This is a genomic window from Flavobacterium cupriresistens (genome assembly GCF_020911925.1).
Taxonomy (GTDB): Bacteria; Bacteroidota; Bacteroidia; order Flavobacteriales; family Flavobacteriaceae; genus Flavobacterium; species Flavobacterium cupriresistens.
In genome coordinates this window covers 3,805,161-3,920,503 of sequence record NZ_CP087134.1, presented here as the reverse complement: position 1 = coordinate 3,920,503, position 115,343 = coordinate 3,805,161, and the positions used below count along the sequence as shown (strand labels likewise).

The window sequence follows — 115,343 nt, the reverse complement described above, 5'->3', positions numbered from 1 at the left end:
GATTAAAATTTTGAGGAGAATCAAAAGGGCCATCTGTCAGTATATATTCTGTGGCAATATAGGCACTTTGTCTTTTCTGTTTACCAAGAAGATCGAACAAACCTACAGTTCTAAAAGTATTAAATTGTCCTATTTCGAGACCAATAGCGCTATTATCAAGTTTGTCTTTTGTTTTAAAATCGACATATCCTGCAGTATCAAAATCTCCTTTGTTGGCATAATACGTTCCTTTTCCAAAATCAATTTTGTCAACTGTTTCCGGTATCACAAAGTGCAAATCGGCATAACCTTGCCCGTGAGCATGTGAGACCATATTTACAGGCATTCCGTCTACAGAAATGGCGATATCCGTACCGTGATCGATATCAAAACCCCTTAAAAAAAGCTGCTCCGCTTTTCCTCCTCCGGCATGTTGCCCAATAAATAAACCGGGAACTTTACGTAGTATTTCCTGTGAAGAATTTACAGGAGTAGTCTCTAAATCAATCTTTGATATAACATTCATAGCCGATAGTTTTGGCTGAATTACCACCTCTGATAATTGAAAACTATCTTCTTCCAGCGCAACCAAAATAGCTTCATTAGTCACTGTATAGCTGTTTTTTTTGTACCCCAATGCACTGATTTTTAGAATATTCCCAATAGCGGTTTTTTCTATGCTAAAAACACCCAATTCGTTGGTATGCGAATGGCTTTCGGTGGTAGTGTTAAAGACATAGGCGTTCTCTATCGGGTTTCCAAACAAGTCCGTTATTTTACCACTTAAGGTTTGGGCATGAGAATACAAGCCAGTTATGGCGATTAAAGCAAGCAGAAATTTTTTCATTGGTTTTTTTTTACAATTGTGCAATTTTACTTTCCATATTAGGCCCTAATTCGTAAGTGCTTTTAAGAAGCTCTTCTTTTATAGGTTTAATTTTTTGAGCAAAATTATTAGCTTTATAGATTGTAGCCAAATAATATTGAACTCTAGGTTAAAAAATTTTCCAACCACATAATTTTGTACAATTTCGAAAGCCTTTTTTGCATTCCCTTTATTTCTGTCAGTATATCGACACACTGACACGTGTAGTCAGCTCCATCGACGGCAGAAACAGTTTTATGTATTTCAGCTTCAGAAGTTTTAAATAAGAGATTTAAAAAGGAGGGAGTCGTTTTTTTTGAAATAGAATAGAAAACGATAAGCTATTTTGCCGATACACTATTTATGAGCATCAAAAACTATGGTAGTACTCAAAGTGTATAATTTTGTATTGGCATTAGAATCACGACTTTTTCGAAACCGCCATGATGACTGATGGAAACAGGTTGAATTTGATTGCCTTTATCAGTGATTAGGTGGGGTATACCAAAGGCATCTTTCTTAATTCCTTTGTTTTTAATTTCAACTATATTGGTGAAATCACTTTGACGGGTAACAGCAATGGTATGGATATTATCTTCTGTTATAACGGTTTTGGTGTAATAAATAGAATCCATACAAGATACCTGGCCCAAAATGAAATGATCATTTCGAACTGTTATTTTGCAAACTAACTTTTGGGGGATATATGCCCTAATTTTGGTTTGTCGGTTGTAGATTTTATAAGCAGCCTCTTTCATGCTCCAAAGCAGCCACACCATGATTTCCGGTGTTGCAGCAGTGGAGATAAGCTGTTGTTCTTCAGAAGTGAAAATTTTCTCTAAATAGCCCTTCCGTTGCCAGTTGCTTTCAATGCGTGATTGTGGAAGGTTTACCACATCATTACCGATCATTTTGCGGCAAGTTTAGTAGCTATAATCTCGACGGTCGCTTTTACATTAAGCATGCGTTCCATATCGGTATTGTCAATAATTAAACCAAAGTTTTCTTCGATATCCAGTATGATATCTACGAGATTGGCCGAATTAATATTGAGATCCGTGATAAAATCAGTGTTCTCATTAAGGGTCTCATAAGCGTCCGCATTGGTGGTGTACGGCTTTACAATTACTTTCAGCTGGGCAATAATTTCTTCTTTTGTCATGTTAGTTTTTAAATTTTTTAAATAATACACAGGTGTTGACATCGCCAAAGCCAAAGCTTGCTTTTGCAATTATGTCGATATCTTTATAAATAGTTTTTAAAGGTATTTTTGCGGGGTCAATTAAAGCTGTAATTTCAGTATGCAGGTCATCACAATTAGTATTTCCAAATATAAACCCCTCATGGAGCTGTAGCACAGCAGCAACGCTTTCAACGCTCCCGGCCGCAGCAAGACAATGACCGGTCAGACTTTTTAAAGAGTTTATGTAGGGAAAATCATTACCCTTTAAACCTAATGCTTTGGTCCAGTTTTCTATTTCCAGACTGTCTTTTGTTGTAGCGGTTAGATGTCCGTTTATTGCGTCAATTTCATTGGACTTAATTCCCGCGTTTTTAAGTGCAGTACTGATACAGTGTTGCACTGCTGTGCTGTTTGGGGCTGTCATGCTACCGGTGCCGCGCTGTCCGCCCGAGTTTACATTGCCACCCAATAGCTCTGCGTAAATTGGAGCTCCACGTTCCAGAGCACTATCTAAATCTTCTACTAGCAATGCGCCCGCTCCGCTGCCCGGAACAAATCCTGCTGCTGTATTACTCATAGGGCGTGATCCTTGCTCGGGATTATCATTGTATTTAGAGCTGCAGACGCGCAACGCATCAAAACCACCCCAGATGTAGGGGCCACTGTCGCTGGTACTGCCTACTAACATTCTTTTTGCATGTCCAGCTTTTATTCGGTCATAGGCCATAAGCAGGGCTTCGGTGCCTGTTGCACATGCGGACGAATTGGTGGTAACCTGATTTCCTAATCCAAGTTTGCCTCCTAGATAAGCACTAATTCCGCTATTCATCGTTTGAGCCACTACGGTACTTCCCAATTTTCTAACTTGTAGCTCGTCTATTTTATAAATGCTTTCCCGAAATTTATCAATGCCCGAAGTGCCCGCTCCAAAAATGGTTCCACTGTCCCAATCGGGTTCTTCATTAGTTTCTATTGGTAATCCGCTATTTTTCCATGCTTCGATGCCTGCAATAACACCGTACAATATACCTGTACTGCCAAAACCTCGTAGTTCAAGCTCTGTAAAGTACATGGCTTTTAGCTCTTCAGTTAGCGGTGGTGTGCCGGCAATTTGACAAGAAAACTGCAATTCCTGCAATTGCGGATCATGTTGTATGCCAGAAATCCCATTTTTTAAGGCATGGGTAAAGGCAGGTATTCCCACCCCGTTTGGAGCAGCGACTCCCAGACCGGTTATTACGATTCGTTTACTCATAATTTAGTAGTTATCATACCTGCTATTGTACCTTTACAAACTTCTTGTCCAGCTTCATTTTTCATCGATACATCGCATTTTAGTTTTCCAAATCTGAAAAATATTTTTTTCGAAATTACGGTCACTTTTTCGTTAGGATATACCGGTTTTATAAATTGTATGTCCGCTGATGTAAAAGCAATTAACGTATCTTTAGTAAATTCTTTATTTAAGTCTTTGTCCAGCAAATAAATACCTAGACAGACCATACCAATCTGCGCCATTGTTTCGGTTAAAATCACACCGGGGGTCACCGGATTATTCTTAAAATGACCTTTATAAAAATCGAGATCTTCCTTAAAGGTATAGGTACCGCTAATCCCGTTTTCATCGGCAAAAATCAATTCATCGACAAATAAGAAAGGCGAGGAGTAAGGCAGTTGTGCTTTTATATAGTCTAAGTCCATAATATTTTTAAATTAATTACCATTGCAATAAAACCCTTTGTGCCGAAAATCCCGGGCCAAAACTCAACATTAACCCTTTTTCGCCGGGCTTTGGATTGTTATCCATAATATGTTCCAGAACATATAAAACAGTAGCACTTGACATATTTCCGTATTCTTTAAGAACCTCTTTAGTTGCTTCTACATTTTTTCCTAATCCCGCAAAAAGCGTTTCGACTGTTTGTATTATTTTTTTTCCTCCTGGGTGAAATATCATATGATCGATAGCTGCAATCCCTAAATTATTTTTTTGAAGAAAAGGATGAATAATGTCTTCAAAATGTTCGGAAATGGTGTCTGGCACTTCAATATCCAATATCATTTGCAGTCCGCTGTTGGTGAGTTTAAACCCCATCATATGTTCGGCATCATAGAAATGATACATTTGTTCGTCGGTTATTTCGGGACCGGGGTCAGTTTCATAAGACGATAATAAGCAACAGGCTGCACCATCGCCAAAAATGGCAGCGCTCACTATGTTTGGCATTGAATAATCAGTATGCTGAAAGGTCGCCGTTGGCGATTCTACAGCAATTACTGCAGCGCGTTTCCCGGGGTTTGACTTAAGAAAGTTCTTGGCATATATAATGCCCGACACTCCTGCAGCACAGCCCATTTCGGTTACGGGCAGTCGGACAATATCCTGCCTTAGATTCATTTTATTAATAAGATATGCGTCCAATGAAGGAATCATTATTCCTGTGCAGCTTACAGTAATAATATAGTCCAATGACTGTGGTTCCCATCCGGCTTTAGCAAGCGCTTTTTCGAGTACTTGTTCGCCCAGAATAATAACTTCACGGCTGTAAATATCATTTTTCTCTTCAAAAGAAGTCGCGGTAAAAACTTCAAACGGATCCATTATAGAATAGCGTTTATCTACCGCAGCACCTTCAAATATTTTTTTTACTTTTTTTATAAAACGCTCTTCCTGCCCCTCGAGCCAATTGTCCAGAAAAGGAAGGATATCGGCAGTGGTACGTGAATATTTCGGCAGTTGCTTTGCAACAGTACTTATTTTTACACTCATAGTTTAGCAATTATCCATTGGTAGCGAAAGGCCCATTTCCAGTTGATGTCAGAGTTTCTTAAATTTAATTTTTTTGAAAAGCTTTCCAGCTCTTTTTTCTTAAATCCTTTTAGAATAGAGGTCAACCCATCTTCGCGTGATATGGTACTCAGGCGAAAGACACCTGAGACGATTTCAAACAGGCGATAGGCGAGTTTACTGCGGTGCAAATCATTTACGACAACTCCTACTGTGGCATTTTCAGTAAAGATTTTAATGATATGCAAGATTTCTTCGTTTGTAAAATGATGCAGTGTAAGGGTACATAAAACAATATCATACTTTAACTGCTTAAATTCTTCACTGAAAATATTGATGCAAGCGTATTCAATATTTGGATAAGATTGGGATAACTTTTTTGCATAGTTTATTGTACCTGTGTTTGCATCGATCCCCGTTAGCTTAAAATTGAGCTTATTTTTTATGCCGTAATCAGCCAGTACACGTAACATATCGCCATTGCCACAGCCAATATCTGCTATTGTTATGGTTGTAGCGGGATCTGTTTTTTTTAATAACAACTTCACACTATTGAGAGTCAGTTTATTGCCTCCTAAAAAGTGATTGATGCGGGCAATTGTATCGAGTGCCTTGTCAATTTCTTCGCCTTCAAGCGAAAAATCATCCATAATCTCCGTTTCCTGTGTTCTGTATTTTATATCTAAACGCATTTAATCAATTGCTATAGTTTTACCATGTGTTTGTTTGATTACGTACTGAAGTAAAGCCGGAAAAGCAGTCGTTACAGCAAACAACAGTGTGGTGATTCTTTTATTTTGCAATAGTTGTGCTAAGATTCTGCCTGCGGACATTCTCTTTTCAAAATGTTTTTTCCACTCTTTGGCATATGTTTTTTCCAGCATTTCGCGTGATGCCATTTTTCCCGAATAATAGTCCAATACCAATTCTGATACAATTTTCGCACTGTGTACGGCTATTGCCATGCCATTACCACAAAGCGGATGAATTAACCCCGCCGTATCACCGATCATGAGTATGTGGTTTTCTACAAGTTGTTTTTTATCAAATGAGACCTGACTTATCGTGATTGGTTTTTCAAAAAGTAAGCTGGTATTTTCAAAAATTGATTTTAGATTCTGATTCTTATAGAGCACATTATGCTGGTAATCGCTTATGTTTTTATATTTCTTGAATGTTGCGTAATCTGCCAGATAACAAATGTTTATAATGTTGTTTTCTACTTTGGAAACACCACAATAACCCCCTTCAAAATTATGCAAGGCCACAAAATTATCTGGAAAACTACCCGAATAATGCGCTTTAACAGCCAACCAAGGCGACTTTTTATTGATGAAACTCCTTGCTAAAACCTGATCAATATTGGAACGTTTACCAAAAGCGCCCAGTACTATTTTTGATGTTATGCTTTGATTTGTTCCTTTAACCGTAAAAAGATCATTGTTATAGGAAACTTCGTTAACCGTGTCTTTCAAAATAGTACAGCCATTGCTAACTGCTTTTTGATACAAAAAATAATCAAATGTGTACCTGCTGATACCAAATCCGCCTAGCGGTAGTTTGGCAGTTACTGCTTTTCCGCCACCGGTAGTGAATTCAAATTGAGTAATAGTAGCGTGGTCTAGTTCTAAAACATCAGCATCGAGCCATTTTAGATAAGGAAGGATTTCGTTCGAAATATACTCCCCACATACTTTATGATGCGGATAATCGGATTTCTCCATTAGAGTTACCTTTAATCCTTTTTTAGACAGATGCAGTGCACTTGTCAAACCAGCAAGACCGCCACCTATTATTATAACATCTTGATTAGTATTCATATACAGCAATTTAGTTATAAAATATGAAATGACAATCGTTTCTCACAAAATAAAAAAAAGCCCTCTCGATACCAATTCGAGAGAGCTTCTTCTAGAAACATTTCCTATATTATTAGTGACTTTTACTATTTTCAAAGCCAAGAATTGTAATGGCATAAGGTGTTGCCGAAACTTTTATTTTCTTTACTATGGCCATTGTAGCCAGATCTAACTGCCATAATTCTCCCGTAGTTGGAGAGGTGATGTAAGCAAAACGCTCTGTTAACTGCATTTGAGGTTTTGAAGGAGCATCACTAGCCGTTTGACCGATTGCTTTTCCTTCTTTTTCAACTTGCAGGCTGGTTAGATTGAATAGTTTAAACTCACCGGTATTCAACAGTATCCCTAATTTAGTAGCATTGTAACTCACTTTACATTGTATAATATTTGTACTTTGTAAAATAGGTTTGATTGTTCCGTTTACCACATCGATAGCGTAAGCACCTTTTGCAGCAGTATATCCAATAAATTTACCTTTGGCTTTTGTTTCTAAAATGGTTCCAAACCAGGCTGTTCCAAAATCTTCAGGAAGTGTGATTAGTTTTTGTTTTCCTGAACTTTCCACCACAAGTACACCGCTTGCAGAACCAAAAACAGCGTAAGTTCCGTCAGTAGCATTTCCGTGAATTCCTTTTGTTGCAACAGTAGCTTCAAAAAGAGTTTTACCGATTGCGTCTATAATTTTTACTTTTTCAGGTAATGTTCCGGTAACCGAATTGTCTTTTTGTGTAATGGCATAAGTTCCGTTAGTAAAACTAGCCATAGCACCGTGATGGGCCAATAATCCTGCATTTATTAGCTTAAATTTAGCTCCAGCCGTATTGATCTCCGATTCTTTACCAACTGATAAAGTACCATCACCATCATTGAACGTTAATAGCTCCCCAATTTTACTTTTAAAATGAGTAGGCGTAACTGATTGCCCGACTAATGCACCAAATTTCGGAATTCCATCAACATCTACGTGATCACCATGACTTTCGAATCCGCTGTCAAAAGTTTCAACCGTATTGTTTGCTCTGTGAATTATTCCTGCATAGCGGCCGGATTCTGTTGTATAGAGGGCAGATTTTGCAAATTTTGCATCAAAAGAACTTGTCGTAGCCTCTAACGGATTAACCAGTGTCAGGGCTGTAGTTTTTTCATCAGAAAGGAATATTCTTAGATACTTATGCTCTGTCAGCTTTTCTATTGGAGTTTCAGTAGTATTGTCATCATCGTTACTACAAGAGAATGTAAGGGTTGATAACGCAAATAAAAAAATCAGTTTGTAATAATTGTTTTTCATTGTAATGGTATTTAGATTAATATTTAGAATTTATGGATTAGTATGCAATTGTAATAGGCATTGATTTGTAGACACTCATATTGTAAGTGGTGTTTTTGTAAAGCACCACCCAGTTGTACTGGCCGGACTGCCAGGCTTTGTCTGCCGTTGTAGGGTCACCGTTGGCATCTTTATCGGCACCAACTACAATACTTTCGCCACCCCAAACCTCATTTATCTTTTGCAGGGTTGAAATTTTTGAAGCTGCCGGAAGGCCCGTGTGTGTAACTTTTGAAACCACAATAACCTTTTTCAGATCCAGGTTATCGATGCTTTCAGGATAGTAATTGAGACTCTTTTTGATTAAAACAGAATATAAAATTCCATCACCCATAATCTGACTTACCTGAGCATGTGCGGTCAATTTATCGTTCTTTTTGAAGATTAATTCAGCTTCGACCCAGGTTCCCATATAATAGATTAAATCTTCATTTCGGGATAACATATCGCGACCAATTAAGGGATCGACGGGCATATTTGCGGGATCTGTTAGCGTAACCTCTTCTTTGATTTCTAACTTAGTTCCATTCTCATCCAACACGATAAAGAAGAAATCATATTTACCTTCCGGAGCCTCGGCAGGAATGGTAAAATGTTTGTGTACGTTGGTGTTTTTTGCTCCTTTGTAGACGCTCCAGGACAATTCTAACTTCCAGTCCTTGGTATAGGTTTCTCCTTTTTTGGGAAGTATTTTTAGTTGGACATCGCTAATTTTATCTCCCGCAATCACATCTGCATTGAAATGGAAATCACGACCGATTAAGGCTCGTTTGTTATTGGCCGTTCCAATTTCAACATTTTTGATTGTTGGTTCTGAAACTTTAGCGGTGTCCTTGTTGTCATCGTTGTCACAAGCGGTAAAGGCTGCGGTGATAAGGAATAAGAGTGAGAGGATTTTCTGTTTTTTCATAGGTAAATAGCGTATTAATTTGGTTTATATGGATTATGTATTAAAAATGGAATTTTGACCGAAAGGATAATATTTCGACTGGCTTCAGGAAGTTCAATTAACCTGTAAAAACTGGTGTGATTGAGGTATTTTGCATTCAACAAATTTTGAACTTGCAGACTAATCAGCAGATCCTGCTGGCCTGTTTTTACTTTTGTCCCCACACCGAGGTTAAAGACGTTGCTGCTTGGCGTTTTTCTCTCAGGCGGAACAATTTGATTTTGATCGGCAGTGTATCGGTAATCGAGGGAGAAATAAGTGTTTTTCACCCCTTTAATTTCCGGACTATAGGTGATATTAAATAAAACCGATGGAGGAGGAGAGAAGGGCAATGTATACCCTTTTTTGCTCCCTGATAATTGTTCCGAATAGAGATACTCTGCCAGAATCTCACCACTGATATTTTTGGAGAATTGATAGCGTGTTTGCAATTCGACCCCGTAGCGCATGACTTTACTCTGCTCGTATTCGAAAACCTGATTGCCGGCTCCGTAATAAATATCGTGCTGTGAAGTAGGATTGAGGTAAATATAATTGGTGAAATAATTAAAAAACGGACTCAGCTGTACCGACCACTTATTCTGCTGCCATTCCATTCCGAGATCTACTTGATAAGAACGTTCTGGCGATAAATTCGGGTCTCCTTTTTCAAACCTGAAATAATGGTAATTCACACCATTTGAAGCCAGTTCTTTTGCAATAGGCATTCTAAAACTTGTTCCAAGATTTCCTTTAAACGAAAATGGGCCAGGGGTGTAGTTGATTCCTGCCGACCAATTGAGACTGTTGAATGTTCGGGTCAGTTCTTCGGAACGCTTTAAATAAGCCGAAGTGGTTTGTCCATTTTCGGTAATTTCGCTTTTAAACCAGTCGAAATAAGGCTTCATGTCGATTTTGCCGTAATCCATTCGAACAGCTCCATGCAGCAGCCATAAATCGTTGATTTTATATTTGTCATAAACAAATATTCCTGCGTTCCATTGTTGAAATGCCGGTATTAAAAAGCTCCAACCCGCGATGGCATTTTGCTGTTGCTCGCCATTTATTCCGACAGTAAATTGATGTTGACCTAACGAAAATTCGTCTTTAACCGCAACAGAGAAGACTTCTTTATCGTATTCTCTTTCCAAATCTTGAGATCCAGGTCTGTTCTCAGGATATATCGGTGGCATATAACCATGATTGACATAATGACTCCATTCCCGACGGAAATTCTTCTGAAACCCCAATTGTGTTTCCAATTGATGCGTTCCGATCAAAAAGGAAGTGGTATTGCTAATTTTAGTATGCGTAACTTCCTGATACGGCATCAGTATGTCTCTGCTTGATTTGTCATGAAGTTCGGTATCTACATTTCGTGGTTCGAGTCCGTGGGCATTGGCAAAAAAACCGCTTTTGGTATGAATAGAACTTAGGTAGAAAACCGATTTAAATGTATCAGTCAGGTATCCAACACTTCCATGCAAATCCAATTCTCGTCCCGCTGTATTACGCAACCGATTTTTGCTTAACGGAACAGCATAATTGTAAACATGCACCGTATCTGCAGGAACGCGGTAATCTCCGTAATCCATAAAAGTAATTCTCGAATCGAAAAACCATTTTTCTTTTCTTCCAAATAAATTGAAGGAACCACCATACTGACCATTATTACTCTTGCCTGTAATGTCCAAACTTCCGCCCAAAACATGTTGGGAAGGAAAAGGAACCGGTTTGATGTTAATAGCACCACCAATGGCATCTGATCCATACATGATAGAAGAGGGGCCTTTTATAATTTCAACGCGATTTACGGCATATTGGTCAATTTCTAAACCATGATCGGCTCCCCATTGTTGTCCCTCGTGTTTAATACCGTTCTCAACGACTATAACCTGATTAAAACTTAAGCCGCGAATTAAAGGTTTCGAACTTCCCGAGCCAATAGAAATGGCTTTTACCCCCGGGAGTCTTTGCAGGGACTGCATCAGGCTTCCACCAAGATTGCGTTGAATAAAACCACTACTTACGATTTCAACGTTTAAAGATTCTTCTTTTTTTCGTTGCCCCTCGTAAGTATTGGTAATTCTGACTTCGTTTAATTCTTTTACTTCCGGAATTAAGGTAATATCAGGAATAGTGTTTGAATTTTTATTTAAAGAAAGTTCCATTTCGTAGCGCACATAATCAGCATAAGTGATGGTTATTTTTTTTGATTTTTTATGAATTTGTGTAAAGAAATAATACCCCTGTTTGTCTGTCATGGCAGTAATACCTGAAGGAAGTACGGTTACGATAGCACCCTCCAACGGTTTATGACCATTGGAGAATACGCTACCTGATATACGAACAGATTGCCCTGTAACTGTTGAAACTATAGCAAAACAAAACAGCCACAGGCAAAAAGTTCGCAATCGATTTGATTTATTTTGGTTCATCAAAATCAACTTATATAATTTTAATACTTAGTCCTTTAATGGTTTGCCATCCCTCTTTATCAGTCAAACGAATCATAAAGTGATAATCACCCGGATCGATATCGGCCGGGATAAAGATTTGTTTTGTTGCCTCGTGGCTTTTTTGTCCTTCAGGAATAGGCGTGATGTTGATATATAACATTGGATTTACCGGTTTTTTGATCGGATCAACCACACAGGTATTGACTTCTGTACTATGTGAATGATGATCAAAATTGTGGTGAATGTCCAAACTATAAGAGCCGAGATTAGCATTGTCCGAAAATTTTGCTTTGAAAGTAAATAGCTGTCCACGTTTTACTTCACTGCATTGTTTCGGAAATGCAGTGGAAGCCGAAATATCAACTACCGGATATTCCGTGTCAATTTCGTTTTTGTCACTGCTACAAGACGTTAAAGCGGAAGCACCGATTAAAAGGGCGACTAAGATTCTGTTTTTTTTCATTTTGTCTGATTTGATTTTAAGTTTATTCATAGGTTTTTATTTGGTATACGAATTGGAAAAGGGGTTCCCGAAAATCATTAAAATAGCACAGCCATTTCCTAAAGAACTATAACAGTCTTTTGCAAATTGGCATAGCATAATCAAGAAAGATTACACTATAAAAAGCATGTTTTTTTGAGAGTAGCAGTAAATCATTGGCAGGGAATCATTCAGAATATCAATTAGTTGCAATTGATTTAAGTTGTTCTGGCCGGACTTCGAAAAGGAGATATACAGAATTTCTGAATTAGGTTTTGACGCTAATTGTTTTTAAATACAAATGAAACACTCAATAACCCAAAAAGAAGGGGAATGGAGTTTCTTGACAGCAGTACTTATATAGTATTCAATAAATTAGAAATACGTTGGTTTAACTCAAGTCCATAAGATAATGAATTCTGGCCAGTATCTAAGAAATGGTAAAAGAAAAAGTTCTCTTAAAATGACTTAAACTTCAATAAATAATAATGGTAATACTACTGATTGTATTTAAAACAGAAAATTGCAGTGATCCTTTCGAAATAGAAATGATTACTTTTTTAGATTGTCGGAGGTGCACGAAGCGCAAATAAAGCCCCTTTAAAGTAATTGGAGTACGTTTTGAAATAAAAGTAAACATAAGGCGTATTGCTTATACTTTTATAGAATTCAAAATGAACATAGGAAAAATTAGCAACCGGACTAAACTTGAAATGACATATTTGACATTCTTCGCTGGTGTAGTTGTGTGCCTTAAAATCACTTTTGTTGGTAGTGTATTCTTGAACCTTTTTTTCGACACTGAGATTGTGACTGTGAATATGTTCGTAAGAATGGACAACAGGAAATAGTATTGCAAACAATACTATCAATGGCATTAGAAGATTAATAAATTTTAATTTCTTTTTCATTCTGTGAATCCGGTTTTACTACTACAAGATTACTGCAAATATAAAATACTTATTTATAAATGCAACATTGTTTCATTAAAGTTTTTGTAACATGTTATAGTTTGGCGCCGTAAACTCCTTTAAAATGCTAGTTATTAATGTAATATAGGACTTTAAAATTGTTATTTGTAGGACTAGTAATACTTACTGATTGTCTTTAAGTCTGTTGCTTTTTTAAAAGTCTTTTAATTGCTACTGATCAGAGATTTGTTAATACAGAAAGCGTGTCAAATTTTATTTTTTTTTGATTTTTTTGTATCTTAGCGTAGTGTATTATACTGTTAAATAGAGAGTTGAGTTCTATTGATGTAGTATGCTTTATAAAATTCTTACAATTAATAACTGTTGCGCTATGTCATTGGATAAAACGAAATTGAGACTTTACAGTTTTTTAAAACGACATAAAAATTTAGTAAAGAATGCCGCGCTAAATATTAAACCCAATTATTTTGATAAAGATTTGTACTCAGGTCACAGTTACCGTGGATATGATGATGCCGACAGAGACTTTATTTGCACTAAAATAAAGGACCTGGATCTTATTTTTAACGGTAACAATCACAGAATTCAATTAGATGGTATTGATTTTAATACTGAAAAAAAAGCCGTCATTGAACTAATGGCAGTGAAGAAATGTATTGAAAAAGTTCTAATTGAATTGAATGCAATAGAACTAAAAAACAGAGATCGGGATTACTCCGAATACCCTCTTAAAATTACCTATACTACATTTAAAGAAATCGACGATGATTTACAGGTAATTCTCTCGTCTGAAGAAATGTCAAGCTTTCTCCACGATATTGATCTTAGGACGCTGGAATATGAGAATCTAAAATTAGAGTTTGGTATTTTGTGGCAGACCAAATTGTTTAGATATTCGTTGCATTTTCTGGCATTTGTACCATTTTTAACGAGCTGTCTTTATGTAGTGTTTAATGCAGATGATACCGATTTTCCTTTTAATGAAAAAGTCGTAATAATTGTTTCAGGTTGTCTGATGACAATTTTGCTGCATGCTTTTTTAAACACCAAAAACTCATTCAAAGAATCTTTTAAATTTATTGCACCAAAATCAAGAAAAAATCTTCGGGAAAAGAATTGGTTGTTATTTCTGGATGAGGACCATTAATTGGGGTAGTTCTTAAGTAGAAAAGAAATCATAGGCTTTCTTTAAGTTTGACTGTATTTAATTTGATTAGTTTTGATGAAGGTTAATTGCCCAAAACATATCCGACAAGAGCTGATATTCCCATGACAAAAGTACTCCAGATACTGAGCCGGAGCGCTGCTATAAATATGTTCGATCCGCTTGCTTTTGCGGCCAGTACGCCGGATAATATCAAAAAAAGGATAGAGCAGGTGTATTGACAGAGTACCATTTCTTTTATAGGCGCCAGAATAACCACGAGTAGAGGTAAGAGTCCACCAACCATAAAAGACATTGCCGCTGCAAAAGCCGACATGAGTGGGTTGACTTGTTTAATTTCATCTGTTTCTAACTCATCTATGGTTTCAGTATCAAAGGTAGTTGGAGAAGACAGCTCTGCGACAACCTCTTTTGCCAGTTCTGTATTTATTCCTTTCTGGATAAAAATACGCGTCAATTTATTAAGTTTTTCTTCCGGCATCTTGTTGATTTCTTCATTCTCTTTTTTGAGGTCAGCAGTTTCGATATCAGATTGAGAACTCACAAATACGTATTCTCCTGCCGCCATCGAAAGCGCTCCGGCTGTTAAACCTGCTACAGACGCCAGCAAAACCGGTTCGCGGGTTATACTGGCAGCAGCAACACCAATTGCTAAACTGGTTATAGACAATATTCCGTCTTTAGCACTAAGTACGGCTGCTCTGAACCAGCAGCTCCGATTAATGTCGAGTTTTTCCATTTCCATAATTTTGATTATATACGGGGTTTAATTTGTACGGGATTGTAAATTGGGTGGGTTATGGTTTCATAATTTATTCTTCTGCTGTTTACTTTTTTGTAAATAAAGTAGTTAAGTACTTGAGTTGATTTGATTTTTTTATGTAGCGCACTCTTTCAGTGAATCTTAAAGGTTCACGAATGGCTGTCGTTTTTATTTTTGAACGTGTTGATTTCTTAATAAATGCATTTGAAAAGGATCACTAAGTAGCCTTTGAAAGCGCTATTAGAATTATAGCTTAAAAAATCTGCGGATAAGTAAGAATTAGGTACGGAAGATCTCGGAATTAAAGCTTAAAAAACTTTAATCGCACTAGTTAAAAAGGCTGTATATTATTTTTCGCTGGTCCTAATTTCTAAAGCTATTATTGTGAAACTCTTAAAATTTGCAGTTCTTCTGGTTTTGATTAAGGTTATTAGGTGAAAGTGACTTGGTTATGGGTAAGCTTGCTATTTTACGGGTCTAAAATATGGATTTTCACATTGAAATTAACACGTTTATTTTAATTGTAAATCTTTTGTCTTTGAATGACAAAAATAGTCGTTGAAAGGAGTGTTTTCTTCGAAAAAAATAGGAAAAAGAAGCTCTTTTTTACCCACATAATATATAGGTAAAATAGTTTGTTTTTTTTCAAAAATGATTTAGATAATAACTAGAAATAATTGCAGCAGTAGTTCATTAAGTAGACTTTCACTTAATGGATCAGAATTGAGACCCCATAGCGCAAACAATTTATTTTGTCATTAGTGACGTTGATAGCACCAATGACAGGGGATATCGACCGATTTAACGTACTGTATTTCGCAGATTTAGAATGAATCTAATTAACCGCATTGCACGAAAAACCAGTAAAACTACTTGGTCGTTTTTTAAAATTATGCTTTACTATTGTAGGAATAAATTTCTAAAAACACGGCATTACATTGTGATATAAAATTTTAAAGTCAACTACAAACAGTGCTCCTTTTTTTAGAAGTTAAATGGTTTAGTTTTTATTGAGGTAATATACGGTACTTATTTGTTTAATAACTATTTAAACAAATGTTATTCATTTTATTTAAACAAGTAAATCAGTAGGTTATTCAATTAAATCTAACATGGAAAGAAATAAAAAAAGAATCAGAATCAATCTATTATAAGCATCAGGTCTTGAAACAACAATTTGCTGGATTACTATGACAACAGTTTGATTTTAAGACAAAACAACTAAGCCCCTTAACTACGCAAATTATTAACTTTAAAACCAATATTATGTTAAAACGTAACGATCTCGGAGACGAGATGCAAGAATCTCAAAAAATCGCAAGTTTCAGTGCGCAGGAAAATGAACTGGGAGCAGATCCAGGAGCCAATAATAACATATTAGAGAAGTTGATGAAGGGATATACAAAACTCGAAATCGACGACGCGCTTAGACCTTTTTACGAACACAACCTTCAAAAAATTGTAGACGATGTAGACTACGGAGTTTTGGCAGCTTTACAGGGCACTTGGGTGAGCTACAATAATAAAGCTACTAATCCAACAGTAGACAGATTAATAGGAAGTGGAGTACATACCACGATTATGCCTTCGCCGGGTACAAATTCCGGAACTATTCCAGGGAAATATAGTTTTGATTGCCAACAGTATATCGAAAAACTAACATTCGATTTGGTTCCGGGAGGAGTTCGTAACCGTGGTGGTGCCAATGAACAATTTTGCGGAGCTGTAAAATACGAGCAAAGTGTCAAAAGTGTCAGTACTGAAAAAGAAAGCGCTGCTTTAAAATATACTCCAATTCACGAAGAAAACGGTATGTATTTATGGCTTAGTGACGTGTTTAATTATGCTGCCACCGAGAAAACCATTAAAGAAGACCGTGGTTTGCTTCCTGTAGCAGAAACGAATCCAAATAAAGATCTATATCCTGATGGTTATCCGGACGAAACCTTATTTTTAGTTTTAAACGATAAGGGAGTAAAAGAATATGTAACATTAGCAAACTTAAACGGAAGACATTATTATGCAATCTTGGCAGCTAAAGAACTTAAACCCGGAGCCGGTCAAACTGGTCCGTATTTTATACCTGATTATTCTATTTCTAGAAGTGGGGTAATTCCACACGGTAGTACGATAACTTTATTAGGAGACCTTGCTCAAGGGGATAATGGCTTTTTAATTAAAGGTGCACCACAATTTCCGGAAGGGAATGCTGCCTGGAAGTACGATCATCTGGCTATTTCAAGAACAATGGGAGGAGCCGGCGCAAGCGAATCGGACCCAATAAATCTTGATGCACCGCCACCACCATGGGTTTTTGAAACACTGAATCACGATACTGATCCCGAAGAAAACAAAATATATACGCAACGTATACTTGCTAATCCGTTATATCCTTATTCAGTAAGACCGGATTTGCGACTTCGTGATACGAATAAAGGACAAGAGATTACAAACCATGTCCTGATTCAAATGTCTTCCAAAAATAAAACAGGCGCACAAGGAGGAATTATAAATGTTCCTTTTGTGGATCGTTTTGTATCGACAGTCGAAATGAAAATGAATCTGTGGATTGAAACCGTTAAAGAAGACGGAAAAGAGTTTCTACAATTGCAATACGAACAAATTATATTCTTCGAATTTGCTTTTGGAGACAGCGGAGGCACAACAAGCTGGCCACACATACAAGTTAATACACTGCGTAAGATCGAAGATATTCCTGAAGATCAAAGACAGATAATTATAGATCAATTCTACAATACCGGTAAAAAAGATGCCGCTGCAGCCGCTACCGGATGTCCATATCATAAAGAATAAAAAACTTTAAAAATAAAACGCTACAGTGTCTTGTCATCAAGACGCTGTGGGGCTTTATTGCTTTTAAAAATCACACTTTCTTCCGCTTTTCAAGCATTTTTTTAGAAATTCTAAAAAGTATGGCTGTTCAAAAAAAGTAACCTATCAAATGAATTGATTTGATACCATCTTATAGTACAAAGATTAAATAGAAATTTAACTAAACAACGTATTATGAATTACAATCAGAAAAGAGACCATTTTATTGCCCCAATATTAGAATGGGCCCAAAAGAATAAACCAAAATCGACTACTGCAAAAGGTATGTATTCAGCTGCTGCTGCTATGAGTGGTTGTGATCATCTAAAAAACGCAAAACCTTTTGAGGTACCTTCTCAATTTACCGGAAAAGATTATATCACCATGTTGCTTCAGATCGATGCTGAAATTGAACAAGGACTTATGTTGCAATACCTGTATGCGGCTTATAGCATGGGTGGAAAACAAATTCCCGAAAAGTATCAGGAAAAAGTACATACGTGGCAAAACATAATTTTAGGTATTGCTAAAGAAGAAATGGGACATTTTATCTCCGTACAAAATGTATTAAAAGTGATAGGAGCTCCCTTAAATTTTGGAAGAGAAAGTTATCCTTGGGACAGCCCGTTTTATCCTTTTCCCTTTACTTTAGAAAAATTTTCCCTTAGTTCGCTGGCCAAATACGTCTACGCCGAAGCTCCTTGCGAATGGCTGGAAAGTGACGATCCATTGGCAGCCGAAATTGTAGCATCTGTAGACGCAACTGTCAAAGATCCACATACTGTAGGTGCTTTATTTATAGTTTTACTGCAATTAATAAAAGATCCTAAAGTAATATCCGACGAAACTTTCCAACCCGGAACTTACAACTGTCAGGCGAAGTTTGATGAGTGGGGTCGTGGCTATACCGGAGGAGACCGAGGAACCGACGGAAAAGGAATCTACACCAAAAGCCCGGATGTTTTAGTAGCGCCCTTATTATCTCGTGATGATGCTTATAATGCGTTGGCAGAAATAGCAGAACAAGGAGAAGGTATGGATACAAAAGAGGAAACAACACCATCCCATTTCGAACGATTCTTGCACATTTACAAAGAATACAAAACAATTTTAGAAGAAACCAATAATACTTTCGAGCCTTCCCGCAATGTGGCTACGAATCCTTACGTGGGTTCAAAAGTACACACAACAGAGTCCGGTACTTCACCTAAAAAAGTGGATAACAATGCTATTACAGATCCTGAAGCCATTCTTTGGTCCGATTTGAGTGATCTTCGGTATCGTTTATTGCTTAACTACTTAAATCATAGTTTTTTACTAGATAATGGTTATAATAATTCAGGAAGCTTTTCGCCTCGTGGTATGATCATCAATTCGGCATTTGGAGAAATGTATAATTTGAGAAGTTTGGCAACTATTTTGGTTCAGACCCCAATCGCTAAAGATGGCGATGTCATGGGAGGGCCACCTTTTACACTTCCTTATACCTTTGATTTGCCTTTTGGAGAGCACAACCGCTGGAGGATGCACAGAGATCTTCTCGAAGCTTCTCAGAATATTATCGTAAAGCTAAAACACTTTCAAAATCAACCTCATATTCAATATTTGAATGGATTACAGGAAGCCGATCAAAAGCTACTACAAGTCATTGTAGACTTAACAGAAGAAGTTTCAAATTAATTCAATCCATTTAATAATTTAAAATACTACGATATGAAAATTATAGAATTAAGAATTCTTCCGCCGATTGCAATTGGCAGATTAGGAGAATCAGAGGAACCAATGGCGGCATATGATCTTCAATTATCAAAAGAAAAGCCACTAGATTACAGAGAAATTACTCCCGAAACGACTTTGACCGTAGATCCCGTTTCAGGAGAGCTAAAATCATATAATCCTACCCATATAAAATTTAAAGACGTTAAAACTCTGGCGGACAGAAATGGAAAAATACATCCCGTTTCTCCTTTTTTGGAAGTGTTTGCCATAACAGATCAAAAGCCGGATGAATTAGTACCGCTCACAGAAGCCTTGCTTGCTGAAGCCGGATTGAGTTTGACAGACATTAGCTGGGATGTAGATGTGGCCAACATTAAAATTTTCAGAAGAACGGGGGATGTAAATGATAAAATGTTTGCAAAAATCAACAACATCACCACGCACGAAGCCAAACCATTATTAGCGGAATGTGCTAATTTCCTGGCCAGCAAAAGACTGCCGTTAGGTTCTATTCAATATATAAAACCAACTTCAGAGTTTCCCGAAATAAGGTTGCGCTATACACCGGCAGCAGGAAAAGTGTACGGTTCCGACAGATATAGAAAAACTGGTAACGGACCTAAAGACATAGAAAAAGACCCGACTTTCACAAGTGACGACCAAATACTGTATGATATCAGTGAAGGAAAAGGCAAATGGCGTGGTTACCAAGAAGGCAGTATAACAAATGTGCTCTACACTAATCCGGCACAAATTTTTGCAGGTTATTCATATACCGATAAGCAGGGGGAAAGCTGGCAGGTAAGCTGGGGTTATATTGATGATGAATGTGATGGTTTTGTAACCGTTAAACTAAAAGTTTCAAGCGAAAAGACCCTAACCGCCAAAGCACATATTAGTGCCGGACCTCCTTCTTTTGCTCCTGATACGCTGCCGATTCGTGTAGTGTCAGATGAGCTCGAACAAATTATATTGAGTACAGATATAGAAGGAGAAGTAACGATAGAAGAAGCCGAAGAGATTATTCGCCGGGCTTTTGAAACCATTCGTTTGATGAATACCGCTATCATGAATGGCAATAGTTACGAAGGAAAACAAAATGTTGCCAGTACCATGGTACGCCAGAACACCAATGACTTTGGACGTTTCTTTGAACCTATTATGGCAACCTCTCTGGTGGACAATCTTGCTTTACAACTTTTACACGAAAGAGTGTTCAACGGATTAAGTTCCGGTGCATCACCCTGGTTTGGTGATTTATTGCGAAAACCGACAGAAATTGGCGATTTGTCCAGTAAAGCACTTCGAAAAATGCCCGCTTTAATGCGTGGTGCCGATGGTAGGTCACTTACTTTTACCTACCGACAAATCAATATGATTATTAAGGCCGCAAGTACTTCGATGTTCAAGGATATCAATCCGGATACATTGCCCGTAAGTTATGGTTCAGCATTTAAAGCCAACAATTTAACAGCGCAATTGCACTACAGAGGGACAGGAAACCCTATTGCTGTTTTGCCAAGAACGGCCATTTCGAATTGTTTTCCGGGATTGGAATTTGATTTCAGAAATCTTTGGAGAAGAGCCTTTAACGGAATTGTCCTTATCGAAAACAATAACTACGTACTAGAGGCCACCGAGGAAAAATTCAAAAATTTAGTAAAACACCGATTGGTAGCGATAGAAGGCCAACCTACCATGGTGCAGACTTTTGGTCCTTTATTTCCCGATGGAGACAATGTACCTTTAAAAACAGATGCCAATCCAAATGGAGTTTCGTTTATGGAATGGTCGAACTCGATGGTTCATGTTTTACAAAAGCAAGGACAAGAAGTAGTATGTCATTTCACAGCAGAAGAATCAACACAGGAAGTAGTAGTAGATTTAAAGGAATTAAATAATCCCGAAAAATATATTGCAGTTACCCTAGTTGTTAATACGATATTTGATGGCAATAGTGCCGCATTTTCGGATACCATTATAAAACCCGGAGAATTGACACAGGGACTTTGTGCGCCGTGGCAAAATGATTATCGTGAATGTTCCTGCTATTATTGGGCTGCGAGCAGACCTGATTTTGTAAATATTGTTGCGGATGAAAATGGTTTAAGTACCGGAGATTTATGGATGTCTAAAAAACGAACCGGATCTTATATTCCGGATGATTGGGTAAATTCAAGATTGATTTCGTATCAGGATCTTTTTGAAAACTGGCAAGGAGAACTCAATTTTATCATAGCCGGAAAAGATGCGATACAAAGTGAGCCTGTAAAACCTAAATCAACCAAAAAGTAATGACAGGGGCAACAGAAAGATCCGTTAATATGGGAATGAATGGGCCAATTGCAACCAAATTGGCACAGCTGATTGTTCCGCAATCCAGACCACGTTCTGCTACGGCACATTTGGTAAAAGGAGGACAATCGACTCAGATTTTTATTCCAAACGGAAGCCGGCTTTATACTATTTCTGAGGAAGTAGAGCAAAAAATAGCTTTTTTGATGGACGAAAAGAACGAAAAAGGCTTGCAAAACGAACTGATTCGCCTAGGGCTCGACGCTCCGGAATATATCACGGACGAGCCTTTGCAAAGTCCGAGATTACATGCTTTGTCATTGGCAATAGCACAGAAATGTAATATGGGATGTACGTATTGTTATGCCGATCAGGGAGATTTTGGAGGACCTACAAAAAATATGTCTTTAGAAACGGCTTTTAAAGCCATAGATCTGTTACTAAAAGAATGTCCGGAAGGAGGAAAAGCACAGCTAACCTTTTTGGGAGGAGAACCTCTGATTAACAGACAGGCGATTAGAGAAGCGACTGTTTATGCCGAAACAATGGCAAAGAAAAAAGACATACAACTCAGCTATTCGATTACCACAAATGGAACTTTGGTCACAGAAAGTGACGCTGTTTTTTTTGAAGAATACGGTTTTTCGGTGACTATTAGTTTGGACGGAATAGGAGAGGATCATGATCGCAATCGTCCAATGAAGCGCGGTAAGGGAAGTTATAACACCATCTTGAAAAACATTCAACCCTTATTGAGGCTGCAAAAAAAAATGCAGGTATCAGCAAGAGTAACCGTAACACCCGAAAACACAAACCTTCCGGCTGTTTTGGATGAGTTTGTTCAGATGGGTTTTCATGGCGTAGGTTTTTCTCCTTTGTTAAGATCCAGTAATGGTCAAAACGAAATGAACAAAGAACAGCTGGCGGTGATGTTAGAAGGGATGATTGCCTGTGGACTTAATTTCGAGAAAAATGTATTAGCAGGAAAACGCTATCCTTTTTTGAATATGGTAAACGCCCTGAAAGAAATTTCAAAAGGAACGCACAGGCCTTACCCTTGCGGTGCGGGGGCGGGTTATATGGGCGTGTCTGCGGACGAAGATTTATTTGCCTGCCATCGTTTTGTAAACGAAGACGTCGGTAAAATGGGTGATCTAAATCAGGGCATACAACCCGAGTTACAAAACAATTGGTTGGCCTCCCGACATGTAAACACACAGGATCCCTGTTCACAATGTTGGGCCCGTTATCTCTGTGGCGGTGGATGTCATCACGAAGTAATTGAAAAAGGAAGACCGGCTTGTGATTATATCAGATCGTGGTTATTTTACACCATACAAGCCAATGAAAGACTATCGAGATTAAAACCTAATTGGAATAATTAATTCAAGTTGCCATTTAAGTAACTTTTGTTGAATTAATTAAACCGATTTGACGAAAGTATAAAAGGATTAATTTGCCTCTTGCTTTAGTTCAGTGTCATTAAGTTAGGAGTTTTTTTCACGCAGATTCGGCAGATTTTGCAGATTTTTTAATTTGATTCTGCTAAAATCTGCGTGACACTTTTTTTGACAATCCTTAATTTAATGACATTGTGCTTCAGGAGGAAACTATTCAAAATGATACTTTGTCAATATTTTAATTTTAACCAGAAATTTATATTGTTATAACTAAGAAATGAGGTCTAGGCCTTATAATTTCAAACATAAAACAACTAGTAACTTAAATTAATTAGTAGAAAAATGAAACGGTTACCTGAAATTTTCGACGTGTTTATTCTTGGCGCAGGTCCTGCCGGATTGTGTGCAGCGATCCGTTTATTAGAGATGGGATATACCGTTGGTATGCTCGAACAAGAACAATTTCCAAGACCACAAATAGGCGAGTCGCTTTCTCCGGGGATTCGGAATATTTTCGAATATCTGAATGCAAAACACCTACTGGAAGACCCAACATATTTAGAAAATTGTGCTGCCAAGGTCATTTGGGAAAACAAAGAACAGGTCTACAATCGCCCCGCTCAAATTAAGGGTGGAATAATTGTAGATCGAAGTAAACTGGATCAGGATTTACTTGAATTCACGGTTTCGAAAGGATTACATATAATACAACCCGCAAAATTAAAACAAGCCCTAAATTCTGAAAACGGTTGGCTATTAGAAATAACAGCAGGTTTGGATGAATTTAAAATTAGTTCCAAAATAGTACTGGATGCAAAGGGGCGTAAAGGAACGCTTTTAAAAGAAAGAATGTCAATTGCTCCTTCAGCGGTCGCCGTTTGGACCCACATAGAAACGAACTCAGCCTGCAACGAGGCGCTTATTGAAGCTGTTGAAGAGGGTTGGTTATGGGGATCGCCCGTTTGTGGAAATCGCTACCGCATTATGACTTTTACGGATCCGATTGCCCTAAAAAAAAATAGTGAATCCCATCTTTTGGAAGTTATACGTAAAACAAAACTATTCTCTCCATTCGTAAACAAAATAGGAGGTGAGGCCATAGAAACCTGTTCCGTTACTTCGTTTGTGAATCAAAATCCTTGGAACAACGGATTTATTAAAATCGGGGAAGCTGCTTTTACCTTAGACCCTTTGTCTTCAACCGGCGTAGAAAAGGCCATGCGTTTTTCTTTGCAAGTTGCCATTGCGATAAACACCTACCTAAAAGATCCGGATTCGCCGCATCCAAAGGATTTTTACGAAGAAAAATTGATAGAATCAGTAGTAAGTCATGCGCATTGGACAGCTGATTACTACCGCAATGCATGGACTAGCAACGAAAAAACGGAGTTCTGGACAAAAAGAACTAATTTTCAACTCGATGTTTCGAAAAACGAAACGGATTTTACACTCAAATTGGAAAAAGAATTTAATACAAATGGTATACTTTTTGAAAAAAAACAAGAACCCATTCCGGTAGATTTTATTCTGTACCGTTTTTGGAATGAGGAAATTGTAGTTTCTCCTCATGCGACATTTAAAACGGTTTATGCCATTAGCAAAGACAGCATAGTCCTAAAAGAAGCATTACTGCATCCTAACTTGGAACGACCTTCCGTTTATTTGGATCAAATCGAATTATTTCCTTTTTTAAAAAACATAAACGGCAAAGTAGTTTCCAGTATAGTAGCGCATTTGAATACTACTATTGGAATAGAAAAGTCAAAAAAAATACTCGTTTTTCTTTTGTCCAATCACTTGCTTGTTGTCGATAAAAAAGAGCAAGAGTTTAATCATTATTTGTAAACCGAATCGTATTCAGGTCCAGGGTGTCGGTCTTCTGTGATGCAATTTCGTAGGTTATCTCTATTTCATTTTCCGATACAAATTCGATTTTCTTGTCGCACCCTGTAGCACATGATTCTGCAATAATCGGGAAGTATAATTTTTTAGCTTTATCGTATCCTATAATGTTATGACGGAAGTAAGTAACGATTTTAAAACGATCGTTTTCAATGACCTGATCTTTGTCGTAATTGCCATTAAACTGAAATAGATTTTCGGAGTAGTACGTACTTTTTACAGAATTCGGAAATGAAGATTCAGTATTGGCATTGTTATCTAATTGCCATTTTTGTTCAAAGTTTTTATAATAATTGATGTCTTTTTCTTCTTCGGTCGGATTGTAAACCCACTTACTTTTATTCGCAAACTGATACAATTCTTTTTTTATTGTAGCATTGGCTTCTAAATTTTCATTTTTTAAAAACGCCCCATCAATGCCCTCATCAGATCTTAAAGTAGCTTCTCCCACATATTTTAGGGTATAGGATTTCAGATTAGTTACATTTAACATAATAAAATTTAAAATTATCTCACGATCTCCATTGCCTTGTGAAGACTCCATTACAGCAAACAGAAAATAGTCCTCGTTTTGAATCTTTTTTCGCAAGAAGTGGCGCTCGTCAATATTGACATAATAAAATTCATCTGAAAGCAAAGTCTCTTTTTGAACGAATTGTAAACTTTTACCATTTTTTCTATATCTCGAAACGGTAAGTGCATTTTTATCCCCAACCAGGAAAAAAGGATTATCAGAACTGATTTCGCTGGCAGTGATTTTAACAACTTCCGTACTGTCTTGATTGCTTAAGGTAAATAAAGTAGCGGTCTTATCGGAAGTTTCCTTTTCGACACCTTTTTTTTGTATAGTATCAGTTGTTTTTACTTTTTCTGTATTTTGGTCTTTCTTGCAGGAAGAAAAAGTAAAAAAAGAGAGTAGAAGTATTAGGATCGTATTTTTTTTCATTCCTTTAAATTAGGGACTATTCCAAGTTTTTAATTGACAGTTTTTTTAATCGTAACCGATGAATTTTGTACTTCTATCGGTTTAGATATACCAAATATAGAAAAACAGCTGTAATAAAAATCTCTTCTAATTCCACTAAGTATCTTGATGGTTACTTCGAACACCTTTTAGGTTCTTAAAAAATAATACAAATAGAGTTTATTTGTTAAATTATTGCGAAATAACCTGTTTCTGCCTAAACGGTTTTCCTCATTTATTACCTCTGTTTAAAATCAATTTTACATCATTTTATCCTGAATTTACTGAGAATAAGTCAGTGTCAAGTTAAGTCCAAAGAAAAAAACGGTTATCCCAAAATTTAGGCTTAAATCACGAGATTTTAGTAAAATTAATCTTTATAGTAAATTAAATTTTTTTATAAAATAATTTTTTATTTATTTTACTACATCGATTTCGTAATGCGATAATCGCAAATAACTACTTAAACAAACAACAAAAATTATGACTAATTTACAAAAGACGGTATTCACTTTTGGCAGTAAAAAAGCCCAAGGAGATGCGTCAATGAAAGACTTGCTGGGTGGAAAGGGGGCCAACCTATGCGAAATGAATCTTATCGGAATGCCAGTACCTCCCGGTTTTACCATTACCACAGAAATGTGCAAATTATACAACAGTGAAGGTAAAGTAGCCGTTTTGGAGAAGATCAAAGAAGAAGTCCATACCGCAATGCTACAGATTGAGGATCAAATGGGCAGTAAATTTGGAGACAATCTAAATCCTTGTTTGGTTTCGGTACGTTCCGGTTCCCGTGCTTCTATGCCCGGTATGATGGATACGATTCTGAATTTAGGTCTAAATGACAAGGTGGTTGAAGGATTGATCGAAAAAACCGGAAATCCACGTTTTGTATGGGATTCTTATCGAAGATTCATTCAAATGTACAGCGAGGTAGTCATGGGGATGAAACCAAAGAGCAAGGAAGACGAAGATCCTTTCGAAGAAATTATTGACCAATTAAAACACGAAAAAGGGGTAAAATTAGATAGCGAATTTACAGCAGAACATTTCAAAGAGATGGTTTCTTTATTTAAAAACGCCGTAAAACAATTTACTGCTACCGATTTCCCGACAGATCCTTGGGAACAACTTTGGGGAGCGGTTATAGCCGTATTTGACAGTTGGACCAATGAACGTGCGGTATATTACCGCCGATTGAATCATATTCCGGACGATTGGGGTACAGCCGTGAACATACAAGCCATGGTATTTGGTAATATGGGTGAAAGTTCAGCTACAGGAGTTGCTTTTACACGTGACTCGAGTACAGGCGAGAATCTTTTTAATGGAGAATATCTTATAAATGCACAAGGAGAAGATGTTGTGGCCGGTATTCGTACGCCTCAGCAAATTACGCTTGAAGGTTCCAGAAGATGGGCAAGTGTTGCAGCTATTACGGAAGAAGTTCGTGCTGAAAAATTTCCATCGCTTGAAGAAACTATGCCGAGTATTTTTCAGGAATTAATCGATATACAGAAAAAACTAGAGCTTCATTATAAAGACATGCAGGATATCGAGTTTACGATCCAGGAAGGTAAACTTTGGATGCTGCAAACGAGAAATGCAAAACGCACCGGTGCAGCAATGGTACGCATTGCTATTGACATGCACAAGGAGGGTCTCTTAGACGAAGAAGCAGCAGTATTAAGAGTGGACCCAAACAAACTTGATGAGCTTTTGCATCCGGTTTTTGATCCAAAAAGTTTAAATCAAGCCGCATTGGTAGCACAAGGATTGCCGGCATCACCAGGTGCAGCAACCGGACAAATTGTGTTTTTTGCAGATGATGCAGAACTAGGGGCAGAGGAGAATCGCGCTGTTATTTTGGTCCGTATTGAAACCTCACCTGAAGACCTGAAAGGAATGGTGGCCGCTCAGGGTATATTGACGGCACGTGGCGGTATGACTTCACACGCAGCCGTTGTGGCGCGAGGTATGGGGAAATGTTGCGTGTCAGGAGGAGAGCGTCTTCAGATCGACTATAAAAACAGAACGGTATCAATTGGGGATCTGGTACTGAAAGAAGGAGATTGGATTTCATTAAATGGTTCAACCGGTAAAATATACAAAGGCAAAATCGAAACTACTGCTGCAGTACTAAGCGATGATTTTGATACCTTGATGGAAATGGCGGACAAATACGCTACCATGAAGGTCAGAACCAATGCCGATACCCCAAAAGACGCAGAAGTTGCGCGTCGTTTTGGAGCGCAGGGAATCGGATTGTGCAGAACCGAGCATATGTTTTTTGAAGAGGACAAAATCATGGCCATGCGAGAAATGATTCTTGCAGAAGATGAAGCCGGTCGTCGTAAAGCACTGGCAAAACTGTTGCCGATGCAACGCAAGGATTTAGAAGGTATTTTTGAAGCCATGAACGGACTTCCGGTAACGATTCGATTATTGGATCCGCCTTTGCATGAATTTGTTCCTCACGAATTGGAGAATCAAAAAGAAATGGCAGAAGAAATGCGTATTTCTGTTAAATCGGTTCAGGATAAAATTGCCTCGATGCACGAGTTCAATCCAATGTTAGGACACCGTGGATGCCGTTTAGGAAACACCTATCCGGAAATCTCCGAAATGCAGACAAGGGCCATTTTAGAAGCTGCAATAAATCTGAAAAAAGCAGGAATTAAAGCGCTTCCTGAAATTATGATTCCCCTAACCGGAACACTTGCCGAAATGCAAATGCAAAAGCAAATCGTAACGGAAACTGCAGAGAAAGTTTTCCTTGAAAAAGGAGATTCTATTGCCTATTCCGTGGGAACCATGATCGAAGTGCCACGCGCCGCACTTGTTGCGGACAGAATTGCAGAATCGGCTGAGTTTTTCTCTTTTGGGACTAATGACCTAACACAGATGACTTTTGGATATTCACGCGATGATGCGGGGAAATTCCTTCCCTTTTATTTGGAAAATGGCATTCTGAAAAACGATCCTTTTCAGGTTTTAGATCAAAATGGAGTGGGGCAGCTTATCAAAATCGCAGCAGAAAAAGGTTTGGCAACACGTCCTGACTTAAAAATTGGAATTTGTGGCGAACATGGTGGTGAACCGTCTTCAATAGAGTTTTGTCATTTGGTAGGAATGAATTATGTGAGTTGTTCACCATTCCGAGTGCCAATTGCTCGTCTGGCGGCTGCTCAGGCTGCCATCAAAGAAAAAAAAAATTCTAATAAGGAAGTTAATAGTATAAAAAAGACAGAAGAAGATTTGGTTCTTCTTTAGTTAGTTTTTAGTTTGTTTTTTTTAAAACAGTTGCAGGTATAAACTTGCAGCTGTTTTTTTTTGATGTAAAGTGAGTGGAAATCTCGCAGAGTCGCGAAGTCGCAAAGTTTTAATGAAAAATAGAAAAAAACTTTCAAATCTTGTGTCATTTCAAGAAACCCACAGTAAGAAAGAGGAAAACACAAGCAAAAAGCCAAAAAATAAAAAGAAAAACTTAGCGACTTCGCGACTTTGCGAGACTATAAAAGCGAGAAACGAGGAAATAAGACTTAAAAAACTTTGTTGTAAAAATATAAGATCTGCTTCTTCCAACACAAGAAAAAAGCCTAAAAGTAAAAAGAAAAAAAACTTAGCGACTTCGCGTCTTTGCGGCATTATCAAATCCATATTAAGATCATTATGACCTCTTTTTTAGTTCTAAACAGGTTTACAAAGAGTACTAATTTCTAATTCAATACGATCTGATTAAAAAAATTCCTACACATTTCACAAAACGAGCTCAACTATTAACTGTCTTATTGTTAGTGATTTGAAACATTCAGAATGAACGAATTAACATTTTTTTACAAAAAAAAACAACTAAAATTTTTGGTTTTACATTTTTAATATACTTTTGTTCTATCAAATTAGTAGAATTTAAAATGAATCAAAAGGCAATAGAAAAGATAGTCAGCAAAGAGACTTTATTTTAAATAGGCGGGGGTCATTTGGCTCTTTCATCTTTTAAATGTTATGATAATTTTAAAAGTGATAGTCTATACTTCTTGCAGAATTTCAAATAAGATTGGCTTTTAATTTTAGAACGAAATGCTATACAGATCAATTCAAATATAATAGTAATCCAAAATAGTTTAAAATGAAGAAACGAATGCGTTGCATGTAAAAAAAAACCATTTCTGCGGGAACAGAAATGGCGAAGCTTAAAGAAATTGTACATCTCTATAAGGATAGCGCGAGTGGATTAAATCCATTTCGGCCTGCCTTATTTATTAAACCAAAACAAAGTAATGAAAAAAATAATTAATAGCTCTATATGGTTATGCATTTTGCTAATTTCCATTGGAAGTATAGCGCAGGAGACAAAACCGTTAATCCAGTCTAAACTTGATGGAAAAGTCATTGATGCTGTTACAAAAGAGCCTGTTATCGGTGCTTCCGTAAATATTAAAGGCACTACACATGGGGTTGCAACAGATTTAGATGGAAATTTTTATTTCCAAACAGGTCAAAAATTCCCTTATACACTAATTGTAAGTTATTTGGGTTATAAAAAAGCAGAAATTGTGGTTACTGAAAACCCGATTACCATTTCACTTACAGAAGAACAGAATGTGTTGTCGGAAGTTGTAGTTACGGCATTGGGAATTTCAAAAGAAAAAAGATCATTAGGATATACTACCCAGTCTCTTAAAAATAAGGACTTAGCCAATACAAAAGAGTCGAATTTCCTGAATAGCCTTACGGGTAAATTGGCCGGAGTACGAATCACCAATTCGCAGGGAGATATGGGATCATCCCGTATCGTTATTCGTGGCGAAACCTCTATAGCCGGAAACAATCAGCCTTTATTTGTGGTAGACGGAATCCCGGTAGACAACTCACAGTTGAACTCCGGTGGAGCAACTCGTGATTTTAAAAATGCGATTGCCGATTTGAATCCACAGGATATTGAAACCTTAACAGTATTGAAAGGACCTAACGCCGCTGCCCTTTATGGATCACGTGCTGCACATGGTGTAGTGCTTATTACTACGAAATCCGGAAAAGGTCAAAAAGGATTGGGGATCAATTTTAGTACCGGTATAACAATTTCAAAAGTAGCAACTTTACCCGATTTTCAGAATTCATTTGGACAAGGATCAAACGGAAAATTCAGTTATGTAGACGGTAAAGGAGGAGGAATAAACGATGGAGTTGATGAAAGTTGGGGACCAAAATTAGACGGGCGTCTTATTCCACAATTCTATTCCAATGGTGCAGCAGTGCCTTTTGTAGCACATCCTGATAATGTGAAAGATTTCTTTAATACCGGGGTTACTTACGATAATAGTATTTCGATAGCCCGATCAGATGAAAAATCAGATTTTCGTTTAGGAATCAATAATCAAAAACAAATCGGGACCGTGCCTAACAGTGAAGTCAACAAAACAAACTTTACCATAAACACTAATTACCAAATATCTAAAAGTATAAAAATAGGAGTAACAGCCAATTATATTGTAACCACAGCACCAACATTACCGGGTGGACCATCGGGGAACCGTGCTGCCGGTGTGATGTTACAGTTTCTTTGGTTCGGTCGTCAGGTCGATATCAATGAGCTTAACAAGGATTGGAACACCAACTGGAACAATAGCTATTACAGCAATCCGTATTGGAATGCCAATTATAATACAACTAGCCAACAACGCAATCGTTTAATAGGGGATATTCATTTGGAAGCAAAGATTGCGAGCGGACTTGATTTTAAATTCCGCACAGGAGTAGATTATTATAATGATCGCAGAAAGTATACCATTAAATATGGCACAAACGGAACGCCATTCGGCTCGTATGCTGAAGATGCTTATACAGTAGAAGAAAGAAATACAGAAGCGATCTTGCAATATAACAACAAATTGAGTGACGATTTTACTTTGGATGCTCTTGCAGGATTCAATGTACGTAACCATAGTGACGCTAATAACTATCAAAAGGCGCCTCGTTTGGCTGTACCTGATTTGTATACCTTGACAAATTCGCGTGATCCGTTGACATCATCAAACACGTTTTCGAAATTGAGAGTGTATAGCGGGTATGCTTCAGCACAATTGGGCTATAAAAATTACGCTTATTTAAACCTGACGGGGCGAAATGACATATCGTCGACATTACCAAGCAGTAATCGTTCTTATTTCTATCCTTCGGTAAGTGGTAGTTTAGTGGTATCCGAAGCCCTGAATTTGAAAAGTAATACGCTTGACTTCTTAAAGTTGCGTGCAGGTTGGTCGGAAGTAGGGAATGATGCTGATCCTTATCAATTGGCTACTGTTTACAATTTTCAAAGTGCATTTGATGGAAATCCAATTCAAACTTCCTCACAAAAGAAACTTAATGAAGACCTGAAACCCGAAACAACCCGCTCCACCGAATTGGGGATAGAATCTTCTTTCTGGAAAAACAGACTACACCTGGATGTTGCTTATTACAACACCAATAGTTTTGATCAGATTCTGGAGATCAAAACAACAGCTGCCAGTGGATATAATTCACAATTAATCAATGCAGGTAAAATAAACAACCGTGGTTTAGAAATTCAATTGGACGGAACTCCCATTCAAAGTGAAAATTTCAAATGGAATATTGGTTTAAATTATTCAACCAATAAAAGCAAAGTAGAAGTTTTGGATTATGAAGGAAAGATTAAAAACTACACTATCGGCTCTTCAGGAGGTGTTGACGTATTGGCATCGGTTGGACAAGCTTATGGAGCACTTTATGGTACAGCTTACCAACGTGACGCAAACGGAAATATAGTAGTAGGCGCAAACGGATTGCCAAAAGCTGATCCTCAAAAGAGAGTATTAGGGAATTATACCCCAGACTATTTGGCGGGTATTACAAATACATTGACCTACAAAAACCTCGAATTGTCCTTTCTTGTTGATGCCAGTGTAGGTGGCGAGATTTTTTCAGGAACGAACAGAACAGGAAATTATACGGGTGTACTGGCGCAAACCCTTCCAGGTCGTGATGCTGCCAACGGTGGATTAAATTACTATTATTCAGGCAATACAAAAACCTTATTAACAGGTGGAACTGCTCCAAACGGGCTACCGGTATATGATGATGGTGTTATTTTTAATGGTGTTTATGCCAATGGAACTCGCAATACTCAGGTGATTAGTGCGCAGGAATATTATAAAGCCTCTTACAATATCAGCGAAGCCTATGTTTACAGTTCGACTTTTGTAAAATTAAGAGAAGTAAAACTCGGTTACAATTTTGATAAGAAGCTGGCTAAAAAACTTGGATTAGCAGGAGCAAGTGTTACTGCTACAGGTCGTAATCTGTTTTTTATTTACAAAGATGCACCAAATATCGATCCTGAATCGGCTTTTAACACCGGGAATGCACAAGGACTTGAAAGTTTATCGTTGCCAACCACCAGAAGTTTTAGCCTTAATGTTAATCTTAAATTTTAAAAATACCGAATCATGTTAAAAAAACTATCCTATATACTTCTATCTGCATTGGCATTAACCTCCTGCAGTGATACTTTGGATGATATTAATAAAAATCCAAATGCGACAGAGACACCATTGGCACCCTTCCTTTTAACAGGAACATTAAAACAAGGTGCCGACTTATACTGGGGCTCAGACAACAACTTTAATTCGTCTTTGTTATTTGTACAACATTGGGCTAAAGTTCAATATACCGAACCCGACCGATATGATGTGTCGAACAATTCTTTTACTTATTTGTGGAATGCCGGTTACTCTACTTTAATTACAGATTTGAATACGATTCTGAATTTTCCGGATCAGCAGGCCAATTCAAATTATAAAGGAATCGCACTGACCTTACGTTCCTGGACCTTTTTATTACTGACTGATGCTTACGGAAGCATTCCTTATAAAGAAGCAGGCCTAAAAGTAACACCGGCATACAATACTCAAAAAGAAGTCTATACCGGATTGCTTGAAGATTTAAAACGTGCTCAGTCCTTATTGGCTACAACAAACGGAACAGTAACGGGTGATTTGGCTTATAAAGGCAATATCGCAAAATGGAAAAAACTGGTCAATTCTCTTCGTTTGCGTATCGCCTTGAGAATATCAGACAGAGAACCTGCTTTGGCTAAACAAGCCGCAATTGAAGCAACAACTGATGCTGCGGGACTAATTAGCAGCAATAGTGAGATCTTTCAGTTTGTTTACACCAGTTCGCCACAACAAAATCCGGCATCGGCATGGTTTGAAACACGTGATGATTTTCGTATCTCAAAGACCGTAGTAGATAAGTTAAAGGAATTGTCCGATCCACGTTTGCCTGTGTATGCTCAGTTACCATCAGATGCGAGTGTAGGTAAGTACGTTGGAGGCGCTAACGGATTATCAAACAGTGATGCCAACAGTCAGGGTTTTGCTAAAACATCAAAACCGGGCTCGTATTTCCTAACCTCGGCATCACCCGCTATACTGGTTTCTTATTCTGAAGTCCTGTTTAATCTTTCTGAAGCGGCTGCACGTGGTTACATTGCCGGAGACGCAGAACAGCTTTATAAAAGTGCGATTACGGCATCATTCAACCAATTTGGGATTACCAATGCAACCATTATTTCAGATTATTTGGATCAGCCGATCGTAAAATACGATGCCGCTAATTACGCCAAATCAATAGGCACACAAAAGTGGATTGCCTTTTTTGGACAAGGTCTGGATGCCTTTGCAGAGTGGAGGAGACTCGACTATCCGGCACTGACAGCGGGTCCGGCTACTGTTTTAGACGGGCAACTGCCTTCTCGTTTCTTTTATCCGGGTACAGAACAATCGCTGAACGGGACCAGTTATCAGGCAGCAGTTGCTGCTCAAGGAAAGGATTTGCTTACAACAAAACTGTGGTTTGACACCAAATAAATTAGAACAAAAAAAAGTTCAGAGTGTAACTGAATCTTAATTATAATTGTTTAGATTTGAAAATGAATAAAATATTTCAACATAAGTTATTATTTTCAGAATAGTACTGTTAAAAATATTATATTTGTATTTAACAAATAATTATTTTAAGATGCAAGAAGGTACAGTAAAATTCTTCAATGAAGAAAAAGGTTTTGGATTTATTACACCAAAGAATGGTGGAAATGAGGTCTTTGTTCATGTTTCAGGTCTAACAGAAAACATTCGTGAAAACGATGAAGTTCGTTTCGAGATTGCTGAAGGTAAAAAAGGCCCAAACGCGGTAAATGTAGTTGTACTTTAAAGTCTTACTGAGCGTATAAAAAAAGCATCTGTTACCGGCAGATGCTTTTTTTATGCTTATAATTTGCCGTGGTTTCTTTCTCCTTTTTTATTCTTTGGCAGTATTTATTTATCGCCTTTATAGATTTATTTATCGTAAAACCAAATAGAAATCAAACGATATAACTCTTCAGATTACCACTAAAATGGGCATATCACAGGATTTAAACTGAACTTTACAACAGTGTCCCTCATTTTTTTGTATATTGAATTTTAAAGTTGTGCTGCCGTGTCTTTTTTGCATTTCCTAAAAACGGCTAAATTTTGAATTCTATAGCGCCAGAAAAATATTTTATATTTATGATAATCTCCCTTTGTTTACTTGTTTTAGTTGCCTACGCCTTTGACCTAAGTTCAAAACGAACCAAGATACCGACCGTAATTATATTGTTGCTTATGGGGTATTGTTTGCGTTATGCAGCACTTTTTTTAGAAATAGAAATTCCTAACCTGGAACCCTTATTACCTGCAATAGGAACCCTCGGATTGATTTTAATCGTATTGGAGGCGGGATTGGATTTAGAGCTCAATAAAAATAAAAAAGCGATGATTTCGAAGTCCTTTTTATCTGCTTTAATCCCTTTATTATTTCTATTTCTGATAATTGGTTTTGGAATCAACTATTTTACGGGTGCCTCCATTATTAATAGTTTTATAAATGCCATTCCGTTTTGTATTATCAGTAGTGCTATCGCTATTCCAAGTGTTCAGAACCTTTCCGAAGACAAAAAAGAATTTGTAGTTTACGAAAGCAGTATGTCTGATATCTTAGGGGTTATTATTTTTAATTTCTTCTTATCCAATGATACTATTGGATTAGGGTCATTTATAACTTTTATTGCTCAAGTTGTGGTCATGCTGCTTATATCCTTAATAGCAAGCATCGGTTTAGCCTTTGTGATCAAAAAAATTGACCATCACGTAAAATTCATTCCCATTATGGTCATGATAATTTTGATCTATGAGGTTTCTAAAATTTATCATTTACCCGCTCTTATTTTTATCTTAATCTTCGGTCTCTTTTTGAATAATCTGGATGAATTAACGCATTTTTCATTTATAAAAAAGCTGGAACCCAAACGATTGAATATAGAAGTACACCGATTTAGCAAATTAATCGGAGAAGTTGCTTTTCTGATCCGAACGATATTCTTTTTGCTTTTTGGTTATACTATTACTACAGAAACAGTACTAAATACCAGTACTTTGCCTTTCGCTGTTGGTATTGTAGCAGTCATTATTTCTATTCGGTTTATTCAACTTAAAGTTTCAAAAACACCGATTAGTCCATTGCTTTTTATAGCACCACGTGGTTTAATAACCATTATGCTTTTTTTGTCAATACCACTTTCTAAAAAGGTTGGTTTTATTAGTAACTCCTTGTTGACACAGGTGATTATTTTGAGCGCTATCGTAATGATGTTGGGGTTGATGTTTGCGAAGAAGGATAGGGTTGTGGGGTAGTTTTTGTGAACTTAGAGATACAAACTTCAAATTATTTTCTGTAAGATTTGAAGAAAGAGTCATGTCCTAATTTTATCTTGTCAATTTTGAATATACTAAGGACGAATTAGAAATTAAGTCAATGACTATACTATTTTTTATTTGATATCAGATTATGGATAACCGTAAAGCATATAATATGCAAAGACATAAATTTGATAAATTTAAAATTTAAAAATATGGTAAAGTATGATGAAAATGACTTAATCTATGACGATTATGTCAACACAACTACAAAAGGAGACAATCCTGATTACATTGGAATTAAAGACAGAGAAAAGGTTAGTAAAAAAGAGCTTTACGAAGTTGTTTGGTTTTGCGATGCATTCGTAAAGAATTACAATGTTGAGAAAACAAAGGCAAGCTTTCAAAAGGCTGAAAAGTTATTGAGATTGCCAGATGCCAAGAGTATTATAATGAGGGATGAATTAAACAAATTTGTAGCAACAAACTGGAACAAAAATTAAGTTTAGGATATTCTTTCTAGATACTTGAAAAGATGCTTTGGTATTTTTTTTGGGGAAACACCAAAAGGACTAATAAGCATAAATTTAAGAAAATATTAATCTTTATTCTTTAAGTGCATAGAAAAAGCTCAATTCTTTCGAATTGAGCTTTTTAGTTTTGTGACTTCGACTAAACAAATTACAGACTAATTTAAGAAGTATTTGAAGCGATTGACTTACTATATGTAGCGTTTGCCTTTTATTGCCTTTTATTGCCTTTATTAATATGGCTTGAATGTCTTGTTGAAAATTGAATAAATCACAATTCTAACTATTTGAAAATAAGTGTTTATACTCGACTACATTTCGCCGAAGAACTTTATATTTGATATAGTATTTAGATTTTTTTAACAAGAGAATCTGAGCATAATCTTAATTCTATCATTTATGAAAAAAAAACTACTCTTACTGTTTACATTATTTTTTAGTCTAACCATTTCAGCACAGGTAAATCCAACCCTAGCAGTAGGGTTAGAGAAACTAACAATGAATAAAGGAACAATTGATGTCGAAGTGTTGACTGAAATCATCATGGGCAAACAAAAGGAGCTTAGACAGGAAGCGCTTAGAAGGTTTATGTACAGATTATTTCCTGAAGCAAATTTTACAACTAAATATTATGTTCAGAATTGTCTCAATGTACTTTTAAATGAAAAGAACCCACAGGTAATTGAAAAAGAGATACTGGAACTTACTACAAATTATTCCCTTTCCTTAGGGGTAGCATACGCTATATTGAAATCTCCCGAGAAACAGCTTTTTGATATGAATTACGCTTATTCTAAGTATAAAATTTCATCCCCTTACAATCAAGATATGATTATAAAGCAAAGGGAAAATCATTATAAAAAGAATGATAGACGGAAGGACTTAAATGCATCAATCAATACACTTGAAGGAGAAGTAGAAAGTGGTCTTAAAGTTATAAATACTTTGAGCGAAAATGATTTTGCCCGTTTAGTTAAAAAAAAGAATGATCTGATAAAACTTAAAAAAAAATTAGCTCGTTTGAACTTAAGGGAAAATATTACTAATGATAAGGAAGCAATTATCGCATTAAAAAAAACTGAAAGTCTGAAGATTATTGATCAAATGTCGTCAAACAATGCCATTAAAAGCATTGATTCAGTAGGGTATTATTTATCAGAATTCAAAGATTATCTTCAATCGGGGAATAACATTATACAACTAAATAATTATTTGATAGAAATTAACAATTCAATTTCAAAATATGAGAAGTTGCTGAAGATGGAAATTCAATTAAACGATGAACTTAATAAACTAGATGGAAAAAATACAAAAGAGAAAGCTGAACTTAAAGAAAAAATCAGCAATTTAAAAATTGCTGAAGAAAAGATAATATTAGACAATAAAGTAAAAAATATAACGAAATATTATATAGAGATTCCTTTTGGAATTATTCTCGACGTTGTAAGTCTTTCTTTGTCAGATATTCCTGAGTTACAAAAGAAAGGTTTTTTCAAGAATAAAATTGATTATCGGACAAGTGAATTTTATTCAGGTCTAGAGAGTAAAACAAATCTAGTAAAAAAGGACGCTACCGATTTTAAGAAAAGTCTCGATAGTATGAAAGTTTATGTTTGCAGAAAAATTACGCCATATGTAAAAAATTATGATGTCATTAATGAATTTCTTAAGAAAAACAAGGGCAAGAAAGTAGTTGATATTATGAAGAATTTACAAGGTGAGAGTATTGCACTTATTGCTCCAATGTTAAATGAAAAATCATGGAAAAGCAAATATTCTTATATTAATGATATGCTCAATCAAATAAGAAATTTGGAGAGCGAAATTAGTATCATAAATGCTGATAGACTAAGGAGTAGACCAAATGTTGAAGAAACTTTAAATGTGAACTGTGAGAGTGACTGCGGAAAATTAACTATACTGGCTTACAACGATTATGTTCAGATTCAGAATATTTTAACATCGTTTAGAGAAGAATTTAAGGATCCTTCTGTTCAAAATCAAGTGGATGCTATAATAAAAGATTTTTTGAAAGTCAAAGCTCAATTTAAGTTCTCAAGTAATTCGATACCAGATCTAAAACATTTAGACGCGACAAGTTTTCCAGATGAACCCACCATAAAAGTGGTAAATGAATATATTGATAAAATAAATAAAAAAATTAAAATACGTAATTCTTCAAATAATAATGATAAAAATATTTTAACTATAGATGCCCTAAATTCAATACTTGAACTTGATAAATATCTTAAACCTTTACCTAATAATGAATATCTGAGCGAAGCTCTCCAGATAAATTCTTGGATTGAAGGAAAGTTTGTAACTGCTGATATATCGAATTTAAAAGCGGGGTTTGAAAAAAATCAGACTTTCATGCTGGCTCTAGATGTTAAGATTGGAGTTAGAAATAGAAAAATTAAGACTATAAAAGAAAGTAACAGAAAAAATATTGATAATAATTATAACAAAATTGCAGAGTCAAATGATTTTTACAACGAATATTTAACTACTGTATTAGATGAAGTTACAACAGGTAATGACTTTGATATTAAAGAAGTAGATTCAGCAACTATTGCTAAGGCTTCAGTTATTCTACCAAAAATACACGCTACAATAAAGTCTCTCATTAATAATGATGATATCCATATGAGTGATATCGTTTATTTAGATGAGTACATATCAGAGAAAATGATAGAACTTAAGGTTAGAGATCAAAAAAATGATGCTCTTTATGATGCAATTATTTCCCATACAAAAATTATAATTCCCTTACTTAAGATAAGAGCATTACAGGGAATAAAAGGTATTGGAAATTATGATGAAGAACTTATGAATCTCTTTGAGTTTATTTCCAATCTTAACAACCTGGATAAGGCAGAAACATATCAGAGTATCGTTAATATGTTAAGAGATGGAAGTAAAAAAGTAGAAGATAATCTCACAGCTGGTGAATTTAAAGACAGCTACATACTTTTTATCAATGCCATGAAAAAGTATACTTTAATTAATCCAGCAGAGGAATATGTCGAAATAGACGTCGTTTCATTTTTAAATGAGTTGCAACAATATTATAACAGGAATAATAAAGCAGTTTTTTCACTTTATCTCAGTCTGGGATTAGATCAAAATTTCTTTTTTAAAAACTTCAAAATTTCAGATACAGAAACAATTAACAACATTAGTTTTGCCTCAGAAAAAATAGGAGTAAAATGGCGTATTGCGAATTTCAAACGCTTTGAAGGATATGAAAATGTAGTTAAAGATGACGTTTACCTTAATAAAAAAGCTCCTTTTATAAATGAAATATATAGCATTGTTTATGGATCAGGATTACTCTACAATGTGGCTAATACCACTACTAACGAGAATTTTGATTTTCCGCATGTTGGTGTAGGAGTCGGGATGCGATTTTATAATGCTTTAGATGTTAATTTAATTCTAGGCTTTCCATTTGTTAAGGATTATAATTTTGGAGACAATGCTTTTTATGGTTTTGGACTGGATATTCCACTGGGTGAATATTTGGAAAAATTGGGAAGTAAAAATAAGTAAAAAGAACAATTGGCTGATTATTTAAAGCTAAAACTGCAGAATAAAATTAGATCATAAAAAAAGCTCAATTCGAAAGAATTGAGCTTTTAGTTTCGTGACTTAAGTATTGTTTAGATATCCGAAATGGTTTCCCTTAAACTTGTAGTCGTTTACTAAGATAACAAGCATTACAGAACCTAACCTAACAACCCCCAAATCCCCTTAGATTTTTTCAAGCACTAAATTGCTATGAATTGTTACTAATTCCTGTAGCGCTATTTTTAGCTCTATATTCATTTCTGCAATCAATTTTTGCTTTTTTTCGTATTCAGCCAAATCTTTATACTTTGTAATTGTTACCAAAAGATTTTTGTCTTGAAAAACGGGAAGTCTCGGAAAATCATTTTCTTGCATTTCGCTGACCCAAAGGGATAGGTCGCTAATATTCAAAGATTTTAAAAACGGAATGTATGTAGTTTTAAATAGATCAATAACCTTATTTAAAGTGCTATTGCAGATATAAAAATCTATAAGTACTATCCCTTCATTTATGTCTAAAAAGTCAAGAGTGGTACTTTTTTCTAATGGCTTTAGTAAATGCACGTGATCTGAATTTATCATCATAGCATTTGCGCCTTGTCCAAAATTTTTCCATGTTGTACTGTTGATATAAAAATCATTTAAGAAGTTTACTCTTGTTTTCATGTCTTCAAACCCACGTAGCCAAACAAATCGATCATTTACATTATTAATTTTAAATTGTCCCAGAGTAAAGCCTTCCAGTTCAGCCATTGGGGTTACAAAATGATTATTGAAATATTCTTCAAAATCGTTTAGTTTATTGGGCTTTAGTAAATAATTACGAAGTTCTAAAACAGTAATTTCCTTATCGTTTTCTTGTTGTGTATGCTTCATTTCGTTTTTTTATTTTTTAAAATTTATGGAACTTGATTTGAAAGAAAAAAGTATTTACCTGATCACAGTCTTTAGCGCAGATTTGAATTCTGTACACACAAAGTTAGTAAAGAAAGTATAAAAAAGGAGAACAAAAAAACTTCAGATTTCTTTGAAAATTTTGTCCTTCGCAGTCCTAAAGGGATTACAACCGTTTTTAAGTAAGTTATAATTTGATTTAAGCATTGCGCATCTATAACGGCTGCTAGATTTAAGAAAGAATAAGTTAAAACACTTATCAAACTATTGTAAAATGTTTGTTTTTTAACAAATTATTTATCAATATAAAATCTAAAGAAAAGTTTTTTCTTATGTTTGTTAGTTTTTTAAGATTCATCTTTTGAACCTATTGTTTTAGCTATAACATTTTAAAAACCTATTTAAGTGAAAAAAACTCTACTCTTTTTTTTTATTCTAAAATCTTTAATACTATTTGCTCAAAACGCTGCTGATGTGGAGCACCATTTTGGACCTTCACCCGGATTTGGCGGTTTGGTAGAATGTATCGTAACCCAACCTGACGGTAAAATAATCATAAAAGGAGCTGCTGTCTTTAGGAGTAAGAGAACTAATGGATTGGTTCGTATTAACCCTGACGGAAGCCTGGATCCGACTTTTGTTTATAACGAGGATATTACTCGTTTTACTGTAAAATCTATCGCTTTGCAGTCTGATGGAAAATTATTGGTAGGAGGAAACGATAACGTTGAACAATCTCGTGTAATACGTTTAAATGCAGACGGAAGTAAAGATACTTCTTTTCTATTTGGAGGAGGTGTGGGCGAAAGTTCGGTTTCTGTGAGTGCTATAACAGTTCAATCTGATGGAAAAATACTTGTAGCTAATAAAAAGATATATTCTACGCCACAGAGACGATTGATTCGTTTGAATGCCGATGGAAGCCTTGATACAGCCTTTAATATAGGCAACGGATTTGATAATGATATTACTGCTGTCGCCGTTCAATCTGATGGAAAAATAGTTGTAAGTGGCAAGTTTAGTACGTTTCAGGATGTGGCTCAGCAATATTTAATTCGTTTGAATGTAGATGGTTCCAAAGATACTTCGTTTAATACAGGAACTGGCTTTGTTGGTAATTACGTATATTCTGTTTTAATACAAAGTGACGGAAAAATAATCGCTAGTGGCGGCTTTAGAACTTATCAGGGAGTGGCTCAGAAATATTTAATTCGTTTAAATCCCGACGGCAGCAATGACACTTCATTTACTAATCCAATTAATTTTGCATATATGAATTATGAATATGCAAGTAATATGTCCCTCCAGCCTGATGGAAAACTAATTGCAAGTTTTTATAAGCCTAATAATTCTTCCGGTGATGATGGTGTCTATCGTTTTAATTCGGACGGAAGTCAAGATAGTACTTTTTCAATCGCTTCTTTTTATGATGGAGCAAATCTTCTTACAGGAAAAGCAAATGCAGACGTTTTGGCTACAGCTATTTTAAATGATGGAAGAATCCTTATTGGCGGTAAATTTAACTATTGCAATAAGATTATTGAGAAAGGTATAGTTTGCTTAAATGCCAATGGAAGCAGAGATTCTTCTTTTAACAAAGACACAGGTTTTGACGCAGCTGTGCAGTGCTCAGCCGTGCAAGGTGACGGAAAAACCTTGATAGGAGGATATTTTGACAATTTTCAGGGAGTTACACAAAAAAAACTGATTCGCATAAACCTTGATGGAAGCAAGGACACTTCATTTAACCCGCCGGCTGAATTCAATGATGAAGTTCAATCGATACTATTACAGGCTGATGGAAAAATATTGATAAGAGGTAAATTTACTAACTTCGGGAATTCAGGCAGAAATGCCCTGGTTAGATTAAATCCTGATGGTTCGCGTGATACTTCTTTCCTTAGATCATCTGAATATGATGTTGAAGTTATAGCTTTGCAGCCCAATGGAAAGATAATCATAAGTGCTTTTGTTGATAGTTATCCGTATCTCCCTGTTAGAAGATTATTTCGTTTGAATATTGATGGTACTAACGATGTTTCTTTTACAGCCGGAAATAGTTTTGATTTATCTAAAGGAATAATTTCTTCTATAGTAGCACAACCCGATGGCAAAATACTGGTAGGAGGGTCATTTACTACTCTTAATCCAATTCCTCAAAAATATTTGGTTCGTTTAAATCCGGATGGAAGCCAAGACACTTCGTTTGATATCGGAACTTTATACAATTTGGCGATTAATGTTCAAAAAATAACTTTGCAGCCTGATGGAAAAATACTGGTGGCCGGTCTTTTCTCACCTACTACCGGAAATTATCAAAATTACCTGGTTCGTTTAAATTCAGATGGGAGTAAAGACCCTTCTTTTAATCAGTCCATTGGATCTGAAAGTGTACGAACAGGATATGGTATTGAAATTAGTTCTTTGGTTTTACAACCTGATGGAAAAATACTTGTAGGAGGGGAGTTTGATACTTTTCAAGGAATTGCGCAAAACCGTTTAACCCGTTTAAATTCTGATGGAAGTATAGATGCTTCATTTGATACAGGAAACCAATTTGTAGCTCCGATTTACTCTATTTCATTATTTCCAGATGGAAAAATTAATGTTAGTGGCGTGTTTTCTTCTTATAAGAGTTTTACTTCCTCTTATTTCATTCGCCTGAAGGGTACCTATTTTACGCCTCTAAACGCAACAACGATCCAAACCAATGTTACTTGCCTTGACAGTGCTACAGGTTCGGCATCTATAGTTTCTGTTAATGAAGGAAAAGCACCTTATACCTACCTTTGGTCTAATGGAGCAACAACGCCGGAAATTACCGGATTAGTGGCTGGAAATTATTCTTGTAAAATAATAGATAGTGAATCGGCAACGATAACTAAGAATTTTATAATAATCACAGATTCTGATATTGAAAGACCTATTATAACTGCTCCGGCAGCTGTAACAGTCAACGCCAATTTAGATTGTACAGCAACAGCTGTTGTACTGGGAACTCCCATAACATCAGACAACTGTAACGTAGCTTCAGTAACCAATAATGCTCCTGCTGTTTTTCCTGTAGGAAATACAACGGTGATCTGGACCGTAAAAGATGCAAGCGGTAATGTTGCAACAGCTGCTCAGACCATAACGGTAAAAGACGTTACTTTACCAACTATTACAGCTCCAACTGCTGTAACGGTGAATCTGACTGCTGCAGGTTGCACACTATCAGCAACAGATGTCGTTTTAGGAACTCCGGTAACGGCAGATAATTGTTCAGTAGCTTCTGTAACTAGTAATGCTCCAAAATTTTACTCACTAGGAACTACAATCGTAACCTGGACCGTAAAAGACAAAAGCAATAATAGTGCAACGGCCACCCAAATAGTAACAGTAAAAGATGTAACACCGCCAACAATTACCGCTCCTGCAGCAATAGTATCAAATACCACGTTTAACTGTAAAGCAGCAGGAATCGCATTGGGAAATCCAATAACTGCCGATAATTGCTCAGTTGCTTCAGTTACGAATGATGCGCCGGCAAATTTCCCTATAGGAAACACAACTGTAACCTGGATTGTAAAAGACAGAAGCAACAATACAGCCACAGCAACACAACTAGTAACAATAAAAGGTCTTGATGTAACAGTTTCTTACAATGAAGGTAAATTAACTGTTGCCGAAACAGCGGCAACTTATAAGTGGCTAACCTGTAATAATGGAGTATTTACAGCCATCCCAAACGAAAATAATCCCACTTTTACACCAAAGCAATTAGGAAGCTATGCGGTAGAGGTTACTAAAAATAGCTGTACAGCTACAAGTACCTGTTTTGATGTTGCAGTTCTGGCAACAAAAGATTTTACTTTGCAAGACTCATTCAAATTGTATCCAAATCCGGTTAAAGATTTCATAACAATTGAGGTGAATATACTAAATAGCGCCAAATTGGATGTTTTTGATGTAACAGGGAATCTTCTTATTACGAAAGAATTAAAAACGATATCTACCAAATTAAATGTATCTAATTTACCAGTTGGTGTCTATTTATTTCGAGTTTCAAATGATATGGGAACTGTAACGAAAAAAGTGATTAAAGATTAAATAATGGTCTCCGATTAGGTGTTTTTGCACAAGAGCCATGTAAATCAGTGAAAGAGAAAATAAATTATAATTTTTTAAATAGTATAAAGAGACGATCTGCTGGTCGTCTCTTCTGTTTTTAATACCCACTATTTGAAGTCACCCGACTTCGTAGGGGCAACAGGAGTTAAAGGTCTAAACATGAAATATCAAATGATTTTTAAGAAAATTTCACAAGATAATTCATTAAACTTTGACTAGGATTAAAGCATTATATATGCAAAATAATCAGTTAGTTACATCGTATTAAACTCTGTTTGAACCACTCTGTAAATTAGCAGTGTAACTTTTAAAATTAAATATTTATATTGGATTCTGACAGCTGCGACACAACGATGCTTTGTAGGATTCCTTTTTTAACTTATCTTCGCTTTTTATACATTTCTGAATACATCTAATCCCTTTAAAAATCTAATTTGTGAAAAATAATCAAGATACTGTACAAGAGAATCAACTTAAACGCGGACTAACTAACCGACACATTCAGTTAATTGCCTTAGGCGGATCGATAGGAACAGGTCTTTTCCTCGGTATTGGTCCAGCAGCCGTATTAGCAGGGCCATCTGTTATTTTAGGATATGCGATTGCCGGAATTATTGCTTTTTTTATAATGAGACAACTTGGTGAAATGGTTGTTGAAGAACCGGTATCAGGAAGTTTTAGCTATTTTGCCTATAAATATTGTGGTTCTTTTGCAGGTTTTGCATCAGGTTGGAATTATTGGATTTTGTATATTTTAGTTAGTATGGCCGAACTTACAGCTATTGGAGTTTATGTGCAGTTTTGGTGGCCTGAAATTCCCTTGTGGGCATCCAGTTTATTTTTCTTCCTGATTATTAACGCTTTAAATTTTGCTTCCGTAAAAGTGTATGGAGAAACAGAATTTTGGTTTTCAATTATAAAAGTGGTTGCCATTATTGCCATGATTCTTTTTGGTATTTATCTACTGATAAGTGGAACAGGAGGAGAGCACGCTACGATTCATAATTTATACAACGATGGTGGTTTCTTTCCAAAAGGTTTCTTTGAAAAAACAGCAACTGGTGATTTTCAAGGTTTATTGGCCGCAATGGCACTGATTATGTTCTCCTTTGGAGGTTTAGAACTCATTGGAATTACCGCTGCAGAGGCCGAAAATCCGGAAAAGAACATTCCAAAAGCAACCAATCAGGTTATTTATAGAATCCTTATATTTTATGTTGGAGCATTGGTCATTTTATTTGCTTTGTCGCCTTGGCAGCAAATTACTACAGACAGCAGTCCGTTTGTAATGGTTTTTCAAAATTTAAACGGAATGGAGTTTGAGCTCTTTGGCAAGAAAATATTTTTCACCAGCCTTATAGCCAATGTGCTTAATTTAATTGTATTAACCGCCGCTTTATCCGTATACAATAGCAGTGTATACAGCAACTCACGAATGTTATTTGGTTTAGCAGATCAAGGCAATGCGCCAAAGTTTTTAAAGAAGCTGAACAAACAATCAGTACCTGTTAATGCTATTTTAATTTCTTCCTGTTTTGCAGCGATCTGTATTGTAGTAAATAAAGTAATTCCAGAAGAAGCTTTTAGCATTTTAATGTCTTTAGTGGTGTCTTGCTTGATTATTAACTGGGTTATGATTTCATATACCCATCTACAATTTAGACGTGCGAAAGACAAAGAAAACACAAAAACTAAATTTGCTTCTATATTTTACCCAGTAAGCAATTACATCTGTTTTGTGTTTTTATTAGGTATTTTAGCCATTATGTGGATTACGAATATGAAGATATCTGTAGAATTAATTCCTATTTGGTTGGGGATTTTATTTGTATTTTATAAGGTTTCTAAAACGAAAAAATAGGTGGTTTTTTTAAAAAATCCCATTTCGTTAGAAATGGGATTTTGATTTTTACTAGTTAGTTAAAAACTGTATTTTCTTTTTTTAATCTGTTAAAATATACTTTGCGGACAAAGATTACAAATCCGTATGATCGGGATTTATACAAGAATTATTAGGTCATTAAAGCAGTAAGACCATCTAAATTTACACCCATCTTAGTACGAAAAGTATTCAACAAATAAAAAGTTCGTTTGATGATTTATGAAATAATAATCCTATTTTTGAAAGAGAGTTAATACTAATATTTATCAGACATATCGACCCAATTTAGAGTAGATAAGTTGGATATCATTAGGCATATATACAAGTTAGGCACTATTATAAAGAACCATGAAGAATTTATTTCTAAGATAAAAACAAAAATGAAATCAAAAATATTTCTAATATTCTATTTGTTAATTTCAAATGCCTCTTTTGCTCAGTATGGATATCATCATTATTTTCCTCTAATTGGTAAAATCAAATCCTATGAAACTTTTCAAATAATTGAAAACGATTTGAAAGAAAGACAAATTTTAGTGGAAAAATTAACTTATGACAATATTAATAGAGTTTTAACTAAAAGCACTAACGAGTTCTTGTATCAAACCCCACAACAAGAAAAAAATATTTATAAAGAGAATTTAATTATAACCTATGAATGCAAGTGTAAGGATATAAATGAGTTTATAAATAACTTCGTTATCAAAAATAAAGCTGAATTGAAAAACAAAAAAAGTTCAGGTTCTGGTCAAGAACCCACAAAATTTGTTACTTACAACTACTTAGACAAAAAGGGGAATATTACATTATCTGAAAATTTTGGAGAACCAGGATATAAAATTTCGACAATAAAAACTCTGTATAATTCTGCAAATAAAATTAGTAATAAAAAAGTTTTTGATTTCGATGACAACCAGACTGATGAATATACATATGAATATGACAAAAGTGGTAATTTGATTAAAGAAGCTTCAAAAGACATCAAATATTCAATATATTACACATATCTATACAAATACGATAAAAGTAATTTTCAATATGAAAAGTTGACGTATGGTAACGATAATAAACTGTTGTCTCATGACACTTATGAAAAAGTTACAAGTAAAAATAAAGAAGAAATATATGAAATTGATAATTTAAAAAACTTAAAAAGTTTATACAAAGAGACATTTTATAATTCGAAAAACATTATCATTCAAACAAAAGAATATTCTAATTATGATACAATTATAGAAAGTAAAGAAAAAAAATATACCGAGAATGGAATCCTTTCCAATATAAATTATGTTGATCATTTAAATTCTTCTAATTTAAAATTTGAACAAGTGCTTGATTCTAAAAAAAACTGGATTGAATTAATTGTTTATGTATCATTTCCAAATCAAAAAGAAAGAAAAGAAAAAAGGATAAAATATCTACGAAATATTGAATATACAAAATAACAGTGCCTAACAGCTACAAGAGATCTGGTAATTTGACTGAATTTAAAGATGGTTTTGTACTTGGAAAATTTGTGCATAATGGAAAAAACTCGCATCTTTAATCCCAAACCTCTTGTAGCGCCAGAACTTTATGGGCAACCCTAAAAAAAAATACAACCTAAATACAACTATGAAACTCAAAATATCGGAAATAAAAGAAATCATTACTTTTCTTGGTTTTAAACAGCAAGAAGGAGAGAAAAATATTTTCTATAAAGCACATAAAAATCACAAAGACTATATAATCAAAGTTGACTTTGATAAGGAAAATATTGATTACGGAACAAAAATTAAACTTGGTGACTTGACAACTAGTAACTTTGAGAACAGCGAAAACTTTGTTGTTTTAGAATGTGTTGACAGAATTTTACAAAAAGGTTATCCGCCAGAAAAGCTCTCATTAGAGTATAAATGGCCTATGGGAAGAAAAGAAAAAGGAAAATTAGACATACTTATCACAAATTCAGACAATAAAGCATATTTGATGATTGAGTGTAAGACTTGGGGCAGTGAATACGAAAATGAAAAAAAGAAAATGCAGAGAGATGGAGGACAGCTATTTTCTTACTTCCAACAAGATAAAGCAGCCCAATATTTATGTCTATATGCTTCGAGGTTTAACTCTGGAAAAATTGAGTTTATAAACGATATTGTCCAAGTTGATGAGCAATGGACAGTATTGAGCAATCAAAAAGAAATATTTGACCATTGGAATAAAAACTTTAAAGATAATGGTATTTTTGAGAGTTGGGCCAATGCATATGATATTGAAATTAAAGCACTAACTCGAAACAGATTAAAAGAACTTACAGAAGAAGATAGTAGTCGTATTTTTCATCAATTTGCAGAAATTTTAAGGCATAATGTAGTTTCAGATAAGTCAAATGCATTTAATAAAATTTTTAATTTATTTCTTTGCAAAATTGTTGATGAAGATTGTAAACCAGAAGAAGAGTTAAGTTTTCAATGGTTAGAATCTGATAATAATGAAGAACTTCAAAAAAGACTTTCAGACCTATATAAAAAAGGGATGAGAGAATATCTGACTAAAGAAGTTACAGATTATAATGATGACCAAGTAAGTGAGAAACTTTACGCTCTTGACCCCGATGTAAGAGAACAAATAAGAGAAATGTTTACTCGTGTTAGACTTCACAAAAATAATGAATTTGCCTTCAAAGAAGTATTTGACGAAAAATCTTTTTTAGAGAATGCATCTGTAGTAAAAGAAGTAGTAGAATTATTACAACCTTTTCAAATTCGTTATGGTCATAAACAACAGTTTTTAGGAGACTTTTTTGAATTATTATTAAGTACTGGTGTAAAGCAAGAAGCAGGTCAATTTTTCACTCCTGTACCAATTGCAAAATTTATTGTTTCATCATTGCCTATGGCAGAACTTATTAAAGATAAAATCAATAATGATGAAACACAATTTCTACCTTACATTATTGATTATGCGGCTGGTAGTGGGCACTTTTTAACTGAAACTATGGACGAGGTTCAAACAATAATTGAAAACATTGATGCAGACAAACAACGTCCGTCTGTTAGATCAAAATTAAAAAGTTGGAGAGAATCTTCATTTGATTGGGCTTATGACTATGTTTATGGAATAGAAGCTGATTATCGTTTAGTAAAAACAGCGAAAGTAAGTTGTTTTTTAAATGGTGATGGTTTAGCTAATGTAATTCACGCTGATGGCTTAGACCATTTTCAAAAAAGCATAGAATATATAGGTAAATTAAAAGAAGTTAACAGTGATGATTCCAAAGACAATGGTCAATTTGATATTCTTGTTGCTAATCCTCCATATTCAGTTTCCGCTTTTAAAAACTCGTTAAAAAATGGCGATGAATCATTTGAATTATTTAATAAAATAACTGATAGTAGTTCTGAGATAGAATGTTTATTCATTGAAAGAACAAAACAATTACTAAAGGTTGGTGGTTTTGCAGGTGTCATATTACCTAGTTCAATTTTAAGTAAGTCAGGTATTTATGAAGATGCTCGTGATATTATTTTTAAATACTTTAAAATTAAATCCATAGTACAATTTGGAAAAAATACATTTGCTGATACTGGTACCACAACTTCTACTTTCTTTATGGAAAGAAGAGATAATAATGATTGGAAAAAAATTGAAAATTATATCACTAAATTTTTTAAATCTCCAAAAGACTTAACTATAAATAATATTGAAAATGCATTTTCAACTTACGTTGAAAATACATTTACCAATATTAATATTGATGATTATATAAGTTTCATTAGTCAAAATCCAAATGAAAACGTACTAGAAGACGAAAAATTTATTGAATACAAAATATCTTTTAACGAGTTAACAGAAATTAAACAGTTCAAACAGAAAAAAAACTTTACTGATTTAGACTCAAAGCAGCAAGAGCAAATTATAAACAAAATGTTCTTTGATAAAGTAATATCCATTGAAAAGATAAAAATTTTATTCTTTTTATTGACTTACTCACAAGAAGTAATAATAGTAAATGTAGGCGAAAAGAAAGCTGAAAAAGATTTTATAGGTTACGAAATAAGTAAGAGAAGAGGATACGAAGGTTTGAAATTATATAGAACTGTAGACGGAACAATGAAATCTAAACTTTATTCTGAAACCACGAAACTAGATGAGAAAAAAGTAAGTACGTATATTTATAAATCTTTTTTGAATGAATCATTACCTATTGATTCAAGTTTATCAAAGAATGTCACAAGAATTGAATTATTCAATCTAATGAATTTTAATGCATTTCATTTTGAGAAAGAATTAAATTTGATACCACGTAAAGATGTTATTTTTAAAACAAAATGGCCTTTATCTCCAATTAAAAAATTATCGATTGATATTATTAATGGGAATACACCATCCAAACAAGATGTTTCTTATTGGTCTGAAAATGATATACCTTGGTTAAATATACCTGAATTTCCTAAAGATACTATCTATGTAAATAGTTCGAATTTATATGTTTCAAACAAAGCTTTAGAGGATAGAAAAGTAAGAATTATACCTGTTAATTCAGTTTTAATCAGTTGCACTGCAACAATTGGACGTGTAGCTATAAATACAATTCAAATTACAACAAACCAACAAATTAACGCTATCATTTGTAATGAAGAAGAAATTTATCCAGAGTATTTAGGACATTTTCTAAATATGTATGGTTATAGAATGGCTGATCTAGTAAATAATCCAGGAGTAAAACACGTTAATTTAGGGGTTTTAAAAAGTTTTAAAATTCCTCATCCTCCAAAGAATATCCAGCAAAAAATTATTGATGAAATAACAATAATTGAAAAAGATGTAAATATGAAATCTTCAATACTAAAAACAAAAAGAGAAAATGTATTAAAAAAATATTTAGAATAGTTAGGTAAATTGAAAATAACAAATTAAAAAAGGGCAGCCTATAACAGCCGTACAAGAGACTTGGGCATTTGACTGAATTTAAAGATAGTTTTGTACCTAGAAAACTTGTACATAATGGAAAAAACTTGCATCTTTAATTCCAAACCAACTTTATTTTCAGAACGTTAGCATTGATAAACCAAAAAGTGAGCGATAAAAAACAAAGAATTTAAACTGTTAATTATGGAAAATAAATACGAAATAAATCAAAAGGTTGTTTGCTTAGGTAAAAGATGTATTGTCAGTGCAACTAAAAAGCTACCTAAAAAAAATATTAATAATCCATATTTAAAGGAAGAAATAAAACCCGAAAAGGATTATTTTCTATACATTTTTGCTAAATACGAAGATGGTAATGAAGTATACTCAGGCACTTTAGATGTATTTGAAGATCAAATAGAATTTGGAAATTGGTAATTAAAAATACTAATAAAATGACAGGAATAGAATTCTATACTTTTTTGCGGAGTAATTATATACAAGACGGTCAACAGCTATATGGAAATTATTCATTTAAAAAATGGCTTCATAAAAAAGATTCGCAGTCATTCCAATTCAATGGAAATAAACCACTTAAGTCAATACCAAAGAATTGGTTAATCGATGCAAAGAATGCTAAAAACAGAGGCGAGAAAATAGACAGAAATTGGTTCAATAATTTTTATGAAAAACAAAATTTTAACGATTGTAGAGCAAGTGTAGCCATTTGGTTAATTGAAAACTTTACTAATAAATAAAAAAGTATTGATGCTTATTGGCATTTCAACGGATTTGGTAATTGGCTTAGTAGGAAGCTATTTTTGCATTTGAGATGATTTTGCAAATGCTAATTATGTGCTAAATTTAATTAAGACTCGCTGTAGATCCAAAACAAAAAAAAGAGACTCGAAAAGTCTCTTTTTAAAATTATTATGCCTTACAAATAATTATTTACCAATCAATTTCTCAAGCCTCACCATCATCTCATCTTTCTCCTTCAACATACGCTCATACAAAGCAATCTTTTCTTCGTGAAGTTTAATCAATTTATCGATTGGATCATTATTGAAAGTTGGGCTATAATTAATCAAGCCTTGAGTATCATGAAATGTATTAGAAATAATATTAATCGCCTGTTCCTCATCAAAATTCTGAAAAGCTTCAACAGGAATTTTTAATACAGCCGAAATTTGTTTCAACAGATTGTCTTCAATTACATCTTTTTGCTCCAGCATAGAAATTTTCTTTTGGTTCCAGTCTTCGCCTAGATCATAAGCCAATGCTTCTTGCTTTATGTTAAGCATTTCTCTAAAACGTTTTACGTTTCTTCCCTGATGTATTTTCTGTTCCATAACGAATATCTATTTTTCTAAAAGCTCAAAGATAAAGCCATTTGGCTTAAAAATCCTGAGTTTCAAAGATAAAAAAATATCCCGTAAAACATCCTTTTTGTCAGATATCGAATAACATTAATATACTTTCGTTATCATTTCATCTATAGGCAAACGAACTTTTTTCGTAGTTGCCATATAGTCTTTTTCCAAATCACGGTATCCTAAAGCAAGAATAACTGCGGAATGTAGCCCTTTCTCTTGTAAACCCAAAACTTCATCGATAAGAGAAGCATTAAATCCTTCGATAGGAGTGGCGTCCACTTTCAATTCTGCCGCAGCAATAAGTGCTGTTCCTAGTGCAATATAAGCCTGTTTGGCAGCCCAAAGAACTTTTTGCTCTGTGTTAATAGCGCTAAAATAGGAATGTAATCCATTTCTAAATCCTGATAAGGCACCGGCTTCAAGACCTCTTTGCTTTTCTGTCATTGCCATGTAATCGTCAATGTAAGTCGGAGTCACGTCATTAAATGCAGCAAAAACCAACAAATGAGAGCAGGAGCTAATCTGTCCATTATACGAGTCAGCACCTAATTTTTTTTGGATTTCCGGGTTGCTTACAACAAAAATACGGTAAGACTGCAGACCACAAGAAGATGCTGAAAGATTTATAGCTTCTAATATCTGATCAACCTTTTCTTCTGTTACTTTAAGGGCGCTGTAGGCTTTTGCGGCGTAACGCCATTTTAAATTTTCTATCAAATTCATTACAATATCTATCTTAAGTTTTGTCAAAGATAAATTATATTGTTTTCTTTTTCGAGTCTTGAGTTGCTGTAGGAAAATTCAAATCAGTCATATCCTGGTTCCCTAAAGAATAATTATCTGTTTTCTTTCATTATTATATTTGTATAAAGATTAATAATCCTCAAAAGTTTATAAAAAAAGAATTATTATCTGAATTTTTGGTTTATATAAAATATTAAATCTTTTATTTTCAATTTTGCAGGGTAAAAAAACTAAAAGTTGTCATCAGATGAAAGCGAACATACAAGAAAATAGGGGAATACACGAAAAGCAGGATATTGAAAACACCCAGAATACAATCAAGAATGATTTTGCATTCACACTAGAGAGTACTTGTTTAGATGAAAACTATCACCCCTCAAGTCAAACGCGTTTGACAACCAATTTTGCCAACTTGGCTAGGGGAGCTAATCGCCAACAAAACTTACGTAATGCCTTAAATATGATTAACAATCGATTCAATGCATTGGCTCATCTGGATAATCCAAAAGCGGATCGTTATCTTGTAGAACTTGAAATCATCACAGTAACGATGCGTATTGATGATAAGAATAGTATTAACAATCTGCCGTTGATTGAAGTTTTAAAAACGAATATTTTTGACCACAAGACGGGTCAGCAGATCGAAGGTATTGCCGGAAATAATTTTTCTTCTTATGTTCGTGATTATGATTTCAGTATTTTATTGATCGAGCACAATAAAGATAAATCTAATTTTTGCATTCCTGAAAATTTTGGTGATTTGCACGGAAAACTTTATAAGTGCTTTGTGAATTCAGCCACTTATAAAGAGCACTTTAAGATGTCACCGATCATTTGTCTAAGTGTATCGACCAACAAAACTTATACGCGCACGGAGTATCAGCATCCGGTTCTGGGTTTTGAGTATCTGCAGGATCAGTATTCTATCACGGATGAATATTTCTCTAAAATGGGCTTAAAAGTTCGTTTTTTCATGCCTCCGAATAGTGTGGCACCAATGGCTTTTTATCATTCCGGAGATCTACTTGCTGATTATACTGATCTTGGACTAATCAGCTCAATCAGCACGATGGAGACTTTCCAGAAGATTTACCGCGCTGAAATTTACAACGCAAATTCAGTGGCTGGGAAAATCTATCAACCTAGTCTTAAACACGAAGATTATTCACTGACTCGCGTAGTTTATGACCGCGAAGAGCGCAGCCAATTGGCTGTTGAACAGGGTAAATATGCAGAAGAGCATTTCATTAAGCCTTACAAAAGTCTCCTGGAACAATGGTCTGCTAATTTTACCCTTTAATTGATTACAACGCATTAAAATTATACTATTATGAAGAAATTATTATTACCCACCTCTATTGTTGGAAGTTTACCCAAACCTGCCTGGCTTGCACCACCCCAAAAACTTTGGTCACCATGGAAATTAGAAGGCGATCAGCTACTTGAAGGGAAGCAAGATGCTTTACGCATTTCACTTCAGGAACAACAATTGGCAGATCTGGATATCATTTGTGACGGCGAGCAGACACGCCAGCATTTTGTAACGACTTTTATCGAGCATTTAAGCGGTGTAGATTTTGAAAATCGCAAAACAGTAAAAATCCGTAACCGTTATGACGCGAGTGTTCCAGTGGTTGTAGGGGAGATTGCACGTCAAAAAGCAGTTTTTGTTGAAGATGCTAAGTTTTTACGTAAACAGACTAATAAGCCTATAAAATGGGCATTGCCAGGCCCTCTGACAATGGTAGACACCTTGTACGACGACCATTATAAAAGCCGGGAAAAATTGGCGTGGGAATTTGCGAAAGCACTCAATGAAGAAGCAAGAGAACTTCAAGACGCGGGGGTAAATATTATCCAGTTTGATGAACCTGCATTTAATGTGTTCTTTGATGAAGTAAACGATTGGGGAATGGCAGCATTAGAAAGAGCCATTGAAGGTTTACACTGTCAAACCGCGGTTCATATTTGCTATGGTTATGGAATACAAGCAAATACGGATTGGAAAAAGACATTAGGTTCAGAGTGGCGACAATACGAAGAAATTTTTCCGAAAATTCAAAAATCTAAAATTGATATCGTGTCTTTAGAATGTCACAACTCCAATGTGCCTTTAGATTTAATGGAACTAGTTCGCGGTAAAAAAGTGATGGTCGGTGCTATTGATGTGGCAACCAACACTATCGAAACACCGGAAGAAGTAGCGGATACCCTGCGTAAAGCGCTTGAGTTTGTAGATGCCGAAAATCTTTACCCTTCTACAAACTGCGGTATGGCCCCGCTATCTCGAAACGTAGCTAGTGGCAAGTTAAGTGCTTTAAGCGCAGGAGCAGAAATTATACGAAAAGAACTTGGGATTTAGTCTCCATGTATTAATTTGAATAGGGTTTCCTTGTTTGAAGCCTGCTGTCCGTATAATTTAACAGAGCGACTCTGCGGACAGACTAATGAATCTGGAGAATCCACGTTTATCTGCGTAAGATATTTTGTAACCTTAACTCTACGGAGGAATAATATTTAAAACAAATTGAAGAAATTATTAGAAGTATTAAAAAAAGCAGGTTTCGACGGTTTCCTGCTAATGATAGCCACCATGATTCTGATGGCTTATTTTTTGCCAAAGCCAGGCATGGTCAAAGAACCTGTTTCACTGGAAGAGATTGCCAATGCTGGCGTTTCCTTGATTTTCTTATTTTATGGCTTACGACTGAGTGTTGAGAAACTAAAAGCCGGACTTTCCAACTGGAAAATGCACATTGTCGTCCAGTTGACAACCTTTTTATTTTTTCCGCTCATTGTTTTGGCATTTCGTCCGTTGTTTGTCAATAACGGTTTCGAACTACTTTGGCTAGGTGTATTTTTTCTGGCAGCTTTGCCGTCTACAGTATCCTCTTCGGTGGTCATGGTTTCCATCGCCAAGGGAAACATTCCCGCAGCCATTTTCAATGCGAGTATTTCCAGTTTGATCGGAGTAGTGGTTACGCCGCTCTGGGTTGGGCTGTTTATAGCTTCTGCAACAGGTGATTTTGATGTCACTCAAATCGGCACAAAGTTGATTCTGCAAGTCTTGCTGCCCGTCATCATTGGTATAAGCCTCAATTCCCGTTTCGGCGCTATTGCCGAAAAATACAAGAAGCAGCTCAAATATTTCGATCAGGCAGTTATTCTAACAATTATTTACACGTCGTTTTGCAAGTCATTTTCCCAACATCTTTTTGAAGGCTTCACCGCCCTTGAACTTGCCGGGCTCGCTGCAGGGATGATGGTATTGTTTTTTACCGTATTCTTTTGTGTCGGACTACTCAGCCGCCTGTTTGGTTTTTCAGATGAAGATCGTATCACTGTCTTATTCTGTGGGTCTAAAAAGTCATTGGTACACGGCACTGTTATGTCAAAAGTACTTTTTCAACACAGTACCATCACCGGCATCGTATTGCTGCCACTCATGCTTTATCATGCCTTGCAATTGATTGCTGCTAGTATCATCGCTCAGGGTATGGCTCGCCGAAAAGAAGTATAATTTTAGTTATGACACGGCCCTTTATCTTTTTTTAATAAAGTGTACCTAAGGATAAAGATAGATTTTAAAACGACGTCAAGCGATTACAATTTTAATGCAAAAACTATTAGATCATCAAAATTATAGCTGTCATCACGATTAAGATAGTTTTAGCTTTGAACAAGTAAAAGGCATCAACTCCATCATTCCCTGTGATAAAATAGTGTGTTTTGGTTTTTTATACTGCGAAAATAAACTTTGTAGTATAATATGTTTTCAGTTTGTACAAAAGAAGATTTTTGTGTTGTTTTTGGTTATATTTGAAGAGTTTTATTCTGTTATTGTAAATAAATTAAACCTGTTTAAAGTAAAATATTCAATGGAACAAATAGACGATATTGATCTTCAGTTATTAAATATACTACACGATAATTCTAAATACACTGTGAAAGAGCTTGCTAAAATGGTAAATCTTTCGGCATCGCCTGTTTTTGAGCGGATTAAAAGATTAGAGAATAATGGTTATATTAAGAAGTATATAGCACTACTGGATGCAGAAAAATTAAATAGAGGATTCATCGTTTTCTGTAATATCAAACTGAAACAGCACGATCGTAATATTGGGAATCAGTTTGTTAGTGATATTATGAAAATAGAAGAAGTTGTGGAATGCTACAATATCTCAGGAGATTACGACTTTTTAATGAAAGTTTCTGCCAAAGACATGAAGCATTATCAGGATTTTGTGTTTAATAAATTGGGATCAGTTGAAAGTATAGGGAGCACCCAAAGTACCTTTGTTATGTCGGAGATAAAGAATATGTATGGATAGTTCCGCGATGGTTTATTTAAATCGAACCATGAAATGTTAGGTTGTAAAGGCTTGATAAATCTACATATTAATGCATAAAAAAAAGAGACAACTATTTGCTAGTTGTCTCTTTTTTTGTCTTAAAGGACAAATTTTACACCATTTTATGCCACGATTCTGCCATAAAATTTGGTTATTAATATTATTAAGAAGAATACTCCAACCACTTTAAAGAACAACTACCTTGTTTTAAAAGCATTATTTAAAGCGTCAATTAAAATATAGAATTGATAAGTTGTTTTAAATTTAATATTTAATCATTTGTTTAAATCAATAAAACAATATACATTTGTAAGTAATTGCCTAAATATGGAAAAGAAACTAGATACTACAACGGAAAATAAAATTAAGGAAGCAGCAAGAATTGTTTTCTATAAAAAAGGTTTTGCCGCTACAAGAACAAGAGATATTGCAGAAGAAGCCGGTTTGAACCTTGCACTGTTAAATTATTATTTCAGGTCAAAATCAAAATTGTTTGAAATTATAATGATGGAAACTTTATCCGGTTTTATCCAGCGAATTGCTATTATACTTAATAATGAGAAAACTACATTAGATGAAAAAGTGGCAGCAATTGCCGAGCATTATATTGATACCATTATTAAAGATCCTGAGATACCAACTTTTATTGTGAGCGAAATCCGCAGCAATCCAGGTTTGCTTGTAAAAAAACTATCTTTCAACGAGGTGGTCAAAAACTCGGCTTTCTTTAAGCAACACAATCAGGCTGTTCAGGACGGTTTAATAACAGAACCAAATCCTCTTCATTTTTTAATGAATCTAATGGGTTTAGTCGTATTTCCATTTATTGCTAAACCTATTCTTATGGGAGGGAATGATATTACTGAGAGCGATTTTAATAAAATAATGCAACAAAGAAAAAAAATGATTCCAATCTGGGTAAAAGCAATGATGTCTGCCTGATTCTTTTGAACAGTAAGCTTCAGAACTAGCATTGCCTTTTAAGATAAATTATATGAGAAAACTACATTTTACAGCCAGCGTTTTTTTACTTTTTGTATTTTCAGCAAAAGCGCAGTCACTAACGATAGACAGTTCATACAAACTTGCTGAAAACAATTATCCTTTAATCAAACAATATGATTTGATCGAAAAAACAAAAGAGTATAATATTAGCAATGCTAATAAAGCTTATTTACCCCAAGTGAGTATAACAGCTATTGAGGGGTATGTTTTTGGTGATTTTCCAAGTATGGGATCGGGAAGTGACAGCAAATTTAAATTTATTGGAATCGGACAGGTCAATCAGACCATTTGGGATGGTGGAGCCACAAAAACGCAGAAAAAAATTCTGGAATCTTCTACCAAAGTGAAAAAGACGAATATAGATGTTTCGCTGCGCGAATTGCGATCCAGAGTAAATCAACTCTATTTTGGAATCTTGCTTATTGATGAACAATTAAAGCAGCTAGCGGTTCAAAACGGAATTCTTAACAATAATATTGATAAGGTAAAAAAGCTCAATGAAAATGGTTATTCATACAAAATGGATGTTGACGAGATACAGGTCGAACAGCTGAAGTTAAAACAGCAGCAAAAAGATTTTATTTTTACTCGAAAAGGATACATCAAAATGCTGTCGTATCTTATTAATACAAAAATTGACGATCAGACAAAATTTGAAAAACCCATTACTGCCGATCCATCTCCTGACGCCACCATAAAAAGACCCGAATTGCTTTTATACCAAAATCAGCGTGATCTTGCTGATGTTAATGCTGAGATGCATAAAGTGAATTTAATGCCTAAGATTGGAGTTTTAGGTGCCGGTATTATGCTTGCTCCGGGCATGAGTCTTGGTAATACTACAATTTCAACGCTTGGCGTTGTCGGACTTAATGCTTCGTGGAATATTAATGCACTTTATAAAAATGGCAATGAAAAGGAGTTAACCAAACTGGAAAAGGATAAGATAAATGTACAGGAACAAACTTTCTTATTTAATACCAACCTGCAGATCGATCAGAAAACAGCAGATATAGACAGGCAGAAAGAAATCCTTAAGGATGACGATGCTATTATTGCTCTTAGAGCCAATATTCAAAAAGGGTATCAGTTAAAATATGACAATGGAGCTGGTCCATTGGTGGATTTGCTAAATGCGATAGAAAATGAAAAAGATGCCCATACACAAAAGGCATTACATGAAATACAACTACTAATGTCGATGTACGATTATCAAACCATTATAGGAAATTAATACTATATATTATGAAAATAAATAAACTCTTACTACTGCTTATTGCATCGCTTTTTATAGTATCATGCGGAAATAAAGAAAATCAATTTGATGCTTCGGGTTCTTTTGAAGCTGTAGAAACCATACTTTCTGCAGAAGCCAATGGACAAATCTTGAAACTAGATGTTCAGGAAGGCCAAACGTTAAACCCTGGAGAAGTTGTAGGTCTTATTGACAGTACACAGCTCCATATTTCCAGATTGCAATTAAAGCAAAATAAAAAAGCAATTCTGATTGGAAAACCTACTATAAATATTCAAACAGAAAGTTTAAAAAAACAATTGGCCAACGCAGAGCTTGACGTCAACAGAACTCAGAAATTAGTACAAGACGGAGTTGCATCTCAAAAACAGCTTGACGATGCCAATGCAAAAGCAACTACTTTGCGATCTCAAATCCGCGCTCAGGAAAATTCTCTGCAAACTACAACAGAGTCGATGACAGAACAAGCCAACACTGTTGCTGAACAGCTGAAAGGAACAAACGATCAATTAAATAAATGTGTAATAACAAACCCAATAAAAGGTGTTGTTCTTGCCAAATATGCAGAGCAGTATGAAATGGCCGTTATTGGAAAGCCGCTTTATAAAATTGCCAATACAGAAACGCTTGATCTTCGTGCTTATATTACAGGAACACAACTCCCGCAGATAAAAATGGGACAACAGGTTACCGTTAGAATAGATCAGGGAAATGATAAGTATAAAGAATATCCGGGAACCATAACCTGGATTTCAGACAAGTCTGAGTTTTCTCCTAAAACCATTCAAACCAAAGACGAAAGAGCTAATCTCGTGTATGCCATAAAAGTTAAAGTAAAAAATGACGGCTACATTAAAATTGGGATGTACGGCGAAGTAAACTGGACAAAATAAAATCAGTATGATTTCAGTAAGTGTAAAAAATATAACCAAAACATACGGTGAACTCAAAGCGGTTGACAATGTTTCGTTTGAGGTAGAAAAGGGAGAACTCTTTGGCTTGATTGGTCCAGATGGTGCAGGAAAAACATCATTGTTCAGAATCCTTACCACCTTACTTCTTGCTGACAGTGGAACAGCAACAGTTGAAGGTCATGATGTAGTGAAAGATTATCAGGCAATCCGAAATAAAGTTGGTTACATGCCCGGACGTTTTTCTTTGTATCAGGATTTGACTGTTGCAGAGAATTTAAATTTTTTCGCTACTATTTTTGGCACTACCATTGAAGAAAATTACGATTTAATTAAAGACATCTACGAGCAGATTAAACCTTTCAGCGATCGAAGAGCCGGAAAATTATCTGGCGGTATGAAACAGAAACTGGCTTTATGCTGTGCCTTAATTCATAAACCCGAAGTTTTGTTTTTGGACGAGCCAACGACCGGTGTTGATGTGGTTTCCCGAAAGGAATTCTGGGAAATGCTCGATAAATTAAAAAAACAGAATATCAGTATTGTGGTTTCTACTCCATACATGGATGAAGCCAAACTTTGTGACCGTATTGCACTGATTCAAAATGGAAAAATCATGAGCGTTGATAAACCTGAAACGATTGTTCTGAATTATCCAAAAGTGCTTTTTGCTGTTAAAGCTAAAATCATTTATAAACTTTTGGACAATCTTCGTTTAGATCCTGAAGTGGAAAGCTGTTATGCATTTGGCGAATACCTTCACCTGACCTTAAAAAATGATGATGACAATGAAAAGACAGTTCAGCAAATAGCCAAAAAATACAATCCTGATGAACTGGAAGTAATGGCAATAACGCCAACTATAGAGGACAGTTTTATAAGACTTATGCGCGAACAACAAAGTACAAACGATATAATACCAACCTCCAATGGACAATAAAGCGATAGTTTGTAAAAATTTAACCAAACAGTTTGGCGATTTTAAAGCCGTTGATGGAATTTCTTTCGAAGTAGAGAAAGGGGAAATCTTTGGCTTTCTAGGCGCCAACGGTGCTGGGAAAACTACTGCCATGCGTATTCTTTGCGGACTGTCCTTTCCTACTTCTGGTGCTGCCACCGTTGCGGGATTTGATGTTTACAAACAACAAGAACAGATTAAAAAAAATATTGGATACATGAGTCAAAAATTTTCTTTGTATGATAATCTAACCATATTAGAGAATATTGAATTTTATGGCGGCGTGTACGGTGTTTCGCGAGATGAAATAAAAAGGCGCAGTGCAGATTTGGTCAAAACTTTAGGTCTTGAAAAAGAAGCCACAAAATTAGTGGGTGGATTACCGCTGGGGTGGAAACAAAAACTGGCTTTTTCAGTAGCGATATTTCACCGACCACAAATCGTTTTTTTGGATGAACCTACCGGAGGTGTTGACCCATTAACCAGACGTCAGTTTTGGGATATGATTTATAAAGCAGCAGACGATGGAATAACCGTTTTTGTGACTACACACTATATGGATGAAGCTGAATACTGCAACAGAATAACTGTTATGGTTGATGGAAGGGTAGAGGCTTTGGATACACCAACAAACTTAAAAAAACAGTTCAATACGCATTCTATGGATGAAGTTTTTTATCAACTGGCAAGAGGAGCCAAAAGATCCGGAGATTAAAAATGAAACAGCTATTTGCATTTATCAGAAAAGAATTTTATCACGTATTCAGGGATCGCAGAACCCTGCTTATACTTTTTGGTTTACCCATTATGCAAATTGTGCTTTTTGGTTTTGCACTGAGCAGCGAGGTTAAAAATATTGGGATTAGTATTCAGGATAACGCCAAAGATGCGGCATCACAGCAGATTATTGCAAAAATCCAATCTAGTTCGTATTTTCATGTAAAAGAACCAATTTTAAATTATACCGAAATTGAAAGTAAATTTCGAACCGGAGATATCAAATGTGCTGTAATTTTTCCAGCCAATTTTGGCTCAGACCTGTTTAAAAAAGTGGGCGGTAAAATACAGATTATTGCGGATGCTTCAGATCCGAACACAGCAACAATTGTAACTACTTATCTAACATCCATAATTAATAATTACCAGCAGGAACTCAATCCTACTACAAATATTTCGTACCGTATAATTCCAGAGATAAGGCAGCTTTACAATGAAGAACAAAACGGTTCGCTAAATTTTATACCAGGAGTTATTGCGCTTATTTTTATGATTGTAAGTACAGCGCTAACTTCTGTAGCGGTTGTTCGTGAAAAAGAATTAGGTACTATGGAAATCTTATTGGTATCACCTTTCAAACCTATTTTGGTCTTGGTAGCCAAAGCAATTCCTTATTTGGTATTATCGCTTATCGATTTTATAATTATACTTCTACTTTCGGTATTTTTATTGCATGTTGAAATTAAAGGTAGTCTGCTGTTATTATTTGCTGAGAGTATATTATTTATCATTACTTGCTTGTCTTTGGGGCTATTGATTTCCAATTTGACCAATTCACAGCAGACAGCAATGCTGGTTTCGATGATGGGAATGATGCTGCCTACTATGCTTCTAACAGGATTTATGTTTCCAATAGAAAATATGCCTTGGATTTTTCGTGTGATTTCGCATATTATCCCATCACGTTATTATTATGCAATTGTTAAAGCCGTAATGCTCAAGGGCCTCGGGTTTTCTTATGTATGGAAGGAGACTCTCGTTTTAATAGGTATGACAATAGTGTTGTTAACTCTTGCTTTGAAAAATTTTAAAATCAGACTCTCGTGAAAGTATTAGGATTCATATTACAGAAAGAGTTCCGCCAGATCTTTAGAGATAAAACGATCCTGGCCATGATGTTCGCTATGCCGATAATTCAGCTCATCATCATGCCATTGGCGGCCAATTTTGAAGTTAAAAATGTCAATGTGGCTTATGTCGATAATGATCATAGTTCTTATTCTCTAAAATTAATCAATAAGATTGCAGCTTCAGGTTATTTTAAAATTGCGGGTAGTCCAAGTTCATACCGTGAGGGATTGAAAATGATTGAAGACGGGGATGCAGATCTGGTTTTGGAAATTCCAGCTGGTTTTGAACGAAATCTTGTTAGAGAAGGAAGTCAGAAAGTAAATCTTTCCGTTGATGCTATTAACGGAACTAAATCTTCTTTAGGAGGAGGTTATTTAATGGCTGTTATTGCAGATTTCAATAGTTCATTAGCTATAAATTTTAAATCACCTCAAGGTACTGCACAGGCACAAAGAGCAAGTATTGAAATTGATTCCTCCAATTGGTATAATCCCAGAGCAGAATATAAATATTATATGGTTCCGGGCATTTTGGTTTTACTTCTTACTCTTATTGGAGGTTTTATTACAGCACTTAATATCGTACGAGAAAAAGAAATTGGTACCATTGAGCAAATCAATGTGACACCAATTAAAAAGTGGGAGTTTATCCTGGGAAAACTAATCCCGTTTTGGATCGTTGGTATGATTGTCTTTACCGTGGGATTGGTGGTCATGTACGTTATCTATGGGATTTTTCCAAAGGGAAGCTTATTGGTTTTATATCTTTTTGCGGCAGTTTATTTAATTGCCCTGTTGGGATTAGGTCTTCTTATTTCCACATTTGCTGACACACAACTGCAGGCGATGTTTATAGCTTTTTTCTTTATGATGATTTTTATGCTGATGAGCGGATTTTTTACCAGCACTGACAGTATGCCTGATTGGGCAAAACAAATTTCTAATTTCACACCTGTCACTCATTTTATATCAGTGGTTCGACTAATTGTACTTAAGGGCAGCAGGTTTTCAGAAGTTAAAAATGAATTGTTTTATTTAATTGGTTTTGCTTTCCTGCTCAATGGACTCGCGATCTACAATTACAGAAAAACAAGCTAGGAATTCTTTCTTAAATTTTAAACAAATAATTAATAAACTAAATAAAAATTAAAGTAGTATTAATTGCAAATCTTTCTGCAAATGGAAAAGTCCTTTTAGCAGATAATCCATCAACTCAAGAAGCACCGCAAGAGGCCTTGGGTTATTTTGTAGAGCAGGCAAATCTAAAGGGAAATCTTATTCTTGGCAGAAAAACTTATGAAGTTATGCAGCAATTTCCAGGAGGACTAAAAGCATTTTTTCCTAATGTAGAGATTGTATTGATGTCACATTCGAAGATCTCGGCAGAAGGCTTCACAGTGGTAAATAATCCTGAAGAAGCGATTAATTACCTAAGTGAAAAGGGATTTAAAGAAATTATAGTAGGAGGAGGAGTGCAAGTCTACAACGAATTTCTTGATAGGGAATTAGTAACTGATGTGTATTTTAATTTTGTTCCAATGATTATTGGAAATGGTGGAATTATAGGTAATTCAGATGAATTGAATACGAAATTTAAGATTGTTGATAATAAACTTCTAACAAAGAATATTGCCCAGATTCATCTAGTAAAAATTTAAGTTTTTCAAATCTAAATGATTTTAAGTAGTTATTGTAAATTATAAAAAACCTTTACTTATCAAAATGGTATCTATTGGGAGTGCTTTGGTATCTGGTATCATTACTCTAAGTTATAATTTTGTCAGATATAAATTTTAAAATTAAAATAAAATGAATAAGGCACTATTATTAATTGATATACAGAAAGAATATTTTGAAAATGGGGCATTAGAACTTGTAAATCCTATTGTTGCAAGTGAAAACGCAAAGAAACTATTGGAGCATTTTAGAAAAGAAAATGGGACTATTGTTCATGTTCAGCACCTATCGGGAGAAGGTGTTCCCTTTTTTGTTCCCGGTACAAAAGGGGTGGAAATTCATGAAAATGTAAAACCGCTGGAAGAGGAGAAAGTAATTACGAAACAGTTTCCTAATAGTTTTAGGGATACTGATTTATTGGAATATCTGCAGTCAAAGAAGATAACACATTTGGTAATCGCGGGAATGATGACTCACATGTGCATTGACGCAGGAACAAGAGCTGCTGTTGATTATGGATTTGAATGTACAGTAATTGGAGATGCCTGTGCTACAATGAATCTTCAAATAAATGATCAAGATGTAAAAGCCGCGGATGTTCATAATGCATTTTTGGCGGCATTAGAATTCTTTTACGCAAAAATTACTACAACAGAAGAATATCTGCTTTCGTAAAATTAAAGATAAATAAGAAATTACTTTTATGAAATGAGCCGTAGTTAATTACTGCTCATTTTTTTGGTTTGAAGTAATTTGTAAATGAAGTTGTAAATTTGCTTTAATTATAATGTTAGAACAAATCTTAAAAGTAAAAGAAAAGGATTTCAATAGGTTAACTAATTAGAAAAAATGAAAACAGTTAAATTTCATAAAACAGAATGTGGTGTTGAAGTGCTTCTCAACGTATTGCACGGCGATATGCTGAGTGAGAGATATTTGGAGCGAGATACTTACAATACTGATTTTTTTGAAATATTACTTTTTAAGACTGCCAAGGGATCCCTGATTTTAAATCAGCAGAAAATCAATATAACTGACAATACAATTGTTTTTATTTCTCCTTTTCAAAAAAGGCAATGGACCTTGGAGAGAGAGGGATTGGATTATACTGTTCTGGTTTTTCAGGAAAATTTTCTTAATGATTTTTTTTCGGACAAATTCTTTACGTATCGGCTACTTTATTTTTATCAATTAAATTATCCTTTAAATATTAGTATTGGAAGGGAAGAAGTTCAAAAAGCATTTGACCAGCTTATGGAAATCAAATACGAACTTGTTAATAGCAAAACAGACAGTATTCATATCATACGATCTCTTACTTATTATTTGCTTTTGAAGTTTAACAGAATGTATGCTGGTGCAAATAATCTTTCTATAGATAGGGCAGAAAATAATTTCGCTTACCAGTTTAAACAATTAGTAGAAATACATATCAGGCAGAAGCAACGCATTGACTATTATGCAGATTTATTAAATGTTAGCAGGATTACAATTAACTCTTGTGTAAAAAAGCAGTTTAATGTTACCGCGACAGAGCTCTTAAAACAGAGACTGCTTTTTGAAATAAAGAATGACCTGATACATTCTGGAAAAACTATTGCTGAGATAGCCTACGATCTTCATTTTTCAGAACCTGGACATTTGATGCGATTTTTTAAAACCCAGACAGGAATAACCAGCAGCCAGTTCCTCTCAGATTACCAAAATGGTATATTTTCATAGCATTTTAGTTATCCAAACTATCAAAATGTCATCAAGTTTATTTAGTATTTATAACTTTTTACTCCTTAATAAAAACCACCTACAAATAAAAAAAGCTCATTTCTTTCGAAACGAGCTTTAAATTTTGTTACGTCTAGTTTACAATTTGCAAACCATTTTATGAATGATTTAAAGAAATTTGAGAACCTATCGGTTGTATGTTAAAAAAATCTCAAAATGCATTTTAAAATATACTTTTTAGTATATTTGCTCTCTAATTAAAAGAGTAATGTTAACTAAAGCGGAAAGAACAAAGCAATTTATACTTGAAACTGCAGCTCCTATTTTTAATCAAAAAGGAATTGCAGGCGCGAGCATTGATGATGTACTTGAAGCTGCTAAGTTGACAAAAGGCTGTCTTTATGGGCATTTTGAAAGTAAAGAAGATTTGTCTATTCAGGTAGTAAATTACATGCTTGATTATAACGGATTGCGATTAGTAGCGGCTATTAATAAAGCTAAAACGGCTAAAACTAAGGTTTTTGCTTATTTGGATTTTTATAAAGATCCATTAGAAACCAATATAAAAGGCGGATGTCCAGTGTTTAATATGGCCGTAGAGTCAGATGATACTTTTCCAATAATCAAAGAAAGAGTGGCTGGCGTGATCAGAAATGGACAGGATTTATTTGTCGAAATTTTAAACAAAGGTATCTTAGATGGTGAGTTTACAAATAAGTTAGAACCCGAAATCTATGCTTTCAAAGCAGTTGCAGCCGTTGAAGGCGCTTTGGTTTTGTGTAGAACTATGAATACCGCTAAACCTATGCAAGGCCTTATTAAAAATTTGAAGGAAGAATTAGAACAGTTTGTAATCTGACTTTTTTTTTTGCTTAAAATAAACTTTTTAGTATATTTTATAGTTTTTAAATGAAGAAAAATTAAAGCCTTCAATCTTTTTTTGAATATAAAATATACTAAAAAGTATAAAATTAGAATTTAAATATTTAACAATTAAATAAATAACAAAATGAAAACAACTAATAATACAATATTTATTTCAGGCGGTAGCGCTGGAATTGGATTAGCATTTGCAAAAAAATTAAGTGCCGCAGGAAATAAAGTGATCATCAATGGGCGTAATGAAGAACGTTTACAAAACGCATTGAAAGAATTAGACAATGCTGTTGCAATACAAGGAGATTTATCTGTGGCAGAAGATCGTATTCGAATTGCAAAAGAATTAACAACACAATATCCAGAGGTAAATATTATTATCAATAATGCCGGTGCTGCCTTTATGAATGATTTAAGCGACAGCAAAAACAATGCTGCCGAAAAAGCATTTCAGGAAATTAATACTAATTATTTAAGTGTTATCGATTTTACACAATTGGTATTGCCACATTTAATACAGCAAAAAGATGCAGCAATTGTAAATATTACTTCGATTGCAGTTTTTAGAGGGAATAAATACCTGCCAACTTATTCTGCAAGTAAAGCTGCATTACATCTTTATACACAAGGTTTAAGAGATTCATTTGAAGAAAATCCTAATCTAAATGTTTATGAAGTTTATCCACCCTTGGTGAATACAGAATTTTCTGCTGAGATTGGTGGTGCAAACGGAATTTCACCTTCAGAAGTTGCAGATGAATTATTCTTGGCATTAGAGAAAAATCAGTTTGATGTTTTGGTTGGAGAATCAAAAAAGTTCGCAGATAAATTATAAAACTGAAAATAACTTAGATCTAAATCTTTCATTAGAGATTGAATTAATAGGAAAATGTAAAATTATGGTACTAAAGGATAAAGTGATATTAATTACCGGCGGAGGTTCTGGAATAGGTCTTGAGGCTGCAAAACAATTCTTGCGGCAAGGTGCAAAAGTTATTATTACGGCTAGAAATCAAGAGAAGCTTGATAGTGCAAAAAAAGCACATCCAAGTTTAATTGCTATAAAAAGTGATGCCGGAAAGGAAGAAGATGCGATTGCTCTTTTCAATCATATAAGAGGATTGGGCGGAATTGATATTTTATATCATAATGCAGGAGTGTTAAGTCCGCTTTTAAATTTAGCTCTTACAGATGAAAGACATAGCAAGAATGCTGCCTATGAAATTGAGGTTAATTATCTTGGCGTAATTCGCTTAAATAATCTTTTTATGGATATGCTCCAATCACGAAGAGAAAGCGCCATTATTAATACAACCTCGCTTCTTCGTTATGTACCTTCAATTGTAGAACCAACGTATTCTGCGAGTAAAGCGGCATTAGGTTTTTATACAGAATCGCTGCGTAAACATTTACAGATTTTAAACAGTCGTGTAAAAGTTTTTGAACTTCTTCCTCCAGTTGTTGCTACCGAAATGACTGCAGATAGAACAGGTAAAAAACTAACAACAGAAGAGTTTGTAAAAGAGTTTATTAATGCTTTAAAGAAAGATCATTATACGATTCGAATAGGAGATACAAAAGCTTTGTATTTGTTAAATAGATTCTTTCCTCAATTAGCGTATGCTTTAGTTAATCCTAAAAACAGCTATAAATTATTACAAAAATAATCACTTAATAAAATCATATGAAAGCATTTATAATAAAGAGTTATAAACCTAAAGACGGTATGACTCTGGTCGAAGTTCCGGAGCCAAAACTACAAGAAAACGATATTTTGGTTAAAGTAAGTGCAGCCGGAGTTAATCTGCTAGATTCTAAGATTAAAAGTGGTGAATTTAAAGCCATGCTTCCTTACAAAATGCCACTTATTTTAGGTCATGATGTGGCAGGAGTTGTGGTAAAAACAGGTTCTGGAGTAAAGAAGTTTAAAATAGGAGATAAAGTTTATTCGCGTCCAGCCGATTTTAAGATAGGTACTTTTGCTGAATTTATTGCCATTAATGAAAATGATGCCGCACTAAAACCAACAACTATTTCGATGGAAGAAGCGGCCTCAATTCCGTTAGTTGGGTTAACAGCTTGGCAGGCATTAGTTGAAAAAGCCGCTTTAAAAAAAGGACAAAAAGTATTTATTCAGGCAGGTTCTGGCGGCGTAGGAACTTTTGCGATTCAGCTGGCCAAACATTTAGGAGCTACAGTTGCCACGACAACCAGCACTACAAATATTGAATTGGTAAAAAGCCTTGGTGCAGATATTGTTATTGATTACAAAAAAGAAGATTTTGAAACCATTCTTAAAAATTATGATGTTGTTTTAAACAGTCAAGATGCTGTCAGTCTAGATAAATCCCTTCGGATATTAAAACCAGGAGGAAAACTAATATCAATTTCAGGTCCACCAGATCCGGAATTTGCAAAAGAATTTAGACTCAATGCCGTATTAAAAATAGTGATGTTTTTTCTGAGTTACAGTACTAAGAAAAAAGCAAAACGATTAGGAGTATATTATTCGTTTCTTTTTATGAAAGCAAGCGGGGAGCAGCTTCATCAAATTACAGAACTCATCAATTCTGGAATTATACGCCCGGTAGTAGACAAAGTATTTCCATTTAATAAAGCTAACGATGCTATGACTTATGTAGAAAGCGGACGTGCTAAAGGGAAAGTTGTGATTAAGGTTAATTAAAATTGACAACAAGTTTATTATAATACATAAAACAAAAGCTCAATTCTTTCGAATTGAGCTTTTGTTTTTGTGACAGTGACAGGACAAATTTCAACATCATTTATGGATGATTTGAAGAAAATTGGCATACTATAAATAGTCCCTGTCTTTCATTGGCTTTATGAATTTGGTTTGAATGTCCTGTTGTGGATTGACGAAAAAATGTATTGATTTTTCAAACGATTTTCAAGGCAATGTTAAGAATAATGCATTCAAAGTTATGACTAAAAGTGAAAAAACTGGCCATATCTTCCTGTCCATTATTTTTGTCTGACATGGAAAATGGTAATAAAAAATATTCACATTTATGTATTTGAATAAAGTAAAAAGCATTTTTCTTTACTGCTGCGAGTTGGATATTATTTTATTTTTATAAAACAGGTATAATTACGTATAGCTATTGAACGTTAAAGTTATATTTTTGATAACTAGTTCAATAATAAAAAACTAAGTGAAGTTTCTGTTTTTTATAATCACACCCCTTTATAAAATGAAATTCAAAAGTCTACTATCCCTATTACTATTTTTATTTATTTTAAAAATCCAAGCGCAGGCATCAATTAATGAAACTAAAAGGAAAAGTAGTTTCATTGAAACTTTGCTGTCAGAGGAATATAAAAAGTTAACTGCTGATATTGCAGAGTCGAATGAAAATTTAAAAGATCTTACTAGTAAGTTGATTTTAAAAAATGCACTTGTAAAAGATGATATAATAGAACAAGATATAAAAGTGCTGGAAGCAGCTAAGGAGGTTGAACAATCTCAATTAGATTTATTACTGGAAAAAAGAGATTCATTTATTAAAAAACAAGAGGACCAGAAGCCGTTTATTGAATACTTTAATAGCAAGATAACAGAAAAAGTGGTTGCTAATACCCATTCGAGGACTGCTATTACTACGGCAAAAACTTTGAAAGAAATGGATGAGATCCAGAAGGGAATTACAAGAAACGAGAGAGATATTAAAATTCTGCAGGAACAAAAGGAGAGGAGGCTTCTAAATCTTAACACTTACAGATGGTTTATGCCAACAGTCCGAAGATTTGACAGAGAAATCTTTTTTCAGGATATGTATAACAACAGCACCGATAAAACCATTTTATTAAATTCGCTTGTACTGAATAGCAATAGTAATGCAACTGCAGTTCAAACTGAAATTGTGACCGATAATTTATCTGCTCTGAGACTGTCTTTTGGAAGCGTGCTTTCACTGGCCTCATCGGAAAAAGATACAGGAGAAACGGAGCAGGAGCAAAAGCAAGCTGAAACGGAGCAGGAGGCATTGAGCCGTCTTGTTAACGGAGGTGGTAATTTTTACTTGGAAGCTATTCTCCCTGTGTTGTGCACCAATCCAAACAATGGCAATCAGTTTACCTTTTATGGATATGCAAATGCAAGGGGAGCTATGGATATTGATGGGCTTGGAAACGATATTGATACTGCGACAGGAAATTATAGTTTTGGGCTGAACACCTATTTTGGTTTATCATCAGACAGTAAAAAGTTTAATTTCTTTTTGCAGGCTAATGGAAATGTTACAGGAGGAACAAAAGAATTTTATAGAAACCTGGGGCTCGCTAATGAGAAAATTTTCTTTAATGGTAAAGTGATCGCTGGGATGACAATCCTTAATAATTTCAGATTGTCAGCAACCCTGAGCAACTACGGAAGTGATCAAAAAATCAGAAGTAACAAAATTACTGTTGGAGTCCAGATTCTGCCTGGTTTTTAAAAAAAAATCCATCATTTTAATAAATCACAGTATAGTGAATACTTAAAATTAAATTAATTAACGCGGTTCATTTTGTAAGCCCCCGCTGGGTAGAGCTTTAAGTTCTTTTGTAATAATTTTAAATGATTATACTATGATTGAAAAGTACTTCATTACGATCTTATTGATCAGCTACGGCGGTGTTTTTTCACAAGTAAACCCTTTGATTGACCAACTTCAGTATGGAGCTACACTAAAAGCGAAGATTGAGCTGTCACACAACTCCAAAGATGAGCCTTTGTTTAATTTCAGGCTGTCCTCGAATGTTGGAGCTGCTGCCAAATGGCTTTCTGATAATCTTTATCCTTCAGTCAATTGCGAATTTCAGCTATACAATGGAGGGCTGGGTTCAAGATCAAAAAAAAATCCCTTGAACCGATACAGTACCTTCGATGCGATAATTGCTTTTACTCTCACTGCTGGAGATCTGGATGATAGTTTTAAAACAGATAAGTTGTCCATATCAAGAAACAATCCTTTACGGTATTTTGCCGATTTTGCAGTTCCTTCAATGCAAAATCCGTACAAATATTCAATATCATTGGGAACCAATCTTGTTTTTACTAGCGATGGAGCAAGGTCTTTTCAGCGTTTAGGTTTTTTAAATTTTAACTTCTCAGGGGTTCAGCTCTCGTATTACAATGACGGAACCCCTTTTCAGTATATTCTTCTGGGGGATGGCAAGGACCGTTATTATACCGGTGGAGGAGTTTTATCTTATGATAAAGGTTACGGTAATATTTACGAATTAAAATCATATTCTATTGAGGTATCCTACCATAAATTTACAGGGTTTAATTTAAGTTCTTTTGAACTGGCCAATTCAATCTGTGCCTCTAATGTAGATTATAAAGAAGAGTATCAAAAGGAATTTAACAAAAGCCTTTGGAAATTTAATTTTTTATCTAATGATGAACATCATGGTTATGGCGCTGCCGCATCATTTTACAATTCCGTTAGATTTGATGGACAGCACCAAATTCACTGGCTGGTAAACAATTCTTTTCATATAGTTCCCTATGATGCCAGTTTTACATTTGAACCTTCCTATTACATAAAAGGCAATAATTTTAATAGCTTATCAAGATGAAAAAGACGGCTTACTTTTTGTTGATTGTATCTGGTGCACTATCTTTTGGGTGCGGGCGGACTTTTTTTTATTCTAATGAATGTTATACTTCGAATTATATTGAGGTTAATTCCCAATCCGATGTATTTATTAGAAAACTGTATTTGAATGAAGAATATGAAAAAACGAAAGACTCTATTTCTCTTACTAATAAAAAAGAACAGAAAAATTTATTGATAGAAGTCCAATACCTGATTTTTAATCCCAATAAGGAAATCATCTATATTGCTACCACGCCGTCAAGATATATAGAAGATAAAACGGATGCCTACCTTATTCACAGCCGCAAAAATATATATCCTAACAGCTATTTCCTTAATACATTTTACTTTGGTAGGGAGATCTCTTCTGATGGAAATTTTTTTAGAAAGATAGAATTCAGAAATAAAAAAATGACACAGGAATGGCGTTTTGATAAGATCGATTCTAATAATATGAAACTTTCCGTAATAGACAATTATAAAATAAAAAGAGTTTTTATCAATCAGAAAAAAGAGGAAGAAAAAGTTTTTGTTTCTACTGAGAATGTCAATCTCTCATCCAATCATGATATTGAATTTCAAAAAATACCTTATTTCCATTATCTATCCTTTAAGATTCCACAAGAAAATAAACAACCTTCAAAGGCGGCAAGTAGAGGAATGGATAGCTTGGCAGAAATAAAATATACAATCTATGATGAACATTGTCAAAAAAAGGACACTTTCTCAAAGAAAAAGCTTTATCCAAGGGCGGAAAAGATTTATTTCAAATACTGGAATAATAAACTAGAGTATATTTTTATTCCTTTTAGCCTGCCTGTTAATGGTTATCATAGCATAAAATTTAAAAGTTCTAAAGTAAAATTTGATAGGCTTCCTTAGAGGAATAAATCAATTGTTTACCTTAGTTGAACAACAATTAATAATAGTAAATATGAGAGACGATGATGATATGATAGACCCATTTCTAAATGAGATTGCATTATTCGCTTTTGCAAAATTAGCCAAATGGCATGAAAGAGTGAGTCAATCTGGATTTAAGCCTCTTAATACAATCTCCAGAACAATTACAAATCACTATCAGACTATTTTGAATTAATTTGACAACAGAAGCACCAACGCTTCGGCAGAATCTTTCAACGCGAAAATAAAAGCATTTAGATCAAAATTCAGAGATGTTAGAAATATAGAATACTTCCTTTTTAGACTTACTAATATTTATGCTTAATTTTTACTACTCCACAGGTTTTTGTGTTGATCCAATCGAACCATGAAATGTTAGGTTGTAAAGGCTTGATAAATCTACATATTAATGCATAAAAAAAAAGACAACTATTTGCTAGTTGTCTTTTTTTGTGACCTCGACTGGATTCAAACCAGTAACCTCTTGAGCCGTAATCAAGTGCGCTATTCAGTTGCGCCACGAGGCCTTTTTTCTCAGTTGAACTACATTTAGCAGCTTTGTTTGAGCGCTTATCGCGGGTGCAAAGATAGACATAAATGTGAGATAAACAAGGAAAACAACCCTGATACGACAGATTTTTTTTATGTGGTTTTGAAATAGGATTTTCTACAAACCTTTTTCATTAGTAATACTTTGAAAAGCAACCAAATAGCTAAATATCCTTTAAAACCAATAAGGAGTTATGTATCCATCCAATTTCTTTTTTACTGCCGCCATCCGAATTAACGACGTCTTTTTTGTCATTTACCAGATAAACTTTGTTCCAAGAACTGTTGGTTTCAATGAGGCCTACTTCATAATCCTTTTTCAGACTTTTTATAGGCGTATTTTCTTTTGAGGGACCGCTTCTAAAATTAGTTCCGTTTTCTGTAACCTTAAAGATTTTTCCAACAGTATCTGTTTTTCCAAATACGGCAATTTTAAAGTCGTCCCACGGGAATGCCGGTCCCGGATCGGGTTTTCGAGCCGGTGAAATATCATCGTGACCAATAGCCGTAGTGAGTTCATATTGACTAATCAGTAAACCGGATAGTTTGTATACGGCATCTAATTGTGCTTTGGGGAATTTAAACCATAGATGATTGTCAGGATCGGTCCAAAATTTGTGTTTATGGTTACCCACATGCAGTTTTGATGCAATAGTAGCGGGGTAGGTCTTGTAAACCGGTTTCTTATTTTTGTCAGTTCCAACGCGTCGGCGGTAGCTTCCGTCGGTTAATTTTTCTAAGTACCCGGGATTAACAATTTCGATCCCTATGGAATGATCATTAAATCCCGATACTTTATCCCACACGCTGTAACCGGCATGATTGGCTCTTCTGTTAAAGGGAACCAACTGTGTGATACTACCATCAACATCTACCACAATATGCGCTGCAATTCGATCCGGATTTCCTTTGTCTTGCGGAGTCATAAACCAATTTAAAGCAGATTCTACGGTATCACCGGCAGTATAATGAATAACCAAAAACTTAGGAACAATAGTATAACGGGCGTTTGGAGAAACCAGTTTTTTTATTTTATCTGTGACTGTATCGGGAACCAGCCAATCTTTTTTTATTTCCATGATCACTTTCGTTTTTAAAATTAATACTGTTTTTTTTCGTTTAGCATTGAGTTCAGGGGTATGAAAAATAGATTATGAATATTTATAATCAGCATATTTGAATAGTTGTATTAGCAGTTTAGGGTAGGGGTGTGCAGCCTTTACATTTTACTTTTTCATTAAAACTTTGCGATTTTGCAACTCTGCGAGATTTTTACTTCTCGACAACTTTTGGATTTGGTCCACAAAAGACTCAAAAGGAAGGCGTATAGGGTATTTTTTTTCTCTTTATAATACGAAAGAAAAAAGATTCAAAGAAGAATTTACAGTTTACAGATTACGATCAATCTATCTATAACTTTCTCAAAAATAAGAATATATACGAAGTTGTAAAAGAGGGTTTATACCCTTTTTGACTTATTTCATTCAAAAAGAAACAAAAAAAAAGGAACATCTTTTAGAATGTTCCTTTATAAAATGCCTTTTACTCATTAAAGCCAGACCGATGTTAGTGGTGGCGGCCTTGTTTGTATTTGAGATTTTTATTTATTTTGGCTAAAATGACTTAAAGCCTATAACTACTATTGCGCATCCCAAGACGCACTAGGATAAGAAATAGAGCTCGTCACAGGAGCTGTCCAGTAGCTCTGGCTACCACCACGGAAGGTGTGAAGACTTACTGCATTAACATTTCGTTTAGCGTCGTTAGTTACCCAGCGAATGCTTTGATTCAACACCTCCGTACCATTTACATAATATTTGACGTATCCGTTAGTATTGGATCCGGTATTCAACTTAACTGATATTTGACAGTTGTATGTCACGCCTTCTTGGATGTAGTACTTTTTTCCGAAATCATTACCAAATTGTCCGGGTTGATCTTTATAGTAAACGTAAGGCTGAAGATAAGCCCCGCTTCCCTTTGCAGTGTTCGATCCGCTAGGGCAGTACCACATAAATCGGGCGCTACCACCATTCCCGTCCCAGCCTGGGTCACCGCCTGTATTCTGATCCCCAATTAGGATACCGTATCCGCATTTACCGCCTCTGCTCCAATAAAATCCGGAATTAAATTTCATTGTAAACCACACCGAGTAAACATCACCCGACCAAACACCATACGAGGTACACAAACCACCGGGACATGATAGTGTATTGGTTTGCAAGGTAATCGTTCTGGCTCCGGCAGAACCTTGTAATACTGCGCCATCTGTGGCATCCTTGCTGACAATTTCCGGTTCGCTTTTGTTACCGTTTCGCGACATCTCTTTGTTAGTACTTTGAGGCTCACTTGAATCTTGTTCCTTTTCGCAGGAAGTAAACACTACTGCTGTAATAAATAATAAACTTGTTAATTTTAAGATTTTTTTCATTTTTAAAGGTTTAAGGTTAGTAAATAATTAATGGTTAATAGGTTAATTGTATGTTTGTTACGTATCACATTTACGTTTGTTACGCAATGAAGTGATGTTGCAAAGTTGCTTAATAATAGTTCTCAGGGGGAGCAATAAAGTACGATTCTGGGTACAGAAAAATCCTATTTATGTATTTGTAGTATACTTTTTAAGTGCCAAGGAAGTATTGCTAAAAAAAAGCATAAAAAAAAACGCAAAATTCTAATAATTAAGAAAATTTGCGTGTTATTGTTTGTCGGAGAAACTTGATTGAAAATACAACACCGCTCTTAAGTAGAGGTCAAAGCAGGTTAAATTGCATAAAAAAGAGCACTTAAGTTGATATATCTTCACGCCAAAGGGAGTAGAATTGTCCTTTTGGCGTAAAGATATTAGTATTGGGCTTTTATTATTTTATTTTATTGAACATATAACGAGCAATCTTCCATTGTCCGTTTACTTTTTCAAATACAAATAACTCTCGATTCTCCTCTGGAACTGTTTGTCCATTGGCGTGAATTAAAGTGGTTCCTTTTGATGTTGTTTGAGCAAAAGCAAAGTTACCATTGACTTGGATTTCGTCAATGTAAAACTGAATGTTTAGTTGAATTGTCTTGAAAACGAACTCATAAGAACTTTTTATTTGTTCCTGCCCAATTGCCGATGGTGCGCCTGAAGGCATAAAAACGCCGTCATTAGTATAAAGCGGTAACACCTTATTAACATCTGATGCATTCAGTGCATCACGATAAGAGAAAAGCACTTTCTCAATTGCTGATTTTTCTATTTGAGTATTCATGGTAATTTTATTTAAATTGTTTGAATTATTTTTCACTTTGTTTTCACAGGCTACGAGCGCTACCAAAAGCACTACACTAATTGCAATTTTCTTCATTATATTATTTTTATAGTTGTGATTTTGTAACTGCTACTTTTGCATCTTCAAGTGAAATAGTTTTCCCTAATGTTCCAAACTGATGCAGATCACCAAACACTTCAATGCGTATGCTTTGGTCAATTCCACCAATGTGCAGAGGTTCAAAACCGGCACTTGAAATGAGCTCTTCAATTTGACAATTACTGTTTGTGTTGTCTGAAGCATAAAACAGAGTCATTTTGAAAGGATCTTTAAACGCATCGTTCTTAAGTGATTCAGCACCCAGCGTTCCGAATGCTTTTACCAGTTTAGCATTAGCGGGTAATAAGGCAGAAAGAATTTTTGCCGCCGATTCATTCTCATCAATAATTTTTTTGAAACCACCATTTCCATCTGGCGCAATAGGATTCGAAACGTCGATAATTATTTTTCCTGAAAGCGCATCATTATAGTTTTTAAGAAACTCTTTAATGAGATTGAAACCGATTGAAGGAATAATTACATCGGCTTCAGTAATGGCTTCAATAATCGTTTTGGCAGTAGCGGTAGCCCCAAGAGTAGTGGCAATTTTTTTAGCTTTTTCGAATTCTCTTGATGCTAAAATTACATTGTGATTGCCTTTAGTAAGGTTTGTTGCAAGAGCTATGCCTATGTTTCCAAGTCCAATTATAGCTACTTTAGTTGGTGATGAATTTTTCATTTTATCTTTGTATTAAATTGTTATGTCATTATTAACAATACAAAGATGCGATGATGAGTTCGCTCATGTCTATAAACTACTTTAAGAAATAGTCTTAATGTAGCTTAAGGGTAAGTGTTATTTCCCCGCTCTATCATTTCTGATTTTGCTTAGAAATTCAGGTGTTACTCCAAGATAGGATGCTATTTGCGTGTTAGGCAATCGCATGGAAAGTTTTGGGTACTGCTCCAGGAAAAATTCATAGCGTTCATAGGCTGTCGAACTAAAAGTCTGCAACAATCGATTCTGAAGTTCAATGTATTTGTCTTCAATAATTACGCGAAAGTTTCTATCAAACTTAGGATAGTTGGTATAGAGATACCAAAGATCTCCTTTAGATATTTGGAGAATTGTAGAAGGTTCAATTGCTTCAATATAAAGTTTAGAAGGTTTTTCTTTATGCAGACTATCAATATCAGCAATCCAGTCGTTCTCAGTTGCAAACAAGAGATTGTGTTCCTTGCCTGTTTTGTCAACGCCGTACATTTTAAAACAACCTTCAACAACATAAGTAAAATATTTGCAGGTATCACTTTCTTGCAAAATAAACTGTCTGCGTTTTATTTTACGCTCTACCAAGCGGCTCAGCAAGGCCTCTTTCTCGTTTTCATCCAAAGAAAGATATTTGTCAAAGTGTCTAACTATATTTTCCATTAGTCTTATGTCTTGTAGGATTGCCTGTAAAATTCGGGTTCATGGCAATTTTAAAGATTAAAGATGCGAGTTTTTTCGATTAGGTACAAATTTTATGAATATAAAAAACAATTTAAAAAGCAACAAGTGACTACTATTACATAATTTTGCAAAACATAAAGCAACTACCTTCCTAATATCATACCATGAACAAAACATTTTCTGACAACAACCAAATTGGAGTAGTATCAACTTTCTCTGAGCTTGTACAAACCGATTTCAAGGGAGAAATGAATGCACTATGCTGGCACAGAAATTCGGATGGTGATTTTAACGATGTTGTAGCACAGTTGAGTATAAAAGGAAATATAACAGAAGTTTATGCTGAAGACCTGATTGCGCTCCAACTCTCAGAAAAGGGGAGTGTAGCACGGGAAATAATCTTAAATGATTTGCAATTACTGACTGATTTTGGCGCTTCGCCTTCCCTTAATTTACTGAAGTGTTACGAACGCGATGATGAATTTGATTTCATATCAACTGATGTGTATTCGTTTCATGTTGATCGTTCGCCAATTGCGACAGATACTTTTTTATGTACCTATCACGGTGCGGCAAGTGATATTATTTCTAATTCGCAAGCAGAGCAAAAAGTGCTAATTCCGGAAGTCCGAACAAAGTTAAAAGAGCTGCATGATGGATCGCCAGAAGAATTCGAAGACTTTCTGAAGGAAAACTATTTTGATTTGCATTATCAGGCACATGCAGACGTGAAGCCTATTAATTTAGGGTTAGTACATCTTTGGCGATTGGCCGTAGATCATCCGGAACAACAAGTGTTACCCTGTATTCATAGAGCACCAATTGAAAAGGAAGGGGAGTATAGGTTGTTGTTAATTTGTTAGCGATTTTTTTAATTCTTTATTAGTTTAACAACTTGACTTTGACAGTTTTCATTTTCCAATTGAAAACAGAGAGATAGGAGGGAACCATTAAGTACGTTGCAGACCTAACAGTTTACAATTAATCTCTATATTTGATCATTAAATTAATCAAATGAACGAAAAAACGAAACCGTATGCCTTAATTACGGGCGCCAGCAAAGGGATTGGAAAAGCTATTGCTTATGAATTGGCTAAACAAGGTTATCCATTATTACTTGTCGCAAGAAGTGAAGAGGAATTAAAAACACTATCTGATGATCTTCAAGTTAAATACGGCATCAACGCTTCTGTTTTATCAATTGATCTGTCGACAAATGGTGCATCGTTAAAAGTCACCAATTGGATAAAAGAGAATAACTATCGGGTTGGCTTTTTAGTTAACAATGCCGGTTATGGTGTGTGGGGCAATTTTAGTGAGTCTTCTCTAACCGATCAGCTTGGTATGATGCAACTTAATATGAACGTAGTTGTAGAACTTTCACATTTATTAGTGCCCATACTTTCACAAGAAAAACAAGCCTACATTTTAAATATAGCGAGTACTGCTGCCTACCAAGCTGTACCAACGCTGGCTGTTTATTCAGCTACAAAGGCTTTTGTTTTATCATTTACCCGTGCCTTACGTTTCGAACTTGCCCCAACTTCAATTTCAGTAAGCTGTTTTAGTCCGGGTCCAGTTGATACAGGTTTTGCTGCCAGAGCTGGTTTAAATGCTTTTAGCAAAATGGCTGAAAAGTTCAATATGCAACCTGATGAAGTTGCTAAAATTGCTGTAAAAGCCATGTTCAACAGAAAATCGGAAGTTATTCCCGGTTTTACAAATATCATTTCGGTTTATGCCAACCGCATACTACCAAAGGCTTTCATCGAAAAAACTGCAGCCGGGATTTATAAAATTTAACTTTTTCAAAAAAAAATAAAAAAAATATTCTTTGCGTAAGTGAAATTATCTTACATTTGCTTAATATCTACTAATTCTATAGAACATGTGTAATAAAAGAAATTTGTTTAATTTATCTGAAAACCGAATGCACGCCAACATGCGAATGTGTTGTTGCTGTTGCAACTCTTTTAGATAAAATTTCAAACGTTATTCTTTCATTTATTAAATCTATATATTATGGTATCTTCTTATAAAACCTTTACTCTTACTGAGCAATTAACTGACGAGCAAATTAACTTTTTTAACCATTATGGTTTTATCCACTTCAAAAAATTTATAAATCCGGAAACTGTTTCATCAATCATTGATGCCTCGAAACAAGTGGAGCAAGAATGGATTGACAACGATCTTAAAAAGGTAAACGGTGTTCCAATTAAATTTGGAAAAGATTTAGATGGTTCACCTATTGTACAACGTTTTGCTTTTATCAATCAACATCATCAAACCTTAAGCGGTCTTCTACTTGATCCAAGATTCAATAGTTTATTAGAATTGGCTGGTGATGGCGCAAGATTAGGTACGGAAGAAAAAGACGGAATGGTTTTCAATCATTATATCAATGGGCCGGAAAGTAAGTTTACTAAAATGGGCTGGCATACAGATGGTTTGAGAGATATTTTTTATGGCGGAAAATTAAACCCGATGCTAAATGTAGGGATTCATTTAAGCACTTTACAACCCGAAAACGGCGGCCTTAAAATCATTCCGGGTACTCACAAACAAAGTGTTTATCAAATGCTTTTCCGTAAAAAGTACTTTTTAGATAATAAACCCGATCCACAGGAAATTTCCATCAATCCGGAAGCCGGTGATTTAACCATTCACGATGGCCGTTTGTGGCACAGAGTTGCAGAATCATCTATCCGTGGCGAAGAAAGTAGGAGGAGAGTGGTTTATATTCCGATTATAGCAGGAAAGTACGCTCCTAAAAACGAAAATAGCCCAACGGTTTTCTATCAACGTTTTGCAGGTATTGTTAAATAACATGCTGATTGTACTCGCATTTAGTTATCTGGTTAGATCAGGCAAGCTAAAAAGAACCACCGACTTTTTTAAAAATACCCAAAGAAAAATAAAACTAAAAATTGTAAAACTAGAACTGCCTATACTAGCAGGCGTATTAATATTAGGCTATTAATGGGGAAAGAAACACAGATTGAAGCGTATAGTGCAATTGTACAAAGAACATTTTCGGACCGTAAGCGAACTAATATTTTAAAAAGAGCAGAACAATTAACTATCGTTTTTTTGCTTCCAAAGGTGCCTGAATTCATTTCGCCAAACGTACTCACCTTAATTGGTACACTAGGTTCGGGATTAATTTTTTTAGCTTTTGCTTTAGGCACTTATTTCACCAATTGGTATTTACTTTTTGGTATTATTGGTTTGGTTATAAATTGGTTAGGCGATTCTTTAGACGGAAGATTGGCTTATTATAGAAATATTCCACGTCGTTGGTATGGTTTTGCACTCGATATTATTGCCGATTGGATTGGTATTGTACTGATAGGATTTGGCTACTACATTTATGCTGAAAACGGCACACAAATAGTAGCCTTTGCTTTTGTCGCATTGTATGGATGGTCGATCATCATCAGCCAGTTGCGCTACAAAATTACAAATGAATACCGTATAGATTCCGGTTTTGTTGGTCCAACAGAACTTAGATTTATTATTGCTTTAATTTTAATTATAGAAGTTTTATTTCACGGATCCATTACCTATTTGGCTGGTTTAATCTCTATTATACTGCTTATAATAAATACTATTGATAGCATAAAACTTTTAAAGTTAGGTGATTTAAGGGATAAAGCTCAAGACTAATATGTTCAAGAGAAAATCTATTTTCATTTTTCTGCAAGCGCAAGTTGCGGCATTTTTAGGCGGCATTACCGATTATGGCTTAATGATTTTATTGACAGAAATATTTAAATTGCATTTTACCTTTTCTATTCTAATCTCCGGAACCGTTGGCGCAATTGTCAATTTCAGCATCAATAGATTTTGGGTATTTAAAAACCAATCCGGTTATAGTAGCCACATCAATAGTCAGCTTTTTAAATTTGCGTTGGTTGTATTGGGAAGTATCTCTTTAAAATCATTTGGTACGTTTGTTTTACAAAAAGTATTTCAAATCGATTATAGAATCGGAAGATTAATCACGGATAGTTTTGTCTCTTATGGATTCAATTACCCATTGATTAAATATTGGGTTTTTAAGGCCAACAAAAAACAGAATGTAACTGAACAGAATTAGCCTATAAATAATCCATTGGTTGCAACTAAACTACATGTTTTTTGACACATAGAAAGATAGATTCTGATTTACAATTGAGGTGTTTTAAGAAAATCATAATTTTTACACATAGCATATGTGATTTATTTTAAGTGTAACGCCTTTTTAAACTTTGTGAACTATGTCTCTATGTGTTAAAATTAATTGCACCCAACGGGTCATATAAACATTTCGCTATGAACAAATTATCATTTAAATATTTTAGAAAATTACTAATCGTTATATCGATCTTAGTAAATATACATTCTAATGATCTGATGGCACAATCCAAAAATCCATCGCCATTAAATTTCCCAACGCCTAAAAATATCGATAATATGCTATTTTACATTCAGCGGGATCCTAATACAAACACTGCTATTTATGCCATAAACTACCAGGAAAATGGAAAAATAAACAAAAGCGATCCCATAAAAGCCTATTGGATTCGATATGCTGAGAAAGGAGATAAAAAAGATTTTAGTTACATACAACGCAAATTTGCATACGGAATAGAAAGCAAAACGGTAAATAATGAGGAGTTTGAGCTTCAATTTGTATCGTATAAAAAGTTGCCTTTAACCTTAAAAAAGATAGAGTCAGATCAAAAATACCATGTTTTTGTAAGTGTAAATCAGAAAAAAATACAAGTAGAAAAAATATTTGTACGCATTGAAGGCGGTTCTTTTTGGCTACCCAATGTAAAGTATGCCGAAGTCACCGGAATTGAAGCTTCTTCCAATAAAACAATTACGGAAAGGATGTTGTTGAAATGAGATAGATATCCAACAAATAAAAAAACCTTTTGATGATTTGTAAGAGAAAAAGAATATATTTGAAATAGTAAAAAGCGAAACAAACCTTCACAAATCTGCCTTAAAAAGGATGTATACATGAAGGTTTGTTTCGCATATATTAATGTTAGTGGATAGTTTAGAGCGACAGAAAATCGAAATAAAAATTGGCAAAAAATGAAAACCAAACTAATAATTTTACTTCTATTTATTAATTTATTTTCATGTAAAAAAACGGAAGAAAATCAACCTAAAACTTATAATAAAAAGATTAATGAACTAAAAACCAAAGGAAAAGAAAATGCCGAATTCAATTTTGACAAGTTTTTAATATCAAAAGGGAAAGTTGGAGAAATCAAAATAGGAATGAACCTTAATGATGCTGAAAATTCTTTGCGTGAAATGAATAGAAAAAAAGTAGAAGCCTATGATTTTGGTTATGATGGAGGCGGAAATGCTTTTATATATTCAATTAAGAGTGAAGCAATTATTGCTTTGATCCCTAACAGAGATACGACAAAAATTATCGCAATAATTGCAATTAGCAACAAACTAAAAACAGACAATGGTTTAAATCCAAAATCAAACATAATTGATATTCTAAAAAGATATCCAAAAATGGAAGTTAGTCAAGATTTGATGACCGAAAATGAATATATGTATGATGAAAATAAAAAATGGAGTTTTATCTTCCTCACTGATGAAAGTAACAGAATTGGAGAATATAAAGATATAGATGAATCAGCAAAACCAAAACGTTTGGAAGCCAAAATGGATTATATCGAAATTAAATAATAACCATCTCCTCAGAAATTATAAACTTAATAGAAGTCTCCCGACTTTTTACAGTTAGTTCTTATTATAGTCATGGATTTTTTTACATTCAGAAGAAATATTATAACAAAATTAGTTTTAAATTCAGACACTTTATGAAGTCACAGTTTTTCAGTTATATTTGTTTAAAATAGTACAAAGCCAGAGACATTTGCGCAGCACAAAGAAGAACACTTCGTAGAGCGGTGGTAATTTTAGACAAAAGCGAGAAAAATTAAAAATGAGAAAAAATATCCAAATTAAAAGTCTAATATCTATTAGTTTGCTAATTTTTATGTTGCCTTTTTTCCAAACTTGTTCTGACAAATCTATCAAGAAATATAGATGTATTGAAGAAGTCGAAGCAGAAGCTCTAGTTGACTCAACAAGTATTTCCTTTAAAAATTTGGATTATAAAACAAATATTACAACGGAAAAAAAAGTCATTGAAAACAACTACACTAAAGAAAATGAAACTTGTTTAGAAAGAGCTAAAAGTGAATACACTGTCAATGCCTATTATGTTGTATTTAAAAATTTTAATGAATTTGAAACCAGATATTTTTTAGATAAAACGTTTTATATTTTTTTAATTTTTAACATAATAATTGCTTTTACAATTTTGATGTTAATATTTGCAGTAATGGAAAATATAAAGAAAGTTCTAATTTTTAGTTATATAAATTTAATATTAGCAATCATTTGGTTTATCTCATTATTTTTATTTGGTATAATAGAAGAACTCAATCAAATAAAATATGGTTATTATTTATTTGTTTTAAATTCAATATTAATAATCATTGAAAGTAGAAATGAATTAAATAAACAAACCGAACAATAAAAACTGCCTACAAAAGATTTGGGTATTTGGCTGAATTTAAAGATGATTTCGTACTTAAAAAATTTGTGCATAATATAAAAACTCGCATATTTAATTCCAAACTTCTTGTAGCGCCAGAACGTTGGGCGACATACAACAAAAAAACTAAAATTCACATATGACAATTGAACAACAGAATAACGTATTAATACACATTGAGAATTTACTAAAAACAGACTTAGCTAAAAAAATTGCAGAAATTTATCCCGAACAAACAGAAATTGGAAACATCCAAATTTCAAAAATGACAGTTTCAGAATTTTTAAATTTGACTAAACGGTTATTAAATCAAATTGCATATGAGCTAAAAAGCGAAAATCGTTTAATACTACCATTTATCATTTCTACTCCCGAATTTGGTCAGTTTAGTTTGGATCAAACTGTAAATGAACTTAATTCACAAATTAGTAATAAACAACTAACTAGTGCTGAAAATTCATTAATGAAATTAGCTCAATATTCATTGCAAAATGGATTTTATGATAAAGCAAAATATAAAATCCATCCAATTGATAGTTTGAAATTAGAAAAACAGAAAGAAAATCTTGATATAATTTCAGCAAATTACAATGAATTAAAAACTAAATATGAAAATTTGATAATTGAACTAGAAAGCACGAAATCAACTTTAAATGATTTTTATGCCAAAAAACAAACTGAATTACAACAAATAACAAACAATTTAGATACCACTAATTCAAACAATACACAAATTCAGAATTTACTTACTCAAGCTTCCCAATCTCAAACGAAAATAATCACATTTTCAGAACAAGCTGAAAAAGAAAAAAACAAAATTGATTCATTAAAAACTGAAATTGACAAAACCTATTTAGAATTTAAAAACAACTCAAATTCTTTAATTTCCGAACTCGAAGATTCCGACAAAAATTTCAAAACTAAATTTACAGTTTTTACGGAAAAATTGAATTTCATTGAAGATAAAACAAAATATTTTGACGAAAGAAATGAATATTTAAACAATCTAATCGGAAGAGAAGTTGGCGCATCATTATTTGAAACTTTTAAACAACGAAAACTAGAATTAAATTCTCCTCTAAAATTTTGGAAATGGAGCGTTGCATTTATGTCTATTTTAACGTTCATAATAATTTTATCAATTTTCACTAACTTTTTTGGTTTATTTGGTGAAATAAGTACTGAATTTCATTGGGAAAATATTCTTGTAAACGCTTTAAAATCTTCACCGTTTTTCTTCTTATTATATTATACAATTGCTCAATATAATAAAGAAAGAAATTTTCAAGAAGAATATGCGTTTAAATCAGCTTCAGCATTAACAATAAAAGCTTATGCAGATATTATTAATGATTTAGAGAAAAAAGACGACTTAATCTTAAAAGCTGTATATGGCTTATATCGCAGTCCAATTTATAGTAAATTAAAATCAACAAAAGAGGTAAATTCTGCTTTAGATATGATTGGTGAAATCGTAAACAAAGGAACAGAAATATTTACAAAAAAACAAGTATAATCGTACAACAGCCGTTACAAGAGATTTGAGCATTTGTCCGAATTTAATTTACTTTTCCGAATCCCCCCGCTATTTGAAGTGTTCTAATGAAAAGCCGGTAAATGTCTCTGAATTAGCACCCATAAATAATGTTATCAAACAAAAAAGAGACTCGAAAGTCTCTTTTTTGTTTTAATATATCTTCTATAAATAACTATTTATTAATAAATTTCTCAAGCCTAGCCATCATTTCGTCCTTCTCTTTCAACATACGCTCATATAACGCAATTTTTTCTTCGTGAAGTGAAATCAATTTTTCAATTGGATGAATATTGATTGTTCCGTAATTAAATGAATTACCGAAAGCATGTTCTCCAAAAGTATTAGAAATAATATTAATCGCCTGTTCCTCATCAAAATTCTGAAAAGCTTCCACAGGAATTTTTAATACAGCTGAAATTTGTTTCAACAAATTATCTTCAATTACATCTTTTTGCTCCAGCATAGAAATTTTCTTCTGATTCCAGTCTTCGCCCAGATCATAAGCTAATGCTTCCTGCTTTATGTTAAGCATTTCTCTGAAACGTTTTATGTTTCTTCCCTGATGTATTTTCTGTTCCATAACGAATATTAATTTTTCTAAAAGCTCAAAGATAAAGCCATTTGGATTAAAAATCCTGAATTTCAAAGATAAAAAAATATCCCGTAAAACATCCTTTTTGTCAGATATTATATCCGATTTTCGAATAGATTATCCTTTTGAATGAATCGAACTTCACTTCTTAATTTTTAAATCTATTGACTATGAAAAAGAAGAAATCATCCTTCGAAACTAGCTTTTGGGCGGGATATTCGGCGGGAAATCCACTTAAGGCAATTAATGCTTTTTTTGATTTTGCAGACCTGGATTATTATAAACAGAGTTTAAATGAAGCGGTAATTTACAGCTATAAAACAAAAATCTACAGAGAGGACAATCCTTCTGATGTTTTTGTTTTGTATACCGTTTTCAGCTCCTTTCTCAAAGTCTGCTATTGTCTGCATGAGAAAAGCAAAAAACGAAAAGTGAAAGAATCTTTGCGCTGTGAAACGGTTTCCCATCTTTCTTCTCTCTCGAAAGAAGAATACGACAATCCCTTTATTGTATTTCAAAAAGCATTTGATGAAAAAACGCTGGAAGAATTTGAATTATTTCTATGTCAAATCCTGGAGCTTTTATTGTCTCCCCATCCCGGAGATTCGGATTCTGACTTGACGACGCCCTATATTCATTTAATCAAAATGTTCGATGCAGTGGAACAAATGAGAGAAAGGGGCGTTGAGAAAATAAAGAAAACGGATAAGGTTGTTGCTGTAACGGAATAAATTATCCGGTATTCGAATTTTAAAATACTATACTATGAACTTCAACATAGATTTTCTATAGGTTATCAGTTATAAAAGCAAAAAAAGCCATAAAAGAAGAAGCCGTCTCAAGTTAGTATTGAGACGGCTTCTTCTTTTTGCTTATGAAATGATGTGTCGTTAAATAAAAGCATACAACAAGCACTAAACCTCTCAGTTTAATGTTTTTAAATTATTCACGTTATAATTTAGCAATGTCGTCAGTTTTTTCATTTAAAAACTTCTACGAGCGCTAAGTTTCGCAAATAATTAACGTAATTTTGGTTTAATTAAAATGTTATTTATAAAAGTAAAATATGAAAAAAATTATTGTAAGTATGTTTGTTCTAAGTCAATGTTTTAATGTACATGGACAATCGATTGATAAAATTATTACGACCAAGGAAGTAACTCGTATAGAGAAAATACTTTCGGCTGATGATATGCAGGGTAGGAGAACTTTTACTCCCGGTATTGAGAAAGCATCTGCTTTTATAGAATCAGAGTTTAAAGAAATTGGTTTGAAAACTTTCAATACAGCAACAAATTATAGACAAGAATTTTCGATAACGGTCTCTAAAGGAGTTTCTTCAAAAATTACTATTGATGGCAAAGAAATAAATAATAATCAAATTGCAACATTCTCCTACCTTCCTCAAGTTTCTTTAACTGAAAAAAGCGATATTTCTATTGTAAAAATCAATAAAGGGGATAACATTGGGGATAAATTTAATGAATATTATAAAAGTTCGAAAAATCTTTTGGTACTAGTTGACCCTTCATTTGATAGTGTTTTACCAAATATTCAACATATTGATCGAGTAAATTCTAATCCCGGAAACAATACAATTATGTTTGTTTTTGGCACCACAGAAGCGACCACTTTCTCTGTTGAATTAACGAATGTAATCTCCAAAAAAACATTGAATAATGTTGTTGGAATATTACCCGGAAAAACTAAACCAAATGAGTATGTGATTTTCTCAGGGCATTATGATCATTTAGGAATAGGCTCTCCCCAAGAAGGTGCTCCACATCCTGCAACAGATTCTATTTATAATGGCGCTAATGATGATGCCGCTGGAACAACAGCAGTAATTATGCTTGCGAAATATTTTAAAAAACAAAATAACAACGAGCGCACTATCATTTTTACCACATTTACAGCTGAAGAGATAGGTGGTTATGGAGCCAAATATTTTTCTAAACAGCTTGCACCGGAAAAAGTGATTGCGATGTTTAATATTGAAATGATAGGAACAGAATCTAAATGGGGTAAAAACTCTGCTTACATTACAGGCTACGAAAAGTCGAATATGGGAGAGATTTTGCAAACTAATTTAAAAGGATCAAGTTTTACATTTTATTCAGATCCTTATCCGGAACAACAATTATTTTACCGCTCCGACAACGCTACGTTAGCCAAGCTTGGAGTTCCTGCTCATACCATCTCTACTTCAAAAATGGATAATGAGCTAACGTACCACACAGCCGATGATGAATTTGAAACGTTAGATATTGATAACATGACCCAAATAATAAAATCAATTGCCTTAAGTTCTTCTTCAATTATTAGTGGAAAAGATACGCCAACAAGAGTAAATACTACTCAACTGAAATAACAGAAGTAAATTACAAAGAATCGAAAAAGCACTGAAAATGATTGGTTTTCAGTGCTTTTTTAGTATTTGTCTTGTCCTGATATAGGTTGACTATTTTTGTTTTATTTATATCAAAAACATTTGATTGTAACCCCAAACCTAACAGGTTTTAAAAACCTGTTAGGTTTAATTCACAACATTTTCGGAAGTAAAAACCCGTTAAATTCGATTGAAAAAAACAAAAAAAAGCCCATTTCGTTAAAAATGGGCTTTTCAGCTGTGACCTCGACTGGATTCAAACCAGTAACCTCTTGAGCCGTAATCAAGTGCGCTATTCAGTTGCGCCACGAGGCCTTTTTATTTCTCAATTTAGCTAAAATTCTGTAGCTTTGTTGAGCGCTTATTGCGGGTGCAAAGATAGCTATAAATGTGAGATAAACAAGGAAAAAATAATATAAAAACAAAAAAAAATGAAGTTCGAAAGTTATATACGTGATATTCAAGATTTTCCCAAAGAAGGAATTTTATTTAAAGATATTACCCCGTTATTAAATGATCCGGTTGCCCGGAAAGAATGCCTGTCAATTCTGCTAGCATCGCTAAACGGACAGGTTATCGACAAAGTTATAGGTGCTGAAAGTCGTGGGTTTTTCTTCGGTATGTTGTTGGCTCAGGAATTGAATGCGGGTTTTGTACCGGTTCGTAAACCTAAAAAACTGCCTTACACAACTATTTCCGCTTCTTATGACTTAGAATACGGCACAGATACCTTAGAAATTCATACAGATGCCATCAAAAAAGGAGACAGGGTCTTGATACATGATGATGTTTTAGCAACCGGAGGAACAGCTAAAGCACTTGGAGAATTGGTAAAGGAATTGGGTGGAGAAATTGTACAGTTTAATTTTCTAATGGAGCTTTCATTTTTAAACGGTAGAGATAAAATTGCCGAAAACCCTATTTTTGCGGCAATAACCTACTAATCCAGTGACTTTAACCCAAATCTGAAAATGAAATATATTTCTCTACTAGCAGCACTGTTCTTATTTTCCTGTAATGACCAAAAAACAACATCCTCTGAAACACCTGTAAAAACAGCAGCGAATAAAGAAAAGCAAATCCCAAAGGCTTCCCAAGAAGAGGCCTTTTTTAGTGCTATACGCCCAGGAGAGAGATTGAATAAAGAAAAAGAATACTCAGATGAAGTGGAATATGTAGAATATGATGACAACGGCGATTATAACCTGTTTACCATAAAAAAAGGCAAGGAAACTGTAGCATTGAACACTAATTTTGAAGGAACTGCTGCCTTTCTGAGGGGCGACATTTTAGAAATAACCTGGAAAATAGATACAACTTACAGTGCAGGCGACGGAGAGAAACTCGATTTCACACCTTGGCTGATAAAAGCTAAAAAAGTAAAAGACGGTAGCGTAAGTCTATTTAAAAGAAAATACAAAAAACCAATTAAATATTATTCGACAGGCGAGGAGCAGTATACAAAGTCTTTTGTGGAATACCTCAATGTTTTGGTCGAGTACTACCTCGCAAATTCTAAAAGAGAGCTCGTAAAAGCAAACCTCCAAAATCCGGACACCAATTTGGTTTATTCGATAGAAAATGGAGATAAAGACGGTCGCTCTTATGTTATTGTTGGAATTTCAAACGAATTCGAAAATCATACCAGTATAATTCAATGGTTGTATTTAGATAACGAAACCAGGAAATTATATGAGTATGATTTGGCAAATGATACATTAATCGAATTTAAGTAGTCTTTAAACCAAAACAATTTTATGTTTGATCGCATATAAAACTAAACCAATTCGGGTTTTAATTTCGAGTTTATCAAACAGGGACTCTCTGTAGCCATCAATTGTTTTGGGACTCAGACACATTTCTGAAGCAATTTCCTTATAGGTTTTTTCACTGCAGGCATGTCTTATAAAAACAATTTCTTTTTCTTTTAAACTGACTTTTTTAGAATCGTCATTGGCTTTTTTTACGAGCATTCCTGAGACTAATTCGGTAAAATAGAACCCTTTATCGATCACGCACGACATTGCTTCCTTAAATATTTCGGGCGAAGTGTCTTTTAGTAAATAACCTCTGGCACCATTAGTAATCATTTTGATGATAATTTCTTCATCATCGTTTACCGATAGCGCTATAATTTTTAACGAAGGCCTGTTTTCTTTGACCCATTTCATTGTTTCAAGGCCGTCTAACACAGGCATATTGACATCTAAAAGAATCAAATCTACCTCTAAGTCTGTGTTTTCCTGAAGATATGTTATAAAAACTTTGCCGTTTTCAAAGCGATTGACCACGTCAAATTCTTTAAAACTATTGATCAAAAGCTGCAAGGATTGTGAGAACAACTGGTGATCATCGACAACAATAATTTTATTTTTAACTTTTGTTTTCATCGGGTGTGGTTAAGGGATATTCTAAAGTTATACTTGTTCCGGATGTATTGGATTCCATAATTAGTTTAGCACCAATTAGTTTAGCTCTCAATTTCATATTGTTTAAACCAATTCCGGAAGTGACTTTTTTGGTGTCATAACCAATTCCGAAATCCTTCATTTTTAACTGAAAAAGGTCTGCTGTTGTCGTAATATCCACCTCGTATAAATCGCTGAGAGAATGTTTTAAACTATTGTGCAAAGCTTCCTGAAAAATGCGGTAAATAAACAAATCATGCTCTTCGTTAATCTCAGGTATTTCTCCTGTAAATTTATAATTATAGTGAATGTGTTTCAGTTTTTTTATGCGTTCCAAATCCTGTTTTATCGCTTCTATAAAATTGGATTGCAATAAGTTATCCTTGTTTATAATGCGGGATAAAATCCGAATTTCGTCGAGTGATTTGGCTAAAACATGCTTAAGATCGGTAAGCTCTTTGCTTTTAATTGATTTTCCGGTTTGTATGTACATATTAAGCTGCATAATTCCCACTGAAACAATCTGGCCAATATTGTCGTGCAGTTCTTTGCTGATTTCGGAGAGCGTCTGATCTTTAATCTCAATCCTGGTTTTGACTAACTCTGATTGAAAGTACATTTCAGATTCCATTTTCTCAACCAGATAATTGTTCTTTTTCTTCAAAAAATAGAAAAAAAGCACAAGCAACGTGATGAGTAGAGTAAAAAAAACAATACCTAATGAAATGACTAATAATTGTATTTCTTTTCGCTCCATATAAATCCGATTATAAAACAACTGTGTGCCAGAAAATTTAAAATAAAAACAACTAAACTAAAAATAGAGTCGTCTTGTTTGATTAAAAACCAGTTTATCGCTAGCATAAAAGGCAGAAAAGGAACGTGAAAGACCAATATGCCTAAGATATACCAAAAAAAAACAGATTTTTTAAAGTTTAATATTTTGTCTGAATTAAAGATCTCTACCAAATAGAGACAGGCAAGTATCATCACTACTATAACTCCTATTGCAAAACTGTATGTAAACGAGTGATTCATATCTTCTTTGAAATATAAAATATTCAAAAAAAAGGAAACCACGAACAGCCCTAAAAATAGTACCGCAGAAATTCTGTTATCCCGCTTCAATAAAAGGCTTCTGAGTAATAGTATATAGGCCGAGAAACTAACGAACATGTAAAAATTATAAACATAATAGTTTAATAAACCTGTCCATTGTGTAAAAAAGTAGCCGACTATTTCAATTAGCACTGAAAACCAGATTAAAAGTACTAAAAATTTAGCTTTATTACTAGGAAGTTTATGCAACGAGATTAACCCGATGATTCCTGATAGCAAAGCTAAATAGACGATATAAGATCTTAAAAATTCAAACATAATTTTTTTTAGTAGGTTAGGCTAGGTGGTCTTCCTATGTTGCCATAATTCATTGGTTGAATGCTTTCTATGTCATGTGATTCTTCTTCTTCAACCGTAGAAGCAAAACCTTGCATTTTGTTTGCACTCGATACTGAGCTTGCTTTTTTTCCAGTAGGAGCCAGAAAAAGTGTAGTCAGACCAGCTTTCTCGCCATGTTTTTCGTCCTCTGGGTATACGCCAAAATAGAATCGGATCCCGTCTACGTCATATCCGTTTTCAACTCCTTGTGTTTTAATATACTGTATATAGCTTTCTAAAGCTTCCAGTGAATACCAAATGGCATTTGCGTCGTCTTTTTTGGTTGATTTACGGATTATTTTCGCTCTTTTATGCGTGTAATTCGAATTCAGCTCCTTGGCAAATTCTCTCGTTATCAACTGATTGGGTTTTGAAGAAGGGTTTTTCATGTTTTTTAGTTTTAAAGTGTAATTAGTTAAAAAGTTATTAATTAAGGTTTTTGATAATCTTACGTACAAAATTATTTCAAATGACAAGATGCGACAAGGGGGAATTTACCCTTTTTTACGCAGGTAAATTTATTTAAAAATTTGGGCTAAAGCGCTGTTACAGGATAATTTCTAATGATACAATTTTACATCGTTCCTTTTTTCGAACAAATGAGTCAGGCGAAACTCAAAAAAAAGAGCCAATTAAAAATGTAAAACTTTAAATTATTTAATTATGTCACAACCAACACCTCTAGGTTACCCACATGCAGGAGCCGGAACAGTAGAAATCCTTTTAGAAAAAGAAGATGGAGCAGATTTTGCAGTCCTTTTTTCACCAGATCCCAACAATATGTTATTGAGAGACGCGGGATTACCAATGCAGTTTTATTATTATCCAAAAGCACCACGCCTGGCGAAACACCCTGACGGAAGATTCAAATTCTCTATGCAGGTTTTTAAATCAGAAGGAGATTCCTCAACCGTAATCGGTGCAGAAGGACTGGAAGAAGAAGCAGGAGCTTATACTACATTGACAAGCACTATAGATTTACCGGAAGCTTTATTAAAGAAAGCAATCGATAAATTGAAAACAAAGCTTCACACGAGCTATAACAATCAAAGAACTTCAAAACTTTTTGGATTGTTTTCTTTCCTAAAAGGAGTTGACAGAGATTTTAACGAAACAAACGTTAGACCGATACAGTTAACAGAGAACAAAATTGCCATGCATATAGTAGGAGAGAAGTCTCCAAACAATCCTTTTGGAGGGGCTAATCCATGGACGTTTAATATTCAGGGAGAAGGAAACGGAAGTACTTTTGGACTTGGAGATAACGCATTGTCTGTATTAATGGGACGTAACAGTGCTTCCTTAGTGAAAGGCGCTTTAGAAACAGGAACCAATAACCTGGTTGTCGAGAACAGTATCAAGTACAAAGGATACATGCCAACAACAACTATTAAAACTACTGTAGATGTCAAAAAAGTACACACTTATTTTTCTGCTAAAGTAAATGCCAGCTGGTCATTTGTTGATGTAAACTGGGAACATGAGTATGAGAAAATCTTAACTCAAGGTGGAATCATCAGTGAAATCATCACAGACAACCAATTCTCTAACGAGGAAAGAAAAAAAGTAGAAGAAGCACTTTTAACCAAACAAAGAGATTTTGCTTTTCAAATGGTACAAAAACAAATTTTTGATGCTCCTGAAAAACAATTTACTCCGGCATCTACACCGGAAAAACCAGGAGGATTCTTTAGAGTGCTATTTGGACTGGGCAGCGTAGGAGTAAGCTTAAAATCCGGAACTCAAATTAGAGAAGTAAAATTTACCGATGAAATTAAATTCTCTGCCATTGAAGTTTTAGATTCAAAAATCAGTGGAAATCTGACTCCTTTGACTTTAAAATCAGGAGCTGAAGCAAAAGCAGAACTAAAAAAATACATCACTGAGATTCAGCTTGATGAAGATTTTTCTAAAGTTCAGGTAATTGCGTCCTTAAACGGTGGTTTGATTAAACTGGACAAAGACAGCGATATTGTAAACGACAGTCCAGTGAGCCAGGTTTCTATCGAAGTTGGTTATCCAGATTCAAAAGGAAAAATAATCTGGAAAAGCTCCGGAAGAATGATTGCACCTGAAGGTACTCCGTATGTGAAAAATACGAGCAAATCCGGTAAAGAAATTGACGCTATTTTCCCGGCAACATGGAATGATAAATCCAAAGAGAAAAATGCTTTTGTCTTTGATTTTGTGAAAAACAATGGTTCGACCAAAATTAAAGTAAGACAAGAAGTAATGTACGAGAAAGACAAGAGAATCAAATTAAAAGATACCACCAGAGAATTTGAATTTGAAGGAACCAAAGTCTTCGTACCACTACCGGTGATGAACATGATCAATTATACATTGTCTACCGAAGAACTTTTTGAATGTGATACTTTGGAGGTTACCTTAAAAGTAGACAAAATGTCAAGCAAAAAATTCAAATTTACAGCTGACAATTTTGAAGACGCAATACCTTACAGAGCTTGGTATGAATTAGATTATACCATAAAACCAACTGAATACAAAGTAAAATATACTTGTAACGGTAAAATTGGTAAAAAAGCCAAAAAGGTAAGTATCTCTACGGATTATCAAAAAATTGATTATTTAGAAGGGGATGTTTTATTCGAAATCCCAACAGGAACTGCTGCTCAAAATGCGGACATAGAAAAAATCAGAGCGCCATTTATGGAATAGTTTTTTTCTAAACAAACAAAGGGGACATTTTGTCCCTTTTGTTTTCTAAACCTAATTAATCATTAAAATGAAACATCATGCCAGATTTAAATACATTCAAACTTGAAGGAACAAAACTGGTTCCCACCAACAGATTCAACCTCGAACCGGCAAAACCCAGTGCTTCATTTACGGTTGCACCCAGTGTCAAAGTAGCTGATTTTAAAGTTATCGAACATCCTGTAATTCATTCGATAAACATAAGACCGGAGATCATCCTGATACCCTTGGATATTTATTTTCCATTGATTGAAAACGATACCGTAATAAACGAAAACTCCACTTTCAAAGATTATAACAATCCAGATATTACCTTGTTTTTTCCCGAAATAGAACTTACACCAAACAACAACACGGTGTTCTATTACGAAAACGTACTGGATAAATCCGGGAACAAAAGCGGCTTACTTGGCTATGTTACTTTAAAATACAACATCAAAAACAAACAAGTAAGCAGCAATCAGAGGAATATTGCTTTAAACTTAAGAGAAGCAATACTAAATCTGAAAGTAAACGGAGACCTGGTCAGAATCAATGGCGTAATTAATACCTTAACCAAAGAAATACAATTTGACCTAAAAGATGAAGCCGTAAAAATTGCCTATTTCAATCTCATCTCGCAAATTGAAAGCGCCAAATGTAATATCGATTTGTTCTTCGATTTTAAAGGATACTCCAAGTACAGAAGAAACCTTTTGTTTGCCAGAGATATTTCCTTAATCAATACTAAAATGGCGATCAAAAGTGATTTAGTGGCTCCTAAAACACTTTCAACAAAAGCAAATTTGATAAGCAGTCCTTTGCTCGTGAAAGCAGGACCTGCAAAAAGCATGATTTCAAGCAAATCCATTACCGAAATTCAAAGAGAGAATAATATCGACACTTCCATTCAGGCAGAATTGGTTAAAAGCACTTTTTTATTAAAGGTAAATAAGACCGTAGGGTATGCTGTTTCAAAAGAACCCGCAACCAGTCTTTACAAAACAGCCGATGGAGGGTTTATTGTTAATCCTTTTAATCTGAATGAAGACTTTTCTCAGTTCAAACAAATATTTGTCGCCGGAATAAATTTCAGCAAACTTTCGATTTATAAATCGATGGTGCAACCCAATACCTTTTTACTGATTTCTAAAATGTACAGTCTTTCTAAAGATTTAGATACTTTAAAACCATGTATTTCGACTATTTTTCACGCCTTTGAAGACGGTGTAGGTTCTTCGGAAGAAATCTCAAAAATTAGTTTCCAGTTTGCTATTGGCCCAAATCTTTCCGAATTTGATTTGGCAAAGCTAAAAATAGCACTTTTAAACAATAATTTTATTGATGGAGACACGACCGATTATTTCAATAAAGTTCAGTTTCTTTTCCCAAATGACATTGAAGCCGAGTACGAGGTGAGCGGAAATTATTTTTTGCAAAAATCAGATATTAATGTAGACGGGAAACATTTTCTGTTCAATCTCTCTACTGAAAATCTGGCCGAAGCAAGTATAATGATCAACGCTTTGAACAACACCATATCACAGTTTGCTAATATTAATTTTAAACATAAAGAAATAAAAGACACCAGTGTCATTGAATTGAATATTGAAAAAACGATTGGAGAAATAATCGCTGCTTCGATAGATAATGATTTGAAGAAGATTCAAATTAAAAATCAGTCCTTTTCCAGTTGCAGACTCAATTCTATTCTTTTGGTTTACAATCAAAACGCAACGTATTTTAACAGTACCTTTTTCAATAGTTATCCGCAGTTAATCAGTAACGATAGCAAGGTTTTGGACAGTGTTGTTCTCAATCCCAGTAGTGCATCAGGGAATTTAGAAAACGTATTTTTTGATTTTGAAAACATTGAAAATATTAGCTCCGAATTCAATCAGATCGTTTCGCAATCTACAGACTACAATCGTTATATTCAGATCGAAATAAAAAAGCAGGCCGCGGCTACAAGTAAAATTACGGTAGAGTTAACGGTTCTGGAATCTGGAAGTAAATTCAGCATTGAACGCTTAAAATCGGAATTTTCGACTCCGATCCTCTTTAATTTCATTGTCAAAAATACAGGGATAAATTCGACTCTAATCTCGTATAAAACAAATTATTTTGACAAAAACGACAATTTGGTAAAATCCAAAAATGAAGTTTTTGATTTCTCAACCTCTTCCAAAATAACGATAATCAAGTAAAGCCATGAGAACTATAAAATTTGGAGTAAAATCAAGTGAGGTGTATTACTTAAACGAATTACTCACAAAACGCAATTACAGCGTTATCGTTTCAGACTATTTTGGCGTTGAAACGGATAAAGCAGTAAAGGATTTTCAGTTAAACAACAATCTGGTAGTCGATGGAATTGTGGGACTAAAGACCTGGTCAATGCTTTTGGAACAAAGTGATGCCGGATCTTTATCCAATAACAAATTACTTTCGGAGCAAGATCTTATTGATTTCTCGAACGACCATAATCTTGAATTAGCAGTTGTTAAAGCGGTAAATCAGGTTGAAAGCAATGGCAAAGGTTTTCTGGTAGACGGGAGGCCAAAAATTCTGTTTGAAGGCCATGTTTTCTGGAGGGAATTAAAAAAGAGAGGCATCAATAGTCAAGCTTATGTCAATTCAAATACGGCCAATATTCTCTATCAGGATTATACCAAAAAGTATTATGTTGGTGGGGAAGGAGAGTATACTCGTTTAGAAAAAGCGATGAATTTAAACTCGGATCCAAATTTTAGTGACGCTGCAAAATGCTCGACCTCTTGGGGGCTCTTTCAGGTTATGGGATTTAATGCTGTTTCTATCGGATATGCGAACATAAACGAATTTACAGAAAAAATGAATCTAAATGAGGGGGAACATTTAAAAGCTTTCGGGTTCTTTTTGAAAGAGAATAATCTGATTTCGGTTTTAAGAAACCAAAAATGGGTTGAGTTTGCCCTTAAGTACAACGGCGAAGGTTATAGAACAAACAAATACGATGAAAAACTAAAGAATGCTTATGAGCGATTTGCGTCTTAAAAAAAAATCCGACAGTTCTTTAAAAACTGTCGGATTTAATTATAACAAGAAAGTCCTTTTTTATCTTAAACTTGCTCCAAGTTCGGTCTCAAATGCATGTTGTAATTTCGACATGATTTTATCAATCTGAACATCTGTAAGTGTCTTAGTATGATCCTGAATCGTAAAACTCAAAGCGTATGATTTTTTACCTTCCGGAAGATTTTTACCTTCATAAACATCAAACAAATTCACATCTTTCAAAAGTGTTTTTTCCGTTTGTTTCGCCAAATTATAAACACTCTCGTATGTTGTTTTCTGATCGATTAACAAAGCCAAATCTCTACGAACTTCCGGATACTTTGGAATTTCGGTGTATTTGATTTTTCCGGTAATAATTTTCAATACCAAATCCCAGTTGAAATCAGCAAAATAAACATCTTGTTTGATTCCGAAATGTTTTAGGATCGGTTTTTTAATCACACCCATTTCAACTAATACATCATTGTTGTAACAGATAGATGTTCCTTCAGAGAAAATATCAGACTGCACAGGATTATTAGATATTTTATCGATTCCTAAACGAGCTAGAATAGCTTTAACATATCCTTTCAACAAAAAGAAATCTGTAGCTTTTTGAGGGCTTGTCCAGCTTTCTTTATTTCTGTCTCCGGAAATCGATAACGTTAAATGTTTGTGCTCCTCATAACCGTTAAGGAATTTATGATAGGTTTTTCCAAATTCAAACAATTTCAAATCAGAACTTTTTCTGTTGATGTTGTATGAAATCGCTTCCAAAGCAGAAAACAGCAAAGATTGACGCATAGTTGCCAAGTCACTACTCAACGGATTAAGCATGGTAACATTATGCTCTTCTTTTAACATAGCCGATAGTTTTGTATAAGCAGCTGTTGTTAAAGAATTGGCCATCATTTCATGAAAACCTTGCGAGTTTAATTGTGAGCCGATTAAGTTCTGCACTTTGTAATCTTCTGTTCTTGGTGAGTTTGCAACCGTAGCATTAAACTTCTTCGAAAACTCGATATTGTTGTAACCGTATACTCTTAAAATTTCTTCAATTACATCAATTTCACGTTGTACATCCACACGGTAAGCAGGAATCGTTAATCCCAAACCGGAATCAGAAACACTGTTTACTTTGATATCTAAAGAAACCAGTATTTTTTTGATCGTATCTTTTGGAATTTCCTGACCGATAATTTTATAAACATGACTAAAGTTCAATAAAACAGAAAAATCCTCTACCTTTTTAGGATACACCTCAATTACATCAGAGGTGATTTTTCCACCTGCAACTTCCTGAATTAAAAGAGCAGCACGTTTTAAAGCATATTCTGTAATAGTCGGATCAATTCCTCTTTCAAATCTAAAAGAAGCATCTGTATTTAACTGATGTCTTTTGGCTGTCTTACGAACACTAACCGCATCAAAATAGGCACTTTCAAGGAAAATAGAAGTAGTTCCTTCAGAAACTCCTGATTTTTTTCCTCCAAAAACACCGGCAATGCAAAGTGGTCCTTTTTCATCGCAGATCATCAAGTCTTCTGCATGCAATGTTCTTTCCACATCATCTAAGGTTGTAAATTTTGTACCCTCAGCCAATGTTTTTACACTTATTTTTCCGTTGACTTTTGCAGCATCAAAAGCGTGCAAAGGTTGTCCCAATTCATGTAAAACATAATTGGTAACGTCAACAATATTATTTTTTGGAGCTAATCCGATCGCTTTTAGACGATCTTGCAACCAGCTTGGAGATTCTCCAACAGTGATTCCCGAAATCGTAACACCACAATATCTTGGAGCTAAAAGAGGCTCTTCAACAACCACATCAATTTTAAGGGTACGCATATCCACTCTGAAATTGCTTACAGAAGGTGTAATTAATTCGATGTTTACGCCACGTTGCAGCATTCCGGCTCTCAGATCACGCGCTGTTCCATAATGGCTCATGGCATCGGCACGGTTAGGTGTCAATCCAATTTCGAAAACTTCGTCGCTTACGATATCAAAAACTTTAGAACCCGGAGTTCCAGGTACTAATTTTTCATCTAAAACCATGATTCCGTCATGACTTGTGCCAAGACCTAATTCGTCTTCTGCACAGATCATTCCGTGGCTTTCCTGTCCACGAATTTTTCCTTTTTTAATGGTGAATTCTCCACCGTCTTTATCATACAAAACTGTTCCGATAGTAGCAACTGCTACTTTTTGTCCGGCAGCAACATTTGCAGCTCCACAAACAATCTGTATAGGAGCTTCCAATCCGATATTTACAGTCGTAACGTTTAGTCTGTCAGCATCGGGATGTTTTTCACAGGTAAGCACGTGTCCTACAACAATTCCTTGTAAACCACCTTTAATGGATTCATATTTTTCAACAACTTCGACTTCCAGACCTAAATCTGTAAGTAATTCTGATGTTTGTTCAGAGGTCCAGTCTGTCTTAATGAATTGTTTTAACCAGTTGTAAGATATTTTCATGTTAACTTTTTTATTCTTGAATAAGGGTGTAAATATAAGGATTGATCAGCGGAGTTGGAAACAATTTTTTTGTTTTTTGCCGTATAAATTTACCTTTCAACGTTATAATGATGCAACAAATTTAACACAAGCATTTTGTAATCTGTTTGTAATGAGTTGCTACACTACTTTGTAAGGGGATTTAAATCAGTTCTTCCACGTGTTTTTTGATATTTTCCGAAATCTTTCTGATCGGCAAATCATTCTCATCATCACCAAAAGGATCTTCAATTTCTTCTGCAATAAGCTCTAAACTGGCTAAAACGTAAAAGATAAAAACAACCACCGGCGCTACGTAATATCCTAAACTTACTGCATATCCAAAAGGCAATGTCATTGTATAAAAAAAGATGAATTTCTTGATGAAAGCACTGTAAGAGTAGGGGATAGGCGTGTTTTTGATGCGCTCGCAGGCACCACAAATATCGGTAAAAGATTGTAATTCTTCGTTTAAAATAATCAGCTGATCTCCGGTAATTTTTTTAGCATCATACAAATCATTGATTTTTTGATACATAATTCTTTTTACCTGATTCGGTTTGTGTTTTTGATGATCAATTTCTAAATCTACATCTTCAAAAAGCTGTTTACCGGTATCCTCATTGTTCAAATGCTTCTGCAAAACAGAAGCATAAGTTGGTATAATCTTACGGAAAAATTTCCTGTCGTTTTCTTCTTTTAAAATAGCGGAAAGTTTTATCGCTAAATTACGACTGTTGTTTACAAGTGCGCCCCAAAGCTTTCTGCCTTCCCACCAACGATCATAAGCTGTGTTGGTTCTGAAAACAAGTAATAGGGATATTACAAAACCAAGCATTCCATGCATAATAGGAATGTTCTGGATGTAGTCATTTTTAGTGACTTTAAAATATTCAAGTTCAACATATCCAACCGCTCCCGCGTAAACTCCGATCGCAAGCATAATTGGAAATAATTTTCGAACGGTATCTGATTTATGAAAATGAAAGATAAAAGAAAACCATTCTTTAGTATTATATGAAATCATTTAAGTTTGTTTTGAAACAAATTTAAATTAAAAATTCATATTTCCCGCCAATTCTTTTAGTGCAATTTCAGATAATTTTGCCTGATATTGGGCATTGCTGTAACGTACCTTTGCGTTTACATAATTAAGCTGAGCTGTTCTGAAATCAATGGTAGTGATCGTTCCGATTTTGAATTTATCCAGCGTAATCTCTAAGTTTTGTTTAGCGATTGCTTCGTTGTTTTCCTCAAGACCAATCAATTCTAAATTGGTCAAATACGTCTGAAAAGCAGTACTTAACTGTGTATTCAAAACCATATTTTGCTGCTCGATGGCAATTTGAGAATTCTCAATCTGCAGTTTAGCTACTTTTTCATTTCGATGCTGATTAAAGCCGTCAAAAATATTCAGTGTAGCATTAAAACCATAATTTAAACCTCGGGAAGAAGTAGCGCTGGTAAATCCTAAACTCGATTCACTTTCGTTAAAATTATAACCCGAAGTCAGCCTCACAATTGGATAACGATCTGCTTTGACTTGTTTCAACTGTAATTCGGCTATGCGTTTGTTTATAACCTGCGCTTCTAATGCCGGATTCTGTTTTTGAGCTAAATCTACTAAGTCATTTAAAATTAACTTATTATCAACAGTCACTAAATCAGTTACTTTAAAATTTATTCTTGAATCACGTGCTAAATACTGGTTCAATAAAATTTTGGCATTAGCATACGATTCTTTTTGTCTTAACAACGCCACCTGATCCGAATTTAAATCCACCTGAGCATTTAAAACCTCTAATTTTGAGGCTTTACCAATACTAAAACGATTTTTAGCTAAAGTTAATCTTTGATTGGAAATTACAATTGTCGTGTCCAATGCAGCCAATTGTTGTTGCTGCTGCACCAAGTCATAATAAGCCGAATTTACTTGTCCAATCTTAATTAAAATGGTTCTTTTAAGCTCTGAATCGCCCAGTTTTTGAAGTTCTTTTAACTGATCCAATTTCGCAAACATTTTCATTCCGTCAAAAACCGTCCATCCCAGACTTACACCGTAGCTTAAACTATTGTTTTTAGCGTTTTTTAATGATGTTGAAGTTCCATCCTGACGTGTTTGTGATGAATTCTGAATATTGTTGTTATCTGTAACCGAAGCTGTTGCGGTAGGTAACATTCCGGCGTTTCCGACCGTAACATTAGTCTCACTTATTTTCGTGTTGTTTTTGGCAATCTTAATTTCAAAGTTATTTTCCAAGGCTATTTTCATAGCATCTTCAATAGTTAAAACTTCTTGCGCTTGTACTTTTGTGAGGCAGAAGAAGCAGACTAGCAGACTACTGAATAAAATTTTAGTACTCATATTTGTTTTTCTTTTGACAGGAATTCACCAGCTCAAACTTTGGCAATAGTGAATTCCTGACTAATAAATTATTTACTTTCTTTTTCGTATTCGTCAATATGATCAAACTCCGGATAGTGTTTTCTGGCTTTAGACCACATCAGGTAAATTGCCGGAATCACAAAAAGAGTTAGAGCCAAAGAGAAAATAGTTCCACCCACAATAACAACTCCCATTCCGATTCTACTCGTTGATGCTGCTCCAAGTGACATTGCAATTGGCAAAGCTCCTAAAGCAATCGCCAAACTCGTCATTAGAATTGGACGCAAACGCGCTTCTGATGCTTCTAAAATAGCTTCCAGTTTTGGTTTTCCTTGCTCTCTTAGCTGATTCGCAAATTCAACAATTAAAATACCGTTTTTAGTTACCAATCCAATAAGCATTACCGTTCCAATCTGACTGAAAATATTCCAGGTTTGATTGAATAACCATAAAGAGAATAGGGCACCTGCAACAGCCATTGGCACTGTAAGGATGATGATAAGCGGATCGATAAAACTTTCAAACTGAGCGGCAAGAATTAAAAAGATCAACAACAAAGCCAATCCAAACGCGAAAGAGGTATTGGAGCTACTTTCGACAAAATCTCGTGATTCTCCACTTAAGTCAGTCGTAAAAGTATCATCTAAAACTTTAGCTTTAATCTGATCCATAGCCTGAATACCATCGCTGATACTTTTGCCCGGCGCCAAACCTGCAGAAACAGTAGCCGACATATAACGGTTGTTGTGATACAATTGAGGCGGATTACTTTGTTCCTCTATATTCACAACATTGTCCATTTGAATAAGCTCTCCTTTGCTGTTTTTAACAAACATGGAAGTTAAATCAAGAGGCTTAGAACGGTCCTTTTGATCAAATTGACCAATAACCTGATATTGTTTTCCGTTTTTAATAAAATAACCAAAACGCTGACCACTTAAAGAAAGCTGTAAAGTCTGCGCAATATCGATAATAGAAATTCCTAAACTCTCGGCTTTCGCACGATCGATACTAACGTTGATTTCCGGTTTATTAAATTTCAAGTTCACATCGGTAATAGAGAAAACATCGCTTTTACCCACTTCTTCCATAAACAAAGGGATTTTTTCTCTTAGTTTTTCGAAATTGGGCGCTTGAATAATGTATTGAATCGGCAAACCACCACGTCTGTTTACGGCAATAGTAGGTTGTTGAATCACTGATGTTTTAGCATCCGGATATTTTTTCGTCCATTTTGTTAATTTGTCCGCAATGTCTTTTTGAGACAATTTTCTTTCGTTTGGTTCTTTTAAAGATAGTCTGATAAAACCGGTGTTTGTTGCAGAAGCTCCAAAACCAGGTGCGGTTATCACCAAACTCACTTTTTTCTCCGGAATAGAATCATCTACCAATCTTGATATTTCCTGCATAAAACGGTCCGTGTACTCATACGAAGAGCCCTCAGGAGTTGTCATACGCATGGTTACCGAGCTACGGTCGTCATAAGGAGCCGTTTCTTTTGGAAGTATCGTAAAAAACAAATAAATTAATCCAAAACAAGCAATTAGAATCGGAAAACTGATCCATTTTTTCGCCATAAATCGGTTTAGAGCATCCGCATAACCGCTGTTTAGCTTTTCGAAAAAAGGTTCTGTTTTAATATAGAATTTTGATTTTTTTTGTTCGCCGCCTTTCATTAAGTAAGCATTCAACATTGGCGTTAAAGTCAATGATACAAATGCCGAAATTAATACAGCAGCACCAATTACAACTCCAAATTCCCTAAAGAGTCGGCCGACAAAGCCTTCCAGGAAAATTACAGGTAAAAACACAGCCGCCAAAGTCACCGAAATCGAAATTACAGCGTAGAAAATTTCGTTTGATCCTTTAATAGCCGCTTCAATAGGCGACATGCCTTCTTCTACCTTTTTAAAGATATTTTCCGTTACCACAATTCCATCATCTACCACCAAACCTGTCGCCAAAACAATAGCTAAAAGAGTCAGTACATTGATTGAAAATCCAAAAAGCCACATGATAAAAAATGTCGCAATTAAAGACACCGGAATATCAATTAAAGGACGGAACGCAATGGCCCAGTCTCTAAAAAACAGGTAAATAATAATAATTACCAGAATAATTGAAATCCCTAAAGTCTCCGCTACTTCAAGTACTGATTTCTTAACGAAAATAGTATTATCCAGCGCAATATTAAGTTTGATGTCTTTTGGTAGATCCTTTTTTAAGGCATCGTATTTTTTGTAGAATTCAGCCGAAATATCCAGGTAATTAGCCCCCGGCATCGGAACAATAGCCAAACCAATCATCGGAAGGCCTGATTGACTCAATTTTGTTTCTATGTTTTCCGGACCTAATTCAGCACCACCAATGTCACTTAACCTGACAATGATATCACCGTCGGTACGAATAATGATATTGTTGAATTCTTCCGGTTTAGAGAGATTTCCAACCGTTTTTACTGTAAGTTCGGTGTTATTTCCGGTCAATTTTCCGGAAGGTAACTCCACATTTTGTGCGTTTAAAGCATTTCGAACTTCCGCTACTGTGCAACCGTAAGCTGCCAGTTTTGCTGGATCTATCCACAAACGCATGGCATATCGTTTTTGCCCCCAGATTTGCACACCACTAACTCCCGGAATCGTTTCTAAACGTTGTGAAATTACATTTTCTGCATAATCACTTAATTCCAACGCGCTTCTGGTGTCACTCTGTACGGTCATCGAAATAATAGCATCACTATCGGCATCAGCCTTAGAAACTACGGGCGGTGCGTCGATATCCTGCGGCAAACTTCTCACTGCCTGAGAAACCTTATCTCTTACGTCATTTGCAGCCTCTTCCAGATCTTTGTCCAGATTAAACTCGATGGTAATGTTACTGCTTCCCTGATTACTGGAAGAAGTTATATTTCTGATTCCGTCAATGGCATTTACAGCTTTTTCAAGAGGTTCTGTGATTTGGGATTCAATAATATCAGCATTGGCTCCGGTATAATTGGTTCTGATCGAAACCTGTGCCGGATCAATGGAAGGAAATTCGCGAACACCCAGAAAAGTATAACCAATAAAACCGAACAAAATAATCAAAAGGTTCAGTACAATGGTTAAAACGGGTCTTCTTATACTAGTAGTAGATAAACTCATTATGATTTTTAGATTTTAGATTTTAAGTAGTTGGTTTTTGATTGTTATCTCATAAACCGATTTTCAAAATCTATAATTATTTTACTTTAACTTTTATTGGAGCTTCATTTTTTAATGACATCACACCACTTGTCAGCAGGGTATCACCCGCCTTTAATCCGGATAAAATCAAAATCGAAGCATCTGTTCTTGTGGTGGCATCAACCATAACTTCTTTAGCTTTACCCATATTAGCGATATACACTTTTTTACCACTTTGAACAGGTACAATAGCTTCTGAAGGAACTACGATCGCATCTTTGATAATATTAAGAGGTAATTGCACATCTGCAAAAGTACCCGGCAAAAGTTTTCCGTCGATATTATCTGCAATGGCACGAATTTGTAAAGTACGTGTTGCTACAGCCACTTCAGGTTCAATGGCGTATATTTTAGCTGTATAAACTTTTGTTGAGCCCGAAACTGTAAAATCAATATTAGAGCCCGACACTACTTGTGAGGCATATTTTTCAGGAATTGAAAATGTAATTTTTAATTTTCCTGTGTTCACTAATTTTGCTACGAGTATAGTAGGAGTGATGTACGTTCCCGGAGAAATAGAACGCAAACCAATTTTTCCTGAGAAAGGAGCTTTTACAGCTGTTTTTGAAATCTGTGCTCTGATCAATTGGCTTTGAGCTTGTGCTGATGCATAATCTGCATTGGCAACATCAAATTCTTCCTGACTTATCGCTTCTTTTTGGAGTAGTAATTTAGCTCTTCTTTCGTTTTCCGCTGCTAATTTTTCTCTGGTAACAGCTTGTCTCAATTGCGCTTTTAATTCAATATCATTTACCTTAAAAAGCACCTGACCTTTGTTTACGAAAGTACCTTCAGTAAAGTAAATATTCTCAACAATACCGGAGACTTCGCTTCGAATTTCTATTTGCTCATTAGCTTCAATAGATCCCGATAAGGACAGATTATTATCAAAAGTGGCCGTTTTTACCACTATTCCTGTTACGGTAGTTGGACTGTCTTTATCGCCGAATTTTTTAGATTCTTCGTTTTTACTTTTATTAGATACAACTCGGTAGGCAATAAACCCTCCAAGTCCGATAATCAGAAGGGCATAAACTAGGTTTTTTACTTTCATAAAATTGAGGTAAATAGATTTTTTGGGTAAGTGTTTTTAGTAAGTGTACAAATTTAACTTTTTGGAGCGAATCCAAATGGCGTTAGCTTTTATTTAACATTTGTATGTACAAATCTTTACATTTAATTTAAGTTATTAAAAAACAGTATTTTACTATTATTCAAATTGACTTAGAGCTGTTCTGGCGCCGATTTTTGGCTGTTTTTTGAAAATAGGTCATTTTATAAAGTTGATGTGAGTAATTGGATTTAGATGCTGATTTAGATGATTGGTTTAACGGCACGATCTGAAAAACATGTTTTTTAACAAAACTTTTAGAAATGTTTTAATGTGCTGTGTTTTTTGTAGGTTTTTACGCAAGTAATTTTGCTTAAAAATAAAACAAAAAATAAGGTAATTCTTATCTAATAGGCAAAATTTGCATTTTAACTGATTTTTTTTGTTGTTTATCGATTTTATTCGTAACATTGATAAGCTTAAACAAAATGATCGGTTTTTTGTGATAATATTAATGTTTTTAGGGGTTAAGCGTGTAAATGTGTAGGTTTTTTATTTGTTTTTAAGTTAAAATTAGTTTTTTACAAAACCAATTACTTAACAGTTGTTTAGACATCATTAGAATTATATACCCAAAACTACTTATTTATGGCAAAAAAAATACTCCTTGGCTTATGGTTTTCTTTATTGCTCTCCGCAATTCTTGTTTTATTCTGGCAGAATGAGTTCAAATACAGTTTGCCAACTCCGATTCCTAAAAATTATCATACCATTGCTATGGGCTCCCGAATTGACTTAGGGAAATGCTGGGTTACCAACAACAAACCTGTATTTATTCATTTTTTTAATCCGGATTGTCCTTGTTCGCGATTTAATATACCACACGTTAGCGAACTAATCAAAAAGTACGGTGACCGTATTAATTTTAAAATTGTGGTCTTAAACAAACACAAAAACTTTACGATTGAAGAAATACAGAAAAAATTCGATGCTGAAATCCCTGTCTATTTTGATGAAGCGATGGCCAAAAAGTGTGGTGTTTTCTCCACTCCGCAAGCTGTTATAATTGATCCAGTACAGAATTTATACTACCGAGGGAATTACAATAAAACCAGATATTGTACTAATGCCGACAGTAATTATGCACAAATGGCAATTGATTCTTTGCTCAAACAAACCAAGACCCCTTCATTTGATGCTTTAGCTCTGAGAGCTTACGGATGTTCGTTACCAAAATGCACTAAATAAATCTAACCCTCAACCTAAATTACCCAAAATTATGAAATCAAAAGCAAGTTTGAATGAACAAGATTACCTACACAGTTTTATGTCAACAATGACACAAAAGTCAGACACGATTATTAATTATGTGCTTGCAGCCTATTTTCTTCTCGGAATTGCCCTGGCCTTTAAGTACGATACATTTGAAATTGGGGTTGGAGTAGGTGTCATTAATTTATTATTGTACTATTCGGCAAAATTCTTTTTTAAAAAATCGAACTTTTACCAGTATGTTTTGTCAGTAGTGTTAGCGATTTTTATGGCGCAATACATTTATCAGATGCACGGTTTATTCGAAATGCACTTTACCGTATTTATCGCCAGTACCATTTTAATTATTTATCAAAATTGGAAATTGCAAATTCCGCTTACGCTTTTGGTGGTCCTGCATCACGGAGCCCTGGCTTATATGCAGAATGCTGTTTTTAATGATCCAAAAGGTTTGCAGTTGTATTTTTCTCAGGTAAATTTCGATTTAGAAACTTTTATTATTCACGTAGTATTAGCTGCAGTTGTATTTTTAATGAATGGGTATTGGGCGTATTATTTCAAAGAACACAGCCAGAATCACATTTCAAAAATATCAGATGAGTACGAATTGGAAAACATGAAATTGGCTTCTGCAAAATACAGCACACTGTCTTCTAATAATGAATTTAATGTTTTTGTTTACAGAACAGCACAGGATTTAAGACTTCCGGTAGATTCAGTTTTAAAACTTATTGATGCCTCAAAAGGACATACCGATAATGATAAACTATTAAACTACCTGGAAATGATGCGTGAAAGTGCCAAAAAAATAGATGATTTGGTTAATGATATTCACGGTAAATCGGCCACCAGAGTTTCAAATTAACTTTAAGTTGTATTTAGTAGTAGGTATTAATTCAATCCATTATAACTTAAATTTAATCTTATGTCGAAATATGATTTTGAATCAACCAATGCAATGCTCGATTCTTTAAAAAAATCGTTTGACAGTTTCCTTAAAGAAGACGTAGCTGTAAATTCATTTGATAAAATTACAGAAACTGATTTTGGAAAGGAAGTTGCCCGAATTTTTAACCAACACAGCGATAATCACAATGCTAAAAATTTAGATTTTCAATATAAAAAGATCGTTCATATTGCAAATGATATTCAGCATTTAAAACTGGCCAACGATGCCACCTTACCGGATTGGCTGGAGGAAGAGCTCGAAGCCGTTTTTAAGAAAACAAAAGGCTTGTTAACTATTTTAAAAGAAGAACTGAACTAGAATACTATTTAATACGCAGCGCATTTATTTATGCACAACAAAAGAGTCGCATATTAATTTTAAAATACGAGATTTATGGATACCAGAATTACCCGCCCGAATCCATCAGACAGAGAAGTTGATTGGAATAAAACCAAAGTATTACTAAGCAAAACAGATACAAAAGGAACTATTTTGTATGCTAACGAAGCTTTTATTGATGTATCGGGCTACGATGAGTTTGAACTTATCGGACAGCCCCACAACGTTATCCGTCATCCGGATATGCCAAAAGTTATTTTTAAATTTTTATGGGATAGTATCAAGGGTAATAAAAATATACATGCTATAGTCAAAAACATGTCTAAAACCGGAAGATACTATTGGGTAATCACAGATTTTAAAATTGTTTCTGATTCAGACGGAGAAATTGTAGGGTACTTTGGAACCCGAAAATCGGTTCCGGAAGAAGTGATCGTTAAGTTTATAGAACCACTATACAAAAAACTAATCCATATCGAAGAGGCGAGTGGACTTCATGCGTCTGAGGAATATTTGATCGGTTTTTTGGAAGAACGTAAAAAAACGTACACCGAATATGTAGATCATCTTGTAGCCACCGGAAAAGATGATAAAAATAAAGTAAGTAAAGGTTTTTTTAACGGCTTTTTCGAAAAGAAAAACGGAACCAAAAAATAACGTAGAACAAACTACTATACGCTTCATTGTATCAGTTCTAAAATAGGAATGCTTTTTTTGCCCCAACTCTATTAAGCTTACTAATTTATGTAACTATTTTAGACTTAAATCTCGACCGTTTAAGATGATACTTTGGAGTGTATTTTTTTTTAAAGTTTCTGAGTTACTGAGTTTCTGAGGGGCTAAGATTTGGGGTGAATCTAAACGTGGTAGTAGCAAAATCACGCAAAAAGAAATTTAGCTCGTTGGAATTATTACGAAAAACCTACAATGATAGAACGAAAAACAGGCCAACAAAAACCTTTGGCAAAAATTAGCAATCCTCATTTCTGAATTATAATAATGTAAATTTCCTGTAAAAATTAAAATATTTGCAAAAGTATCATTTTGAATAGCCTCCTGCTTCAGCTGGAGGATTACAAGTAGTTCAAGATTTAATGGCTTTAGCCGAATTACACCCAGTTCTTTTAGCTAAAACCAAAGATGCACCTCTCAATCATTTACCTCCAGATGAAGCATAATGTCATTAGGCTAATGATATTTTTTCACGCAGATTCTGCGGATTCTGCGGATTTTTTTATTTCATTGTGCTAAAATCTGCGTGAGACTTTTTTTGATAATCCTTAACTTAATGGAATTGAGCTGAAGCGGTAAGCAAATCAACCCTTTTGTGCTTTTATCAAATAGGATCAACAAATTATTAGCTAGTAGTTTCAATTAATTAAACAAAACAGTTGTTGCAAATCACTTCGTAACTTTTAGATCTCTTTTTATAGCTTAGAAACTAAAATCAAGACAATATCCAAGATTCTCAGCAACTTAGCATCTTAGTAACTTAGCACCTTAAAAAAAACTAACTAATATAATTCCAGATATTCTTCTTCTTAGTTAGTTCAATAAAGACCGCTTTCAAAATAGCATGCTCCGGTTTTTGAAGGGCAGAATCTTCTTTAAGAATTTTCATGGCATAGTTTCTTCCTAAAGACAATATATCACGATCACGGACAATGTCTGCAATTTGAAGGTTTAAAACACCGCTTTGTTGCGTCCCCATTAAATCTCCGGGGCCACGAAGTTTAAGATCTACTTCGGCAATTTCGAAGCCATCATTGGTTTGCACCATGGTCTCCATTCGGGTTTTACTGTCGGCACTTAATTTATGGCTAGTCATCAGAATACAATAACTTTGTTCAGCACCACGTCCTACACGACCGCGAAGCTGATGCAATTGAGACAATCCGAAGCGTTCTGCACTTTCAATAATCATTACACTTGCATTGGGTACATTTACCCCAACT

At 34.7% G+C, this 115,343-nt stretch carries 94 protein-coding genes, 2 tRNA genes and 1 pseudogene (2 of these 97 cut by a window edge); 62 read left to right on the top strand and 35 right to left on the bottom strand.

Annotation, left to right across the window (positions count from 1 at the left end):
• From LNP23_RS16650 to LNP23_RS16590, 13 genes are all read right to left on the bottom strand, one after another.
• Positions 1–826: the start of a TonB-dependent receptor gene (locus tag LNP23_RS16650; protein WP_230002043.1), read on the bottom strand. 1,388 nt of this gene lie to the left of the window's left edge; only the first 826 of its 2,214 coding nucleotides appear in the window; it begins with the start codon at positions 824–826; the stop codon falls past the left edge of the window.
• A 407-nt stretch (positions 827–1,233) separates the two neighbouring features.
• Entirely contained in the window at positions 1,234–1,755 is a 522-nt protein-coding gene (locus LNP23_RS16645) for a 4'-phosphopantetheinyl transferase family protein (RefSeq protein ID WP_230002042.1), read from the bottom strand.
• Entirely contained in the window at positions 1,752–2,006 is a 255-nt protein-coding gene (locus LNP23_RS16640; RefSeq protein WP_047777601.1) for an acyl carrier protein, read from the bottom strand. Before LNP23_RS16640 ends, LNP23_RS16645 begins: the two co-directional genes overlap by 4 nt.
• 1 nt (position 2,007) lies before the next feature.
• Positions 2,008–3,282, bottom strand: coding sequence for a beta-ketoacyl-[acyl-carrier-protein] synthase family protein (locus LNP23_RS16635; protein WP_230002041.1), 1,275 nt, complete (start codon positions 3,280–3,282; stop codon positions 2,008–2,010).
• On the bottom strand, positions 3,279–3,728 hold the full coding sequence (locus LNP23_RS16630) for a 3-hydroxyacyl-ACP dehydratase FabZ family protein (RefSeq protein ID WP_047777514.1): 450 nt from the start codon (positions 3,726–3,728) through the stop codon (positions 3,279–3,281). Before LNP23_RS16630 ends, LNP23_RS16635 begins: the two co-directional genes overlap by 4 nt.
• A gap of 16 nt (positions 3,729–3,744) precedes the next feature.
• Positions 3,745–4,797 (bottom strand): type III polyketide synthase, encoded by a 1,053-nt coding sequence (locus LNP23_RS16625; RefSeq protein WP_230002040.1) that lies wholly within the window; start codon positions 4,795–4,797, stop codon positions 3,745–3,747.
• Positions 4,794–5,507: a methyltransferase domain-containing protein gene (locus LNP23_RS16620; RefSeq protein ID WP_230002039.1), complete on the bottom strand. Its 714-nt coding sequence runs from the start codon at positions 5,505–5,507 to the stop codon at positions 4,794–4,796. The genes LNP23_RS16625 and LNP23_RS16620 overlap by 4 nt, the downstream gene beginning before the upstream one ends.
• Positions 5,508–6,635, bottom strand: a complete 1,128-nt coding sequence (locus LNP23_RS16615) for an NAD(P)/FAD-dependent oxidoreductase (protein WP_230002038.1) — start codon at positions 6,633–6,635, stop codon at positions 5,508–5,510.
• A 112-nt stretch (positions 6,636–6,747) separates the two neighbouring features.
• Positions 6,748–7,962, bottom strand: a complete 1,215-nt coding sequence (locus LNP23_RS16610) for a hypothetical protein (RefSeq protein ID WP_230002037.1) — start codon at positions 7,960–7,962, stop codon at positions 6,748–6,750.
• 37 nt (positions 7,963–7,999) lie between these two features.
• Positions 8,000–8,911 carry a DUF4625 domain-containing protein gene (locus tag LNP23_RS16605; RefSeq protein ID WP_230002036.1) on the bottom strand — a complete coding sequence of 304 codons (912 nt, stop codon included), beginning with the start codon at positions 8,909–8,911 and terminating at the stop codon, positions 8,000–8,002.
• Positions 8,912–8,925: 14 nt separating this feature from the next.
• Positions 8,926–11,367, bottom strand: coding sequence for a TonB-dependent receptor (locus LNP23_RS16600; RefSeq protein ID WP_230002035.1), 2,442 nt, complete (start codon positions 11,365–11,367; stop codon positions 8,926–8,928).
• 10 nt (positions 11,368–11,377) lie between these two features.
• Complete coding sequence (locus tag LNP23_RS16595; protein ID WP_230002034.1) at positions 11,378–11,881, bottom strand: DUF4625 domain-containing protein; 504 nt, start codon at positions 11,879–11,881, stop codon at positions 11,378–11,380.
• A gap of 548 nt (positions 11,882–12,429) precedes the next feature.
• Positions 12,430–12,780, bottom strand: a complete 351-nt coding sequence (locus tag LNP23_RS16590) for a hypothetical protein (protein WP_230002033.1) — start codon at positions 12,778–12,780, stop codon at positions 12,430–12,432.
• Between the two features lie 391 nt (positions 12,781–13,171).
• Between LNP23_RS16590 and LNP23_RS16585 the strand changes: the two genes are divergently transcribed.
• Positions 13,172–13,948 carry a hypothetical protein gene (locus LNP23_RS16585; protein ID WP_230002032.1) on the top strand — a complete coding sequence of 259 codons (777 nt, stop codon included), beginning with the start codon at positions 13,172–13,174 and terminating at the stop codon, positions 13,946–13,948.
• An 82-nt stretch (positions 13,949–14,030) separates the two neighbouring features.
• Here the strand turns inward: LNP23_RS16585 and LNP23_RS16580 are convergent, their stop codons facing one another.
• Complete coding sequence (locus LNP23_RS16580) at positions 14,031–14,705, bottom strand: VIT1/CCC1 transporter family protein (RefSeq protein WP_428979164.1); 675 nt, start codon at positions 14,703–14,705, stop codon at positions 14,031–14,033.
• Between the two features lie 1,290 nt (positions 14,706–15,995).
• Here LNP23_RS16580 and LNP23_RS16575 point away from each other — a divergent pair.
• The 5 genes from LNP23_RS16575 to qhpG all read left to right on the top strand — a co-directional run bounded on the left by LNP23_RS16575 (position 15,996) and on the right by qhpG (position 24,820).
• Entirely contained in the window at positions 15,996–17,543 is a 1,548-nt protein-coding gene (locus LNP23_RS16575; RefSeq protein ID WP_230002030.1) for a peroxidase, FMP-type, read from the top strand.
• 213 nt (positions 17,544–17,756) lie between these two features.
• Positions 17,757–19,241: a ferritin-like domain-containing protein gene (locus LNP23_RS16570; RefSeq protein WP_230002029.1), complete on the top strand. Its 1,485-nt coding sequence runs from the start codon at positions 17,757–17,759 to the stop codon at positions 19,239–19,241.
• Between the two features lie 33 nt (positions 19,242–19,274).
• Complete coding sequence (locus LNP23_RS16565) at positions 19,275–21,575, top strand: hypothetical protein (RefSeq protein WP_230002028.1); 2,301 nt, start codon at positions 19,275–19,277, stop codon at positions 21,573–21,575.
• Entirely contained in the window at positions 21,575–22,960 is a 1,386-nt protein-coding gene (locus tag LNP23_RS16560) for a radical SAM/SPASM domain-containing protein (RefSeq protein WP_230002027.1), read from the top strand. The genes LNP23_RS16565 and LNP23_RS16560 overlap by 1 nt, the downstream gene beginning before the upstream one ends.
• A 357-nt stretch (positions 22,961–23,317) precedes the next feature.
• A complete protein-coding gene (qhpG, locus tag LNP23_RS16555) occupies positions 23,318–24,820 on the top strand; it encodes a flavin-dependent monooxygenase QhpG (RefSeq protein WP_230002026.1) in 1,503 nt (500 codons plus the stop codon).
• On the opposite strand, the gene LNP23_RS16550 is transcribed toward qhpG, so the two are convergent.
• The gene (locus LNP23_RS16550; RefSeq protein ID WP_230002025.1) at positions 24,804–25,823 is read right to left on the bottom strand and encodes a hypothetical protein; all 1,020 of its coding nucleotides are present in this window, start codon (positions 25,821–25,823) and stop codon (positions 24,804–24,806) included. The genes qhpG and LNP23_RS16550 overlap by 17 nt on opposite strands.
• A gap of 501 nt (positions 25,824–26,324) precedes the next feature.
• On the opposite strand from LNP23_RS16550, the gene ppdK reads away from it, so the two are divergent.
• The 7 genes from ppdK to LNP23_RS16515 all read left to right on the top strand — a co-directional run bounded on the left by ppdK (position 26,325) and on the right by LNP23_RS16515 (position 40,665).
• A complete protein-coding gene (gene ppdK, locus LNP23_RS16545; protein ID WP_230002024.1) occupies positions 26,325–29,114 on the top strand; it encodes a pyruvate, phosphate dikinase in 2,790 nt (929 codons plus the stop codon).
• Positions 29,115–30,121: 1,007 nt separating this feature from the next.
• A complete protein-coding gene (locus tag LNP23_RS16540; RefSeq protein ID WP_230002023.1) occupies positions 30,122–33,298 on the top strand; it encodes a SusC/RagA family TonB-linked outer membrane protein in 3,177 nt (1,058 codons plus the stop codon).
• Positions 33,299–33,310: 12 nt separating this feature from the next.
• On the top strand, positions 33,311–34,735 hold the full coding sequence (locus LNP23_RS16535; protein ID WP_230002022.1) for a SusD/RagB family nutrient-binding outer membrane lipoprotein: 1,425 nt from the start codon (positions 33,311–33,313) through the stop codon (positions 34,733–34,735).
• A gap of 151 nt (positions 34,736–34,886) precedes the next feature.
• Positions 34,887–35,078, top strand: a complete 192-nt coding sequence (locus LNP23_RS16530) for a cold-shock protein (protein ID WP_047777553.1) — start codon at positions 34,887–34,889, stop codon at positions 35,076–35,078.
• Positions 35,079–35,416: 338 nt separating this feature from the next.
• A complete protein-coding gene (locus LNP23_RS16525; RefSeq protein WP_230002021.1) occupies positions 35,417–36,580 on the top strand; it encodes a cation:proton antiporter in 1,164 nt (387 codons plus the stop codon).
• A 218-nt stretch (positions 36,581–36,798) separates the two neighbouring features.
• Positions 36,799–37,086, top strand: a complete 288-nt coding sequence (locus tag LNP23_RS16520) for a hypothetical protein (protein ID WP_230002020.1) — start codon at positions 36,799–36,801, stop codon at positions 37,084–37,086.
• Positions 37,087–37,512: 426 nt separating this feature from the next.
• Positions 37,513–40,665 (top strand): hypothetical protein, encoded by a 3,153-nt coding sequence (locus LNP23_RS16515; protein ID WP_230002019.1) that lies wholly within the window; start codon positions 37,513–37,515, stop codon positions 40,663–40,665.
• Positions 40,666–40,866: 201 nt separating this feature from the next.
• On the opposite strand, the gene LNP23_RS16510 is transcribed toward LNP23_RS16515, so the two are convergent.
• Positions 40,867–41,559 (bottom strand): hypothetical protein, encoded by a 693-nt coding sequence (locus LNP23_RS16510; RefSeq protein ID WP_230002018.1) that lies wholly within the window; start codon positions 41,557–41,559, stop codon positions 40,867–40,869.
• Between the two features lie 423 nt (positions 41,560–41,982).
• Here LNP23_RS16510 and LNP23_RS16505 point away from each other — a divergent pair, with 423 nt between their 5' ends.
• The 6 genes from LNP23_RS16505 (at position 41,983) to LNP23_RS16480 (ending at position 53,220) form a co-directional block, all read left to right on the top strand.
• Positions 41,983–45,669: an HYR domain-containing protein gene (locus LNP23_RS16505; RefSeq protein WP_230002017.1), complete on the top strand. Its 3,687-nt coding sequence runs from the start codon at positions 41,983–41,985 to the stop codon at positions 45,667–45,669.
• 457 nt (positions 45,670–46,126) lie between these two features.
• Positions 46,127–47,551: an amino acid permease gene (locus LNP23_RS16500; RefSeq protein WP_230002016.1), complete on the top strand. Its 1,425-nt coding sequence runs from the start codon at positions 46,127–46,129 to the stop codon at positions 47,549–47,551.
• A gap of 401 nt (positions 47,552–47,952) precedes the next feature.
• Complete coding sequence (locus tag LNP23_RS16495; RefSeq protein WP_230002015.1) at positions 47,953–49,017, top strand: hypothetical protein; 1,065 nt, start codon at positions 47,953–47,955, stop codon at positions 49,015–49,017.
• A 169-nt stretch (positions 49,018–49,186) separates the two neighbouring features.
• Positions 49,187–52,444, top strand: coding sequence for an N-6 DNA methylase (locus tag LNP23_RS16490; protein ID WP_230002014.1), 3,258 nt, complete (start codon positions 49,187–49,189; stop codon positions 52,442–52,444).
• A gap of 222 nt (positions 52,445–52,666) precedes the next feature.
• Positions 52,667–52,900 (top strand): hypothetical protein, encoded by a 234-nt coding sequence (locus LNP23_RS16485; protein ID WP_230002013.1) that lies wholly within the window; start codon positions 52,667–52,669, stop codon positions 52,898–52,900.
• Positions 52,901–52,917: 17 nt separating this feature from the next.
• Complete coding sequence (locus LNP23_RS16480; protein ID WP_230002012.1) at positions 52,918–53,220, top strand: hypothetical protein; 303 nt, start codon at positions 52,918–52,920, stop codon at positions 53,218–53,220.
• 189 nt (positions 53,221–53,409) lie between these two features.
• Here the strand turns inward: LNP23_RS16480 and LNP23_RS16475 are convergent, their stop codons facing one another.
• Together LNP23_RS16475 and LNP23_RS16470 are read right to left on the bottom strand one after the other, a co-directional pair.
• On the bottom strand, positions 53,410–53,814 hold the full coding sequence (locus LNP23_RS16475) for a helix-turn-helix domain-containing protein (RefSeq protein WP_230002011.1): 405 nt from the start codon (positions 53,812–53,814) through the stop codon (positions 53,410–53,412).
• 117 nt (positions 53,815–53,931) lie between these two features.
• Positions 53,932–54,561, bottom strand: coding sequence for a nitroreductase family protein (locus LNP23_RS16470; protein ID WP_230002010.1), 630 nt, complete (start codon positions 54,559–54,561; stop codon positions 53,932–53,934).
• A 268-nt stretch (positions 54,562–54,829) separates the two neighbouring features.
• Here LNP23_RS16470 and LNP23_RS16465 point away from each other — a divergent pair, with 268 nt between their 5' ends.
• The 23 genes and pseudogenes from LNP23_RS16465 to LNP23_RS22885 all read left to right on the top strand — a co-directional run.
• Positions 54,830–55,882 (top strand): DUF1852 domain-containing protein, encoded by a 1,053-nt coding sequence (locus LNP23_RS16465; protein WP_230002009.1) that lies wholly within the window; start codon positions 54,830–54,832, stop codon positions 55,880–55,882.
• 30 nt (positions 55,883–55,912) lie between these two features.
• A complete protein-coding gene (locus LNP23_RS16460; RefSeq protein WP_230002008.1) occupies positions 55,913–56,944 on the top strand; it encodes a methionine synthase in 1,032 nt (343 codons plus the stop codon).
• Between the two features lie 165 nt (positions 56,945–57,109).
• Positions 57,110–58,102 (top strand): bile acid:sodium symporter family protein, encoded by a 993-nt coding sequence (locus LNP23_RS16455; protein WP_047775356.1) that lies wholly within the window; start codon positions 57,110–57,112, stop codon positions 58,100–58,102.
• Positions 58,103–58,460: 358 nt separating this feature from the next.
• Positions 58,461–58,913: an Lrp/AsnC family transcriptional regulator gene (locus LNP23_RS16450; protein ID WP_047775354.1), complete on the top strand. Its 453-nt coding sequence runs from the start codon at positions 58,461–58,463 to the stop codon at positions 58,911–58,913.
• 348 nt (positions 58,914–59,261) lie between these two features.
• Positions 59,262–59,876, top strand: a complete 615-nt coding sequence (locus LNP23_RS16445) for a TetR/AcrR family transcriptional regulator (RefSeq protein WP_230002007.1) — start codon at positions 59,262–59,264, stop codon at positions 59,874–59,876.
• Between the two features lie 52 nt (positions 59,877–59,928).
• On the top strand, positions 59,929–61,173 hold the full coding sequence (locus tag LNP23_RS16440) for a TolC family protein (RefSeq protein WP_230002006.1): 1,245 nt from the start codon (positions 59,929–59,931) through the stop codon (positions 61,171–61,173).
• A gap of 11 nt (positions 61,174–61,184) precedes the next feature.
• Positions 61,185–62,087: an HlyD family secretion protein gene (locus LNP23_RS16435; RefSeq protein ID WP_230002005.1), complete on the top strand. Its 903-nt coding sequence runs from the start codon at positions 61,185–61,187 to the stop codon at positions 62,085–62,087.
• A 7-nt stretch (positions 62,088–62,094) separates the two neighbouring features.
• Positions 62,095–63,045, top strand: coding sequence for an ABC transporter ATP-binding protein (locus LNP23_RS16430; protein ID WP_230002004.1), 951 nt, complete (start codon positions 62,095–62,097; stop codon positions 63,043–63,045).
• Positions 63,035–63,778, top strand: a complete 744-nt coding sequence (locus tag LNP23_RS16425) for an ABC transporter ATP-binding protein (protein ID WP_230002003.1) — start codon at positions 63,035–63,037, stop codon at positions 63,776–63,778. The genes LNP23_RS16430 and LNP23_RS16425 overlap by 11 nt, the downstream gene beginning before the upstream one ends.
• A 2-nt stretch (positions 63,779–63,780) precedes the next feature.
• On the top strand, positions 63,781–64,887 hold the full coding sequence (locus tag LNP23_RS16420; protein ID WP_230002002.1) for an ABC transporter permease: 1,107 nt from the start codon (positions 63,781–63,783) through the stop codon (positions 64,885–64,887).
• Positions 64,884–66,008 (top strand): ABC transporter permease, encoded by a 1,125-nt coding sequence (locus tag LNP23_RS16415; protein ID WP_230002001.1) that lies wholly within the window; start codon positions 64,884–64,886, stop codon positions 66,006–66,008. Before LNP23_RS16420 ends, LNP23_RS16415 begins: the two co-directional genes overlap by 4 nt.
• 137 nt (positions 66,009–66,145) lie before the next feature.
• A complete protein-coding gene (locus LNP23_RS16410) occupies positions 66,146–66,568 on the top strand; it encodes a dihydrofolate reductase family protein (protein ID WP_255663326.1) in 423 nt (140 codons plus the stop codon).
• Between the two features lie 151 nt (positions 66,569–66,719).
• Positions 66,720–67,262 carry a cysteine hydrolase family protein gene (locus tag LNP23_RS16405; protein ID WP_230001999.1) on the top strand — a complete coding sequence of 181 codons (543 nt, stop codon included), beginning with the start codon at positions 66,720–66,722 and terminating at the stop codon, positions 67,260–67,262.
• Positions 67,263–67,436: 174 nt separating this feature from the next.
• Positions 67,437–68,309 carry a helix-turn-helix domain-containing protein gene (locus LNP23_RS16400; RefSeq protein WP_230001998.1) on the top strand — a complete coding sequence of 291 codons (873 nt, stop codon included), beginning with the start codon at positions 67,437–67,439 and terminating at the stop codon, positions 68,307–68,309.
• Positions 68,310–68,577: 268 nt separating this feature from the next.
• The gene (locus tag LNP23_RS16395) at positions 68,578–69,168 is read left to right on the top strand and encodes a TetR/AcrR family transcriptional regulator (protein WP_230001997.1); all 591 of its coding nucleotides are present in this window, start codon (positions 68,578–68,580) and stop codon (positions 69,166–69,168) included.
• A 150-nt stretch (positions 69,169–69,318) separates the two neighbouring features.
• Complete coding sequence (locus tag LNP23_RS16390) at positions 69,319–70,020, top strand: SDR family oxidoreductase (protein ID WP_230001996.1); 702 nt, start codon at positions 69,319–69,321, stop codon at positions 70,018–70,020.
• Positions 69,977–70,852, top strand: a complete 876-nt coding sequence (locus LNP23_RS16385) for an SDR family oxidoreductase (protein WP_230001995.1) — start codon at positions 69,977–69,979, stop codon at positions 70,850–70,852. Before LNP23_RS16390 ends, LNP23_RS16385 begins: the two co-directional genes overlap by 44 nt.
• 17 nt (positions 70,853–70,869) lie before the next feature.
• Complete coding sequence (locus LNP23_RS16380) at positions 70,870–71,871, top strand: NADP-dependent oxidoreductase (protein WP_230001994.1); 1,002 nt, start codon at positions 70,870–70,872, stop codon at positions 71,869–71,871.
• 529 nt (positions 71,872–72,400) lie between these two features.
• A complete protein-coding gene (locus tag LNP23_RS16375) occupies positions 72,401–73,642 on the top strand; it encodes a hypothetical protein (protein ID WP_230001993.1) in 1,242 nt (413 codons plus the stop codon).
• A gap of 133 nt (positions 73,643–73,775) precedes the next feature.
• Positions 73,776–74,771: a polymorphic toxin type 23 domain-containing protein gene (locus LNP23_RS16370; protein ID WP_230001992.1), complete on the top strand. Its 996-nt coding sequence runs from the start codon at positions 73,776–73,778 to the stop codon at positions 74,769–74,771.
• Complete coding sequence (locus LNP23_RS16365) at positions 74,768–75,673, top strand: hypothetical protein (RefSeq protein WP_230001991.1); 906 nt, start codon at positions 74,768–74,770, stop codon at positions 75,671–75,673. Before LNP23_RS16370 ends, LNP23_RS16365 begins: the two co-directional genes overlap by 4 nt.
• A gap of 52 nt (positions 75,674–75,725) precedes the next feature.
• Positions 75,726–75,890, top strand: coding sequence for a transposase (locus tag LNP23_RS16360; RefSeq protein WP_230001990.1), 165 nt, complete (start codon positions 75,726–75,728; stop codon positions 75,888–75,890).
• A 12-nt stretch (positions 75,891–75,902) separates the two neighbouring features.
• A pseudogene (locus LNP23_RS22885) lies at positions 75,903–76,019 on the top strand (ISAon1 family transposase); the annotation flags it as partial.
• A gap of 128 nt (positions 76,020–76,147) precedes the next feature.
• On the opposite strand, the gene LNP23_RS16355 reads toward LNP23_RS22885, so the two are convergent.
• The 6 genes from LNP23_RS16355 to LNP23_RS16330 all read right to left on the bottom strand — a co-directional run bounded on the left by LNP23_RS16355 (position 76,148) and on the right by LNP23_RS16330 (position 80,965).
• A tRNA-Arg gene (locus tag LNP23_RS16355) sits at positions 76,148–76,221 on the bottom strand.
• A gap of 186 nt (positions 76,222–76,407) precedes the next feature.
• Positions 76,408–77,322, bottom strand: coding sequence for an N-acetylmuramoyl-L-alanine amidase (locus LNP23_RS16350; RefSeq protein ID WP_230001989.1), 915 nt, complete (start codon positions 77,320–77,322; stop codon positions 76,408–76,410).
• Between the two features lie 560 nt (positions 77,323–77,882).
• Entirely contained in the window at positions 77,883–78,674 is a 792-nt protein-coding gene (locus LNP23_RS16345; protein ID WP_230001988.1) for a polysaccharide lyase, read from the bottom strand.
• 430 nt (positions 78,675–79,104) lie between these two features.
• Complete coding sequence (locus LNP23_RS16340; RefSeq protein WP_230001987.1) at positions 79,105–79,590, bottom strand: YybH family protein; 486 nt, start codon at positions 79,588–79,590, stop codon at positions 79,105–79,107.
• Positions 79,591–79,600: 10 nt separating this feature from the next.
• Positions 79,601–80,272, bottom strand: a complete 672-nt coding sequence (locus LNP23_RS16335; RefSeq protein ID WP_230001986.1) for an NADPH-dependent F420 reductase — start codon at positions 80,270–80,272, stop codon at positions 79,601–79,603.
• Positions 80,273–80,389: 117 nt separating this feature from the next.
• Positions 80,390–80,965 carry a Crp/Fnr family transcriptional regulator gene (locus LNP23_RS16330; protein WP_047775321.1) on the bottom strand — a complete coding sequence of 192 codons (576 nt, stop codon included), beginning with the start codon at positions 80,963–80,965 and terminating at the stop codon, positions 80,390–80,392.
• Between the two features lie 185 nt (positions 80,966–81,150).
• On the opposite strand from LNP23_RS16330, the gene LNP23_RS16325 reads away from it, so the two are divergent.
• From LNP23_RS16325 to LNP23_RS16285, 9 genes are all read left to right on the top strand, one after another.
• Positions 81,151–81,849, top strand: coding sequence for a DUF1826 domain-containing protein (locus tag LNP23_RS16325; protein WP_230001985.1), 699 nt, complete (start codon positions 81,151–81,153; stop codon positions 81,847–81,849).
• A gap of 151 nt (positions 81,850–82,000) precedes the next feature.
• The gene (locus LNP23_RS16320; protein ID WP_230001984.1) at positions 82,001–82,789 is read left to right on the top strand and encodes an SDR family NAD(P)-dependent oxidoreductase; all 789 of its coding nucleotides are present in this window, start codon (positions 82,001–82,003) and stop codon (positions 82,787–82,789) included.
• A gap of 219 nt (positions 82,790–83,008) precedes the next feature.
• Entirely contained in the window at positions 83,009–83,815 is an 807-nt protein-coding gene (locus LNP23_RS16315) for a phytanoyl-CoA dioxygenase family protein (RefSeq protein ID WP_230001983.1), read from the top strand.
• Positions 83,816–83,968: 153 nt separating this feature from the next.
• Positions 83,969–84,655, top strand: a complete 687-nt coding sequence (locus tag LNP23_RS16310) for a CDP-alcohol phosphatidyltransferase family protein (RefSeq protein WP_230001982.1) — start codon at positions 83,969–83,971, stop codon at positions 84,653–84,655.
• 1 nt (position 84,656) lies between these two features.
• Positions 84,657–85,088, top strand: a complete 432-nt coding sequence (locus LNP23_RS16305; RefSeq protein WP_230001981.1) for a GtrA family protein — start codon at positions 84,657–84,659, stop codon at positions 85,086–85,088.
• 215 nt (positions 85,089–85,303) lie between these two features.
• On the top strand, positions 85,304–85,882 hold the full coding sequence (locus LNP23_RS16300; protein ID WP_230001980.1) for a DUF4833 domain-containing protein: 579 nt from the start codon (positions 85,304–85,306) through the stop codon (positions 85,880–85,882).
• Positions 85,883–86,077: 195 nt separating this feature from the next.
• A complete protein-coding gene (locus LNP23_RS16295; protein ID WP_230001979.1) occupies positions 86,078–86,695 on the top strand; it encodes a hypothetical protein in 618 nt (205 codons plus the stop codon).
• A 259-nt stretch (positions 86,696–86,954) separates the two neighbouring features.
• Positions 86,955–87,554 carry a hypothetical protein gene (locus tag LNP23_RS16290; RefSeq protein WP_230001978.1) on the top strand — a complete coding sequence of 200 codons (600 nt, stop codon included), beginning with the start codon at positions 86,955–86,957 and terminating at the stop codon, positions 87,552–87,554.
• Between the two features lie 157 nt (positions 87,555–87,711).
• Entirely contained in the window at positions 87,712–89,088 is a 1,377-nt protein-coding gene (locus LNP23_RS16285) for a hypothetical protein (protein WP_230001977.1), read from the top strand.
• A gap of 193 nt (positions 89,089–89,281) precedes the next feature.
• Here the strand turns inward: LNP23_RS16285 and LNP23_RS16280 are convergent, their stop codons facing one another.
• Complete coding sequence (locus LNP23_RS16280; RefSeq protein ID WP_230001976.1) at positions 89,282–89,689, bottom strand: helix-turn-helix domain-containing protein; 408 nt, start codon at positions 89,687–89,689, stop codon at positions 89,282–89,284.
• Positions 89,690–89,871: 182 nt separating this feature from the next.
• On the opposite strand from LNP23_RS16280, the gene LNP23_RS16275 reads away from it, so the two are divergent.
• Together LNP23_RS16275 and LNP23_RS16270 are read left to right on the top strand one after the other, a co-directional pair.
• Positions 89,872–90,432 (top strand): hypothetical protein, encoded by a 561-nt coding sequence (locus LNP23_RS16275; protein WP_230001975.1) that lies wholly within the window; start codon positions 89,872–89,874, stop codon positions 90,430–90,432.
• A gap of 335 nt (positions 90,433–90,767) precedes the next feature.
• On the top strand, positions 90,768–92,072 hold the full coding sequence (locus LNP23_RS16270; RefSeq protein WP_230001974.1) for a M20/M25/M40 family metallo-hydrolase: 1,305 nt from the start codon (positions 90,768–90,770) through the stop codon (positions 92,070–92,072).
• Positions 92,073–92,331: 259 nt separating this feature from the next.
• On the opposite strand, the gene LNP23_RS16265 is transcribed toward LNP23_RS16270, so the two are convergent.
• Positions 92,332–92,405, bottom strand: a tRNA-Arg gene (locus tag LNP23_RS16265).
• 116 nt (positions 92,406–92,521) lie between these two features.
• On the opposite strand from LNP23_RS16265, the gene LNP23_RS16260 reads away from it, so the two are divergent.
• Positions 92,522–93,034, top strand: coding sequence for an adenine phosphoribosyltransferase (locus LNP23_RS16260; protein WP_047775290.1), 513 nt, complete (start codon positions 92,522–92,524; stop codon positions 93,032–93,034).
• 27 nt (positions 93,035–93,061) lie between these two features.
• Entirely contained in the window at positions 93,062–93,826 is a 765-nt protein-coding gene (locus tag LNP23_RS16255) for a hypothetical protein (protein WP_230001973.1), read from the top strand.
• 3 nt (positions 93,827–93,829) lie between these two features.
• Here the strand turns inward: LNP23_RS16255 and LNP23_RS16250 are convergent, their stop codons facing one another.
• The 3 genes from LNP23_RS16250 to LNP23_RS16240 all read right to left on the bottom strand — a co-directional run bounded on the left by LNP23_RS16250 (position 93,830) and on the right by LNP23_RS16240 (position 96,324).
• Positions 93,830–94,480, bottom strand: a complete 651-nt coding sequence (locus LNP23_RS16250; RefSeq protein WP_047775285.1) for a response regulator transcription factor — start codon at positions 94,478–94,480, stop codon at positions 93,830–93,832.
• Entirely contained in the window at positions 94,464–95,255 is a 792-nt protein-coding gene (locus tag LNP23_RS16245) for a sensor histidine kinase (RefSeq protein ID WP_047775283.1), read from the bottom strand. The genes LNP23_RS16250 and LNP23_RS16245 overlap by 17 nt, the downstream gene beginning before the upstream one ends.
• Before the next feature lie 628 nt (positions 95,256–95,883).
• On the bottom strand, positions 95,884–96,324 hold the full coding sequence (locus LNP23_RS16240; protein WP_047775279.1) for a hypothetical protein: 441 nt from the start codon (positions 96,322–96,324) through the stop codon (positions 95,884–95,886).
• A gap of 274 nt (positions 96,325–96,598) precedes the next feature.
• Between LNP23_RS16240 and LNP23_RS16235 the strand changes: the two genes are divergently transcribed.
• The 3 genes from LNP23_RS16235 to LNP23_RS16225 all read left to right on the top strand — a co-directional run bounded on the left by LNP23_RS16235 (position 96,599) and on the right by LNP23_RS16225 (position 101,668).
• Entirely contained in the window at positions 96,599–98,614 is a 2,016-nt protein-coding gene (locus LNP23_RS16235; RefSeq protein ID WP_230001972.1) for a hypothetical protein, read from the top strand.
• A 77-nt stretch (positions 98,615–98,691) separates the two neighbouring features.
• Positions 98,692–100,839 (top strand): hypothetical protein, encoded by a 2,148-nt coding sequence (locus LNP23_RS16230; RefSeq protein WP_230001971.1) that lies wholly within the window; start codon positions 98,692–98,694, stop codon positions 100,837–100,839.
• Between the two features lie 4 nt (positions 100,840–100,843).
• Complete coding sequence (locus LNP23_RS16225) at positions 100,844–101,668, top strand: N-acetylmuramidase domain-containing protein (RefSeq protein WP_230001970.1); 825 nt, start codon at positions 100,844–100,846, stop codon at positions 101,666–101,668.
• A gap of 60 nt (positions 101,669–101,728) precedes the next feature.
• Here the strand turns inward: LNP23_RS16225 and pheT are convergent, their stop codons facing one another.
• From pheT to LNP23_RS16200, 5 genes are all read right to left on the bottom strand, one after another.
• Positions 101,729–104,149 carry a phenylalanine--tRNA ligase subunit beta gene (pheT, locus tag LNP23_RS16220; RefSeq protein WP_047775272.1) on the bottom strand — a complete coding sequence of 807 codons (2,421 nt, stop codon included), beginning with the start codon at positions 104,147–104,149 and terminating at the stop codon, positions 101,729–101,731.
• A 181-nt stretch (positions 104,150–104,330) separates the two neighbouring features.
• Positions 104,331–105,194 carry a bestrophin family protein gene (locus LNP23_RS16215; protein ID WP_047775270.1) on the bottom strand — a complete coding sequence of 288 codons (864 nt, stop codon included), beginning with the start codon at positions 105,192–105,194 and terminating at the stop codon, positions 104,331–104,333.
• A gap of 27 nt (positions 105,195–105,221) precedes the next feature.
• Positions 105,222–106,532, bottom strand: a complete 1,311-nt coding sequence (locus LNP23_RS16210; protein ID WP_230001969.1) for a TolC family protein — start codon at positions 106,530–106,532, stop codon at positions 105,222–105,224.
• A gap of 68 nt (positions 106,533–106,600) precedes the next feature.
• A complete protein-coding gene (locus LNP23_RS16205) occupies positions 106,601–109,696 on the bottom strand; it encodes an efflux RND transporter permease subunit (RefSeq protein WP_047775267.1) in 3,096 nt (1,031 codons plus the stop codon).
• Between the two features lie 76 nt (positions 109,697–109,772).
• On the bottom strand, positions 109,773–110,831 hold the full coding sequence (locus LNP23_RS16200) for an efflux RND transporter periplasmic adaptor subunit (RefSeq protein ID WP_047775266.1): 1,059 nt from the start codon (positions 110,829–110,831) through the stop codon (positions 109,773–109,775).
• A 645-nt stretch (positions 110,832–111,476) separates the two neighbouring features.
• Between LNP23_RS16200 and LNP23_RS16195 the strand changes: the two genes are divergently transcribed.
• From LNP23_RS16195 to LNP23_RS16180, 4 genes are all read left to right on the top strand, one after another.
• On the top strand, positions 111,477–112,076 hold the full coding sequence (locus tag LNP23_RS16195; RefSeq protein WP_047775264.1) for a peroxiredoxin family protein: 600 nt from the start codon (positions 111,477–111,479) through the stop codon (positions 112,074–112,076).
• A gap of 31 nt (positions 112,077–112,107) precedes the next feature.
• Entirely contained in the window at positions 112,108–112,965 is an 858-nt protein-coding gene (locus LNP23_RS16190; RefSeq protein WP_047775262.1) for a hypothetical protein, read from the top strand.
• Positions 112,966–113,025: 60 nt separating this feature from the next.
• Positions 113,026–113,367 (top strand): hypothetical protein, encoded by a 342-nt coding sequence (locus LNP23_RS16185; RefSeq protein ID WP_230001968.1) that lies wholly within the window; start codon positions 113,026–113,028, stop codon positions 113,365–113,367.
• A gap of 75 nt (positions 113,368–113,442) precedes the next feature.
• Positions 113,443–114,045 carry a PAS domain-containing protein gene (locus LNP23_RS16180; protein WP_047775258.1) on the top strand — a complete coding sequence of 201 codons (603 nt, stop codon included), beginning with the start codon at positions 113,443–113,445 and terminating at the stop codon, positions 114,043–114,045.
• 853 nt (positions 114,046–114,898) lie between these two features.
• On the opposite strand, the gene recG is transcribed toward LNP23_RS16180, so the two are convergent.
• Positions 114,899–115,343, bottom strand: partial view of an ATP-dependent DNA helicase RecG gene (recG, locus tag LNP23_RS16175; RefSeq protein ID WP_047775257.1) — the end only. The gene runs 1,664 nt beyond the window's last position; the window shows 445 of its 2,109 coding nt (coding positions 1,665–2,109); the start codon falls outside the window, past its right edge; its stop codon occupies positions 114,899–114,901.

Excerpts from the sequence above, each read along its gene's own strand:
- LNP23_RS16510 (WP_230002018.1), bottom strand. The coding sequence starts at position 41,559 with ATGAAGCATACACAACAAGAAAACGATAAGGAAATTACTGTTTTAGAA.
- LNP23_RS16335 (WP_230001986.1), bottom strand. The coding sequence starts at position 80,272 with ATGAAAAATTCATCACCAACTAAAGTAGCTATAATTGGACTTGGAAAC.
- LNP23_RS16480 (WP_230002012.1), top strand. The coding sequence starts at position 52,918 with ATGACAGGAATAGAATTCTATACTTTTTTGCGGAGTAATTATATACAA.
- LNP23_RS16205 (WP_047775267.1), bottom strand. The coding sequence starts at position 109,696 with ATGAGTTTATCTACTACTAGTATAAGAAGACCCGTTTTAACCATTGTA.
- LNP23_RS16305 (WP_230001981.1), top strand. The coding sequence starts at position 84,657 with ATGTTCAAGAGAAAATCTATTTTCATTTTTCTGCAAGCGCAAGTTGCG.
- LNP23_RS16250 (WP_047775285.1), bottom strand. The coding sequence starts at position 94,480 with ATGAAAACAAAAGTTAAAAATAAAATTATTGTTGTCGATGATCACCAG.
- LNP23_RS16270 (WP_230001974.1), top strand. The coding sequence starts at position 90,768 with ATGAAAAAAATTATTGTAAGTATGTTTGTTCTAAGTCAATGTTTTAAT.
- LNP23_RS16180 (WP_047775258.1), top strand. The coding sequence starts at position 113,443 with ATGGATACCAGAATTACCCGCCCGAATCCATCAGACAGAGAAGTTGAT.
- LNP23_RS16260 (WP_047775290.1), top strand. The coding sequence starts at position 92,522 with ATGAAGTTCGAAAGTTATATACGTGATATTCAAGATTTTCCCAAAGAA.
- LNP23_RS16595 (WP_230002034.1), bottom strand. The coding sequence starts at position 11,881 with ATGAATAAACTTAAAATCAAATCAGACAAAATGAAAAAAAACAGAATC.
- LNP23_RS16465 (WP_230002009.1), top strand. The coding sequence starts at position 54,830 with ATGAAAGCGAACATACAAGAAAATAGGGGAATACACGAAAAGCAGGAT.
- LNP23_RS16345 (WP_230001988.1), bottom strand. The coding sequence starts at position 78,674 with ATGAAAAAAATCTTAAAATTAACAAGTTTATTATTTATTACAGCAGTA.
- LNP23_RS16225 (WP_230001970.1), top strand. The coding sequence starts at position 100,844 with ATGAGAACTATAAAATTTGGAGTAAAATCAAGTGAGGTGTATTACTTA.
- LNP23_RS16365 (WP_230001991.1), top strand. The coding sequence starts at position 74,768 with ATGAAAAAGACGGCTTACTTTTTGTTGATTGTATCTGGTGCACTATCT.
- LNP23_RS16330 (WP_047775321.1), bottom strand. The coding sequence starts at position 80,965 with ATGGAAAATATAGTTAGACACTTTGACAAATATCTTTCTTTGGATGAA.
- LNP23_RS16275 (WP_230001975.1), top strand. The coding sequence starts at position 89,872 with ATGAAAAAGAAGAAATCATCCTTCGAAACTAGCTTTTGGGCGGGATAT.
- LNP23_RS16435 (WP_230002005.1), top strand. The coding sequence starts at position 61,185 with ATGAAAATAAATAAACTCTTACTACTGCTTATTGCATCGCTTTTTATA.
- qhpG (WP_230002026.1), top strand. The coding sequence starts at position 23,318 with ATGAAACGGTTACCTGAAATTTTCGACGTGTTTATTCTTGGCGCAGGT.
- LNP23_RS16590 (WP_230002033.1), bottom strand. The coding sequence starts at position 12,780 with ATGAAAAAGAAATTAAAATTTATTAATCTTCTAATGCCATTGATAGTA.
- LNP23_RS16585 (WP_230002032.1), top strand. The coding sequence starts at position 13,172 with ATGTCATTGGATAAAACGAAATTGAGACTTTACAGTTTTTTAAAACGA.
- LNP23_RS16570 (WP_230002029.1), top strand. The coding sequence starts at position 17,757 with ATGAATTACAATCAGAAAAGAGACCATTTTATTGCCCCAATATTAGAA.
- LNP23_RS16295 (WP_230001979.1), top strand. The coding sequence starts at position 86,078 with ATGAAAACCAAACTAATAATTTTACTTCTATTTATTAATTTATTTTCA.
- LNP23_RS16565 (WP_230002028.1), top strand. The coding sequence starts at position 19,275 with ATGAAAATTATAGAATTAAGAATTCTTCCGCCGATTGCAATTGGCAGA.
- LNP23_RS16580 (WP_428979164.1), bottom strand. The coding sequence starts at position 14,705 with ATGGAAAAACTCGACATTAATCGGAGCTGCTGGTTCAGAGCAGCCGTA.
- LNP23_RS16280 (WP_230001976.1), bottom strand. The coding sequence starts at position 89,689 with ATGGAACAGAAAATACATCAGGGAAGAAACATAAAACGTTTCAGAGAA.
- LNP23_RS16575 (WP_230002030.1), top strand. The coding sequence starts at position 15,996 with ATGTTAAAACGTAACGATCTCGGAGACGAGATGCAAGAATCTCAAAAA.
- LNP23_RS16600 (WP_230002035.1), bottom strand. The coding sequence starts at position 11,367 with ATGAACCAAAATAAATCAAATCGATTGCGAACTTTTTGCCTGTGGCTG.
- LNP23_RS16475 (WP_230002011.1), bottom strand. The coding sequence starts at position 53,814 with ATGGAACAGAAAATACATCAGGGAAGAAACGTAAAACGTTTTAGAGAA.
- LNP23_RS16350 (WP_230001989.1), bottom strand. The coding sequence starts at position 77,322 with ATGGAAATAAAAAAAGATTGGCTGGTTCCCGATACAGTCACAGATAAA.
- LNP23_RS16235 (WP_230001972.1), top strand. The coding sequence starts at position 96,599 with ATGTCACAACCAACACCTCTAGGTTACCCACATGCAGGAGCCGGAACA.
- LNP23_RS16615 (WP_230002038.1), bottom strand. The coding sequence starts at position 6,635 with ATGAATACTAATCAAGATGTTATAATAATAGGTGGCGGTCTTGCTGGT.
- LNP23_RS16285 (WP_230001977.1), top strand. The coding sequence starts at position 87,712 with ATGACAATTGAACAACAGAATAACGTATTAATACACATTGAGAATTTA.
- LNP23_RS16385 (WP_230001995.1), top strand. The coding sequence starts at position 69,977 with ATGTTTTGGTTGGAGAATCAAAAAAGTTCGCAGATAAATTATAAAACT.
- LNP23_RS16620 (WP_230002039.1), bottom strand. The coding sequence starts at position 5,507 with ATGCGTTTAGATATAAAATACAGAACACAGGAAACGGAGATTATGGAT.
- LNP23_RS16255 (WP_230001973.1), top strand. The coding sequence starts at position 93,062 with ATGAAATATATTTCTCTACTAGCAGCACTGTTCTTATTTTCCTGTAAT.
- LNP23_RS16430 (WP_230002004.1), top strand. The coding sequence starts at position 62,095 with ATGATTTCAGTAAGTGTAAAAAATATAACCAAAACATACGGTGAACTC.
- LNP23_RS16195 (WP_047775264.1), top strand. The coding sequence starts at position 111,477 with ATGGCAAAAAAAATACTCCTTGGCTTATGGTTTTCTTTATTGCTCTCC.
- LNP23_RS16310 (WP_230001982.1), top strand. The coding sequence starts at position 83,969 with ATGGGGAAAGAAACACAGATTGAAGCGTATAGTGCAATTGTACAAAGA.
- LNP23_RS16640 (WP_047777601.1), bottom strand. The coding sequence starts at position 2,006 with ATGACAAAAGAAGAAATTATTGCCCAGCTGAAAGTAATTGTAAAGCCG.
- LNP23_RS16515 (WP_230002019.1), top strand. The coding sequence starts at position 37,513 with ATGAAAAAAAAACTACTCTTACTGTTTACATTATTTTTTAGTCTAACC.
- LNP23_RS16470 (WP_230002010.1), bottom strand. The coding sequence starts at position 54,561 with ATGAATTTGATAGAAAATTTAAAATGGCGTTACGCCGCAAAAGCCTAC.
- LNP23_RS16400 (WP_230001998.1), top strand. The coding sequence starts at position 67,437 with ATGAAAACAGTTAAATTTCATAAAACAGAATGTGGTGTTGAAGTGCTT.
- LNP23_RS16635 (WP_230002041.1), bottom strand. The coding sequence starts at position 3,282 with ATGAGTAAACGAATCGTAATAACCGGTCTGGGAGTCGCTGCTCCAAAC.
- LNP23_RS16560 (WP_230002027.1), top strand. The coding sequence starts at position 21,575 with ATGACAGGGGCAACAGAAAGATCCGTTAATATGGGAATGAATGGGCCA.
- LNP23_RS16210 (WP_230001969.1), bottom strand. The coding sequence starts at position 106,532 with ATGAGTACTAAAATTTTATTCAGTAGTCTGCTAGTCTGCTTCTTCTGC.
- LNP23_RS16425 (WP_230002003.1), top strand. The coding sequence starts at position 63,035 with ATGGACAATAAAGCGATAGTTTGTAAAAATTTAACCAAACAGTTTGGC.
- LNP23_RS16190 (WP_047775262.1), top strand. The coding sequence starts at position 112,108 with ATGAAATCAAAAGCAAGTTTGAATGAACAAGATTACCTACACAGTTTT.
- LNP23_RS16405 (WP_230001999.1), top strand. The coding sequence starts at position 66,720 with ATGAATAAGGCACTATTATTAATTGATATACAGAAAGAATATTTTGAA.
- LNP23_RS16380 (WP_230001994.1), top strand. The coding sequence starts at position 70,870 with ATGAAAGCATTTATAATAAAGAGTTATAAACCTAAAGACGGTATGACT.
- LNP23_RS16495 (WP_230002015.1), top strand. The coding sequence starts at position 47,953 with ATGAAATCAAAAATATTTCTAATATTCTATTTGTTAATTTCAAATGCC.
- LNP23_RS16370 (WP_230001992.1), top strand. The coding sequence starts at position 73,776 with ATGATTGAAAAGTACTTCATTACGATCTTATTGATCAGCTACGGCGGT.
- pheT (WP_047775272.1), bottom strand. The coding sequence starts at position 104,149 with ATGAAAATATCTTACAACTGGTTAAAACAATTCATTAAGACAGACTGG.
- LNP23_RS16390 (WP_230001996.1), top strand. The coding sequence starts at position 69,319 with ATGAAAACAACTAATAATACAATATTTATTTCAGGCGGTAGCGCTGGA.
- LNP23_RS16185 (WP_230001968.1), top strand. The coding sequence starts at position 113,026 with ATGTCGAAATATGATTTTGAATCAACCAATGCAATGCTCGATTCTTTA.
- LNP23_RS16300 (WP_230001980.1), top strand. The coding sequence starts at position 85,304 with ATGAACAAATTATCATTTAAATATTTTAGAAAATTACTAATCGTTATA.
- LNP23_RS16200 (WP_047775266.1), bottom strand. The coding sequence starts at position 110,831 with ATGAAAGTAAAAAACCTAGTTTATGCCCTTCTGATTATCGGACTTGGA.
- LNP23_RS16485 (WP_230002013.1), top strand. The coding sequence starts at position 52,667 with ATGGAAAATAAATACGAAATAAATCAAAAGGTTGTTTGCTTAGGTAAA.
- LNP23_RS16320 (WP_230001984.1), top strand. The coding sequence starts at position 82,001 with ATGAACGAAAAAACGAAACCGTATGCCTTAATTACGGGCGCCAGCAAA.
- LNP23_RS16240 (WP_047775279.1), bottom strand. The coding sequence starts at position 96,324 with ATGAAAAACCCTTCTTCAAAACCCAATCAGTTGATAACGAGAGAATTT.
- LNP23_RS16445 (WP_230002007.1), top strand. The coding sequence starts at position 59,262 with ATGGAAAAGAAACTAGATACTACAACGGAAAATAAAATTAAGGAAGCA.
- LNP23_RS16520 (WP_230002020.1), top strand. The coding sequence starts at position 36,799 with ATGGTAAAGTATGATGAAAATGACTTAATCTATGACGATTATGTCAAC.
- LNP23_RS16625 (WP_230002040.1), bottom strand. The coding sequence starts at position 4,797 with ATGAGTGTAAAAATAAGTACTGTTGCAAAGCAACTGCCGAAATATTCA.
- LNP23_RS16440 (WP_230002006.1), top strand. The coding sequence starts at position 59,929 with ATGAGAAAACTACATTTTACAGCCAGCGTTTTTTTACTTTTTGTATTT.
- LNP23_RS16490 (WP_230002014.1), top strand. The coding sequence starts at position 49,187 with ATGAAACTCAAAATATCGGAAATAAAAGAAATCATTACTTTTCTTGGT.
- LNP23_RS16645 (WP_230002042.1), bottom strand. The coding sequence starts at position 1,755 with ATGATCGGTAATGATGTGGTAAACCTTCCACAATCACGCATTGAAAGC.
- LNP23_RS16550 (WP_230002025.1), bottom strand. The coding sequence starts at position 25,823 with ATGAAAAAAAATACGATCCTAATACTTCTACTCTCTTTTTTTACTTTT.
- LNP23_RS16360 (WP_230001990.1), top strand. The coding sequence starts at position 75,726 with ATGAGAGACGATGATGATATGATAGACCCATTTCTAAATGAGATTGCA.
- LNP23_RS16450 (WP_047775354.1), top strand. The coding sequence starts at position 58,461 with ATGGAACAAATAGACGATATTGATCTTCAGTTATTAAATATACTACAC.
- LNP23_RS16315 (WP_230001983.1), top strand. The coding sequence starts at position 83,009 with ATGGTATCTTCTTATAAAACCTTTACTCTTACTGAGCAATTAACTGAC.
- LNP23_RS16460 (WP_230002008.1), top strand. The coding sequence starts at position 55,913 with ATGAAGAAATTATTATTACCCACCTCTATTGTTGGAAGTTTACCCAAA.
- LNP23_RS16325 (WP_230001985.1), top strand. The coding sequence starts at position 81,151 with ATGAACAAAACATTTTCTGACAACAACCAAATTGGAGTAGTATCAACT.
- LNP23_RS16245 (WP_047775283.1), bottom strand. The coding sequence starts at position 95,255 with ATGGAGCGAAAAGAAATACAATTATTAGTCATTTCATTAGGTATTGTT.
- LNP23_RS16340 (WP_230001987.1), bottom strand. The coding sequence starts at position 79,590 with ATGAAGAAAATTGCAATTAGTGTAGTGCTTTTGGTAGCGCTCGTAGCC.
- LNP23_RS16395 (WP_230001997.1), top strand. The coding sequence starts at position 68,578 with ATGTTAACTAAAGCGGAAAGAACAAAGCAATTTATACTTGAAACTGCA.
- LNP23_RS16525 (WP_230002021.1), top strand. The coding sequence starts at position 35,417 with ATGATAATCTCCCTTTGTTTACTTGTTTTAGTTGCCTACGCCTTTGAC.
- LNP23_RS16540 (WP_230002023.1), top strand. The coding sequence starts at position 30,122 with ATGAAAAAAATAATTAATAGCTCTATATGGTTATGCATTTTGCTAATT.
- LNP23_RS16605 (WP_230002036.1), bottom strand. The coding sequence starts at position 8,911 with ATGAAAAAACAGAAAATCCTCTCACTCTTATTCCTTATCACCGCAGCC.
- LNP23_RS16535 (WP_230002022.1), top strand. The coding sequence starts at position 33,311 with ATGTTAAAAAAACTATCCTATATACTTCTATCTGCATTGGCATTAACC.
- ppdK (WP_230002024.1), top strand. The coding sequence starts at position 26,325 with ATGACTAATTTACAAAAGACGGTATTCACTTTTGGCAGTAAAAAAGCC.
- LNP23_RS16630 (WP_047777514.1), bottom strand. The coding sequence starts at position 3,728 with ATGGACTTAGACTATATAAAAGCACAACTGCCTTACTCCTCGCCTTTC.
- LNP23_RS16375 (WP_230001993.1), top strand. The coding sequence starts at position 72,401 with ATGAAATTCAAAAGTCTACTATCCCTATTACTATTTTTATTTATTTTA.
- LNP23_RS16215 (WP_047775270.1), bottom strand. The coding sequence starts at position 105,194 with ATGATTTCATATAATACTAAAGAATGGTTTTCTTTTATCTTTCATTTT.
- LNP23_RS16610 (WP_230002037.1), bottom strand. The coding sequence starts at position 7,962 with ATGAAAAACAATTATTACAAACTGATTTTTTTATTTGCGTTATCAACC.
- LNP23_RS16530 (WP_047777553.1), top strand. The coding sequence starts at position 34,887 with ATGCAAGAAGGTACAGTAAAATTCTTCAATGAAGAAAAAGGTTTTGGA.
- LNP23_RS16290 (WP_230001978.1), top strand. The coding sequence starts at position 86,955 with ATGAGAAAAAATATCCAAATTAAAAGTCTAATATCTATTAGTTTGCTA.
- LNP23_RS16230 (WP_230001971.1), top strand. The coding sequence starts at position 98,692 with ATGCCAGATTTAAATACATTCAAACTTGAAGGAACAAAACTGGTTCCC.
- LNP23_RS16420 (WP_230002002.1), top strand. The coding sequence starts at position 63,781 with ATGAAACAGCTATTTGCATTTATCAGAAAAGAATTTTATCACGTATTC.